Source organism: Thainema salinarum CENA647 (genome assembly GCF_057732415.1).
In genome coordinates, this window is record NZ_JBYJZJ010000022.1 from 229,651 (window position 1) to 342,337 (window position 112,687).

A 112,687-nucleotide genomic window follows, 5' to 3' on the forward strand; every position below is an offset into this window, starting at 1 on the left:
ACGCCCCTACACAGATCGCAATCCGAGCATTTCAGAGACGTAGGGAATCGCTGCTAAGCGCAAACCAAGTTCGTTATTTGATTCGTTACTTGAAGCGTAAACAGTTTGAACGCTTCTGTCTTCAATCTGCTGAAATAGTCCTTCCGTATCGCAATGACAGAGATAGGCTGATATTTTGCCCGTCTTTAATCATCCGAAATAGATAGCGAACGCTCTCTTAGCGTTATGAGCTAAGTTCCAGAACTGAAAACAACAAGCTAACCCCCAGCCTGCGTCAAAAAGTGTTGCTCACTTGTTGTTCACTTTTCTTCACTGGATGTGATTACGTACTCAGCGTCTGTAAACGATGAGCAACCTCATCGGTATAAACGCCAGAAACATCTCAGTTACGCCGGAAACCGCAGGAATATTGGGTATTAGCTTTTCTTTAATATCTTATATCGTCTCAGTTTTTCGCTGTGATCTGAAGCGTCTCGCAGCAAAACTTAGTCTATCGGTCAGCTTTCGTTACATTAAATTCAAATCCTGCTCTTCCTAAAGGAGGGATTCTACCCAGACCGCAGGAGCAGAATGTTCCGTTTACAGAACTGATCGTAGCAAGTTGTAGTACGCTAAATCCTTTAGCAATCTCAGTTTGAGACTGAGGATTGCCAGGATTTCAGCTCGTTTAGATCAAGACGGTACTAGGACGGTTAGACTGCTCAACCATCGCTTTACTGCTTAATAGCTTTAAAGTGGGTGTCATCAACTGATTAGATCGTAAATTTTTTCCACTTGCTTGGGCTGTGGAAAAGTCGGCTTTTCCTTGGGAAAACCTGTGGAAAACCTGTGGAAAACTATTTAGACATTGTGGATAAGATCTGGTGGTACGTTTGCTCTGTGGATAAAGCTTTTGGTTTTCCACAGGTTTTCCACAGGCTGTGTAGGCTTGGGATCGCTTATAGGATAGGCATTCCCGATCTTTTCCACATTTTCCACAGGCCCTACTACTACGATCTGTTTAAAACATAATCGGAAGAGAAGATTTAAAGACAAAGGCGTGATTCCAAATTTGCATCGGATTGAATCTGGGAGAAGGCGGTGTTACGATATCGTTCCGAACCGGTTCGATCGCTTTTGGATTTTGGAGTTTAGATTTCGGGTTTTGGCTGGCTGGAATCTGAAGTCTGAACGGTTTAAGCGATCTGGATGTTGGGTTTGTTCCTAAACGTGATTCTGCTTTCGCTTCGATATCGCTGATTTTCCATCTTCACCGTTATTTCTTATGAAGCTCACCTGCTCACAAAGTGACCTCAGCGCCAATCTGACGATTGTTAGCCGCATTGTGCCGTCTCGCCCCAGCTTGCCTGTTTTGGGAAATGTGCTGCTCAAAGCGGATCAAAAAGCTCAGCGCGTGAGCCTGACGGGATTTGATTTGAGCCTTGGCATTCAAACCAGCTTTGAGGCCAACGTGGAGGAAGGCGGCGTGCTGACGCTGCCCGCAAAGCTGCTGAATGACATTGTGTCGCGCCTGCCGGAAGAAGACCTGACGCTGACGGAAGAGGAGATGTTGGTGACACTGACCTGTAGTTCGGGTCAGTACCAAGTACGTGGACTCAGTGCGGAAGAATACCCGGAACTACCGTCGTTGGAAAATGGCCAGCCTGCCAATTTGTCGGTGGATATGCTGGTGGACGGTTTGAAAGGAGCGCTGTTTGCCACGAGTACCGACGAATCGAAGCAGGTGTTAACCGGGGTTCACCTCACATCAAAAGCGGACAGCATGGAATTTGCGGCCACGGATGGTCATCGTCTGGCGGTTGTCGAAGCAGTTGAACAAGATGATGATGCCGCTAGTGCATCGGACACCGAAATGGAAGTAACGGTTCCGGCCAAGGCGCTGCGAGAGCTGGAGCGGATGTTGATGCAGGCTCAAAGGGTAGATGCGATCGCACTTCGCCATGATCCGGGGCAGGTCAGTTTTGAATTAAACTACCAGCGAATTACCAGCCGATTACTGGAGGGACAGTATCCCAACTATCGGCAGCTAATCCCGACCCAGTTTTCGCGCCAAATCACCGTGGAGCGCCGCTTGCTGATTGTGGCGCTGGAGCGGATTGCGGTGCTGGCTGACCAGAAAAATAATATTGTGAAGCTGACGTTTGACGGAGCGAAGAGTACGCTGACGCTTTCGGTGGAAGCTCAAGATGTGGGCAGCGGACGCGAAACGATTCCGGCTCAGATTTCCGGTGATGATCTGGATATTGCATTCAACGTGCGCTATCTGCTGGATGGTTTGAAGGCGCTCGATACGTCTGAGATTCAGATGCAGTGTAATACAGCGACGAGTCCCGCGATTTTGACGCCCGTAGGCGGGATTAAGATGACGTATTTGGTGATGCCTGTGCAAATTAGATCCTAAAGAGTTGCGATCGCAGTTGCAGATGTTTAGCCGCAGATAGTTGATGTGAATCGGGATTGTAAATTAGATTGTGTCAAAGGTCAGAGATGAGATCTAATGAACTATTGAACCTAAGAGACTCGTACTATGACTTTTCGACCTGAACTCCTGGATGAATTGCTTAAAGGCTATCAGAATCCCGAAGACCTGCTGGGGGATGGAGGGATTCTTAAGCAGCTCACGGCGGCTTTGGTGGAACGCTGCTTGAATGCGGAAATGAAAACCCATCTGGACGAGCAACAGGCGGAGCCTGAAAGCGACGTCAAGCCAACTCGTAACCGCCGCAACGGCCACAGCAAGAAGACCATCAAAGGGGAGTTTGGAGAAGCTCAAATCAATGTTCCCCGTGACCGCAACAGTGAGTTTGAACCCATCATCGTCAAGAAGGGGCAGACCCGCTTCGAGGGCTTTGATGACAAGATCTTGTCCCTCTATGCCAGGGGCATGAGTACCCGTGACATTCAGGCTCAACTGCAAGACCTGTATGGCGTTGAGGTCTCAGCCGGGCTGATCTCGAACGTCACGGATGCGGTTGAAACGGAGCGTAAAATTTGGCAAAATCGCGCGCTCGACCCGGTTTATCCCATCGTCTATTTTGATGCCATCGTGGTCAAAGTCAGACAAGACGGGCGGGTGATCAACAAAGCGATTCACTTGGCGCTTGGGGTTAACTTGTCTGGCACCAAAGAACTCTTGGGGATGTGGATGACCCAGAACGAGTCTGCCAAATTTTGGCTTCAAGTGCTCACAGAGCTGCAAAATAGGGGTCTCAAAGACATCTTCATCGCTTGCTGTGATGGCCTCACTGGCTTTCCCGATGCCATTGAAGCGGTCTTTGCTCAAACCCAGGTGCAGTTGTGCATTGTTCACATGGTACGAAATTCACTCCGCTATGTGTCCTACAAAGACCGTAAGGCGGTTGCAGCAGACCTCAAGCTGATTTACACGGCCAGCACTGAGACTGAAGCAGAGCAGCGCTTAGTTGAGTTTGCCGAGCAGTGGGACCAGCAATATCCAACCATTAGCAGGTCTTGGCTTCATCATTGGCAGCGGATTATTCCCTTCTTTGCTTTTTCACCGGAGATTCGTAAAGCAATCTATACGACCAATGCGATTGAATCGATGAATATGACTCTTAGAAAGGTGATTAAAAACCACCGAGCTTTTCCAACCGATGAATCTGCCCTAAAAGTTATCTACTTGGCAATTCAAAATATTGCCAAAAAGTGAACCATGCCCATTCGCGACTGGAAACCCGCTCTCAACCGCTTCGCGATTGAATTCAGCGATCGCTTTCCAACTTGAGTTTTTACCTTTGACACAATCTATTTGACATACCCTGTGAATCGAGTGAAGTCTGCGGGTGTAATGTCGGTAACTCCTAAGACAATAGCCAGTAGATCGTGACCATAGCTAATTTCTGTATCTGCCCCATTTGTAGTGATCGCTAATCTGCCTAATCTTTGGTAGAGATCTTTGTAAAGTGCCAGTACGTCACCTTCGCTACGGTCAAAATCCCCGATAATGTTGTAGCCGAGGCCTCTTTGTAAGACGAACGTATCTGCTCCGCCTTGAGCCTCCCAAACCGGAATTTCCTCTAGTTCGATGTTGTATACGGATTGAGCATCACCATAGAGATAGTTAACACCACCAATACCGATCAATACATCATTCCCTCCTTTAGCTGTTTCTCGCATGACCTGCGTATCGCCATAGAGGTAATTGCCGTCACCAATGCCAAGCAAAATATCGTTGCGTCCTTTAGCGAAGGCCTCCATCCACCAGGCATCGCCACTGAGGGAGTTATAGTTCCCAACTGCTGCAAGAGTGTCATTTCCGCCAATAGGATTATCGTATTCTTCAAATACCCCTAGGCTAGCAGCGTCCCCAACTAGAGAATTACCATTTCCTTGTGCAGTGAGGCGATCATTTCCGCCGCGAGAATTATGCAATATGGCATCGGCATCGCCAGCAAAGCTGTTGTCATGGCCGATGACAGTAATGGTGTCGTTGCCGCCTTGGTTATTGCCGTTGAGTTCAAACGCATCACCACTGAGGGAGTAGCTGTCATTACCAATGACCGTGATCCTGTCGTTCCCCCCTTTGGCGGTGTCATTCATGTAGCTTGCATCACCGTAGACGTTGTTGCTATCCCCGACTATGTTGAAGGTGTCGTTACCTCCTTTGGCCTGACCAGACATTTCATAAGCGTCGCCAAGGATAAAGTCATTAGTATCCCCAACTACATGAAAGATGTCGTTGCCCCCTTTGGTTTTGTCGAACATTCTATAGGCATCGCCAATTAGCCAGTTGCTATTTCCGTTTACGGTGAGTGTATCGTTGCCGCCTTTGGCATGGTCATACATTCCACCATCGTCTTGGTACGTTCCACCCGCATCGCCATAGAGTTTATTAGAATCTCCCTCTGCGAAGAGCGTGTCGTTGCCGCCTTTAGCATTTTTAATCATTTGATAGGTCGCATCACCAAAGAGGGTGTTATCGTTCCCAATGACTGCCACCTCTTGTTGTTTGCCTGTATGTTTTAAAACCCCATTGGTATCTCCATACCAAATAGCCCCGTTGCTGTAGTAAGTAACCATCACAAACATCCTCTGAAGCGAAAATGAGAAGCAGTAATAGGCACTTGTATCAATAGGCACTTATATGTCTATATTGTGGTGCTTATGCTTCAAAATTAGCGTCAAAGAAGGCTGAAATTTCATTGCAGCTCAGATTTGGGTGGCAAATGTAAGAGAACGCCACGCTTCTTAATTTGTTTTACTTGAACAGAGATAAAGCGATCGCAACTCTTCTGCAACAAAAAAAGAGAGCGCATCGCGCTCTCTTTTTTTGTTGGGTTGTGCATCAAGTCGTCATGCCGAAATATCGTTTCACCTCTGGCTTCAGCCAGAAAATTAGCAGGGCGACTGAAAACGGCAAAATGCAAAAACTTGTGAAGCCCAGACAAATCACAACGATGTCATAGATCCAGAGCCACGGTCGCGGTCTGAGGAAAATTGGAATCAAGAACACAATGAACAATGCGCCGCCGATCAACAGAAAGATCGTGCCGATGATGGTTGCTTCCTCCGCAGTCATTTCCAACTCGGCTGGGTTAACGGAGAAAAAGACCAGTGACAACAGCGCAATCAATAAATAGATCGCAGCCAATACTCCGCAGTAAACCTTCAGCCAAATAACAACCGCAGGGCGCTGGGGTGGGCGATTGAGTGAATCCTGCATAGCGCAACGGTAGACAGAGGACAACTGCCACTATAAGAGGTGGATTTGTGGGGCGAAGGGGTTTGGTAATAAGAGTTTATCTGTGGGTGGGTAGATGGGTGGACGGGTAGATGGGTGGACGGGTAGATGGGTGGACGGGTGGATGGGTGGATGGATTGCGTTAACGAGGCTCGGCTAGAAAGTCGTGCATGTATTGGTTGACGAGGGCGGGTTTTTCTTGCTGTACCCAGTGGCCAGAGTCGGGAATGTAGCGGATTTTGAGATCGCGGACATATTGCTCGGTGCCGTAGGTAAGCTCTTTGCCTAAAGCCACATCCTGTTCGCCCCAGATCAGCAGCGTGGGCATGGGAAGAACTGACCAAGTTCGCGGTTCGGTCAAAATTGGCCAGAGGGCGCTGCGATAGTAGTTCAATGCGGCGGTGATGGCTCCGGGTTTGGCCATTGCTTGTCGGTAGGCATTCAGGTCTTCTGAGGTAAAAGCATCCTTTTGTACGGCGGTGTTGCTGAACATTTCAGCAATGGCTTGATAGTTGTTTTGCTCAAATAGAAATTCCGGCAGCCAGGGAATCTGAAAGAAGAACGTGTACCAACTGCGGCCAATTTGTTGCAGGTTGAACTTCTGAAAGGCTTCGGCAAACTTGGCTGGATGGGGCAGATTGAGCACAATCAGCCGCTCGACCATTGCGGGATAGGCTTCGGCAAATGTCCATGCGATCGCACCTCCCCAGTCGTGGCCTACCAAAACACAACGGTCATATCCCAAGCCTGTGATCACGCCTTTCACGTCTTGGACGAGTTCGCTAATGTCGTAATCGGACGTTTGGGAGGGTTTGTCGCTGTCGTTATAGCCCCGCATATCGAGCGCGACGACTTTGTACTGTGAGGCAAATTCCGGAATCTGATGCCGCCAGGAGTACCAAAATTCAGGAAATCCATGCAGCATGAGCATCAGTGGCCCTTCGCCTTCGGTGACGTAGTGGAGCTGGATGCCGTTGCTTCTAATGGTTTGATGGTTAAACATAAGGTTTGCCGTGCTAGACATACCCTGATGTTACTTACCGAGGCTTGATTGAATCATCACAAGCGAAATTTCATAATGATATGTGAATATATCTACTGCTTCCCTAATAAAGCCTTGTGAGTTTAGTCGATCGCTTTCTTAAATTGCTTGGCGAAGTCTTTGTGTCTTTAAAGAAGAAGTGTATACATTACTATTTATTGAGCAGAAAAAGGTATAAAAACAAAGCTGATCCTACATAAAATCCGATATTTCCAGCCGATCCGCTGCGTATAAACCAATAATAATATTCCTGATTTTCAGCTCCTATGTATGGAAGGGATTTTAGTATGCAAAATAAGCTCTCAAAGAATGAGTAAATAAATATTATGAAAACTGCAATTTTTATCCAGTAGGGACAGGAGTTGAACTTTGATATGTAATTGTTTCTTCCATCAATATTTCGTATCTCGCCGATAAATGCTGGTAATAAAACTGCTGAGAAAACAGTGGCAAATACTCCTGTTTTTAGAAGTCCATATATCCATTCACTTTTTCCCATTCATAAGGATACAGAACAAGATTTTTATGAAAAACTATACTTTGCCATAGTCCAAGTAGCGATAGGATTAAAGCAAACATTGCGAAGCGTTTAGCATATACTAAATATTTAGGTTTGTGAGAATGCAGAAAACCAATCTCGTTAATCTGTTCAACTATATCGCCTACGCTATTTCTAGTTCCACCCAAGTTTGTGTTGAGTAGAATTGAGGCAGAGAGTTCAGCAGGCCAAAGCCGATGGCTCAGCAACGACGCAAGCGTGGCACAGCAGGCGATAAAACGATTTGTCTGCCCATTGCAGACGACCTTGACTACGAGGTCTTAGTAGAAGACCGGGAAGCCTTTCGCCAGTATCTCAACGAGCAGATCGCATCCCACCCGGAACTGTTTCCCGACGGGATTGAGGCAGGCTATCGCTTTCACGGATGGGTCGAGTCCTCTCGTCAACAGCTCAAGACCCGGCGGATTTTGCTGCCGAGTACCGGAGAGGCTTATCAACTGCGTCCCGATTTGGTGATGCCGTACATGAGCGAGACGGCGGAGATGGCCGACAAAGCGCTCTATTTAAGAAAGCATGGCCTGTCGTATGAGGGGATTGCCTATGTGCTGGGCCGTTCTGAGATGCACTGGTATCGGCTCTGTCAGTCGTTCGGTCGAGCCTCGATTGTGGGCAGTACCCTCAAAAGGGAAACGGCGCTCCCCCCCATCTAGTTGCCGATGAGAAGCATTGTGATTGGCACGGGCAGCGAGTCTATCTGGCAGTGACAGCGGCGCAAGGGTGCGTCCTGGGAGCCAGTCTCAGTGCCAATGCGGGTCAGGATGGATTAACCGCAGCCTATGGGGTATTCCAGCAGGAAGCTGCCCATCATGTTCCCGACTATGCGCCCGAGACGGTGACGACTGATGGTTGGGAGGCCACCCGAGCCGCTTGGGAGGAGCTATTCCCTGGCCTGGTCTGGATTCTGTGCTTCCTGCATGAGGTGATTAAAATTCGCGATGGGTGCCGCTCTAAACCAGTCCTGGGTCAGCAACTAGCCGACAAGCTTTGGCATCTGTATCGGGGCCAGAGCAAACGTCACTTTGCTCAACGGTTGCGTCGGTTGCTGGAGTGGGTGAACACCCACGCGTTGCCCCAGGCCATTGACGCTCGCTTGCGACGCCTCAACGACAAATCTCACGTCTTCCAACGCGCCTTTGACTTCCCTGACGCCTATCGCACCAGCAATCAGGTTGACCGTCCGATGAACTATCTTGACCGCATCTTGTATGCCATGCAAGATTTTCATGGATTCTGGGACTCGGCGGAACAGTCGGTGCGCTCGATGGCCTTACTCTGGAACTTCCATCCCTTTTGTCGCAAGACTCGCAAAGCAATGGGCGGGTGCTTATGCCCCTTTGAGCAACTCAACGGCTTCCGCTATCACGACAACTGGGTTCGCAATTGGCTGATTGCCTCATCGTTGAATGGCAGAAGACCATTGCTCAGGAACGCTGACACAAAATAAGTTGGAACTAGCGCTATTTGATATAAAAAATATTCTTGCTGGATAATTTAATACAGTATGCTGAATAGATATTTTAGAATAGCCAATTGTTTTGATTGAGATAATTTCATTGATGGGAAAATGATATGTACCTAATGGTAGAACAACTAAAGTGATCTGCTCATTTTCGATTAATAGCTGCGCTGAAGGGGAAGAAATTCTATTTTGCCCGACTACTGCTCCGCCTAAGAAGCTGAGATTTGGATTCATCTTTTTAGATTGCTAATTAAGCGCGTTTCATGTTCCTGTAAGTTCTTCGTATATTCATTAGACTATCCGTTACTAATTTTTTCTCATTTATTGTGCAAGAAAGAATTGAATAAGGTTAAAACTGCTGTAGCATAAATTCCAATGAATGCACCCGATCCACCTCGTGCAAACCAATATTCTTTCGCTTCAAAGATGCTTTGCTTTAGAAGCATGAACGAGCAAAATGCTCCGTTCAAGAGTACGTAAATCCACAATCCATAATAGAGATAGTAAATGTATTTTAGCCACTTCGCCTTGGATTTAGATGCAGATGATTTGGTACTTGAAGAAATAAATTGGTTCATAAGAGATATGAGTACCAAAAAAGAAAACAGGATTGTAATTAGTTTTTGATTTAATTGATAATCTTCGATGGGTGATAAAACAGCACTAACATGGAAAAGCGTGCTTAGGTATAGACCAAAAATTGATAAAACTAGAACGAAAATCGTTACGTATTTTTTGTATCTCATCGTTCTGAAAGGGTGACAACATAGCTAGATAGCTTGCTGCATCAAGGATAGGGCACGGAGACCCCGCTGAAAATAGAGGCGTTTGTGGGGTTTGAGCGCCATCAACTGAAACGCTTGATTGGCCCACAGTTCCATCCCATACGTCCACCGTTGCCCATAGAGAGCCAAGCTGAACTCACTGTGTCGCAAGGTTTTATCTTGGTGTTTTTGAATACGTCCAGCATAGTGGTCAATGCGGAGTTGCCGCATCCATTGCCCCTGTAGGGTGGCCAAACTGTACGCGATTGCAATGAGTAAGAGCAAGGCTAAAAATCGGGGTTCATTGACCTTGGTGTCCTCTAAGTTGTAGCCCCCAGTCTTACAGTCCTTGAAGAGCTGCTCAATGCCCCAGCGACAGCGATAGATCTCAATGGCCTGCTTCAAATTAGGCAGATTGGTGAGAATATACCAGGGGTCTTTCGGGCCTTTGTTACGATAGCTTCGTTTCCAATAGATCGCCAAATTAAAGGGACCCAACCCATCGCCTTTGTTGGCCAAGATGCCCCGATAGAACTGTCTCATGCCGGGTTGAATGCCCAAGTCTTTCACCACGGTATACTCCTGTTGCACACTCACTTGAAAATGAAGGTCTTTCTTCTGCCGCAAGGCAAACATGATGCCCCTGGAGTCTAGCCATTTAGCTAGTTTTGGACTATGGAACTCTCGGTCTCCAAGCACTAAGACGGGGTAGGATTTCAACAGGGGGAAAACGGCTTTTAGCAGTCGTTTTTGAGTCCGAAGGTCGCTGTTGCCGCTTTGCTTTAAGACCTCCCAATACAGGGGCAGGGCATGGGTGCCCCAGATCAGAGAGACCATGAAGATATTTCGCCCTTTCCACTGAGTGCGGTCAATCGCCAGAATCCAGTAGCCATACTTTTGATGCTTCAGTTGTTTGAGGCGGCGGCGTTGGGATCGATTCAATCCCCGTCCGGTTTGCTCTTGCCGAATCCAGTATTTCACCAGCGGAAACCACAGCAGTTTGACCCTCAGTTGAGGCAAGACTAAAAACCGCTGTAAGTTCCGTTTTCGACTGCCATATTGAATCGGTTGAGGAAAGACACTGGCTAAAACTGACAGTTTGACCTGACGATGGGCCTGTAGCAAACATAACAAGAGCTGCAGGGTCAAATACTGCGGGTCGCTCAGATGAGCTTGGAGGGTGGTTTGGTAGAATGCAGGAAACATATTTGGTTGGGGGAGTCTGCTCAAGGCTCCCTATTTCTTTGCCTCTGTTATTCTCTCAAAGCTTTGTCCACCTTGGTTCTGAACTCGCTTGTCACCCGGTTAGCTCATCGTTTGATCTTGAGCTATGGAAAGCAAATTTGGCTTGAAGTTATACAAAGACTCTAATATCTGTTAGCTTGTAAAGCCAATCGCACCTTCTCATCCACGTAGCTCAAAATTCGCTCAATTCGGTTTTCCCAGGTAAACTGAGCCGCAAAATCAATATTTTGAGCGTAGCCCTCTTGCCGACGTGGATAAGTTTCAAGCGCCTGCCGCACACACTGGGCAAACTGGATTGGATCATCGGGTGGACACCAGGTAACAGCCAGTTCCGGCTTCTGAAACTCCTTCAGCGGTAGGATCTCCGTTGCGGCGATTGGTGTACCGGACGAAAAATACTGAAATAGCTTCACCGGATTGGTGAAATCTGCCGAATGGCCTGAACAGTGAGGATGCGCCAGCACATCTGCGGCTTGGAAGAGGCTAATCAACCGACTGCGGGGATGAATCCAGCCCAGGAATTTGACATTGTCTACGCCTAAATTCTGCGCCTTTTGCTGATAGTGCGCCACCTGCTCCGGTGTACCGCCCGTCATCGCCACTTGCACCTCGGGTAGCTCTTTCGCTGCCGCAATCAGTACATCAATGCCTTTGAAATTCTCCAGTGCGCCAGAATACAGCACCAGTTTCTGTCGATTGGAGCTGAGTAGCTCCTCTCGCCACTTTTGCGCTTCGGTGGGTTGACGCTGGAGGAATGACGGGCTGAAACCGTTGTGCATCCAGACCGCTTTTTCAGCGGGCATGCCGCACTCGATTAAACTGTCGCGAGTCAGCGGTGATTGAGTAATCGCCACCTGGAAGCAGGGGTGGTTGACGATTTCGGGTTCAAACGGCTGCTTGCCGTAATAGTGCTGCTCAAACACCACAGGTAGATTGTTTTTGACGCAGGCTTTGACGAAATTCCAGTTGCGGGTATGCGCGATCGCAGTTTTCCGTGCCAAATGAACAGGCAGATAGTACTTACAGGCCAGCGTATTGGCATCCAAAAACTTACTCTTCTTTTGCAGCGCTGGTTTGGGGACAGGTAACGGCGCAACGGTCAGCGCGGGATCAGTATTGTAGAACTCTTGAAAATACGTGTCTGGTGCCTGAGAACGCGCGGGAGCCATCCAGCTCAACGGATTTAGCCAGTTCGCTGCCGCATTGGGATAGGCCAAGATGGCTGAATAGCCCAAATTCGCTGCCGCATTGGCACAGAGCACATCATGAATTTCGTGCGCCGAACCGGGCTGCAGCGAGAGGTGCTGACTGTAATACAAGTAATGTTGCCTAGACACAGTGCGATCGCGCTCCCCAGAGTCAATAAACCTGCACTTTTAGAATAGGCATTTTGCCCAGCGGACTAACAGGTTGTTGCTTAAGGATTGGAAATTGATCACTTCCTGCCAGCGATAGACGGTTGCAGGATTGGTGATTGGTACGTTGAAGGAAATTGGCCCTCATCCCCCAGCCCCTTCTCCCACGTATGTGTTTAGCGTAGTTATACGATCCCCCGCTATCGCCGCCCCCTTGAAAAAGGGGCTATACCACCACTAGCTCAAAGTCCCCCTTTTTAAGGGGGATTTAGGGGGATCTGTCAGAGTGTCATGCTAAACAAGTACACGGGAGAAAGGGAGCCGGATCGGAAGTCCCTCTCCTGCGGGAGAGGGATTTAGGGTGAGGGCGATCTGTCATCAAACACTAGGGTTTGATCGTACCGCTATGAGATTTCTCCAGGGCATTCAGCAGTCAGGTCGAAATGTGATGATCAGCCTGATCTGGCTGTGGTTCACGGTTTATATTATCTGGCTGGCTCCCCTCGATCAGCCGGAGACGTTGCCGATTGTCTCGCGACTGCTCACCTTTCAGGTCACGGAAGTCAATGCCTATCTGTTTGCCGTGTTCTGGCTGATGGGCGTGTGGCCGATGATCTACGCCAGCCTGATGTTTATCGATTGCCGAGAGCAGCGGCTACCGAGTTGGCTTTACTTTATTGCGTCCAATGCAACCGGAATTGTGGGGCTGGTTCCTTATCTAATTTTTCGCAATCGCAATCAAGAATTCCATCAGCAGATGTATGAACACCAGAGCCAGTGGATCAAGCAGTTGGAGTCACGTAACACGGCAATTATCTTAGTTGTCGCGACGATTGGCTTACTGGCAACGGCATGGCTGCTGGGTGATTGGTCAGATTTTGTTGAGCAGTGGCGCGCAGTTCCTTTTATTCATCTGATCACGATTGATTTCTGCTTGATGACGCTGCTGTTTCCGCTGACGCCGCTCCTGGATGACGATATGGCTCGACGTGGCGTGAAAGACCGCCGAGTATTCTGGGCTGTTGCCCTAGTGCCGCTATTTGGCCCACTGGCATACCTGTGTTTGCGTCCTCGGCTCATTGAGATTGAGATTGAGTAGGCGAAATTCTCCCTCTTCCCTCAACCCTTACTCCCAAATTGGGAACAGGGGAGCTGGATTGAAAGTTCCTCTCCCATTAGGGAAACATGAGTAACGCGATCGCAATTCCCATGCCAATCAGTAATACCCATTTCCAAAGCGTGTCTTGCCAAGTTTCAGGTATCAGTTGCTTTTGCATTTTGACGCAGGGAATGGCGTTCCAGTCGGCAAACTGCCAGCCTTTACCCACCCAAATATGATGACGCGCTTTAATCACCTGATAACCGCAGGCCCGATAGAACGGTTCGGCAGTCAGCGAGGAATTCACGATTAAACGCTTGATTTGGCGCTCAACCGCTTCAGCTTCGAGAGCGGCAATTAACTCGGTGGCAATGCCCTGGCGTGTCCAGTCGGGATGGACAAACAGCGCTTGAATAAACGGACTGATATTACTCAACGCGCAAAATCCCACCACGCCTGCCGAGGTTTCAGCCACAAAAATCGTTTCGTCCCAGTTGCGATCGCGCTGCTTGCTACGAATCAGAGCTTGCAAATCGCGATCGCGGTAGTCCTTGGCGCACAGCTTTCGCAGCGACTCGACCTGAATGGCTGTAATTCGTTCCATATCTGATGGCTGAGCCTTGCGAATCTGCATACTTAAGTACCCAGGCAAATGCAGAGATTGTACGAACAACAGAGACACATGCTGCAAGACCCATTCGATAGAATCTGGCTCCCCTGCTTCCTTGTACCCCCTGTTCACAGCATCTACTGTATTGTTCTGCTCACCAGAGGTCAGCTCAGCCTATTTTTTCTTCTTTTTTTCTTGCTGCCGCCGCCACCAAAACCGCCACCAGATGGTTTCAGCTTGGCGCTGGATTTAGCCGCAGCAACTGAAAAATCAACTAAGGGTCGGGTTGCTTCTTCCTGACGAAGATTTTGCAATTCCGAATAGGGAATTAATCCGAGTCGTGCCTGGACATCATGCCAGCTGCCCTCAATCGTTTCGTCAACACAGCCCGCAGCATAGGCCGTTTCGATTGTCTCTGCAGCTTCTACCGCATTTAAGTCAACCAAGGCAGCAACGAGCAAGCCATTAAATTCGGGATTTTGGCGGACGTAGTGGCTAAGCTGATTTGCGATCGCGCTTACACAAAGATGACGAGCTGCTTCATCTTGATTCCCAATTTTGACCAGTGCCTCAGCAGCCGTGTTTCGCGCTATGACACTGTGATTGCGATCGGCTAGATATTCCTTCAACGGCTCAATTGCAGGAATGCCCAAGAATCCGTATGCCGATGGTAAATCCGACCAAACGTAGTCGTCATCTAGCTCAAATAGCTTCATTAGCGGTTTGATCGCGTCTTTTGCCTGAAGCTGAGCCAAGGCGCGCCAAGCATGAAGGGGTGCCCAAACTTCTTTGGACTCCATATTGGCGTTATTTAACTCGGAATCTGTGGCCATCCGTATCAGTTCGGGAATGTCAGACTCGCTGATTTGATACTCCTGTGCGTAGTCAGTCCATTTTTCCGGTATAGCAACCGATTTGGGTTTAACTTCTCCAATTTCGAGGAGTTGTTTTACGGGGGCAGTGTAGTCAGCCATCGTGCTCTCGTGATCTAGTTCTATGTAAAAGTGCAAAATGTGCGATCGCTTTAATTAGACTTTATCGGAAATTGTTTTGTAGCGCGGCGGAGCCGCGCTACAAAACAATTTCCAACCCCAAAAACTTTATTTCCAGTAAAGTCTATTGTATGAGCTAGTTTGTATGAATATGGATCTTCAGACTCTAAACGACTGATTCTTTTGCCCAATCTTGCGTGCGGTAGCCCACTGCATTGTCACCTAATACTCTCGCCGCAACCTGATGCAGAACCACCAGGGGCGCAGAGGTCATCAAAATTGACGGATAAACGGCGCTGCCCCATTCGGGATGATTGATCACGCAGCAGTCGCCGCAGGGTTTGAGGTCATAGTGCAAACAGGCTTGTACCACTGCCGCATCATCTAAACAGCGTTCTCCAGGCTCAGACAGCATCGGCTGTCCGGTGCGGGGGTCAAAGATATCGCAACGGTAGCCCTTGGCCTGGAGCTGCGATGTCATCTGCTCAGCCCAGGCCAAAAAGCGATGGCGGCAGCGCTGCTTATAGCCATCGATGCGGGGTGTGGGGGCACAAAGCGGTTCCTGAACCTGCTGCAGCACAATCAGCACCGACTCTGCTGCAATATCCCACTGCGGCAGAAACTGGTGGAAGTGGTCTTGTAGATAGGCCGGGGGTGGACAGGTGAAGTATTGGATCACGTTGGGTGTTCGGGGTGGATGGGTAGGAGGGTTAAGGGAGTAGGAGGGTGGATGGGTGGGAGAGTAGATGGGTGGGAGAGTGGATGGGTGGGAGAGTAGATGGGTGGGAGAGTGGATGGGTTTTGTTGAAGGTTGAAGGTTGGTGGTGGGGTTTAGATGGGCGGGTTGAAGAGTTGGTTGGGGTAGAGGTGGGTGGCGGTGGGGACGAATGTGCCATCTGCGATCGCAACTCCGGGGCCAATTTGAACGCCGCCGCTGAGGAACACGTCATTGCCGATTCTAATCCGTTTGACGTAAAGCATCAGGTTGTCGCGGCGGGGCTTGATGGCGTGGGCGTAGAGGCCAACTTGGTAGCCAAAGACGACCCGATCGCCGATGTCGAGGAGACTGCGATCGCTAATTTCGAGTTTAGGTGTCCAGTAGACCTGTTTGCCTACCTTCGCACCCCACAGCCGCAGCCAGCATGAGAATAAGCCAGGTACTAGCCGCAGTGCTGTTTCTAGGACTGGAAACGCAATATAGATGGCTTGAATTTGGTGACTGCCCCACCAGGGCGAGTAGGTTTTGCCCTGGAGGTAGCTGATGCCTTCTGTGATGGGATAGCGCCACTGATGCAGCCGATGCACCAGCGGCGGCAGACCGTAGAGGATGACCAGCAGCAGCAGTAAACTCCAGCCGTTCGGCCAGATGCAGAACGAGAGGAAACTTGCGATCGCACCCACCATCACCAACGCGGGAAAAAACGACAGCATCCAGCTCAGTAGCGTCATGGCTCTGCCGTCCAGTCGCCGGATTTGCCGCCCGTTTTCTGAAGCAGGCGAATGGTTTCAATCTGCATGCCTTTTTCGAGTGCTTTCGCCATGTCGTACAGCGTGAGCGCTGCGACCGAGACGGCTGTCAGCGCTTCCATTTCCACCCCGGTTTCGGCTTTGGTTTTCACCTCGGCCTGAATGCGGTATCCGGGCAGCGCTTCGTCCGGGGTAATTTGAATCTCGACTTTCTGAATCGGAATTGTGTGACAGAGCGGAATCAGATTTGCCGTTTGCTTGGCGGCCATAATGCCAGCGATGCGGGCCGTGCCCAATACGTCCCCTTTGGGTGCGTTGCCGGACTGAATCGTCGCTAACGTTTCGGGCTGCATGCGAATTTGTGCGATCGCAACCGCTCGCCGGACAGTCTGAGATTTGGCAGAAACGTCTACCATCTGCGCTTGTCCTTGTGTGTCTAAATGGGAAAGCGCCGATTTCTCAGACTGTTCAGCCCGTGCTTGTGTCATGTCTACAGACGAATTGTCAGAAGAGTCTTGCATTGTGAATCGGGTATGCTATGATGAATATCCGTAAAGGGAATGGGCCTGTAGCTCAGTGGACTAGAGCACGTGGCTACGGACCACGGTGTCGGAGGTTCGAATCCTTTCAGGCCCGTTACGAATCAAAAAGAGGCAAGCATTGCTTGCCTCTTTTTGATTTTAGGCGGTTTCGTTCACGTTGTAGGTGGGCATTTCCCGCCCTGAGCAGTTGACTTGCACCTGATAAACCAAAAACCCAACAAGGGGATTAATCCCCTTGTTGGGTTTTTGGGCCAGTGAAGTTAGTCGTCTTGTAGTTCAGGTGGGATGCCAATGACGGGGCAGGGGAAATCCATGCCTAATGCTTGAATCAACTCTGCTTCTGCGGTTTCACAGCCAATGATCAGCAGCGTACCCGACTCTTCCTCGACAACCTCGCGTAATTCCGTAGCGACTTGACCCCAGCGCAGGTGAGTTTTCAATGAGCCACGCCACTCATCGGCTAAACAGCGTGCCTGCCACAGAATGCGATCGGCTTGAGCAAACTGTTCTGCTTGGGTTGGTGGTGTCTTGACGGCTTGAGCTTGGCCTCCCGAAGATGCCAATTTGGGAGCAATTGGCATGGATAACCGCGCCTCGTCAAATCCCTGAGCGGAACGGTGACGCTGGCGGACATCCATAATGTCACGGAGCTGCTTAGAATCGGGCAAACTGCTAGGTACGCCGCCCGCCGATTCTTGCTGGTGCAGTAAATCTAGCGTAGAGGTTTGGGTCGGAGCCTCGGATTCTACGACATACACAACCTGAACCGTAACCTCACACGAGGTAGCAACCCGAGTCTGATAGGCAATCCAAAGGGCAACATCAAGAGCAATCTGGCTGCGAGGAGAACTATCATAGCCAACGACTAAATTGAGCGGCCCATTATCAATTTGATTCAACGTTGGCTTGGCAATTAAGATCATGCGCTCAGCAATATTGCTGCACTCCAGAGCGCCTTCCAAACGTACAAGCATTGGCCGTATATTCACGATTTCACTTCTCCAAACGCGATTAAAATCTGGGCTGAAAAATAAGGTTCACCTTCTATCTGTTCGGTGATCCGGTGAACTGCGAGCAACATCAGCTAGCGGTTAGAAGCAGCGAAAGTATTAAAGATATACGTTCATTGACTGTTTCAATCTACCCACCGCTAGGTAACGGGTCAGCAATCGGGGAAAGCCATGCAACATCTCTGCTTTACATGCTCCACAAGAACATAGACGTAACAAGATACGGAATTCGGATCATCTTGTAGGCACGCACACTGTTCTTACTATTAGCCTTGATTAGAGAATTTGAGCAACCGGGAATCTGCCCAATTTGATCTGGTTATCTATACTTCAGTTCAGGACTGAGGCTAATAATTCGACTTATCAGACATTGAGATCACTAGAAATCAACGGAGAAAGCTCGAATGATTTAATTTGAATGATGCAACTAGCGATCGGAAAATCACTGTTCAGGTAATAACAATAGACCTATGATTCGGAAAATTAAGAAAGCGTATTTATTAGAACGACTACAGTTCAGCCTCACACCAAAAATTTTGCATCTTATCCAACTATATATTCTTGGACGTATTAACAAGATCCTGACAAGATGCCAAAGGTTTACTCTAAAAGCAGAAATTCAAAAAGCTAAGAAGGCTTGAGGTCTTGTTTAGTTGAAAGAGATGCACAATCCAATTCCAGACGACTGAAACCTATAATCTATATCACTACGCATGATGAAACGAATGACAGCACGAGTGATCTAAATACCTATGATTTCGTCAATCTTAGTATAGTCTTTAAAACAGATAGAAAGTGATTAAAACTTGTAAAAATAGCTATGGGAAGTAGCGATCTTTGAAGTAGGCTTTGTTCATTCTGTTTAGCCCCTAGTTATTACATTCAGCTTCGACCCAATTAATATAATAGCTTCAAATTTGGAAAAGGCAATAGCAGCAGCGTCAGCCCAATGCTGATCTGAGTTGCAGTCTGTAAGTATTCTTGATAGTTGAGCCACGATTTTCGTTGCATTTCTTTAATCAAAGTTGTTGATTTGAATCGGATAAAGACAGTCAAAACACTTCGTGTATTGCTCAATACAATCGACATTTCAACTATCTGATGGATCAACAACCCTGTTTGCTACCATTCCGCTCAAATTCTGATGTTTTGCAACTTTTCTTCATAACAACTGCCGATTTGGCTAGCTGAATCTTAAAAAATGTTTGTACTTTCTTGTATCGATACGCTAGCAGAAGCAAGCTACATTCTAGAAGCTTAATGACGCTAAATATTCCATCTGTTTGTGCCTAAATTGCATAAACCACTCTACATATAGCGTTTTGTATGCCAAATATTTCCACGCTTCTGCGCCGTCAAAGCGGGTACTGTAGATGAGAAGAAGTTCGGTGCGGCGATTCCTAATGGCGGATGTTTAAGCCTTACGCTAGGGGAACGCTTTTGGTTGCCGTGTTCCTAGGGTAGAAACCGCGATCGCTCTTTTTCGGTGGGTACTCGACAGGTCGCTCGTTTGCCAAACCAGCGGTAGCGATTGCTCGCCACCGTGCGATAAACGACATTGCGAATGGGTTGAGGGATGATCTGCAACGCCGCCACGATTAACCACAGTCCACCCAGTCGCTCAGCTACCTTCAGCGCGGCGTTAGACTGGTCATATAGCCCAGTTTGATCCAGATAGAACATCGACCAGGCTTCCAAATCGGTCGGTAGCGACGGCAGCAGTTGGGCAGCGGTCTCCCCTTGCAGCGGCGCAATCCACATCTTGCCTGCTGGATCGAGCTTCAACAGCAGATCGACAAAGCCGTTGCACAAATTGCACTCACCATCGAAAAAGACAATTGGTTTGTCGATTGGCGGCGCGGACTGACTGCGATGCGCGATCGCATCTGGCCTTGAATTTGGCGATGCTGCGTGGGGAGAATTCATCGGTCTAGCAACGATGCTTACTCTGCTAGGATGACGCTAAATCCACTTTCCTGCAACATTTGCATGATGGCAGTCGCCTCTGTGCGATCGCGGAATGCGCCCGCCTGCATCATTGACCGACCGTTGTACTGAACCCGGAATGCGTCGCGGACATGCTGCTTCAGCCGTTCTTGCTCAGCGGTGCTGGGTGCATCCACAATCAGCCGATAGCCGAGACCAAGGCTTGATGCCCGCGTGGGTGGTGGCGGCGGATCAATGGGGCTGCGGGTGGCATTCGGCGAGACGTTGACGGCAGGAACGCTGCTGCGGGCTAGAGGAATATTGATGCTGGGGACAGGCAGTGCATTTTCTTCAGCTTCTGCGATCGCACGGGCAATTTGCTCGGCCTCTCCGTTGGGTACAGGGCTGGTTGTGCCTGGAGCTGTGCCCCCTGCGGGTGAAACGGGAATCGAAATTGCGCTGGTTTCCGTGCCTGTCGTTGAACGAGTGGCCAGCGCACTCACGAGTGAACCTGTTGCGCCTGAAGCATTGCTGGTCATGGCCAATACCTGCTCACGAGTCGCACGCGAGGGCAGACGCGGCAACGTTGGCTCACGACGGGTAGCGGTACTAGAGGTTGCTGCACTGGGCGCTGGTGTTGAGACACTGGGTACGTTAGGCGATGCAGTCGGAGCCGTAAATTCAAATTCCCGTACTGCATCAGCGTCATCTACAGGCTCAGGCGTTGCTGCATCGGTGTCGGTTACGTCCCTGATCGCTGTGTCTGCGCCAGATCTGGCGGCGATGGTGAACTCGCGCTCCGTATCGCGGCTTGCAACATCGCGACTTGCGTTGGTTGGTTCGGCTGAACGTTGATCATTGGAATGCGATCGCAGGGCAAAGGGTCGATCTGCGATCGCGGTCGCTAAATCGCTGTAATCGCGGCTCGAACTGGTGCGGCTGGCTGCTTCTGTTGTCTCCGCTTCTGTTGTCTCCACAGATGAGCTGTCTTCATCGACAACCTCAGTCGTTTCTGGCATCGTCTGCTGGCTGTTTTCAGGAACAATATCCTGCACAGCATCAATGCTGAACTCTAGAGAACGCACCGTTTCAGCCGGAGCCGCTGCAACGATTTCTGGTTCTGCCGTTGGTTCTACAGCGGGTTCAGCGGTTGCTTCAGATGAACTCGCTGCTGGAGTGTCTGCTGTCGCCTCAGATATCGTTTCAGGCGTATCGCTAGAAATGACTGCCGCCAGATTGTCTGAACGACGAGCGTTCGCTGTTTGGCGGTCATGCAGGAGCGAAGGCCAGCCCGCTGGAGTTGCAGTGTCAGACGAATTAGTACCACTGCCAGCGGTGTCTGGAGTCGGGACGGGAATCGAGATAGGCTGATCGCTGGTCAGATTTTGGGGAGGCGTTGCCAATGCCAGTGTGCCGTTATTCACATTGTTGATTACTGGAGCATTAGCAGGTGCGGCTGGCAGTTGAGATTGCGATCGCGCTGTCGAGGCATTAGCCGGAGCATCCTGAATCGCTGGCACGCTGGTGGAATCGGCTACCGTCACCTGTGATGTAATCGTGGGTAGCGGTGTCGCTTCCGGTTCAGTCTCAGTCGATGCCGCTTCATCAGCAGGCGTTTCAGCAGGTGCTGATGAAGATGCGGTAGCTGTATCTACACTGGTTCTCGCTGCACTCACCTCTGGTACTGGCTGAGCCGGGAGCTGTAGATCGGCGGCTGTTGGAGGCGTAGATGCTGGCGCAGCAGACAGGATAGGCGCTGGCTCTGATGATTCAGATGCACTTGCGCTTTCACGAGTGCTGCTGGTCGATGGTGCCGTAAATTCAACCTCTGTGACCAATGAATCCGAGACCGATTCAGCCGCTGGCCGAACCGCGATTTGAGTATCTTCCTGTTCAACTTCAACGTCTGCGGCTACTGCTGCCGACTCCTCCGATGCTGGTGATACAGCAACTGGCTCATCTGTCGCCTCTTCCAGATTGGTGGCGGCTTGAGCGGCGGCTGGCTCAAGGATTGGCTCAATCGTAATTTCAGTAACCAGTGGCCGGGATGCCGCTCCGCCTCTAGGTGCCTCTGCCACCGTAGCGGCGGCTGGAGACGATTCTTCTGATGTGGTTTCAGATGCTGCTGGCTCAGAAGTGGCTGCCTGATCACCACTAGCCGATTCTGGCTCTACGGGTGCTTCAGTCGCGTCAGGTGCAGCAGGTTCAACCGTAGGACTTGAGTTGACCGTTGGCAAGGTCGGCGTGGGGATGCGAATCGCGATCTGATTGCTGTCTAAGCCACTATCTGATTCATTTACTGCTTCACTGGGAGATGCTGCGCTAGCTGGTGCTGCTTCCTCGGTGACTGCTGATGTTGGTGTGGCAGGTGGAGGTGGAGCTGCGATCGCAACCTGCTCCGCTTCACTAGATCCAACAGATTCAGCCGCTACTGTATCTGCCTCTTCTGCTACAGGTTCTGAGGCATTAGCAGTCGTTTCGAGCGCTGCACTGACCGCTGCTGGACGTTCTGCGGATGAATTCTGAATCCAGGCATCCATCGCTGAGATCGGCGGCACTGACGGCGTTCGGCTAACTTGGGTTTGACTAGTTTGAGGTGCTGCGCCGCCGCTGGTTCCCGCCTGTGATGCTGGAGCAGCCTGGGTCGTGCTTGTGCTAGCCGATGCTGTCGTACTAGGTAAGGTCGGACTGGGTGTGACAGCACTGGCCGCTGCGGAATTGGGCAGCGTGGTGCTGGAAGTGACTGGATTAATTGGCGTGACGCTGACCTGATTGGTGCGGCTCATCTCCGCCAGCGTGGCGTTGAAGGGATTGCTGGTCGGCGTGACAGGTGCGTTGGCGTTGAGTGCGATCGCACCCGTGACATCAATTTTGCCCCGTGCTGCACTGGCTTCAAACTGGCTACCATAAACCGGAATCGGCGTTTGCACTGCCTCGGCGTTGATGTCCAAGCGACCGTTGCTGCGGAAGATGTTGCCGCCTGCTTGATCCGGTGTGCCCAGATTGGGCTGAGCATTGGCTCTAGCGACCAACCCATCACGCTCTTGGCCTTCGATGATGTTGACCTGGAGGGCGGGACGCGCTTCGTCCTGCACTACAATGCCGTCCCGGTTCCGCAAAATTCGATTCCCCACCAGAATCGGTCGGGCTTGATGCGCAATATTCACGCCAAAGCTGTTGCTATCAAACGTATTATTGCGTAGGGTTCCGCCTGCTTGGCCGAAGAGAGAAACGCCGCTGGCACCGTTGCCCGCAAATAGGTTACTGCGCAGCATCGGATTGGCGCGACCTGCCACGGCTACGCCGTCGTAGCCGTTGGCATGAAACGTATTGTTGACCACGATCGGGCTAGTGGATTCAATCCATAAGCCGTAGCCCTTTGGATCGGTGTTCGTGACGGTAACGCCTGTGAGACCCGCCTGATCGGCTCCCACCAGCGTCACATTTTGCTCGCCAAATGCAGGGCTGCCATGTATACCGCCGCCTTTGATGATCACATCCTGGCCGGAATTTTCGGGGTTGCCCTGAATCGTCACACCAGACTTGAGCTGAATCGGAAACGACTCACCATTACTTGCACTATAGGTACCGGGCGCTAACACAATCACCGTATTGGGTTGAGCCACCTGGAGCGCATGAGTCAGGCTGCGAAAAGGAGCATTCGATTCACCGGAACCTGATTGATCCTGTCCGGCAACGGAATTCACGTGCAGCACCGTCACGTTCGAGGCTGCGTGAACCGCATTCTCCGTACCAGATGGCGCGCTGGCAATTGGTTCTGGAGCTGGCTGGGGATTGGATGAATCAGGCACCTGCGCGATCGCAGATTCGCCGACACCCACAGAGAATGCCATGCCAGCTAGCCAGATGACAGATTGGCCGATGGCCGATCGGTGACTCGAATTCATATTTTGTGACTCCTCACACTCACTTCGAAACTCCGACTCCTCACATTCACTCCGCCCATTTAGCTTTGATCACGGTGGTGATTCCCACTTACTTGCACCTTGCATTCTGAGAACCCTTTTGGGTTTTGGTGCAAGATGTAAGCTTAGGTTTTGACGGTTTAGCCACACTGGATGTCGATTTACGCCGATCTGTTTCGGCTGATCAAACACTAAATGTGACAAGAATGCTCAAAGTTGTAATGCAACTCCCGCAAAAGATCCACCGTGAAGTTATAAGTTTTGTCAACAGCCAATCCTGAAAGCGATGCCTTTCCATCGGGGCACATAAGATATGAAACGCGAGATGAGCAAATAGATAAGTTTCTGTTGGTTTGAAAGAGGTAGGGGCGGGTTTAGCTGATCAATTGTGGTTCAGACTTAAACGGTGATGGCAAAAACCGCCCCTACGAATGGTTAAACCGCTCTTACAGGGTAGGTTGTTCTCAGAGAGAAATAACGTTCAGCAAAGTTGGTAATCTTCTGGAGCAGGTTGAGCATGACGGGGCAGACCATTTGGAACATCAATGCCTGGATACAGACCACCCTGTCCTCGTGCAAATCCCGCCTGAGCAAGCCGGAGACCACAGCTCAACCGCCAGCAAAGCCAGTCACGAAAGCAGCTGCTCACTCAGCCTCCCGTAAATCCGTTCAACCCAAACCAGATCTACAACCCGTCGCAACTATCCAGAAATCTGCCAAGCCACAAGTCAAACCACAACCAATCACAACAAAACCAGTAGCAACGATGTATCCCTCCCCTATTCACCACCCAAAATCCAACTCTCAAAACCCATCTACCCTCCCACCCATCCACCCATCTACCCCCTCACCCACTACTCCCTCGCGCTACGATGAAAAAGCAACAGTGGTAAGGGCTATGGGCGATATACAGCAACTGCATCCAAACAATCATGCCGAGAATGGGCTACCGTCCAGCGAGACGTTGAGCAATGGGCAAAACGACATCTTCAAAGCGTCGATCTACCGCATTCTGGACGCTAATTTGGATCGGGCACGGGAGGGACTGCGCATCATTGAAGAGTGGTGTCGCTTTAGCCTCAATGACGTTGAGCTAACTCGCCGCTGTAAGGATTGGCGGCAGCAGCTTGCCCAGTGGCATACGCCCGAACTGCGGGCCGCTCGTGATACGCCAGAAGATCGGGGTACTGCACTGACCCATGCCCGTGAAGCCCAGCGATCTAGCGTGCAAGACGTGTTGCAGGCCAACTTTTGCCGCACGGAAGAAGCGCTGCGGGTGCTGGAAGAATATGGCAAAGTTCATCATCCAGAGATGGCCGCGGCCTGTAAGCAACTGCGATATCAAGTTTACACATTGGAAAGCGACCTGCTTGGTCAGCAGCGCCACCGCAAGCTGCTGCAAGCCCGCTGTTACCTAGTGACTTCGCCCAGCGATCGCATTTTAGAAATTGTGGAAGCGGCCCTTAAAGGTGGCCTGCACATTGTCCAGTATCGCGAAAAGCAACAGGACGATTGCGATCGCATTCCGCTGGCGCAAAAGCTCTGTGACCTCTGCCATCGCTACGGCGCATTATTTATCGTCAATGATCGGGTAGATATTGCTCTAGCCGTGAATGCCGATGGTGTTCACCTGGGTCAGCAGGATATGCCAATTGCCACCGCGCGGCAGCTCTTGGGTACAAATCGGATCATCGGTCGCTCCACCACGAATCCCGATGAGATGTCACGTGCGATCGCAGAAGGGGCAGATTACATCGGCGTTGGCCCTGTGTACGCTACACCGACGAAACCGAATAAAGCCGCTGCGGGTCTGGACTATGTTCGCCATGCCGCTGCCCATGCGACGGTGCCCTGGTTCGCCATTGGCGGAATTGATGCCGATAATCTCGGTCAGGTAATCGAAGCGGGTTGCGATCGCGTTGCCGTTGTCCGCGCCATCATGGCTGCCGATCAGCCCACGCTGATGACCCAGTTTTTCGTTACCCAACTAGCGAACACCAAAGCTTATAAAATCTCAGAGTAGTCTTTTGACGTTACGTAGGGGCCAATGGCCATTGGCCCCTACAGTTTATTGCTCACGTACTGAAGATCATCATGTCGCACGCTGCCAATTTCTCGGCTGATTCCACGGCTCAGGTCAACGTACAGGTGAACGGCAAACCGCAGACCTGTCCACCAAATACCCTGCTACCGGATTTTCTCCAGCAGCAGGGCATGAATCCTCGCTTGGTCGCCGTGGAATACAACGGTGAAATTTTGCATCGCCAGTTCTGGGAGTCCACAGTGATGGAACCTGGCGATCAGCTCGAAGTTGTCACCATCGTTGGTGGCGGTTAGCGTTCAAGTTTTGCACTTAAGCGCAGTTCAACTTAAAAAGTACCCCGGTATTCCAATCCTGCCCTCTCCCTAAATCCCTCTCCCAAGCTTGGGAGAGGGACTTTGAATCTCTTGGGGTCCATTCCCCGCCGCTCTGCGGCGTAAGATCTAAGAATGAGTGAGTACATCCACAAGAGTCATAACGTAACAGTTTTGCTATACCACTTAGTGTTTCCAGCAAAGTATCGACGGGTTGTGTTTGATGAGCAAGTAGATGCGGTTCTGCGAGAGGTCTGCCTCGAAATCGAGAAACGCTACGAGGTGAAGTTTGTCGAAATTGGAGTGGACAAAGACCATGTCCATTTTCTAGTGCAGTCCGTGCCGACCTATAGTGTGACCAAACTGGTAACGATGCTGAAAAGTTTAACTGCACGAGAAGTCTTCAAACGATGCCCTCAAGTGAAGCAGAAACTTTGGGGAGGCGAGTTTTGGAGTGATGGATATTTTGCGAGTACAGTAGGCCGCCACGGGGATGAAGGAATGATCGCCAAATATGTTCAAGCCCAAGGCAAAGATTACCTCAAATTGCATCGGGATAATCAACTTGCTCTTTTTTGATTCTGATACCCCGTCCGCTTGCGGCGGGGTATTTCATTTTCCGGCTCTTCCCTGCTCCCATTTTGGGAGTAGGGGTTGGGGGAAGAGGGCTAATCTAGGATATTTTTTAGATGGAATACCCTAAGCCGTGCGTATCCCTTTGCGTTTCCCGTTGCGAGGCGCATTGGACTTTTTGTGGGACGGGGTTTGAGAGTGGGCTGAGTCTGGGCGACCACGGCGCTGCTTCGATCGCCGCTGCTCAGGTTTGGGCACAGCAGTAGTCCGAACGGCAGTTGGCTCGTATCCCGGAATGACATCTTTGTCGAGGCTGCGCTTCAGCAACTGCTCAATCCCTTTCAACAGGGAATGTTCATCCGTAGACACCAGCGAAACGGCTCGTCCCTCATTTCCGGCTCGGCCAGTGCGGCCAATGCGATGCACATAGTCTTCGGCCACATGGGGCAGCTCAAAATTCACCACATGGGGCAGTTGGTCAATGTCTAATCCGCGTGAAGCCACATCTGTGGCGACGAGGACGCGCACCTTGCCCTGCTTGAAATCCTTCAGGGCACGAGTCCGAGCGGCCTGACTTTTGTTGCCGTGAATGGCAGCGGTTTTCAGTCCGTCTTTTGCCAACTGATCGGCTAAACGATTTGCGCCATGTTTCGTGCGGGTAAAGACCAGCACCTGTCGCCAGTTGTTGAAGCCAATCAGATAGGACAGTAACTCCCGCTTGCGATCGCGATCCACGGGATGCACAATCTGTTCAATATGTTCAGCGGTGGTGTTGCGAGGCGCTACTTCAATTTGCACGGGTTCGTGCAGCAGGGTACTCGCCAACTTCCGAATCGCGGCAGAAAAAGTAGCCGAGAACATCAGCGTCTGCCGGGAAGCGGGCACCTTGGCCAGGATTTTGCGAATGTCATGGATAAAGCCCATGTCCAACATGCGATCGCACTCATCCAAGACCAGAATCTCGATTTGCGAGAGATCAATCGTTTTTTGCATCACGTGATCCAGCAGGCGGCCTGGAGTGGCAATCACAATATCCACGCCCTGCTTCAGGACTTTAATTTGCGGCCCAATGCTGACACCGCCATAGATCACCGCTGGCTTGAGCGCTAGGTGTTTGCCGTAGGTGTTCACGCTCTCGCTGACCTGAACGGCAAGTTCGCGAGTCGGAGCCAGAATCAGCGCTCGTGGGCTGCGTTGCCTTTTACCGGGATAGGCGGCGCTCAGGCGCTGCAGCAGCGGCAGCGTAAAGCTGGCGGTTTTACCCGTTCCCGTTTGGGCACTGGCAAACACATCCTGTCCCTGCAACACATGGGGAATGGCCTGCTGCTGAATGGGTGTAGGTGTGGTGTAACCCTGATCGGCAACAGCACGCAGCAGTTCGGTCGAGAGACCGAGAGTTTGAAAAGTCATGAATTAGCTTGCTCCTAGATGTGCCCCTACCCCAAATGAAACGCTGGGGCCAGTCTTAAGAGCAGTAAGTTGATCATTTGTATCGGATGGCTTGAATAAACAAGCTCCAACGCGCCACAACAGACTAGAGCTGAGGCTATTCATCCTAACATACCGCTTAAAGTTGTAACGGGGTAGGAAGTCTCCCATCTTCCTTAAACTGTACAGGTGTGTAGGCGGGTTTTGCCGTCAACTCTATGACCAGGAGCAGATTGGTCTACTAAACCCGCCCCTATCCAACATTGAACTTGCTGCAAAGCTGGCAGTATGACATGGCTACACTGTCAGCTTTGCAGTATTAGACCTTAGCGGAAATTGTTGTGTAGCGCGGCGGAGCTGCGCTACACAACAATTTCCAACCCCGAAAACTTTATTTCCAATAAAGTCTATTAAATTAGCAGTATTAAATTATTGGCTTAGTTTAGTACTTGGGCTTGTTCGCTGACTTGGGCGACTTCGTCTTGAACTGGACTTTCTTGGGATAGAACTTAAACTGATTCACCGCTGCACTGGCTGTCTGCACCACGTCTAAATCCGAATCGCGCAGCGATTTGCGCAGTAGGGGAATCACTTTGTCAGACTGAATGCGGCTGAGCGCTTCCACGGCAGCCTGACGCACAGTGGGGTCAGCATCCTGCCGCAAGCGATCCAGCGTAAGAATTGCCTGCTGCGTCCCCGGCTGTTGACGCCCCGCCACCGTCTGGCCGATGGCAGTGGCCGCCAGTTTGCGAATATGCGGATCAGTTTGAATCGAATAGGCTGCCAATTCTGGCAGAGACGCTGTGCCTCGAATCGCCAATGCATTCACCGCGTCGGTTAAATCCAAATTGGGCGTAGCCGTCCGCATCGTGGGCGTGGTTTTTGGCGAAGTTGCGACGGGAGGAACCGATTGGGCTGGCGGTTCTGATGCAATATCTGGCGCATGAACCGTTTCTTCAGGGGAGGACAAATCCACGGAAGCAGGCGGCATATTGCCCGTGATTGGTGATGCCGTCGAGTCGGGCACCGGAGCAGCAACAGGCTGGCTTTCCTGCGCCGCCGAGGTGAACGGCATTGGTTGGCTTGTAGGTTGCATAGCCTGCGGCTCAAGCTGTTCAAGCTGCTGAATGCGATCGCGACTCTCCTGCAACTGCGATCGCGACGAATTCAGTTCCGTTTCATAGGCCTGCACCTGCGATCGCAGCGTCGCCAGTTGAGCATTAGCAGATTCCGCCTCAGTCCGATAGGTCTGCACCTGCTGCTCCAGCGCCTGAGTTTTATCGCTCACTTCTTGGCGATAGTCCTGCTGCAACCGCTGCGTTGCCTCCCGCAACCGCTGCTCTCGCTCCTGCTCTAGCTGATTAATTTGGCGACGGCTCTGATCCAGCTCATTACTCTGCCGCGCAATCGTGGACTGAAGATAAAAATACATTGCGATCGCACCCACGATCAGCCCCGCAACCAACCCAATAATCAGCATTAGCATAGATTTACTCCGTCCCCACTTCAACGTTCAACTTACTGCAACTCAGACCCAATCCGCTAGCAAAAGCTTCACGATCTCAGTAATCACCCAATCCATCTCTTTACTCCTCTTGCTTCACTTTTTTTCCTTCTAGATTCGGTGCATTACGCTACGCCAACCGCACCCTACGCCCCTTTTCCTAATTCCCTCTATAGCCCCTTACCCACTTTTCTACCCTCCTACCCTCCCACTTCTCACTGATTAAACCAAACCCCCGTCCCCTCAAACACATCTGCTGCATCCTCCGTAACGTTTGCGTCACCTCCCTTTACAGTTCGACACGAAGCAACAACTTTCGCCACGCCTGCTGCGAGACATCGGTGACGGTGATAAAATTTGACTTCAAGCTAGGGGTGTCTGGGCATTGGATTTTGTGTCTGGGCTGAGATTAAACCCTTAGAACCTGAGACCGGTTCAGACCGGCGGAGGGAAGCTGTTTATTCGAGGAACTCAATATGCGTACAGAATGGGTTGCAAAGCGCCGCGGACAAGCCAACGTGTCGCAGATGCATTATGCACGGCAAGGTCTGATCACCGAGGAAATGCAGTATGTCGCCCAGCGGGAAAATCTGCCCGTTGATCTGATTCGCGACGAAGTGGCACGGGGACGCATGATCATTCCCGCCAATATCAATCACACCAATTTGGAACCGATGTGTATTGGCATCGCCTCCAAGTGCAAAGTGAATGCCAATATTGGCGCATCGCCCAACTCGTCTAACATCGATGAAGAAGTGGCGAAACTGAATCTGGCCGTGAAGTACGGTGCCGATACGGTAATGGATTTATCTACGGGCGGTGGCAACCTCGACACCATCCGGACAGCCATCATTGGCGCGTCCCCGGTGCCGATTGGTACGGTACCTATTTACCAGGCACTAGAAAGCGTTCACGGCGCGATTGAAAATCTCACGCCCGACGATTTTCTGCACATCATCGAAAAGCACGCTCAGCAGGGTGTGGACTACATGACCATCCACGCGGGCATTTTGATGGAGTATCTGCCGCTGGTGCGCAGCCGGATCACGGGTATCGTGTCTCGGGGCGGCGGCATTATTGCTCGTTGGATGCTGCACCACCACAAGCAAAATCCGCTCTACACTCACTTCGACGACATCATCGAAATCTTCAAGAAGTATGACGTTTCCTTCAGCTTGGGCGATTCTCTCCGTCCCGGCTGTACCCACGATGCGTCTGATGAAGCGCAGTTGGCTGAGCTGAAGACACTGGGACAGTTGACCCGTCGCGCTTGGGAACATGACGTACAGGTGATGGTCGAAGGCCCGGGCCACGTGCCGATGGATCAGATTGAGTTCAACGTCCGTAAGCAGATGGAAGAGTGTTCCGAAGCCCCCTTCTATGTGCTTGGCCCACTTGTAACCGATATCGCGCCGGGTTATGACCACATCACCAGCGCCATCGGTGCGGCAATGGCAGGTTGGTATGGTACGGCCATGCTCTGCTACGTGACGCCGAAGGAGCACCTGGGCTTACCGGATGCGGAAGACGTACGTAACGGTCTGATTGCCTACAAGATTGCAGCTCACGCGGCTGACATTGCTCGTCATCGTCCGGGTGCCCGCGATCGCGATGATCAACTCTCTGAGGCACGCTACAACTTTGACTGGAATAAGCAGTTTGAGCTGTCCCTCGACCCCGAACGGGCCAAGGAATACCACGATGAAACCCTGCCTGCGGATATCTACAAGACGGCTGAATTCTGCTCCATGTGTGGGCCGAAGTTCTGCCCGATGCAGACCAAGATGGACGACGAAGCGCTAACGGAACTGGAAAAGTTCTTGGCGCGTGAACAGCAAGGTACGGCAGCTTCAGTCTAGATTATCCTGCCGTTAGACATTGCGTAGGGGCGGGTTTTGTTGCTCAATTTTGTTTAAAGCCGTAAGTTAATGGCTAAACCCGCCCTTACCAATTTGTAGACTGAATCTAGCGATATAGTTTGCCGTTGGGCAGAATTGTGTTGCGTAAATAGGCTGCGTCGAGGCTGACGCCGTTTAGTCGGGCTTCTTGAAGATTGGCTGAGTAGAGAATGGCACGCTGCAAATTGGCTTGGTCTAGATTGGCGTGGCGCAGATCGGCTTTATCTAAATCGGCAGCAGTTAGCTGGGCCGCAATCAGCTGTGCTTCTCGCAAATCCGCTTCATAGAAATCAGCATTGTCTAAGATCGTGTCGCTGAAATTGGCTTGAAAGCAGTCTGCTGCTCTCAGTTCGGCTCCACTTAAATCAGCTCCGCTCAGGTTAGCCTGTACTAGAGAAGCCCCAACCATCCGCGCTTCCGACAGATCCGCATTGCTCAGATCGGCATTGCGTAAATCCGTATCCGTGAGGCAAGCCCGCCGCAGACAGGCGTGACTGAGGGCAATACCGTAGAGGTCAAGCCGTCGCAGATCGGCTCCGGTTAAGTCCACTCCGCGAAAGTCCCGTTCGCCCTCAGTGTACCGTCGCGCTAGTTCTTCAATCTTCATGCAGTTGTGAATGTGGTTGTACCAACAGTCATCAAGGTTAAAAGCTGGGTTGGTTAAAGTGCGATTCTCTACGAGACGGCAAAGCCGAACGCACGCTTCACAACCTGATTTCCTCGATTAATATGAAGTCCGGTCGAAAACCTATAATTTATTTTTTGTGAAACGCTTGCGGAGAAAGCGTTTCACAAAAAATAAATTGGGTTCTTACACGCGGACTTCTATAAATTTACAAAACTATTAAGTTGACCAGCATCTTACCCCAAGTTCACCCGGACGACAATTTGCCCTCCGTTGGATATTGAGACTCAGTAGACCAGATCGACGGTTCAAGCTGATTGACATAGCGCATGTATTCAACAATCGGTTGGTCGATTTGCAGCAACGTGCGGGGAGCAAAATCAATATGGTCGTAGATTAGGCCATCTTCATCGCGCAGAAAATAGTAGGCCATCCGCGTTAGCCACAGCAGAAAACGGGTTTTCAGCTTGCCGAACCAACCTGGACGCTGAGCCGCGACGTAGATCGGCTGGATGCGGGTGCGGCCATTGGTCAGCGGCACGTAGGCGTAGATCATGTGCAGCGGCGGAATCCGCTTGACGCCTTTCATGATCGTCAGCAAGCCCAAACAGCTATTGGCATAGCGCATGGTGTAGCTGTAGCGCGAACCGAGAATAGCATGGGCAATCTTTTCGCGGCGGGTGGTGTGGGGAAACTGGCCGCTGAGGGTAAAGTCCAGCACCGTACCGGATGAGCTGGACACCAGATCCAACTGCATTTCGATATTCAGCTTGTGAACCGTCTGCAAATGCTGGGCATCAATGCCGTTCATCATGCAGATGTGGTGGTGACAGTTGCGCTCCAGGGGTTGATCGGGAATCGCGACGATAGTTTGCCCCTTTAGCTCATCAAACTCGGCTAATGGTTCAGGTGCGATCGCATCTGGATAGACCCAAATAAACCCATACTTTTCACTGGTGGCGTAACTCCGGATATGAGCCTGAGCAGGGATTTCCGGCTGACAGGGAATGTCGCAACAGTTGCCATGACCATCAAACGCCCAGTGATGAAAAAAGCAGCGAATGGTATTGCCATCTACCTGACCAATGCCCAAATCCGTTCCCATGTGGGGACAATGGGCATCTAAAGCACGTACCTGCTGATCATGGCCACGAAACAGCACAATCCGCTGACCGCAAAGATTGAGGGATTGAGCCTGACCAACGGCTAAAACTTGGCTGGGACAGGCGATATACCAACCTTTGGCGACGATGCTGGGATTGTTAAAGATGTTGACCATAGCATGGTGATAGCAAGGTGCGATCGCAAATTGCCAATTCTATATGCCAGTTCGAGGGCACAAGTGCGATCGGGCTACAAACAGCTTCTTCAATTTTCCTCGATCTTGGATGCACGGGTTCTAAATCTAAATCCCCAACACCCGCGTACCAGCCAAATCTAAAAGAATATGCACAAAAATCGCCGCTTCACGAATCTGTGAAACATACTGCTTAACTGTAGACACAGAGACACAACCCGTCCGTTTGCTGAATGCAGGATATCTCCGCATCCTTGTTACGCAATTGAGCAGAGCTATATAAGGGTCTAGTCCATGAAATTTAAGCAGTTCCTTTTATTGGGGCTTCCGGGTGTTGATGTTAAAGCCCAGGCAACTGAACTGGCTGAACGTTGGCATCTGCCCCACGTTTCAATGGGAGAGCTTGTTCGTGAGGCGATTGCTAAACAAACTGAGATTGGCCTCGAAGCATCCCCATCTGTAGAAGCAGAAGAGCTTGTGCCGGATGCGTTAGTGATGAAGCTGCTCCGGAGACGATTTGAGCAGCCCGATGTCATGTTAAACGGCTGGGTTCTGGATGGGTTTCCGCGTACGCTCACTCAGGCGCAGGCCTTCGACGAGCTGTTGACAAAGGTGGGGCTGCCCAACCCAACTGTGATTTACCTGCAGGCGATGTCAGGGCTGTTGATTAATCGGCTCTGGACTGAGAGGCCAGATGAATCCGTTCCTAAGATTCGCCGACGTTTAGTCCGTTACGAGGAAGAACTGACACCGCTACTGGAGTATTATCAACAGCGATCGCAACTGACAACCATCAACGGCACGCGACCCTTTGCCGAAGTCGCCAGTGATCTGTTCCGGCTCGGCTACGAAGAAACGGGTGCGGCTCAACTGATTAAAGATGAAGCCGAATTCGATTCCCTGCTGGCCAGAGAATCCATGCTGGTTGTCGATTGCATGGCATCCTGGTGCGGCTCTTGCAAACTGGTTACACCGCTCATTGATCAACTGGCAGATGCTTACCGCGATCAGGTCAAAGTGATGAAGATCGACTTCGATGCCAATCAGCAGATCCCGAAGCGATTTGGGCTGAAAGGCATGCCAGCGGTTATGTTTTTCAAAAACGGTGAACTAATTGAAACACTGACAGGAGTCAAACCCTATCAAGAATACAGCGCCACAGTCACCCGCTTTTTTGAGTAGCACTAGACTTGGCTCAAAAGCTTATGTCATATATCCAACCGAAAGCTGCTTTCTACACGATAAAAGCGCGATCGCACCTGTATCACACCGATATCGTGCGGTTTATCTTTATGCTTGTACGGTTTCCTACCCTTAAAATCTTGCAAAGCCGCACATAGGTCGAAATTGAACGCGGTACATTATAAATAAGCCCTGAATGTAACGTTCATTTAAGCCTCGGTCGGCAATTTCCTATGGTTAAAAAGATTTTTTCATTCATCAAACCGTTACTCAAACCCCTCGTAGCATTGGGTTTGGTTGCGGTACTCTTTTTCAGCACAGCCGATAGTGCTCTGGCTGCCCGTGGTGGCCGAGTCGGTGGCGGCAGCTTCCGTGCACCTTCTCGCTCTGCGCCGAGCCGCACCTATCGTCCACCTGCGGGTGGGGGCTACGGCTATCCCGGTGGTGGGTTTGGCTTTCCATTCATTTTCCCTCTCTTTGGCTTTGGCGGTGGCGGACTGTTTAGCCTGCTGATCATGTTTGCGATCGCAAGTTTCCTGATTCGCGCCTTCCGTCAGTTCACTAGCGGCGACGGCTACGACAGTGGATATGGCGGCACAGCCACAAATCCCAAAATCTCCGTTGCTAAGCTACAGGTTGGCTTACTCTCCGAAGCTCGTGGCCTACAGTCCGATCTAGAGCGTATTGCAATGTCTGCCGATACTTCCTCTTCTGAAGGTTTGGCCCAGGTACTGCAAGAAACCACGCTATCGCTTCTGCGTCATCCCGACTACTGGATGTATGCAGCGACGGATTCTGAACAAGCTCGGTTGGAATCGGCTGAAGCCAAGTTTAATCAAATGGTTCTAGCGGAGCGCAGCAAGTTCAGCGAAGAGGCCATCTCAAATGTCAACAACCAGTTGAAGCAAGCTGAAACCAAGGCTGCGCTACCGGGTGAAGGCGGCGAATTGGCTAAGCAAGCTCCCGGAGAATATATCGTTGCCACGGTGGTGGTTGGTGTTGAAGGTGATCTTAGCTTGCCCAAAGTAACCAACTCGCAAGATTTACGTCGGGCTATTAGCCAAATCGGCTCTGTCTCCAGCGATCGGCTCTTGGCATTGGAAGTCCTCTGGTCGCCTCAGGGAGAGGGCGATACCCTCACCTCTGATGATCTAATGGCTCAGTATCCGAATCTGGCGCTGGTTTAGCAGTCGCTTAACGATACAAATACAAGGGGCTCAATACGAATAAGAAGGGGGAAGGCGTTTGGCACCTTCCCCCTTCTTTATACAGAAGACTTTATCGAAAATTGTTTTGTAGCGCGGCTCCGCTGCGCTACAAAACAATTTCCAACCCCAAAAACTTTATTGGAAATAAAGTCTAGTGATTCCAGTTAAGAGTGGGAAAACGAGAGAGGAGAGTGCCTCAGGATGCGGCACTCTCCTCTCTCGTTCTTATCTAGAACCGCTATATCTCAGCGCGATCGCACTGGCAGCAGGACTGTTCAAGCGACTGCCAACTGTGCGATCGCATCACTCCAACAAGCAGCACTGCCGGAATCAGCCCCATCCCGAAGCGGAGCGCTGATGAAATGCTTGTTCCAATGTTGGTTCCAGTGTCATTAACCAGTGTCCTTAAAAATTTATTCAGCCACAGCATTTAGCAGCACTGGATACAGAATATCCGCTACAGATTTAGGTTGAATAAACAGAGAGAGTGCGTGAATCAGACACAAATAAAAGCACAAGTAAAAGAATTGCGATCGCAGGTCACATCTTCAGCCGCTGCGATTCTTCTACGCATCATAAGTTTTAGCGTAAATTTAACCAACTTTGGACAGCCAGCTTGGCTGTCTATTTGCTCAACTATTGCGCCAGTTTAGGCCAAAACAGATGCATCTGCGATCGCAGCCAATCATGCAGGAGTCAATCATGGTCAGTCAACCCATCACCGATGAAGTCGCATTGAGAATTGGTTTAGCGGCTAGAGCGCTGCCGGATATCTCAGTCCGAGATTTAATTGAAGCGCTGCAGTCAACTCTGAATGACGAGATCACCGAAGAGTCGCTGAGCAAGCTGACCGTCACTCAGCTCAAGCGCTCCTTTGGCAATATTTACGAAGTCGATGGCGAATGGGAAGGCGAAGACGCAGATAACCAAGATATTGCCGCCTTCAAAGACGCCGTACGCATTCTCTGGGGCGACATTGAACCGTGCGAGCAAACGCTACCGATTGTCCCCTATCAAGATGGCGACATGCCTAACTCGATTCGGGTGGCAGTGGCCTCCAATACGGCGGAGCAGCTGGACGGGCACTTTGGCTCGTGCCATCGCTTTTTGATTTATCAACTGTCTGTTGATGAAATTCGGTTGATTGATGTTCGTTCCGCTCTGGAAGCTGATTTGAGCGACAGCAAAAATCAGTTTCGCCTCGATTTAATTCGCGATTGTCCGGTGCTCTACGTTGTTTCCATCGGTGGCCCAGCGGCAGCCAAGGTGGTGCAGGCCAATATTTACCCGATGAAAGTCGAGGAAGGGGGCGACGCAAGAAATATCCTGACTAACTTACAGCACGCGATCGCAACTTCACCGCCGCCGTGGTTAGCCAAAATTTTGGGCATTGAAACCGAAAAGCGCGTGAAGAACTATCAGGCGCTGGCGTAATAGCGGTTCTAGGAATTAGCGCTATTGATATGGACTTACGACGCAAATAACCGACGGATAAAATTTCCTTCGTGCTCTCCCCCGGTGAGCATGCGATTCCAATAGACCCAAGGCAGCACATAGCGCTTCAGCATCCACATGCTGGATCGCTCTTGGGTTGGATCGAGTGGAAAACTGGGATAGGGATTGCCCTCGTAATCAAACTCGGCCAGGATCGTTTTGCCATAGCCCGTGATCAGCGGACAGCAGCTATAGCCGTTGTATCGTCCGGTTAATTCCGTTTGGGCCGCGTGAGCCAGCAGATTTTGCACAACCACTGGAGCTTCGCGCCGAATCGCCGCTGCGGTCTTAGACGTGGGTAGCGACGACGCATCGCCCAGGCTAAACACATTTGGATAGCGCACATGCTGCGTGGTGTACTTGTCTACATCCACCCAGCCCTGCTCATTCGCCAGCGGACTGTGCTTAATGAAATCCGGCGCACTCATCGGCGGCGTCACGTGAATCATGTCGTAGGACAATTCAACTTGCTCTGTCCCGCCTTCGCCCGTCACCTCAAATACGGCAATTTTGTCATCGGGACGAATCGCTGTCAGGTTGTGACTCGTCTTGAGCTGAATGTCCTTACGCTGCACGACTTCCATCAGAGCCGGCACAAACGCCGCCACCCCAAAAATCTTGCCCGTGGCGGTGCAGTAGCTAATCTGCGTATTCTGCCGCACCCCGTTACGCCGAAAAGTATCGTCGGCCAAGTACATAATCTTTTGCGGTGCGCCAGCGCACTTAATTGGGGTTGCCGGATAGGTAAACAGCGCATTGCCGCCCTTAAAGTTCTGAATCGTCTCCCAGGTGTAGGTTGCGCCTTCAATCGCGTAGTTGCTGCACACGCCGCCTTTCCCCAGGGCATCTTTGAGTCCTGCAACCCGATCCCAATCGAGCTGAATGCCTGGACAAACCACCAAGTAGCCGTAGTTGACCCGCGTACCATTCTGCGTCAGCAAGCTGTTGTTGTCTGGATCAAACTGCACGACGGCATCCTGTAGCCAAGCGGCTCCTTCTGGAATTTGCGCCTGTTCCAGCCGTACGGTTTCCTCAAATGTCATACAGCCGCCACCGACCAGCGTCCATCCGGGCTGGTAGTAGTGCTGATCAGACGGCTCGATGATGCAAACATCCAGCGATCGCTGCTGCTTGAGCAACTGAGCCGCCACTGTAATTCCGGCTGAGCCGCCGCCAACGATCACGATTTGATGGGTGCGGGATTGCTGATTTGAAGTTCCTACAGATGCTTGGGTCGCCGTCATGGATAAAGCTTGACTCTGGAATCGACATTTCAGCATTATCGGGGCTAATGCTTGTGGGCTCTGCCAGATTTACGAAAATCTATATATTCTCCAGTACGTAAAGTGCGATCGCGCTTTTCACACTCTGGAAAATCTGCGATCGCGCTTCGTTTTCTCGCCTTTCCTCTTTAGCCTCTTGATAGACTTGGATTCGTTGCAGCGTAATCCCTAGCATTGCTTCCACCTCCTATGGTTGGCACTATCATGGAAGTGGCATCCACTGGCCCTGGCTAGCTAGACGAAGATCAGTGCCCGTAATATTGGTGTGGTAGACCCACAGGGGTTGCTGTATCGGCGTACCGGAGATTATCTGATCGCCCAGGATTTGCACCGTCCACCCTGGACGGATACCAATGCCACAACTGGAGGCACCTTCACAAGTATTCAAACGGTGATCAAAGAAGCGAGCCTCGGCCCAGAACAGGCGCAAACTGGAGATGGGCATTCCAGCATCCTCTGCGGCTTGGGCAAGAATTCTCCGTTGTACGGCTTCTGATAAACTTTGCAACCCGTCAGGCTGGGGTGTCCAGGAACCAACTTCTGCTCCCTGTGGGATGTAGTAAACCAGGCGGAGTGGCTCGGAACGCTCCCCTCCCGCAACAACTACTCGCCACCCCGATACATCAATATCAGGACAAATGCCACGCATCGGGCGGGAGGGGCCAGAACCACTGCTACATTCGTTCCAGGTGACAGGTTCAATTGATTCAACCTGGACACTAATATTGGCTGGTGTATCTGAAGCTATCTCAGGCGTCAGTTCAGGGCTGTTGAACCGTTCCTGGGCATCCTGTATAACCGCATTGGTCAGCGCATTAGAGAGGCTATCCATGTCAATGTGCGATCGCATCTCTTCGGACACGTCTTGCATGGGAGATGCAACGGTGCGAATGTTATCAATGCGGTTTTGATCGTCTCGCTGAACGCTCCGTTTTCCAGTATTTGTAACGGAACGAGGTAATCCTATGCGCTCAAACATGACGGTTGGCTGGGAGGCCGCGATCGCTGGGCGTCCGCTGACGGAGGATGAGAACAAGAGCGTGAAAGGGATAAGACTACTGCTTGCGATCGCAACCGATAACCCAATTGCCCCATATATGAGTCGTTGAACCTGCATCACCACACATCCTTTAACAACCGATTGCCAGAGAATACAACTTGAACCTATTGCTACCGTAAACAGCAACGGTTGCTAAATGGTTATGGTTGCTAAAACTGCAACCACACAGCACCGCAAAACATCAAATTGCATTTTTAGAGCAAATCAGGCTAAAGAAGCCAAATAAAGCGCCGCACCTCCGCTTTTTAAAATTTTATGGTTATTCAAACGGGTTTGATTGAATCATGAAGCCAGCTACAGCATTTCAGCAATGTTATTCCGGCAAGTCCAACTCATCACGCATTAGTTGATCAGTAGTCACGCCAAAAGCATCTGCCACTCTAAGAATCATTTCAGCGTTAGGAACCTTCCTCCCCTTCTCCATTTGTGATACAAATGTATTGTGAACACTTAGCAAGTCACCTAGTTCTGTCAATGTCAAGCCCCGCCGCATCCTTAATTGGTATAGCTTTTCCCCAAATCGCCTCATAAATTTAGTTGACTCAGCAGTAAGGATGACGCTATGCTTTCATAGCAATGGCTATGAATTTACTCTTGTAAAGTTGGTAACGCAAGCACTATGCCTCTTTCTGTAATGAAAAACAAGGCTTTAGTGGGCGTAAGAGAGCCTGTAAGTCTTTATGGTCACCTAACATGTGCGGAGTACTTTGCAGGAATTGGTTTAGTCAGATTAGGACTAGAGCAAGTAGGTTGGAACGTTGTCTTTGCTAACGACTGGGCGCATAGCAAGTTTGAAATGTACTCAGCCCATTTTCAAGACGCAACTAAGCATTATAAGGTTCAAGATATTTTTTCCATTTGTCCTGCCGATATTCCTGACACAATACTTGCAACAGCATCATTTCCTTGTATTGATTTATCTTTGGCAGGTAATTTAGAAGGTATTGATGGACAGCATTCTAGTGCTTTTTGGGGATTTACCCAAATCCTTGATGGTCAAGTAAATAAGCCTAAGATTGTAATGCTGGAAAATGTAGCCGGATGGCTAACGTCAAATAGCGGGCAAGACTTCAGAATCACAATTCAAGAATTGAATCGGCTAGGGTATGTTTGTGATGTTTTTGCTGTTGATGCGGCTCATTTTGTACCTCAAAGCAGACCAAGAGTATTTGTTGTCGGAATGCAAGCATCTAACGCTAATCAGGATATATTCGTTTTCTCTAAGCGTTCTTCCTCACTTAAAACACAGGCGCTCGAAAAGGCAGTTATAACCAATCTTGATCTATGCTGGAATTTTTTGGATGTTCCATCACTGCCAGACAAGATAAAAGCTGACTTGAGCTTCATCATAGAAAACATTTCAGATGACGATGATCGCTGGTGGTCTGACAATGAGGTAAAGCGTCATCTAAATATGATGTCATCCATTAATCTCGAATACTTACAAGGACTACAGGAGCTATCAACATATTCATATTGCCCTATGTATAGGCGGGTTCGCGAAGGTAAGCAAAGGGCAGAACTGAGAAAAGATGGTCTTGCTGGTTGTCTCAGAACTGCCAGAGGTGGTAGCAGTCGGCAAATGCTTGTTCGAGTTGGACAAGGAACTATAAAAATGCGCCTCATGACACCTCGTGAGTATGCGAGGCTGCAAGGTGTTCCAGACAATTATCCACTTCCACTACAAACCAATCAAGCTTTGACAGGATTTGGCGATGCTGTTTGTGTACCTGTTATTGTCTGGATTGCTGAAAATATCTTGAATCCTTTAGCTAAGTCGTTTCAAGAAAATAGCGTAGTTCTCCACCAGTAATTTCTAGCAGTCGAACGCCTTGATTCCTAACAAAACCGTAAGTCACTGAACGTCGAAACCTTTGCCTGTCTGCGGCTTCATAGTTTTGAATGAGTTCGGGCAGCCACCTATCAAATATAGGAACCATTTTAGTACGCTCAACTAACCAAACTTCAACATTCATATAGACTTCACTTCTAGCGACGAAAATGTGATCTACATTCCTGTCGTCAGTTAGTTTATTTAGTCCACGATTTCTGTGGTATTGGTACTCAAAGCTACTTCCAATCGTGGCAGATTTTACTTCGTAGTTCACCAAATCTGCCCCATCGCCTCTTCTTGCTCTATCGTTCACTAAAATTGCCGCGAATACTTCCCAATCTTTTGAACCTACGCTACCTTGCAAGGAAAAGCCGTACTGCTCATAAATTTGGGCTTTATTGCGGCTGTAATCAAGGATAAATGTTCTGTAGAAAGAGTAAGCTTCTTGGACTTGAAGCGTTGGCACGTGAACCACCCTCACAAGTACTGCACGTCGAGGATGAGTATACGAAAGAATGTATCCCTACGCACAGAGCAGGCTGTATAACGGACGGAGTTGAACCGCAGCGCCGATGGTTATCGCCGTGCGGTTAACCGATGGCGTTGTCTGTTCCAACGCAGTGTTAAGTCGTAGCGGAACTAACTTCACATAGGGTTCCCAAGCCCTAACAGTAAACTGCTATTATTAATCCTGAATAGATTTTTAATCCGATACGATTTAACTATATATTCAACGTCAGATCTGATAGATAACATCCCTACATTCTGTGGTTATACGTCAGATCTGCGGGATAACACCTACTTTTTCAGGGTGTTATCCGTCAAATGTGATGGTTAATCCTAGAGATACGGGATGTTATCCGTCAAAAATGCTGATAACATCCCCGATACCGAAGTTATCAAGTATTTGCTACCATGCTGCGATCGCACTTCTTGCGCCTAACTCTGAATTAAGCCTAAAGCCTGCCGATTACGGAAAAAACTCGCGTTAGCCTGAGCAATGTAATGTTAGGTCTATCAGCGGAAAAGTCATGCCGACAGCAGCATCATTTGCGTGGAAACAGCTCCAGAACGGATCGGATATTCGCGGGGTCGCCTTGGAGGGTGTACCGGATGAAGCCGTAAACCTGACGCCGGACGTGGTTCGCACCCTGGGCAAAGCCTTCGTGAGCTGGCTCTCGCAAACCCTGGGCAAATCGCCTGCCGAACTCACCATCGCCATTGGTCGAGACAGTCGCCTCTCTGGGCCAGAGCTGATGCAAGCCGTGATGGAGGGAATTGCGGCCTGTGGTTGTCGGGTGTATGACTGTGCGATCGCATCTACACCTGCTATGTTCATGAGCACCGTCACGCCGGAGTATGACTGCGATGGCGGCATTATGATGACCGCGAGTCACCTCCCGTTTAACCGCAACGGACTGAAGTTTTTCACCAAGAACGGTGGTTTAGACAAGCAAAACATTAGCGATATTTTGGCGCTGGCGGAGCAAGGTGAGTTTGCCGCAGCCGAAACTCCCGGTGAAATTGAGGCGCGTGACTTTATTTCCGTCTACGCTGACCAACTGGTGCAGATGATTCGCAAAGCGGTGAACCATCCCGAGCATTTTGACCAACCGCTGCAAGGGCTGAAGGTAATTGTTGACGCAGGCAATGGTGCGGGTGGTTTCTATGCCAGCAAAGTCCTCGCGCCCCTGGGAGCAGATACGACGGGTAGCCAGTTTCTAGAACCGGATGGCTCATTTCCCAACCATGTGCCGAATCCTGAAAATAAGGAAGCGATGACCTCAATTTGTCAGGCGGTGATTGACAACCAAGCTGACTTTGGCATTATTTTTGATACCGACGTGGATCGGGGGGCAGCGGTGGATCACCAAGGTCGGGAGCTGAACCGGAATCGGCTGATTGCCCTGATATCTGCGATCGCACTTCAGGAGCATCCCGGCAGCACAGTCGTGACCGATTCCATCACCTCGGACGGATTAATGCAGTTTATCGAAGAGGATCTGGGCGGCGTGCATCACCGTTTCAAGCGGGGCTACAAGAACGTGATCAACGAGGCGATTCGCTTAAATGAAGCCGGACAAGAATCCTGGCTGGCGATTGAAACCTCTGGTCACGGAGCCATGAAGGAAAATTACTTTCTGGATGATGGCGCGTATCTGGTCAGTAAGCTGCTGGTTGAGCTGGCCAAGTCGAAGCTGGAGGGTAAAACGCTGACGGATTTGATTGCCAATTTGCAGGAACCAGTGGAGAGTGAAGAATTCCGGCTCAAAATCAAGGCGGATGACTTCAAGGCGTATGGCAACGCGGTGATTGAGCGACTGAAAGACTTTGCTGCCGCGCAGGACGGCTGGCAGGTTGTGCCAAATAATTACGAAGGCGTGCGGGTTACTTGTCAGTCGGCTGAGGAAAACGGCTGGTTTTTGCTGCGCCTTTCGCTGCACGATCCGGTGATGCCGCTGAACATTGAGTCGAATGTGGCAGGCGGCGTAGATGCGATTAAAGAACGACTGATGGATTTCTTTCAGCCGTTGAATGAATTAGATTTGGCAGCGCTGCAATCGTAAGGATTGTGCATCAATGAGTTCGATATTGGTTAGGAGCGGGTTTAGTAGACCAATCTGCTCCTTGTCATAGAGTTGACGGCAAAAACCGCCCCTACAGTTGGCGAATTTGTTAAATCTATGCTTTTAAGCAAAAACTCAGGGGCTTATTAACTAGCGCTCACCTATCAGCCAACTTGCCTTGTTCTAATAAAAACAGAAGACCGAGAGCAGATGCGACACCGTTTCGCTACAGCGTTCCCCTCAACTGTCGTTCTGCCATTTATGGAATGAGGTACACAATTATGTTTAGACATTCAACCCACACCATTCGAAGTTTAGTATTGGGTGGTTTATCTGTTGGTTTAGTTGGAACCATTGGAACTGCGATCGCACCTCCCGCCTTCGCTGTCCAATACCCGGATGGCACCGTTGCCTTTGACCGTCCACCGGAACTGGTGGAAGCTGTGACCCGCACGATTACTCCTGGCTTAGAGGGTGATTATCACTTTACAATTGCCGTTCCCAGCGATGCGGGAGAACCCCTGGAAGCGGTGGTGATTTCTCCTCGTAACCATGTGGGCGATATTTCGTTCATGCTGGAAGAAAGCCAAGCCAGTCTCGGTGAAGCCTTTGCAGATGGCACCAGCCTCAGTCTGGCCAATGTCGGCGGCGCACCGGATAATCCGGATGACGTGCTCGTTGTGTTGGATGAACCCGTCATGCCGGGTAATACCGTCACGATTACGCTGACAGGCCGCAATCCCGCCTATGGCGGCACCTATCAGTTTGGCGTGACGGCTTATCCAGCGGGTGACAACACCATTGGCAATTTCATCGGCTATGGTCGCTTCGGCTTCTTTGACAACAACTAGGACTGTTTCCTGCTACGTGGCTATAGGTTAATCGCGGCAAGGGAGTGAGGCAGTGAGGGAGTGAGGGAGTGGGGGAGCAGGGGAGAAAGGAAAATTTAGGCTCCGTTGCTCCCTTGCCCCGTTTCCTCCTTGCTCTCTTGCCCCCAATCCTTGAGACCTTTTACAAGTGCTGAGTTGTAATGCGCCTCACGCCTCACTTTTCACGCTTCACTCTTCTCGCCACTAAAAAACAGCCACAGTCAAAAGAATTGGTGTAGATGGCGAGAGCAATCCGGAACCTGGCTGAGCGAGTCTGTAGTAGCTGAGGTTTATTGTATGAAGTCCGGTTGAAAACCCGTAATTTAGTTTTTGTGAAACGCTTGCTCCGCAAGCGTTTCACAAAAACTAAATTGGGTTCTTATACGCGGACTTGATATTACTACTCTCGCAAGCTTGATTATGAATCATCGGTTTTTGTTGCGGTTGGTCACTAACGTTGCGGTTTGGCTGCTGCTGCTGTCCTGCATCGGCATTGTGCTGTGGGTGATTGACGAAATTCTGGGCTGGGATATTCTGCCAGATGCCTGGAGCTTGCTAATTCGAGCCTTGCTAGTCGCCGGAGGCATTATTACCTTTGTGCTGGTTGTGATCAATATTCTGCTGAGCTTGGCGCTATTGGCCGAAGCCAATGCTAGCCGCGCACAACTGCCAGATTATTCTCTGTCGCGGAGACTAAAGCGACGCATGCGCCAAGGAGCACTGGCTAGCGTAGTTGCGATCGCGCTTTTGATTGGTGGCCTACAGGTGGTGAACCAAGTTCGTGCCCAGGCATCGATGCGAGCGGCGCAGGTGGAATTTGACCAAACCCAGGCTGAGATGGATCAGTCGATGGAGCAAGTGCTGGGGCTGTTTACACCGCCGCTACTGGAAGCGCTTGAAACCAATACCCTGGCCGAAGCCGGACAGTTGGGCAATCTCACGAAGCTCTTTGGCTCGATTCAAGCCTCGTTTCCCCATCAGCCGACGGCTGCCATTCTGATTCCGGCCACTCAACCGCCCTATGAGTATGCGCGGATTGATGCCAGTGCGATCGCAGCCAATAACCAAGGCCAGCTTTTACTATCACCGCAGCTCTATACGGGCTTCCCTACGGAGCAGGAAACCCAAGCCATTCAGCAGCTTTTTTCCGGCCAAGCAGCAACGCTGGACGATGAACTGCGAGGTACGGTAATTAACAACACCGTTCCTAGCTCCTGGGGCGTCCTCAAGCGCAATGACCAGATTATTGCCGTGGTCTATTTGCAGTCAAATTCTCCGGAGTCGTTTGGTTCACCGTTTTCCAATCAAACGTTTCACCACAGCGGCCCAGATAGTCTACTGACCAATTAACACTGACCCACTAGTGCGGCTCATTCACGTCGATCTGCAAAAATGGCTTCATCCGTTTTCGGATTGAACAGATGAACCCGATTGGGTGCGATCGCAAGCCAAACCTCCTCGCCAATCCGAACGATATGATCGGCATCGACACGGGCTTGTAGAATTTGTCCTGTGACTTCAACTGTCAGGTAGGTTTCGCTACCCAGCGCTTCAACATGCTGCACAATGCCGCGCAGATTTTTGGGAGCAGGGACGCTCAAGCTCAGATGTTCGGGCCGAATACCTAGCGTGACTGTGCGGCCATCGTAGGTTTGCAGTACATTTTCCCAAACATCCGGCAGCGTTAATCGAAAGTCGGCATGGGTAATCAGCAGCGGCGCTTTCACGTCCACGGGCAAAAAATTCATCGGTGGGGAGCCAATAAACTCCGCTACAAAACGGTTGGCCGGACGGTTGTAAAGCTCCAGCGGTCGCGCCACCTGCTGAATTTGGCCCGCATTCATCACGGCAATCCGGTCGCCCATCGTCATTGCTTCGGTTTGGTCGTGAGTGACGTAAATGGTGGTAATCCCAAGCTGGCGCTGAAGATTGACGATCTGCGATCGCGTTTCGCCCCGCAGTTTGGCATCTAGGTTTGACAGCGGTTCATCCATTAAGAACACCTGGGGATTGCGCGCCATCGCCCGACCCAGCGCCACCCGCTGCTTCTGTCCGCCGGAGAGCTGGCGCGGTAGACGATCCAACAGCGGCTCAATTTGCAGCATCTTGGCCACCGTCTGCACCTGCTGATGCACATATTTCTCCTTGGCTGACCAGTAGCGCAGTCCCGGCGGTAGGCGACGAGTGGTGGCTACGGCGAAGTCGGAGAGTTGCGATCGCAACCCGCGCTGAACCCGTTGTGCGATCTCTTTCGCTGCCGCGTTCTTGGCGGACTGATTGGCAGGTGTTTCCGTATTGCCAGGATTTAATGACAGATTCGGCTCCGCAAACGTGCGCCGCAGGCCAAAGGCCAAATTGTTATATACCGTCAAATGCGGATAGAGCGCATAGCTCTGAAACACCATCGCAATGTCCCGCGCCTTGGGCGGCAGGTCATTCACCAGCGCATCGCCAATCCAAATGTTGCCCGCCGTCAGCGGCTCCAGTCCGGCCAGCAGGCGCAGCAGCGTACTCTTGCCGCAGCCCGATGGCCCCACCAGCACCATAAACTCGCCATCCTGCACCTTAAGATTGATCCGCCGCAACACCGTCGCCGTTGCGGGAGTATGCGCAGTCGGTTCGGTCTCAACGGATTGCTCCACAGCGGCAGACGCTCCCGTCGCCGCCGGCACAGCCGCCAGAGATGCCTCTGTTTTGGGCGTAGCCTGGGTCTGTCCCCGACGAGGAAAGCTTTTATAGATGTTTTCTAAGATGACGGTTGCCACGGCAGTTGTTGCTTTAAGCAAGAATTTTCAACAGTTTACAACCCTCTGCCCGTCTCCGGTAAGAGCGCTTCTTGTTGGGGGAAACAGTAACTTAAATTGCAGAGGAGCAAGGGAACTGTCGCCGTGGTATCTGTTTAGCGTGATGCTTTGCTAGCTTGCCCTCGGTCGTTTTGCCCTCACCCTAAATCCCTCTCCCGCAGGAGAGGGACTTCCGATCCGGCTCCTCTTCTCCTGTGGGAGAAGGGGCTAGGGGATGAGGGCATTCTAGGCCACGCTAATACTTACCGAACGGCGACAGCACCGTTAAAGACAACAATCTTTGACACAAAACAGATTAGCTTTTTCGGAGGGGATCTGGGGGACGCGACTCGTCTCCCAGCCGGGGGCGTGGGGGCAAGCGTCCCCACAAAATGGGATTTGTCCCAACAGATTATTTGAACAGTACGCCAACACAGTACGTCATCCGTTAACAATCAAGTTGTAGAATCGGCGCTATGCTTCCAATAGGTTTACGGTTTATTTGTTTAGCGCTAGTTCCAACTTATTTTGTGTCAGCGTTCCTGAGCAATGGTCTTCTGCCATTCAACGATGAGGCAATCAGCCAATTGCGAACCCAGTTGTCGTGATAGCGGAAGCCGTTGAGTTGCTCAAAGGGGCATAAGCACCCGCCCATTGCTTTGCGAGTCTTGCGACAAAAGGGATGGAAGTTCCAGAGTAAGGCCATCGAGCGCACCGACTGTTCCGCCGAGTCCCAGAATCCATGAAAATCTTGCATGGCATACAAGATGCGGTCAAGATAGTTCATCGGACGGTCAACCTGATTGCTGGTGCGATAGGCGTCAGGGAAGTCAAAGGCGCGTTGGAAGACGTGAGATTTGTCGTTGAGGCGTCGCAAGCGAGCGTCAATGGCCTGGGGCAACGCGTGGGTGTTCACCCACTCCAGCAACCGACGCAACCGTTGAGCAAAGTGACGTTTGCTCTGGCCCCGATACAGATGCCAAAGCTTGTCGGCTAGTTGCTGACCCAGGACTGGTTTAGAGCGGCACCCATCGCGAATTTTAATCACCTCATGCAGGAAGCACAGAATCCAGACCAGGCCAGGGAATAGCTCCTCCCAAGCGGCTCGGGTGGCCTCCCAACCATCAGTCGTCACCGTCTCGGGCGCATAGTCGGGAACATGATGGGCAGCTTCCTGCTGGAATACCCCATAGGCTGCGGTTAATCCATCCTGACCCGCATTGGCACTGAGACTGGCTCCCAGGACGCACCCTTGCGCCGCTGTCACTGCCAGATAGACTCGCTGCCCGTGCCAATCACAATGCTTCTCATCGGCAACTAGATGGGGGGGAGCGCCGTTTCCCTTTTGAGGGTACTGCCCACAATCGAGGCTCGACCGAACGACTGACAGAGCCGATACCAGTGCATCTCAGAACGGCCCAGCACATAGGCAATCCCCTCATACGACAGGCCATGCTTTCTTAAATAGAGCGCTTTGTCGGCCATCTCCGCCGTCTCGCTCATGTACGGCATCACCAAATCGGGACGCAGTTGATAAGCCTCTCCGGTACTCGGCAGCAAAATCCGCCGGGTCTTGAGCTGTTGACGAGAGGACTCGACCCATCCGTGAAAGCGATAGCCTGCCTCAATCCCGTCGGGAAACAGTTCCGGGTGGGATGCGATCTGCTCGTTGAGATACTGGCGAAAGGCTTCCCGGTCTTCTACTAAGACCTCGTAGTCAAGGTCGTCTGCAATGGGCAGACAAATCGTTTTATCGCCTGCTGTGCCACGCTTGCGTCGTTGCTGAGCCATCGGCTTTGGCCTGCTGAACTCTCTGCCTCAATTCTACTCAACACAAACTTGGGTGGAACTAGGTTTAGCGTACTAATCAAGCTAATCCATCTAACAGAATGGTCAAATGATTACCGAAATTGGATCTTTTGTAGTAGCTGGACTCATAGCAGGTACTATGAGTGTTTCATCGGAGGCGGTTGATTATCCAGACGATGTTGGCAATACAAATAGCTTTGCAGAAAATTACTTCGAAATCACTGAACCAAACCTGATTTCGCTCACAACTTTCACAGAGAAAAGAAAGTTTATTGTCAACATCTACAGAGCGTCAGAAGAAGATAGGGAAATGGTTTATGATTTCAGCGCTGATACAGTGATTGCGTTTTCTACTCCATTTGAAATAGAGGAACAATCTGGCGGTAATGATTTTGGGAGAATTTTACTGTGGGGATTTCATCAAGCAGATCCTGACTATACCGTTGAAATTGAATCAGGGAAATATGAAGTCGTAGTAACAGCAAGATATGCGAACATAGATGATATCAATCAATATCCTGAATTGATAAGAGATTCGGATAGAGAAAGGGTCGGGTGGAATGAATGCTGGGATCTCGTTTCGGAAACATTGAAACCTACGGTCTGGAATTTTACATTTATTCCTACTAATACAGAAGTTGAGCATCAAATTTATAGAACTCGTCCGATTTTGAGGTTATGAAGTTGAATTTCTAGTCGCCTATGATTCTCCCAATGCCCGGCAGCAGCTATCAAGGCAAACTGCCGCCCCTGAATGCCGACGAACAGCAGCTCAAAACCGCCCTCGAACACCATATTCACGTTTTGGCGACCGAAATTGGCGATCGCAACTATCTCAATCCCCAAGGACTAGCCGCAGCAGCACAATACCTCAGCGATACCTGGCAGGCAGCAGGCTATGTGGTTGAGCGACAGCGCTATAGGGCAAAATTCTCTGGCGATCAGGTTTTCGAGAATTTGATGGTAGAGATTCCGGGTTGCGATCGCAGCGACGAAATCATCATCATCGGTGGACATTATGATTCTGTTCCAGGCTGCCCAGCCGCCAATGACAACGGCTCTGGTTCAGCAGCTACCCTGGAACTGGCTCTCCGCCTCAAAGATTGCCAGCCGTCCCGCACCCTGCGCTTTGTCCAGTTCGTCAACGAAGAACCGCCCTTCTTTCAAACCGACCACATGGGCAGCCTGGTCTACGCTCGTCAGTGTCAGGCTAATCAGGACAACATTGTCGCCATGCTGAGCTTGGAAACGATGGGCTACTACTCGGACGACGTGGGCAGTCAGCAGTATCCCCTTCCCCTCGGCCAAATCTATCCGCTCCAGGGCAACTTCATTGGCTTTGTCGGCAATCTGGATTCCGCCCAACTGGTGCGCCGCGTGGTGAAGCTATTTCGCGAACAGGCCCAGTTTCCATCGGAAGGCAGCGCGTTACCCGGTTTGCTAACTGGTGTCGGCTGGTCGGATCACTGGGCCTTTTGGCAGTGCGGCTACCCAGCGCTGATGGTGACAGACACAGCACCGTTTCGCTATCCCTACTACCACACCCCAGAGGATACGCCGGACAAGATTGATTTTGATCGGTTTACCCGTGTAGTTGCTGGGTTGGAACGAGTAATTCGAGCGCTGGCCAACGAGAAATAAAACGGCGAAATATTGCACAATGTCGCGCCAAATCGGGGAACTGTTTAAGATGGAGGCAGATTGTGAGTATGACCCATTGCCATGACGACAGATCCCCTCGATCAACAGATTCAAATCCTTGTCGATAACGCTGCCAGAAATAACGTTGCGCCGGAGGTGATTACTGCGATCGCACCTGTGCTGAAAGCTTTTGCCCAGCGGCTAAAGCACACTGAGTATTTCGTGGTGCAAAATTTGAATCAGCAGTGGGTAATCACGATTTTGAACCGCAAGCAGCCGGATCAAACCAACGTTGAGAAGCGGATGATTTACGCTTACTCCGCGCTGGAGGATGTCAAAAAAGGGCCAACGCCGATGCAGCGGAATGACCCGAATCTGATGGCGATGCCGATGCCGATTACCCACATTCTGTTTCAGCTTTTCTCGATGAAGCAGATTGAAAGCGTGATTTTTCTCGATACGCCAGGACAAACCTCTAGAGGGGTCGAGGTGCGGCGACAGGACGTGGAGTTGGCGATTAAGATGCAGCTTCAGCAAACCCAGGGTGTGGGCGCAGTGCCGCCGGATATTGCCTAGTTCTTAAAGAAGGTTAGGAAAGAAGGTTGGGGTATGAACAATCGATGGATGTTGGCTGCGATCGCACTGCCGATCCTAACTGGAACGTTCGTGACCGAAGCTCATGCGGATAGTAACTTGGATGCCGTACAGCAGCTTTTGGAAACCAATGCCTGCGTCGGCTGCAATCTAGAGGAAGTCAGTCTTCATGAAGCGGATCTGCGCGGTGCCGATCTGCGCGGTGCCAATTTGGAGGGCAGCAATCTCTATCGCGCCAATTTGGAAGGGGCGTTGCTCACGGGTGCCAATCTGGAAGAGGCGTACTTGGGTTACGCCAATTTGAACGGTGCGGATCTGAGCGCCACCAATCTGTCCCACGCCCAGATTTACTACACGCAGATGGTGGGAACGAATCTACAAGCGGCAGATGTCCATCGCACCTGGATCGAATCCTCAAATTTGCAGTTCGCCAACCTGCTCGATACCAATTTTTCCAAAGCGATTGTTGTGAGTACGGATTTACGCAACGCCCTGATTTGTGGTGCCACGATGATGAACGACCAGCAGTTTGCCTATCGCTGCCCCCAACCAGCCGTCCCAGAAATTTTGGTTGAGGATAATTTGGAGTAGCTTTAGTCGAACTGAAAACCCGAAAAAGCAGAGGAGACACGCACCGCGTGTCTCCTCTGCTTTTTCGAAAGTATCTATTCAGGTGAATTAATCAGTCCCGGATGATCCTGTGGGCGTGCGCCAGGGGCAGGCCAGTGGAAGCGACGTTCCTCTTCCGTAATCGGTTTATCGTTGATACTTGCTTCCCGGCGGCGCATGAGGCCGTTTTCGTCAAATTCCCAGTTTTCGTTGCCATAGGCGCGAAACCACTGTCCGGCATCGTCGTGCCATTCATACTGAAAACGCACCGCAATTCGGTTCTCGCCAAAGGCCCACATTTCCTTGACTAGGCGATAGTCCAGCTCTTTATCCCACTTGCGGCGCAGGAACTCGCGAATCGCCTCCCGTCCCTGAAAGATTTCGGCTCGATTGCGCCAGAAACTGTCCTCTGTGTAGGCCATCGATACCCGATCCGGATCGCGACTGTTCCAAGCATCTTCCGCCATCCGTACTTTTGCGATCGCAATTTCTCGGTCAAACGGCGGCACGAGTTTCTTTCCGGTCGTTGTCATTGCTTTAACCCAGTACAACACCTGAGAGGAAAGCAGCACCGACGCCTGCTAGCGTGAATCCAGCAAACCGCAGACCGAGCGCATCGCTATTTTTGCCAATCAATTGGTTGGCAATACCATAAGCTGCGATCGCAATAACCATTTGGATTGCAGCAAACCCAAGTAAATACGCAACAATTGGAGCCATATCTGCCCCCACAACAGCTTCGCCATAAGCATAGCCATGAAAAATTCCGGATAAAGCCGCTAAACCAGCCACAATCCAAGTATTCGGCTGTTGCTTCATCGCCAGCAGCACACCGAATAGCAGGACTGAGGCCGAGATGAAAAATTCGGGAGCGGGTAAGTTCAGCTCCATCAGGTGAATACCTGTACCAGCTATCGAAGCCATCACAAAGCTGAGAGGGATGATTAAACCTCCGCCAACGGCAGCAGCCAATAAACCTGCCGTAATCACAAACGCCAGGTGATCCATGCCAATGACGGGATGCCCTAATCCTGAGAGAAAGCCCTGAACGGCGTTGGCAGGAGTTTCACCTCCAAACGGATGGTGAGCAGAGGCAGGCAGAGCCAGCAGCAGTCCACTAGCAACCACTAACCCGAAACCGCTCAATCGTGCGGCTGTAGGCTGAAGCGTCTTGAAAAACCGAAGGTGTAACATTGGCATCCTCTCAGCAATTGATAGATTCAGACATCAGACAGGAAATAACCAAGTGGGTGGATTACCACTTCTTGTAAGGTAAGAACTTACCACACATGATGATCTTGACGCGGTCGCCTTTCGGATCTTCTTCTTTTTCCACGTCAATTGTGAAATCGATGGCGCTCATAATGCCGTCGCCAAACTTTTCATGCACCACGCTTTTAATCGGCATTCCGTAAACCTGCATGATTTCGTAGAAGCGATAGATCAGCGGATCGGTTGGAATCACGGGATCGAGCGATCCTTTTACAGGACATTCGGTCAACGGCTCAATAAACGACGGATCGGCACCCAGCGCTTCCACAATTTGGGTGGCCTCCTCTTCAGACGCACTGGCCTGACGATAGATCACAGATGCAATCCACACCTCATCGCGACCAACCTTGGATTCGAGATCCGCAAAAGTGATTCCCTTCGCTTTCTTTGCCGCGAGTAGTTTTTCAGTGATTGCTGGAATTGCCATATCTAAATCCTCTCTGGTGTTTCAACTTCTACTTCTGAATCCTTGCTGCCTCAACCGCCCGCGTCTCGCGGAACAGATGGCTTTCCATCTCAGCCTTCAACTTGTGATAGGCTGGATGCTGTTCAATCGTTTCCCGATTGCGGGGACGGGGGAACGGCACTTCTAGGATTTCATCGACTCGGGCGGCGGGGCCACGGGTCATCATCACAATCCGATCAGACAGCAGCAGTGCCTCATCAATACTGTGGGTAATCATGATTACCGTCTTGCGCTGCTGCTCCCAGATGCGCTCAATTTCGTCCTGTAGGAATCCACGGGTTAGGGCATCCAGTGCGCCAAACGGCTCATCCATCAGCAGAATCTGCGGATCGATAGCTAGGGCGCGAGCAATGCCGACTCGCTGACGCATGCCGCCCGATAGCTCATGGGGATGCTTCTTCTCAGCGCCCTCTAGACCGACAAGCTGAATGTTCTCCTTTACGATCCGGCTCATCACCTTGGGCGACATCTTGGGATGCACCGTCTCGACGGCAAAGCGGATATTCTCTTCCACCGTCATCCAGGGCATGAGGGCGTAATTTTGGAACACCATGCCCCGGTCTGGCCCTGGCCCAGTAATGGGATGACCGTTGAGCAGAATTTCGCCAGCGCTAATGGATGATAAACCCGCAATCATGCCCAGCAGCGTAGACTTACCGCAACCAGAGGGGCCAATGATCGAGACAAAGGTGTTTGGCTCAATCTCCATGCTGATGTCCTGGATGGCCATGAAGTCGGACTTGGTTTTGCCCGTCAGCCGATCAAATAGACCGTTCTTGCCGGGAAAAACCTTCGTCACGTTGCGAATGGACAACTGAGCCGAAGAGTAAAGGGGTTTCGTCGTGGAAACGTCGTTCACGGGTGCAAAGCTCATGAGTTTCGACCAAATGCAACAAATTTTTCGAGGGCGGCAAAGATGCTATCGAGCAGCAAGCCAACCAGACCAATAATGAAAATGGCGACCAAGATGTTGGGAATATACAGGTTGTTCCACTCATTCCAAATGAAGTAGCCCAGCCCCGTACCGAGCAGCATCTCAGCCGCGACAATGACTAACCATGCAATCCCCATGCTGATCCGCAAACCCGAGACAATATTGGGTAAAGCTGCCGGAATAATCACCTTAAAGATGGTGCGCATTCGAGAAGCTCCCAATGTGCGGGAGACATCCAGGTAGTCTTTATCCACGCCAGCTACACCAAAGGCCGTGTTAATCAGCGTTGGCCAAATGCTAGAGATGAAGATGATAAAAACACCGGTCTGCTCCGAATCTCGAAAAATATAGAGGCCCAGTGGTAGCCAAGCCAGCGGTGAAATGGGCTTTAGGAGCTGCACGTAGGGGTTAAATGCCTTGTAGGCAACGGGTGAAATACCAATCAGGAGGCCCAGAGGTACAGCAACGATGGAGGCCAGGATATATCCGATCGCAACTCGTCGCAGGCTGATCAGCAGGTTCCAACCGATGCCCATATCGTTGGGGCCATTTCTAAAGAATGGATTGGTCACCCACCACCAGAACTCCTCTAGCGTCTTGGATGCGGTGGGCATGCCTTGGGCAAACCAGCCCATACGGGCACCCACTTCCCAAAACAGTAAGAACAGTCCTAGGGACAGCATGAAGAGGGCAAACGCTCTCACACCTTCATTTTTGGGCAGAGATTCTTTCTTCTCACTCGTTGTCAATGAGCCCGTCACGGGGTTACTTAGCGCCATTGTGATACCTCCTTGAAAACTGCTGGATCGCCAAATTACACACCGTACTCATCAATCTGCTGCTGTACATAGGCGTCTGGATTAGCAGGATCAAAGGTGTCAAACATCAATTCTTCGCTGCGATAGATTTCCGACGGAGGCTCTTGGCCTAGCTCCTCCGCTAGCTCACGAGCCAAATCAGTCAGGAAGATTTCCTTACCCACCTCGTCATAGCCTTGATCGGTCATGGCTTTTGCCGCTGCTCCGTCACCTTGTAGATCCCAGCGCACCAGCTGCGAGGAGATCCAGTTGGCGAAGCTCTGCCAGGGGTACGGGTCAAAATCGATCCGGTCGGGTACGTTTAGCGTATTGCCGTTGCCGTCTTCAAAATTGCCCGTCAGGACGGCTTCAACCACTTCTACAGGCTGATTTAAGAACGCCCGCTCGGAGATGGCGGCGGCGATTTCAGGCCGATTCTGCGGATTGCGAGCGTAGCCAGCGGCTTCGATAATCGACTTGTTCAACGCCCGGAAGGTGTTGGGATTTTCGCTGATCCACTGGTCGCTGGCGGCAAAGGCGCAGCAGGGATGACCGGGCCACAGCTCTTTGGTAATCAGGTGGATAAAGCCGACGCCTTCATAAACCGCCCGCTGGTTAAACGGATCGGGCATCAGGTAAGCGTCAATGTCACCCGCCACCATCTGAGCGATGCTGTCCGGCGGCGGCACGGGGCGAATCTGCACGTCTACATCCGGATCGATTCCACCCGTCGCCAGGTAGTAGCGCAGCAGCAAATTGTGCATGGAGTAGGGGAAAGGAACGCCAATCACGAATCCCTTGAAGTCGGCGGGGCCATTGACATTACCTTTGTGGCGCTCCGCGACAGTGATGGCCTGACCGTTGATGTTTTCAATGCTGGCCAGCTTCACACCGAAGGCTGCCGAACCCAGGCCCAGCGTCATCGCAATCGGCATGGGAGCCAGCATGTGATAGGCGTCTAGCTCACCTGCGATCGCAGAATCGCGAACGGCTCCCCAGCTTGGCATCTTAACCACTTTGGCGTTGAGGCCATACTTTTGGTAAAAGCCCAGCGGCTCCGACATGATGATGGGCGTGGCGCAGGTGATGGGGATGAAGCCAACCTGCAAGTCCGTCTTTTCCAGTCCTTCTGTGGAGACAGGTTCGCCCGTATCCTCAACGGTTGGCTCACCCCCGCCGCCACCGCCGCAGCTCGCTAGGGTAACAAGTGCCGCACCGACAGCCATATTGCGCAGAAACTCGCGCCGAGTTGCACCGCTATTGCGAATCGAATCAGCGAAGAACAAACCTGCCTGGGGGCCAAACGCTGCCGCAAAGGCGTTTTCTAGACCACCAGCCTGCTTACACAGATCTAGAATTAGCTTTTCGCGCTTGGGACTGCCGCGACCGACGGTTTTGAGGAACAGCGCCTTCCGCAGTTCATGGGCGTTAATGCTGTCTGCCGCTCGGAGCTGATTTTGCTTGTAGAGACCCATCTTCACCAGGTCATCCACCATATCCACGGGGTCAGACGGCATGGTCTGGATAAATTCCCAGTGATCCATCGTCGAGTGCTGCCCACCGCAGATGACACATGCCAGCTGTAAATCAGACAGTTCTCCGCGATCGCAATTCAGATTTCCCCACTTTTGATTCGTTTGTGTCGCTGTAAAAACCATAATTTTGTCTAACCTAAACTCCACTATGCGGACTCAAAACCAAAGCCGATTGAGCTGGCAGGCATCTTGCTCTGTACTGTATCAGCCATCAATTAGATAGCGCATTGGATTATTTTTTGAATCTAATGGGACTTTCTTTTGAAATTAGTTTGAGACTGAAAATTGAATGCTAATTCGTTAATTTCGCTACAGATTTCTGTCTCCAAGCCTGGGGAGAAACGCCGTGAAACTGGCGAAACTGCCGACTAAAATATCCGGCATCGGTATAACCAGCGGCTTCGGCAACTTGTCGAATCGATTCAGATGTATTGGTCAATAAACTTTTAGCTTGGGCCATCCGTCGTGCAATAATCCAACGCTTAACGGTTTGCCCGGTCTTTTCCTGTACTAAATTGGTAAGATAGGCGGGTGAATAGCCAGCTGCTTGAGCCACATCACTGAGATTAATTGGCTGTTTGTAGTGGGTTTCAATAAAGTGAAATACGGCTGTGAGTTGGGGGCAATCCGGAAAGATAGCTGTCTCGCTGCGATCTTTAGCCTGACTCGTATTTAGCGCAGGAGCTGTGGCAGAATTGTGCGTTGCATGTACCTGTCGATACAATCGTTCTAGCTCTTCTTGGCGCTTAAGCCGCGTATTGATGGCGGCTAGAAACTGCTCTACCGTGCAGGGCTTGGTCAGGTAGTCATCAGCTCCCATTTCCATGCCCCGCCGCAGGTCGGTCATTGTCACCTTCGCGGTTAGAAAAATCAGCGGAATCAAGGCTGTGTCTTGCGATCGACGCAATGCTGTCAGCACAGAATAACCATCCATGTCGGGCATCATGATGTCGCAGACAATTAAATCTGGCTCGTGATTTTTAGCCAGATCTAATCCCGCTGAACCATTGCTGGCACCAAAGGCTCGGAATCCCTCAAACTCTAAACATTTGAGAAAAATATTGCGAGTTTGAGCTTCATCCTCAATGACTAATACTGTTTTCATAGGAAACACGGAATGGTGAATGACGCTTGCTTTTAGCAGCAAACTAAGCTTAGATTTGCCAACAGAAAACGTTGCCTCTGCCGATTTATCTAGCCTGAATAGAAGTAAATGTCTTGATTTTTTGCAACACTCTAGCTTTAACTTTAGTAATCTCTAAAGAGCTGCTCCGTAGTGTAGTGGAATACAGTTTTGATCGATGGAATATGTTGAAGCGATCGCGCATGGCCATATAGATTGGGCGATTTTGCTTTAGTTGATTCAGCCATTCTCCTAGATCGATGCCTTTAGTTTTTGATGACGAACCTATGGCACAAGTCGTGCAAAACAATGGAGCAACGAATTGGAATTCGGCTTCAGATCGGTCTGTTAATCAGCACATAAATCAATCCGCGCACCAGATGGGGGATCAAGAACTTGAACAGCTTCGCCGTCAACATCAACTGATCCTGAATGCGGTGGGTGAGGGGGTGTATGGGCTGGATTTGGACGGCAACGTCACCTTCGTCAATCCTGCTGCCGCCGCCATGATCGACTGGCCGATGGAGGAACTAATTGGCAAGTCCATGCACGCTGTCATGCATCATTCCCATCCCGATGGCAGCCACTATCCGCGAGAAGGCTGCCCTATTTATGCCGCTTTTCAAGACGGCAGCGTCCGCCGCGTCACCGATGAAGTCTTCTGGCGCAAGGATGGCACCAGCTTCCCCGTCGAGTACATCAGCACCCCCATGCATGATGAAACGGGACAGCTAATCGGTGCCGTTGTGACCTTCCGCGACATTACTGAACGTCGCTGGGCCGAGCAGGTTTTGCAGCGCACCAATGAAGAACTGGAGCGCAAAGTGCAGGCTCGTACCGCCAAGCTGTTGCAGGCTAATCACCAGTTGCGGGAATTAAGTGAAATGCGATCGCGGTTTGTCTCAATGGTCTGCCACGAATTCCGCAATCCGCTGAACAACATCGCTTTATCTGTCTCGTCGCTGAATCGCTATGATGCTCAGCTCCAGCCGGAGGAAAAGGCCGACTATCTGCACAACATTGAAGCCAGCGTCGAGCGCATGACCCAGATGATCGACGACATTCTGGTGATCGGCAAGATTGAGGCCAAGGTGCTGGAAGTCAATCCGGAACCGCTGGATGTGATTACGTTCTGCCGAGATTTACTGGCGGAGCGGGAATACCATCGTCCCAAAAGCCCCGTCCAGTTTAGCTGTCGCAGTCGCCAGTTGATGGCCAATTTAGACGAACGACTGTTGCGATCGCTGTTAAGTAACTTACTCTCTAACGCGATTCGCTACACCCCAGACGACAAAGCAATTCACCTGAAGCTCGCCAAACGCCAAAACCAGCTCATCATTCAAGTGCAGGATGAAGGCATCGGCATTCCGCTCGAAGATCGACGGCATCTATTTGACCCCTTCCATCGCGGTCGCAACGTTAGTAACATTCCAGGTACGGGACTAGGACTCAGTATTGTTAAGCAGTTCGTCGATCTACAAGACGGCACGATTGATGTGCATAGCCAAGTCAATAAAGGCACCAAATTCACCATCCGCCTCCCCACCCAATTCACGACTTAGCTCAATTCTTCCGTTCCCCCTGCTCCTATTCTCCCTTTCTCCCCTGCTCTTTCTTTATCTACCCATCCACCCTTCCACCCATCCACTCTTCCACCCATCCACCATGAACCTCTTCAACCAATCCCGATCTGCTCCCAATCCGGAACACATTCGCCAAATCAAAACCTGGGTCTACGACGCTCTAAACTTACCGACTGACATCCCAATCTCCATCAGCCAGCTTCAGTGCCATGAACCGGGCTGTCCGCCAGTGGAAACCGTGATTGCGGTGATGAGCCAGCCCACCCAAACCTTTAAAATTCACGCAGCGGCTGAGCAAATCACCATTAATGAGGTGCAGCAGGCGATTAGCAAGAATTAGACCAAAGCCTAATAGCTTTTTCTTTAAAGATCAGTTTAGAACCGATAGTGAGACAAGCCCCCAATTCAACGGTCTAAACGATGCGCCGTCGCCAATACGCCCCCAAACCAGCACAGGATACTTTAGTTCTGTCGTCTGAAAAATTGCTGCAAACTCGTCCGTTTCAGCCAGAGATCAATAACAATCAGCAAGCACCGCAGCTACAGGAAGAGGCAGGTGCTTTGGCGGGTAGTTTTGATCTGACCCAAAGACTATCGTCTTTTGATCCCCAACCCATATCGACGTTAAGCCAACCGCTACAGGCCAAGCTGACGATTGGTGAGCCAAATGACAAGTATGAACAGGAAGCAGATCGGGTGGCTCATGATGTAGTGCAGCGGATTCATGAAGCTGACGATGCTAACGATGGATATCACCCGTTGGGACAACTCGGCAAACATGCTGATGCTGTGAGGCGCAAGGCAATATTGCAGCGGGAGACAATACCGGATGAAGAGGACGAATTGCAGATGAAGCCTCTCGAAACATTGCAGCGAGAGGTTCTAGAAGAAGACGATGAATTGCAGATGAAGCCCCTAGTTCAGCGGAAGGGAGCTGAGGGTGGATCTGCATCAGTGGAGGTGGAGAAGGAAATTAATCGTGCCCGTGGCGGTGGGCAGAGCCTAACGCCGACATTGCAGACCGAGATGGGACAAGCAATGGGGGCAGATTTTAGTGGCGTGCGAGTGCATACGGATGCGCGGGCAGATCAGTTGAATCGCAGTGTGGGAGCACGAGCTTTTACGACGGGGCGGGATTTATTTTTTAAGCAGGGGGAATATCGACCAGAAAGCCGAGGTGGACAGGAGTTAATTGCTCATGAGTTGACCCATGTAGTGCAGCAGAATAAAGATTATAAAACGCAAAATAAATTAATAAGGGGAGGATCGGGAAATGACCGTCTTCAAGAAAGCTTAGATAGGCCAAAAAATATACAAGTAACTAACACAACTGATACTAATGCCATACAACCAAAACGTTATGTCACGGAGCCGCAAAAAAATAGGCGCAATTTAGGAGGAGCAGTCAATGTAACTAGAGGCAAAGAAAGCATTGACTTAAAAGGCTCACTAACAAATGAGGATACTCAGGAGCAAGAAAACGCAAGTGGCAAAGTATACATGCCGGAATATAAGATTTCTGAAAATCGTGAGGAAGCTCCAACTCGAATTAGATCGGAGAAAGGAAGCTGGTGGGACAACTATCAAAAGCCTAGTGATGCACTTCGGGTAGCGAATTTGACTGCTTCACCTCGAGGGATGCGAATGGGTCAATTATTGACATACGAGCATGGGCTTGAAGCGAAAGATCGAAAGAAGCAATATGTCATCGCAATGAACGTTAGTGATGCACGGGGGCCGTTTTATGAGCCACTAGGGTTCATGGATTATAACGGCTCACGTCCATGGAAATTTCTAGATGAACAGAGAGCAACTCTAGAGGACTATATCCGTAATAATCCAGAAGCGGAGGATATTGGTCGGGCAGCATTGATTTTACAAGATATTAAGAATGAAATGAGAGATAGTGCGATGATAATTGAGACTAAGACATTGATTAGTAAGTCGAAGGAGCAAGCAGAAGCGATATGGGAAGAATAAAAAAGAGCAGTCATTAATCCTAATCTAGGTATGGTCATCTGCCTTAGTACGATCGCACATCGCCGTAGGTTGGTTAAAACATGAAACCCAACATCAATCCGTTAACCATCTCTGCAAATGTTGGGTTTTGCTGTCGCGAACGTTATTAGCGAATTCCTCAAATATCCTCTTTTTCCTATTATCCTCTGCTGAGACGAGAAAAATTTCGCTTTAGGATTCATGCCTGAAATTGTTTGGACGGCCTATCTGCGTTACCTAGTAGAGCAAAGAGGGTTTGATCTCAACTAGATTGAAGCGATTCTGCTCGGCAACAAATTCGATTTCGGCTAAAAACAGGACGGTTTATTACTGATGTCTGACATTAAACAGCAGATGCCTCAGATGCACTACTTCAAAGAAGAAGACATTCTTCACCTGCTGATCTCAAAAGAACCAGAAGCAGGAAGCATCGAAATTAGTCCGAATGTCACCGCAGAGTTGAATGCTGATGGAGAGTTGATTGGGGTCGAAATTCTGAATGCCAGCACCTATATTCGAGATTTTATTTTGGAGTCGGTTCAAGGCAGGCTTGTTAATCTAACACACAACAGGGCATAACCAGCGCGATCGCAGATTGTGTAGAGTGCATTAGGAGTGGATCTACGTCGGAATCTCTAACCCGGATCTCTAACTGAGTGTGGAAAACCTCACCAGATGTGAACGCTAGAATGTCAATAGCAATTCACAAAAGTTTACAAAGCGATCCACTCAACATGTTTACTGATCTGACCAGTGCAACGCGGGAGTACTGGAAAAAGCTAGATAAGGTTGAAGCGGCGTATAAGCGCAATGAACTCACGCTCGAAGAAGTCGATGCTGAGGTGCAGTGGCTGATGACGGAGCTGGGCGATGTGCGTTGTCGGGCACTCCGGGAGTTTTGGGCTAGTCTGCAATATTTTGTCCGTCAGCAGCGAGATGCGATCGCAACCGTTGCCGCCTTTGGTCTATTAGCCTATCTATGGTTGGTGAATGTGGCGTAATGAATCAAAAACCGGATTTCTGCGATCGCGCTTCGTGTGTTTTTCACTATCGGTCATCAGAAATCCGGTTTCTGGACTCTGACTGATTAGCTTAAATAGCGAGTCAGAATGCTGATTTGATCGTCAGCCTGTCTGGGCAGGAGCCGAGTCACATCGCTGGCACTGGGGCAGGGGATGGGCTGGCTCCACTCGTTGGCTTCGGCAAAGCCACGCCGATGCAGGTTTTTGATGGTGATGATGATGTCGGGGTGGGTGCCGAGCAGAATAATCCGCAGGGGATGGCGACCGTCGCGTTGGAAACTGCTGGAGTTGGGCGCACCGGACTGTGGCGCTGCATCGGATGCAGCACCGAGGATGAAATATGTCATTATGGTTCTCCTGTTCTTGACTTTTTGAGAAAAGCCAAAAACCTAGCCACCCCGCAAACGTGCAGCGCAATGCAGGGTGGCGTTGGAGAAGGTTATAATCCTCCACAGCCTCCGCGTTGCCGTGAACAACCGGGGGTTAGCTGTCCAGGGTTGTTCGCACCAACTCTGGATAGCGTGACTAGATTTTTGGTATCAGTCGCCGCACGTGTTTAGGGCCGACAACTTAACGTTTCACAGTACGGTATCTGGCCTGTGGAGTCAATACAGGTTCACTGACAGAAATACAGGGCAACAGAACAGCTTAAATTATTAAAGCGCTGAGAATGGGTAGGAGATAATTGAAATAACGTATAGCTACCGTAAATTGTTTGACCACTATGACTATTACAGAGCTGAAAGAACAGCTTCTTCGTCTACCACCGGATGAAAAGCTTTATTTGATTCAAGTCTTAGCCGAAAGTTTGACTATGCTATGGGTGCAGGAATCTCAACGCCCTTCAAACACGCTCTCTAACTTTTTTCGCCAGTCTCCGCTCTGCCAAGATGTCGAACCCGGAGAGCTGGATCTGAGTCGCGATCGCTCTTTACCTCATGATCGGTTTACCCCATGAGCTACTTGCTTGATACATGCCTAATTTCTGAAGCAGTTGCTAAGAAGCCACAACAACCAGTTTTAGATTGGCTCGATGCTCAAGATCCTGAAACGCTGTATTTAAGTGTCATTACGATGGGTGAAATTGCAAAGGGAATTCATAAGCTTGCCCCATCTCAACGTCAACAAACCTTGATGCATTGGCTAGAGCAAGATCTGCCTGCTCGGTTCTCAGGGCGCATTATCAATATTGATTTACAGACAATGTTGCTTTGGGGCAAATTAGTAGCAGAACTAGAGCAGCAAGGAAGAACGCTTCCAGTGATGGATTCTTTGATTGCGGCAATTGCTACTCAGCATTCTCTAGTGTTGGTCACTCGTAACGAAGACGATTTCGATGGCACAAATCTTACGATTATAAATCCTTGGTTATCTTCGAAGTAATCCGAACAGCTTGATTTTTTCTCTAATGTTTAAGATCAAATTTTGAATTTAAATCGAATAAATAAACAGAAAAATTAGTCATTTATTATACGAGGATGTCTAACAATGGAAGCTATTACAATTCAGGTCGATTCGGAGATTGCTAAAGCTTTTCGAGAAGCAGATCCAGACGAACAACAGAGAATACAGCTTTTGCTAAATGCTTGGCTAAAGCAAACGATGAAAGGGCGTTCTTTGAATGAAATTATTAATGACATGCAAGCTCAAGCGCGTGCAAATGGACTCACGCAGGAAACTTTAAATATGCTGCTCCAGGATGACTAGCTCTCGGTTTGTTTTTGATACCAATATATTAACTAGCGCCATTCTAATTGCTGGCTTGGCTCCAGACCAGGCGCTCCGTATAGAGATTTTGCAGAGCATCTATAACACAACCTATAAAATTTGAGATCAAACTTTATCTAATTACCAATGAAAACTAAAAATAAACTCCTTAAGCTCATTAGCTACATCGTTAAATCGTTCAAGATCCCCTCCAAATAGGCCAACCTTAAATGGTTCCCACTTTTCTCCCATTGCATTTGCATCGTCGATAATATGTGACAATGGGCCATTGTCATACCTATTTTCTTTCCAGCCAAATCGGCCAATTGGTGTCCATATATGCTCGTTCTGTTGCTTTTTAATATCAGCACAGACTAAAGCAAAAAGCACTTCAAATTTGTCAAACGCTTTCTCATAGCCCTTTCCAATAAATAGAATATCGTCAAGCTTAGGCTGTAAAATCTTGAAGAGATACTCGCTCATAGGAGTATAGTTGTTTTCATGATCTGGTAGTTGTTTAAATACATTATTTCTTGCTAATTCAAGAATACTTTTAGAAATCGCTTCAGCAAAAAAAACGTTTTTTTGTCTATGTTGTGAATGGCTGATTGTTGTATAAAGTATCCTGGCTAAGGAGTCATACCTTCCCCCTTCAATAGCAGCTATACCCGAACAATAAAATTGAAGTATTAACGGATACCAACGAAGATTCAGCCATACAGTGTAACCACTATTTGCTTCTAATCGGTCAGCTGATCTCGCTAAAGCCTTTTGCAAAACTATTTGATGAGTCTGCTTTGCCCAATAAGCAACGCAAGCAGAAATCGAACACAAATCGCTACTAATATCTTCGTATCTAGAAATTCGTTCTAGAAGTTCAACTTTTGAAAACTGATTTTGTAATCCAAAGTTATCTTCACTAGTTCTAGAGAGGAACCGTCTCACCTCATCTACGACAAAATCATGTAGTTCAATTGATGAAGAATCATTTGCTAATAATGACTTGATTCTTTTAATTTTATCCAAGGCATTCTCTTCAGGCAGATCTTCCTCTGAGAAAGGTATAATAACAAGGCGATCAACATCTTCACCAGTTTCATCTACTTCGGATAATTGTGGTGCTTGTAAAATAAAATCTCCGTCTCCATCGAAGTAACCATAATGAGGCGTTTGGTGTGAGTTTCTGTCATTAGCTACTTTTCCATAGACATATGACATTAAACTATTAGCTGTTATTACTCCGTTTTCAGTTGCAGCTTTGCCTTGAAGACCTTCAATCAAATGACCAGTAAAAACTGAGTGATTGGGAAGTGGCCCTCCTGAATCTGAAACGACCTCATCAGCTTTTCCTGCAGTAAGAACCTGACGAGAGTATCTAAGCAGCATGTCCTTTAAAAAACGAGTTTTTCCCGCTTTTACACTGCGATTTAGGGCTAAACCACCGTAGCATGCATCCATAATAAAAAGCATATGTTTAGCACGTATCATCTCAGCATTTCGGGTAAGATCGTCCCATCTAATGAAGGTGGAAAAGTCACTCATGTCGGCATCATAAGGAACTAGAAAGCCAATTTCTCCACGAAATCCTGAGCGTGTGTAGCCATGTCCGGCAAAGAAGACAATGATACGTTCATCAAGATCAATGTCATCTGCTGTTAAACGCATAAAAGCTTGCAATATGCTTTTTCTTGTAGCTTCGCTATCAACAAGACATGTAATATTTTTATCTGGGAATTCTAGTGTATTAGACAAAACATCACGTATTTCTTCAGCATCACTGACTGCATACGATAGAGGGGGAGCATTTTTATATTGATTAATACCAATTATCAAAGCACGGCTATTTGAATATTTGGGCTTTAGAAGAAACCTGATATTATGCATTCCAATTCTCTATATTTGTCTACTTAGCTGGCAATTCTAGAGCCTAAATTTACTACTGATGCTTCTAGATGTGTTTAATGCAATAGCATTTCTCGCATAGCGCAATTAATACAAGCTTTGTTAATACTGATATTCCTGAAACACACATCATATCCCATCAGAAAAAGTGATAAACGCTACGATGCCCAATCCGAATCACCCAAGGCTGAGCATCAGGGTGTTGTTCAAACAAACGATTTGTTGCAGGCAACACCTGATCCGCAACCTCAAAAGCACCCGTCTCAATATCAATCGCAACAATTCTGCCCTCGTTGCCAGCCTCAACCTGCTGCCAAATACCCGCTTCGTACAGCTCTTGCCCTCGTCGAGCCAATTCCTCTTTGCTATATCGCCGCTGTCGAACTGCCATATTTCGCCCTAGCTCAACGCCCACCACAATTATATCTTTGGTGAAAATTGCGATTCCGCTTTTATCGTCAAGAATACCGCTTGAGCCATTGCGCCAACTCTTCCTCCGATAACTCACTAGCAGCAAGAGCCTGCATCACCGACGTCAGCCATCGGCTAATTGCTGCATGGCATTACGATACTCCGATGCACCTTGCCGATAAGCTTCCATAACCTGCTCAAACTCTGGCTCATAAGCCATCAGCTTAATGCCATCCTCCATCACCACGACAGTCAACGCATCCCCTTCCTTCAAATTGAATTTATCCAAAACTTCTTGAGGAAACGTAGTCCCAAGGGAGCCATCCATTTTTCGTAGTGTGATGTGCATGATCAAATACCCAGATTTTGTGACAACCAGATCCTGCTAAGATGCGTACCTCAACGCAACCTTTGTCGGTTATAGCACTGGTATTCCTTGAACGCACCATCTCATCCATCATTCATTATCGGTGCTATACAGAAATTGCGCTCTGGAGAGTTGCGATCGCGGTTTGAGGGTGCGATCGCACATTGCCATCAATTTGAGACGAGGAAAGTGCGATGCAGTTTAACTGGCTAGTTCTAGTTCCACCCAAGTTTGTGTTGAGTAGAATTGAGGCAGAGAGTTCAGCAGGCCAAAGCCGATGGCTCAGCAACGACGCAAGCGTGGCACAGCAGGCGATAAAACGATTTGTCTGCCCATTGCAGACGACCTTGACTACGAGGTCTTAGTAGAAGACCGGGAAGCCTTTCGCCAGTATCTCAACGAGCAGATCGCATCCCACCCGGAACTGTTTCCCGACGGGATTGAGGCAGGCTATCGCTTTCACGGATGGGTCGAGTCCTCTCGTCAACAGCTCAAGACCCGGCGGATTTTGCTGCCGAGTACCGGAGAGGCTTATCAACTGCGTCCCGATTTGGTGATGCCGTACATGAGCGAGACGGCGGAGATGGCCGACAAAGCGCTCTATTTAAGAAAGCATGGCCTGTCGTATGAGGGGATTGCCTATGTGCTGGGCCGTTCTGAGATGCACTGGTATCGGCTCTGTCAGTCGTTCGGTCGAGCCTCGATTGTGGGCAGTACCCTCAAAAGGGAAACGGCGCTCCCCCCATCTAGTTGCCGATGAGAAGCATTGTGATTGGCACGGGCAGCGAGTCTATCTGGCAGTGACAGCGGCGCAAGGGTGCGTCCTGGGAGCCAGTCTCAGTGCCAATGCGGGTCAGGATGGATTAACCGCAGCCTATGGGGTATTCCAGCAGGAAGCTGCCCATCATGTTCCCGACTATGCGCCCGAGACGGTGACGACTGATGGTTGGGAGGCCACCCGAGCCGCTTGGGAGGAGCTATTCCCTGGCCTGGTCTGGATTCTGTGCTTCCTGCATGAGGTGATTAAAATTCGCGATGGGTGCCGCTCTAAACCAGTCCTGGGTCAGCAACTAGCCGACAAGCTTTGGCATCTGTATCGGGGCCAGAGCAAACGTCACTTTGCTCAACGGTTGCGTCGGTTGCTGGAGTGGGTGAACACCCACGCGTTGCCCCAGGCCATTGACGCTCGCTTGCGACGCCTCAACGACAAATCTCACGTCTTCCAACGCGCCTTTGACTTCCCTGACGCCTATCGCACCAGCAATCAGGTTGACCGTCCGATGAACTATCTTGACCGCATCTTGTATGCCATGCAAGATTTTCATGGATTCTGGGACTCGGCGGAACAGTCGGTGCGCTCGATGGCCTTACTCTGGAACTTCCATCCCTTTTGTCGCAAGACTCGCAAAGCAATGGGCGGGTGCTTATGCCCCTTTGAGCAACTCAACGGCTTCCGCTATCACGACAACTGGGTTCGCAATTGGCTGATTGCCTCATCGTTGAATGGCAGAAGACCATTGCTCAGGAACGCTGACACAAAATAAGTTGGAACTAGGGCTAGTTATTCGTCTTCATACCCCATAGTGCGATCGCAGAGCATATAGGGTGCATTAGCGAAATAACGTGGAACGTAATGCACCTTATCCTATCTATATCATTGGGAATTCGTGGGAATTCATCCTCTCGCCTGCGATCGCAGATCTTGTAGCGCGATCGCACTTTCCAACCTCTCAACACGGCGTAAACCAACATTTGCAGGAATCTGAAATATCAGTGCAAAATTTGGGACAGAAACTTTTGCACTCGTTCCTCGGCGGGATTGTTAAAAAATTGGGCGGGCGTTGTATCTGCTACGAGTTGACCATCGGCTAGGAAGATAATTCGGTCAGCGACTTCACGAGCAAAGCCAACTTCGTGGGTGACGCACACCATTGTCATGCCCGATTCCGCTAGCGATCGCATCACGTCCAGCACCTCGCGCACCATCTCCGGATCAAGCGCCGAAGTCGGTTCATCGAACAGCATCACTTTGGGCCGCATTGCTAGGGCACGTGCGATCGCAACTCGCTGCTGCTGTCCGCCAGAAAGTTGACCGGGATATTTGTGGGCTTGTAGAGGGGTCTTATCTCTCGCAACCGGAATCTGAACAGAAAAAAATCCCTCTAAACCGACGTAAGAGAGGTGCAAACGGACTGCCGAAAGCGGGTAAGGAATTAATCGAGGACGGGATAATTCACCTCTGGCAACTCTGCAAAGCTCTGAGGGTGATGCCTGTCTTCTGGACGGTCACACTGCCGACTCACTACCAGGACGGATCACCGTTGACTGAGGATGATCACAAGCGACTGCTGGAGCAGTGGCCTGAGATAGTGAAGCGAATATTTGAGGAGTTAGCCCGACTCTATGCACGGGCAGGACTGCCGAACCGCTGGATTTATGTGGTTGAGCCACAAGAGGAACGCTTCAAGCAGCACGGCGTGTTCGCTCCACACATACACGCTGTGATGGTCAACCGTTGGGAACCGGGCAAACGCAACCCTCAGAAGGACAATGGATTTCAGAACTCAGGCTACTGGAGCGTCACCACAGAGCAAACTGACGGCATCGTAGAGCGGGTTCTATCCAATGCACTTGGTAAACCCGTTGATTGCCGCTCAGCGTGCCAGCTAGACGCTGTGAAGGGAATGAAGGGGCTGTTCTTCTACCTGACTAAGTTGGGCAAACTTGGTCGCTACATCAGCAAGGGGTCTAAACAGCTTCAGAAGATGGCTCAGGCAGGATGGGAAGATTACTTCCCACCGAACTGGTATGGATGCGATCGCATGACTCGTCAGACCGTTCGGGAGTCTGTACAGACCTATGACATGGGAGAGACGAGCCTGTGGGCAATTGCTGAGGGCCTTCGCCGCGAGTCCTTAGAGTACCAGTTTGAACACGGCAGACCGTTGTTTAGGGACGTGCATCTCATCCAGCCTGACGAGTGTGAAACGCCCGTTGCTCTGGTGACGAGTGTGTACCGACTGAGCGATATTGAGCAGGCAATAGCAACCATGCTCGATTTTGACCAAAATATTGCGCCCAAATCCGGCCTAACCTTGATAGTTTCGGACGCTTCTCCAGTGGAAGAGGTGAAATGCGATCGCATATATAGAGACGCTGTGATCGCCTAGAGAATTATTGTGTTGACAATACCAGTTAACGAGTATATGCTAACGAGTATACAACTTGTTAACTGGTAACTGACATGACCTTTATTAAAGGTGGTAGGGGCAAAAAAGCTCCCTACGAGTCAACTCATGTTCGTACACCTGAGCCGATAAAACCGACTGTAGACGCAGTGACAGAGCGCTTTCGTAGATTGGTGGTTGAAGATGGCTTAACAGTTGAACAGGCTACTGAAGCCGTTCAAAAACAGCCGTTAGACGGTTACTACTCTAGAGAGCAAATTCTTGAGGCTGCACGGTTTGGACTCAGACAAAAGAAGGGTGCTTGGGTAGCAATGCAAAAAGCGTTAACGAGTTTGTTCGGCGATGAAGTCAGCATTGAAGACCTAACAAGCTAGCCAGTGCAATATGTGCTGGTTCGAGTCAAGAGGCGGCGAAAACTCGCGTCATGTGTTGGGGCATCTCTCAAGACTCTGTGAGTTTTCGACGGCGTAGCGTACCTCTTGACGGGTCGGGGTTCGCTAGGCTCTTGTGCTGTTCTCCGGGTGTCGATAGACCCCGGAGGACTGCCTTAGCGGCGAGCGATTCCGGATCTATCTTCCGTTCACACAACAATGAGTCGCTGAGGAGCAGTGCTGGTAACACTTCTCCCCAGCTAACTCCCAACTTGCAAACACCAAGATAGGAGCTTTAACGATGGTACGTTCTCAAAAACCGTTCGACACAGATGCGATCGCAGATTGCCTTCTGAACACGCTCTGTCATCTCAGACAGATTACAGACTGCACAGAGCTGATGAGTTTGATGCTGGAGCTGCTGGAGAACCCCGATATGGGCAATCCCAAACGGATGAAGATTCTATCCCAGCAGTGTGAGGCGATTTGGTGGAATCTCAACGATGAAATCAGCGTTTCGATGAAACGGATTGCTGAAATGTGTGATCCACCCTGCAATGGCAAGAGGCCCAAATCTAAAGCAAATCCAACTGAACTGGAACTGTGACTACTGGCTGTTTGATGGCGGCGGCGGCTGTTTGCCGCTGCCGTCTCTGCTTCTGGGCGCTGACGGTCTGTAACCGTTCTGACCATTCGATAGCTCGCTGCTGTAGCAGCTCCACCTGGGCGGCCCGTTTGCGATCACATTCTGCACGTCGATGATCTGCTCTTTCAGTCATGTGCTGGATCATCAAATCCCCCAGCTCATATCTGAGTTGACTCTGGATTCGGGCCTGTGAGTCCTGGTAGGAAGCGACGGCATTCAATAGCCTTTCCTTCCGAACGTTATTGGGGCGATGCTCGTAATGGTCTATAGCTTCACTCACCCTAGCCAGTAGAGTTCTCAATATCCACCAATCCCACGAATCCATAGGTGTTACTTCCGATGGAACGCCCGTCAACTGGGATATCTGTGTGTAAGACATTGTGAAGCCCTCTGAGGTGAATTCAGTGAAGCGATACGGATCTGAGGGGCAAAGCGACCTACTGGCAAGGATCACATAATATCGGCCCGAAAGGTGACACCGTTCTGGTGAAATTTCTGAAATCAACGCAACAACATGTAACGTAAAACGGCCAGATTTGTCTCTGGCCGTCTTATGAGTGTCGTAATGTGAAGCGGAACTTTATAAACTACTCTAAATCAGCCTGTTTGTAATGAAGTGTTAACAGATTATGAGAGAAACAGGAGGGCAATAGCGAATAAGTTGGATATTGAACAGCCGTAGCCCAAATCATGCGTAGTGAAGGGATTTGGCAACAGATGTAAACTGCACAAAAGAAAAAGGCTCGCTTTGCGAGAAACAGACCAACCAATCAGTCAATCTGGTTCGTAAAAAGCGAACCCACATAATTTCCTAAGCTCAGTCTAGTTTTGTATATCGAATCCAACAAACTTTTTTCTGATTGGTTGGTCAACTTCTCAAAAAAGTAGAGCCTCTGTACTAGTGGTGGTAGACAGAAGCTCTAATGAATACGAGTGTACTTCAGAAACCTATCTCGGATAGGACAGCGGAGTGTAGAGTCAGAATCCGGCCATTTTCGGGGCGTATGACGGCTTACTATCACTCTCCCCCTAATGGGTTTAGTGGGCAATCCCCACCCAATCGAGTAGTTCCATCGCCATCCTTTCGGCTTCTGGCTTGGGGATGCGGCGCAGACGCGTGGGGCCGAGGGTGATATTCTTTAGTACGGTCAAGTGCGGGAACAGGTTGAACTGCTGGAAGACCATGCCAACTTCACGGCGAATCAGCTCAATCCCTTTGTTGTTATGGGCAATCGGCGCGCCATCAATTTCAATGCTGCCACCCTGGTACGGTTCCAAACCGTTGAACGTACGAATAAACGTGGATTTACCAGAACCAGATGGCCCCATCAGCACCACCACCTCCCCTTTGTTGACGGTTAGGCTGACACCTTTGAGGACGTGAAAACCGTTGCCGTACCACTTTTCAACGTTTTTAGCGACGATGACGGGTTGGGTATCCAGGGTTGCAGTACTGGAGCGGTTGGCATCGGGTTGTAGGTAAGCCATTGGGGTCTCCTAGTGGTGTATCTGGGCTGAGGTGTGGACGTATCGGGAAGTTTTTCGCGTTCGGTAGGGGCGAATAGCTATTCGCCCCTACGTAACCTTTACGCTGATAGGTCTTCTGGGAGTGGTTCGCCGAACCAGTATTGCGACATTTGATCGAGGCGACCAGACTGCTTCAGGTCGGCAATGATAGTGTTGACTGCGCTGACGAGTTCGGTGTCGCCTTCGCGTACTCCGACATAGCAGGGTGAATTTTTCAGAATAAACTTGCTTTCAATTTGCTTATCCGGATTGTCTTGAATCAGCCGAGCGGCCACGATGTTACCTGTTGCGATCGCATCTACCTGTCCTGAAATGAGCGCGGAAGCGGTCAAACTGTTGTTGGCGTAGCGTTTGATATCAATATTTTTGCCTTCTGCCAGTTTAGAAATCTCCAGATCTTCTAGCGCTCCCTGCGCGACGCCGATGGAGTAGCCAACGAGATCATCGACGGTCTGAAGTTCCAGATCAGGGCCACCGTACACACCGGAGAAGAAGGGCGCATAGGCTTCAGAGAAATCAATAATTAAATCGCGCTCCTCGTTTTTACCTAGGCTAGAAATGATTAAATCAACCCGCCCCGTTTGCAAGAAGGGAATGCGGTAGTTACCGATGACGGGGATCACCTCGGCCTCAACGTTTAAGCCCTCGGCGAGCGCTTTGGCCATATCGATGTCGTAGCCAATCGGCTCCATTGTGGGACTGACAAAGCCAAAGGGTGGAAAATCGGCTGGCACGGCGACTTTGACGACTCCAGCCGCTTGGATATCCGGTAGCGATGCGCCAGCAGGTTGCAGCACCGACACATTCGTGGCAGAACCTGTGGACGAGACGCTACCGGAATCACCACCGGAACACGCACCAATGCTGGCGATTAAGCCCAGGCTGACTAAAAACAGCGCTAGCCATCGCTGGAAACCCTTGGGAAACATTGCCCGTAATACGTCTGCCACCATAGCGAAAGATTCTCGAATAAAAGATCTGCCAAGTTTGCTAAGTAGGTCAATTCACCAAACAAGCTGGATGCGGTACTAATACGACAATTTCTTTTCTAAACGCTGGCTCCAGGCCGAGAGCGGATAGCAAATGGCGAAATAGATTACGCCTGCCAAGCCAAAAATCAGCAGCGATTGCAAGGTGACGTTGTTGATCAACGCTGCCGCCCGCGAAAGTTCTGTAAAACCAATAATCGACGCCAGCGACGTGCCCTTAATCACCTGCACCAAGAAGCCAACCGTCGGCGCGATCGCAAGTTTGATCGCCTGGGGCAAAATAATCAGCCGCAACTGGTCAAAATAGCCAAAGCCAATCGCTGACCCAGCTTCCCACTGTCCTGGCGGTACGGCTGAGATCGCACCTCGCCAAATGTCGCCCAGGAACGCACTGGTATACGCCGTCAACGCTAAGGTTGCAGCCTGTAGCGGCGAGAGATTCACGCCCGTCAGAACCGAAAGGCCAAAGAAAGCCAAAAAGAGCTGAAGCAGCAGCGGCGTTCCCTGAAAAAATTCGATATAGGCCCAACTGATGCCCTTGAGCCACTGAATCGACGAAATCCGCATCAAGGTAATCAGAAAGCCAAAGAACCCACCACCGATAAATGCGATCGCAGATAGAATCAGCGTCCACTTAGTAGCAATTAGTAAATTTAGAAAAATACGTGAAACAGTAAATCCATCCATTTTAAATTCAGTTTTTTTAGTAAATTCATTCCGCAGAGGCAAAGCATTCTGCTGATTTCTTTTTTGAAAACAGATACATTTGCCAGAATGCTTGGCCCTTCAGATTTGTTAGGTTGGGTTGAGGCACGAAACCCAACAATAATCTAGATATAATTTCAAATAGATCTCCTAGAAAGGTGCGTTACGGCTTCGTCTAGCACACCCTGCGAGTTATTTTCGATATTTGGCGAATTCAAAGAAGCGTAATTCGACCAGATATGCCATTGCTTTGACAATCCAGACAATTGCCAGATAGAGCAGCGCCAATGTGAAATAAATCTCGAAGCTGCGAAATGTCCTTGAGTTCAAGAAATTGCCTGCATAGGTTAGATCCTCTGCCGCAATTTGCGAGACGACACTAGTAAATAAAACCGCCAGGATCACCTGACCAATCAGCGATGGATAAATATTGGCCAGAGCAGGCGGCACCACAATGTAGCGAAAAACTGACAATTTCTTGAAGCCAATTGCCAATCCCGCTTCGATTTGGCCCTTGGGAATACTTTCAACACCTGCCCGCACAATTTCAGTAGAATAAGCTCCAAAATTGATTGCCAAAGATACAATTGCGGCCTGTTCCGCAGAAAGCTTAATGCCCAAATTGGGTAGGCCAAAGAAGATAAAAAAGAGCTGAATCAGATAGGGCGTATTCCGAATAATTTCTACATAGGCCAGCGCAATTCCATTCAGCAGCTTATTGCCAGAGGTGCGAAATAAGGAACCAATGATGCCGATAATCAGGCCAAATGCGATCGCAAGTAGCGACATCTTGAGCGTTAGCCAAGCTCCCGCCAACAAGACATCTAGATTTTCCCAGATAACTGAAAAATCAAATGAATAACCCTAGTTCCAACTTATTTTGTGTCAGCGTTCCTGAGCAATGGTCTTCTGCCATTCAACGATGAGGCAATCAGCCAATTGCGAACCCAGTTGTCGTGATAGCGGAAGCCGTTGAGTTGCTCAAAGGGGCATAAGCACCCGCCCATTGCTTTGCGAGTCTTGCGACAAAAGGGATGGAAGTTCCAGAGTAAGGCCATCGAGCGCACCGACTGTTCCGCCGAGTCCCAGAATCCATGAAAATCTTGCATGGCATACAAGATGCGGTCAAGATAGTTCATCGGACGGTCAACCTGATTGCTGGTGCGATAGGCGTCAGGGAAGTCAAAGGCGCGTTGGAAGACGTGAGATTTGTCGTTGAGGCGTCGCAAGCGAGCGTCAATGGCCTGGGGCAACGCGTGGGTGTTCACCCACTCCAGCAACCGACGCAACCGTTGAGCAAAGTGACGTTTGCTCTGGCCCCGATACAGATGCCAAAGCTTGTCGGCTAGTTGCTGACCCAGGACTGGTTTAGAGCGGCACCCATCGCGAATTTTAATCACCTCATGCAGGAAGCACAGAATCCAGACCAGGCCAGGGAATAGCTCCTCCCAAGCGGCTCGGGTGGCCTCCCAACCATCAGTCGTCACCGTCTCGGGCGCATAGTCGGGAACATGATGGGCAGCTTCCTGCTGGAATACCCCATAGGCTGCGGTTAATCCATCCTGACCCGCATTGGCACTGAGACTGGCTCCCAGGACGCACCCTTGCGCCGCTGTCACTGCCAGATAGACTCGCTGCCCGTGCCAATCACAATGCTTCTCATCGGCAACTAGATGGGGGGGAGCGCCGTTTCCCTTTTGAGGGTACTGCCCACAATCGAGGCTCGACCGAACGACTGACAGAGCCGATACCAGTGCATCTCAGAACGGCCCAGCACATAGGCAATCCCCTCATACGACAGGCCATGCTTTCTTAAATAGAGCGCTTTGTCGGCCATCTCCGCCGTCTCGCTCATGTACGGCATCACCAAATCGGGACGCAGTTGATAAGCCTCTCCGGTACTCGGCAGCAAAATCCGCCGGGTCTTGAGCTGTTGACGAGAGGACTCGACCCATCCGTGAAAGCGATAGCCTGCCTCAATCCCGTCGGGAAACAGTTCCGGGTGGGATGCGATCTGCTCGTTGAGATACTGGCGAAAGGCTTCCCGGTCTTCTACTAAGACCTCGTAGTCAAGGTCGTCTGCAATGGGCAGACAAATCGTTTTATCGCCTGCTGTGCCACGCTTGCGTCGTTGCTGAGCCATCGGCTTTGGCCTGCTGAACTCTCTGCCTCAATTCTACTCAACACAAACTTGGGTGGAACTAGTCAAACCTAGTTCCAACTTATTTTGTGTCAGCGTTCCTGAGCAATGGTCTTCTGCCATTCAACGATGAGGCAATCAGCCAATTGCGAACCCAGTTGTCGTGATAGCGGAAGCCGTTGAGTTGCTCAAAGGGGCATAAGCACCCGCCCATTGCTTTGCGAGTCTTGCGACAAAAGGGATGGAAGTTCCAGAGTAAGGCCATCGAGCGCACCGACTGTTCCGCCGAGTCCCAGAATCCATGAAAATCTTGCATGGCATACAAGATGCGGTCAAGATAGTTCATCGGACGGTCAACCTGATTGCTGGTGCGATAGGCGTCAGGGAAGTCAAAGGCGCGTTGGAAGACGTGAGATTTGTCGTTGAGGCGTCGCAAGCGAGCGTCAATGGCCTGGGGCAACGCGTGGGTGTTCACCCACTCCAGCAACCGACGCAACCGTTGAGCAAAGTGACGTTTGCTCTGGCCCCGATACAGATGCCAAAGCTTGTCGGCTAGTTGCTGACCCAGGACTGGTTTAGAGCGGCACCCATCGCGAATTTTAATCACCTCATGCAGGAAGCACAGAATCCAGACCAGGCCAGGGAATAGCTCCTCCCAAGCGGCTCGGGTGGCCTCCCAACCATCAGTCGTCACCGTCTCGGGCGCATAGTCGGGAACATGATGGGCAGCTTCCTGCTGGAATACCCCATAGGCTGCGGTTAATCCATCCTGACCCGCATTGGCACTGAGACTGGCTCCCAGGACGCACCCTTGCGCCGCTGTCACTGCCAGATAGACTCGCTGCCCGTGCCAATCACAATGCTTCTCATCGGCAACTAGATGGGGGGGAGCGCCGTTTCCCTTTTGAGGGTACTGCCCACAATCGAGGCTCGACCGAACGACTGACAGAGCCGATACCAGTGCATCTCAGAACGGCCCAGCACATAGGCAATCCCCTCATACGACAGGCCATGCTTTCTTAAATAGAGCGCTTTGTCGGCCATCTCCGCCGTCTCGCTCATGTACGGCATCACCAAATCGGGACGCAGTTGATAAGCCTCTCCGGTACTCGGCAGCAAAATCCGCCGGGTCTTGAGCTGTTGACGAGAGGACTCGACCCATCCGTGAAAGCGATAGCCTGCCTCAATCCCGTCGGGAAACAGTTCCGGGTGGGATGCGATCTGCTCGTTGAGATACTGGCGAAAGGCTTCCCGGTCTTCTACTAAGACCTCGTAGTCAAGGTCGTCTGCAATGGGCAGACAAATCGTTTTATCGCCTGCTGTGCCACGCTTGCGTCGTTGCTGAGCCATCGGCTTTGGCCTGCTGAACTCTCTGCCTCAATTCTACTCAACACAAACTTGGGTGGAACTAGGTTCAAACGTTTTCAAAACGCTCTAATGTTTTGACCAAAGTGACGACGGCGATAATCCGCAAATCGCATACCAATTCAATCACCACTCTCCTACTCATCCACCCATCTACCCATCCACCCATCCACTACTAAACACTGAGACCATCAACAGGAGGCTTTATATGACAACGGCAACTCAAGTCGATTTGTTTACCCCCGTGCAACTCGGTCGCTATACCTTGTCCAATCGCATGGTCATGGCTCCCCTCACCCGCAATCGAGCAGGCGAAGGTAACGTTCCCCATGAGATGAATGCGGAATACTATCGTCAGCGGGCATCGGCTGGGTTGATTATTTCTGAAGCATCCCAAGTCGCGCCGCAAGGTTTAGGCTATCCCAACACGCCAGGCATCTACTCCAATGAGCAGGTAGAAGGCTGGAAAAAAGTCACCCAGGCCGTTCACGATGCAGGCGGCAAAATTTTCCTCCAGCTTTGGCATGTGGGCCGCATTTCTCACCCAGACCTCCAGCCCAACGGCGAGTTGCCTGTTGCCCCCAGCGCCATTAAGCCCGCTGGTGAAGCGTCCACGTATGAAGGAATGAAGCCATTTGTCACGCCTCGCGCTCTGAAAACGGAAGAAATTCCGGGCATTGTTGAGCAGTATCGTCTCGGTGCTCAAAACGCCTTGGCCGCCGGTTTTGACGGTGTTGAAATCCATAGCGCTAATGGTTACCTGCTGGATCAGTTTTTGCGCAACGGCACTAACCAGCGCACCGATCGCTACGGTGGTTCAGTTGAGAATCGGGCACGGTTGTTACTAGAAGTCACTCAAGCGGTTGTCGATGTCTGGGGCGGCGATCGGGTTGGCATTCGGCTCTCGCCCAGCGGCAGCTTCAACGATATGTCTGACTCCGATCCGGCTACGCTCTTCCGCTATGTGGCTGAACAGCTCAATGGTTTTGACTTGGCTTATATCCATATCATTGAACCCCGCATTGATGATGTGAACAACGTCAACATCGGCTCGGCGTTCTTCCGTCCGATTTACAACGGTACAATCATTGCCGCAGGTGGTTTTGATCGCGAGTCGGGTAACGAAGAATTGGCTACGGGTAACGCTGACCTGATTGCCTACGGTCGTCTGTTTATCTCCAACCCCGATCTACCCAAGCGCTTTGAACTGAAAGCGCCCCTCAACGACTACGACCGCGATAGCTTCTATGGTGGCGATGAGCACGGCTACATTGACTATCCCTTCCTAGAGGAAACCGCCGCATAGGTTGGTCTGCTTACCAATCTCGTTTTTGCCCTCTCCCTAAATCCCTCTCCAACGCTTGGGCTACTGTTTATACACATCCTGAATAGTCTCTCTAAATCCCGGACTGATCCCCCTAAATCCCCCTATAGCCCTTCGGGCATGGCTTTGCCTAGAAAAAGGGGAACTTTGAGCCAATTTCCCCCTTTTTTAAGGGGGGCCAGGGGGAATCTCAACGTCGAAACGAAGTCTAGGAGACTTATGTATAAGCAGTAACCCAAGCTTGGGAGAGGGACTTTGAGTTTTTTACCTCCTGCTCATTGTGCTGCAGGGACAGAGCCGCACAATGTCCATTTCTGCGTTTTAGGGCAAGATGGAATAGCGGCAGCAACTGAAGGATAAATCGTGGAAAGTTCAGGCGGAATTTCAATCGGGAATATCGCAATCTGGTTTGGCGTGGTGGCCACCATTTTGGGCATTGGCATGGGTGCGATCGCAGCCGCATATTTTTGGCCTACGGGTAAATCGGTCGTCTTCCAGTCAGCTTCAGCACCGACTCCAGCGCTGGATGACGCGGCGCAGCGGCGGTTTCAGCAGGGATGTGAAGCGCTGCAAACAGGCAAATATCGACAAGCGATTCAGGCGTTTTCGGATGTTTTGAGCCGCGATCGCAACTGCGCGGAAGCATTCCATAATTTGGGTCTGACGTTTGCCAACTTGGGGGACGATCAGGCGGCGCTACGCAACCTCTTGATTGCCAGTGATCTGTATGATCAGCAAGGTGATAAAACGGCGCTCGATCGGCTGATGCAGGACTTGACGACTCTGCGGCAGCAGCGCCAACGAGTTGCGGGTGAAGTAGAGTCTGACTAATGGCCAAACAACGACTCGATATGCTGCTAGTCGAACGCCAGCTTTGTGATTCGCGCCATCAGGCACAGCGATTGATCCGGGCGGGAGAAGTACGGGTCAATGATCAGGTAGTCGATAAACCCGGTACGCCTATCGATCCCACTGCGGACGTGACCGTTAAGCAGAAATCGCCCTACGTCTCACGCGGCGGCGAAAAGCTGGCGCAAGCGCTTCGGGTTTTTGATATTGAAGTTTGCGATCGCAGTTGTCTCGACGGTGGCATTTCGACGGGTGGCTTCACCGATTGCCTCCTGCAAGCTGGAGCGGCCCAAGTTTATGGCATTGACGTCGGCTATGGACAAGTTGCCTGGAGTTTGCGCCAAGATCCGCGCGTAATTCTGCGTGAACGAACCAATCTGCGTCACTTGAAGCCAGACGATCTCTACACCGAGGGACAAGCACGTCCCGATTTAGGCGTCGCCGATGTCTCATTCATCTCCCTCACCAAAATTCTGCCCGCTCTCTGGCAGCTCCTCGAACCACCAAAAGATGTGATTCTACTGGTCAAGCCCCAGTTTGAAGTCGGTCGCGATCGCATTGGCAAAAAAGGCGTCGTGCGTGATCCCAAAGACCATGCGGACGCGATTATGCAGGTGATCCAATCGGCACTCCAACTGGGCTGGCGCTATCGCGATTTGACCTATTCCCCTGCACCAGGCCCTGCCGGAAATGTGGAGTATTTGCTCTGGCTGACGCTGAACTCGGAAACGCCAGTCCCTGATTTGGCAGCCATTCAGCAGCTAACACAATCGGCAGTGCAAGCGTTGCGGTGACATCGCTTCTCTGAGGATGAGTCACCTGCGCGAGATTGGTATACATTGCAAAGAGTTGAGGAGCTGAACGGATATGTAAGAAGTGGGGCACTCTATAATCATGTCCCCATTTGCTACTACGCGTCGTATGCGTTCAGCTTTTTTGCAGTATCTGCCTCCGATTATTCGTCGTAAATTAAGTGATCCCAGCAACCAAAAGATTGCAGGCAATACGGCATGGCTATTTGTCGATAAAATTCTGCGCGCCATTGGAGAATTGACTATTGGAATCTGGGTCGCACGATACCTAGGGCCAAAGCAATTCGGGTTGCTTAATTATGCGATCGCATTTGTCTCCATGTTTAGCGCTTTTTCGACCCTGGGACTAAACAAAATCGTAGTTAGAGATATTGTTCAGACTCCTACAGATAAAGACGAAATTCTGGGAACGGCTTTTGGGCTACGTTTGCTATCTGGATTTTGTATCGCGGCAATTGCCATCGCACTGATATTAGTTTTACGTCCAGGTGAAACGGCAATTCATTGGTTGGTAGGATTTGCAGCAATTGCCTTAGCATTACAAGCTTCTGAGGTGGTCAGCTTCTGGTTTCAGTCCCAAGTTCAAGCCAAGCAAGACATCTTCGCACGCAGTTCTGCTTATTTGATTACAAGTGCCGCCAAAGTAGGACTAATTTTTGCACGTGCATCTGTTTATGCATTTGGGGTTATAGCGCTGCTAGAAACCTTTATCCGTTCAGTTGGTTTAGGTATCGTTTATATATTCACTGGGCAGCCTCTTCTATCCTGGAAATTTAATCTCAAACGAGCAAAAACTTTACTTGCTAGCAGTTGGCCTCTGATCCTGTCTGGCATTGCCGTTACAGTTTATATGCGAATTGATCAGATTATGCTGGGCCAAATGATTGGAGATGATGCAGTCGGAATTTATTCAGCTGCCGTTAAACTATCAGAATCTTGGTATTTTATTCCAGTTGCGATCGCAAGCTCAATATTTCCAACAGTTTTACAGGCAAAGTTGGATAGCCAAGACACCTATTGCAAAAAGATTCATTCCCTCTTCAAGTTTGTGATAGGTATTAATTATCTAATTATTCTTCCTATGATGTTGTTTTCAACATCGTTTATTTCACTTACTTTTGGACAGGCTTACCAAGAAGCTGGCTTAGTGCTATCAATTCATGTCTGGTCAGGATTATTTGTCTCTCTAGGTGTCATCCGAGAGCTCTGGATGGCAGCAGAAAATCTGCTTGTTTTTTCTTTCATCACTACAATGTTTGGTGCAGTAATAAATATTCTGACCAACTACTTATTGATTCCTAGCTATGCAGAGATTGGAGCTGCAATTGCCACTTTAGTCTCCTATATTATTGCTGCTTATCTTGCCTGCTTTTTTTCAAGAAACACTCGACCAATCGCATATATAATGTCGTCAGCCCTACTTCTTAGATGAAGGATCTATCTATGAGTTTATTGGGTAAGATTTTTAGAAAAGTTACACCACGAGCTATTGGAACTGCGTTAACCAACTTTAAGATCTTACAAATTGATTACGGACAATTACAGACAGTTTGTAGATGGACTTGCGTTGATGCACAAAACAAACCTATTCCTTGGTATACATATCCAGCAATTGACTATCTCAAGCAATTGAATTTTTCTGATAAGAAAGTCTTTGAGTATGGTTCGGGAAATTCAAGTTTTTTCTGGGCAGATCGTGCCAAAGAAGTTATCAGCATAGAGCATAACCCAAGTTGGTTTAAATCTATTTCTAAGCACTGTCCTAATAATTTGAATATCTTGTTACTAGAAGACAAAGAAGACTATATTTCTGCTATTGAAAAGCATGCTGATTTGGATGTCATTATTATTGATGGACTTTATCGAAAAGAGTGTGCATTAAAAGCGATTGCTAAATTAAAGGAAGGAGGTTTGATTATCCTAGATAATTCGGACTGGCATATTTATACAGCTCAAACGCTTCGTGATGCTGATTTAATTCAAGTAGATATGACTGGGTTTGGTCCCATTAACTTTTATACGTGGACAACATCTTTATTTCTCAGCAGGAAATTCGCGGTTCGACCCTGTAATAACGTTCAGCCGTTACATGGACCGGGCTCTCTCAAGAAGCACGTTGATGCAGATTAGCTGTAATACGAGATAATAATGATATGAAAACAGCGTTAAAAACGATTATTCCTTATTCCGTACGACGATTTATATGGGAAATCGGCTCTGCCTTTTTAGACTTATACGCTCATAAATCTTACTCGCAAGAAGGCGAAGATATGATTTTGAGGCGAATATTTGAACATCAGAAACTTGGATTTTATGTAGATGTGGGGGCACATCATCCTAAGCGATTTTCCAACACTTATTTCTTCTACAAACGTGGATGGAAAGGCATTAATATTGATGCAATGCCTGGAAGTATGCGATTGTTTAGAGTATATAGACCAAGAGATATTAATATAGAAGCCGCGATTTCCAATAAATCTGAAGACTTAACATATTTTGTTTTTAACGAAACAGCTCTCAACACATTTGATTCTGAGTTGGCCCAAACGCGTAATCTTGAGCTGTATAAACTAATTAATAAACAGGCCATAAAAACACAAACTCTAGCCAATGTACTAAAAAAATACTTACCTGAAAATCAGAAAATTGATATTATATCGATTGATGTTGAAGGTTTAGACTTGAATGTTATCGAATCAAATGAATGGGAGCTTTTCCGGCCCAAATGTGTTCTGATTGAGCAGGCAAAATTCTCCTTGGATCATGCCCAAGAATCACAGACTTATCAGTTTCTATCTTCAAGAGGCTATATTTTATTTGCTAAAACGCTCAACACACTGATCTTTCTGGATAAGCAATATGAGCAACAGCGAGTTTGATGTTCCTGTCGTTCTATTAATCTTCAATCGGCCCGACACTACGCAGGTCGTGTTTGATGTCATTCGTCAAATACAACCCAAGCAACTTTTTGTAGTTGCGGATGGCCCTCGTAAAGAGAAAAAGGATGAAGATCAGCTGTGCCAAGCGACTAGAAATATTATTGAAGAAGTTGATTGGAATTGTCAGGTTTTCAAAAACTATTCTGCTAGTAACTTGGGTTGTAAAGCCAGAGTTTCAAGCGGTCTAGACTGGGTGTTTGAACAAGTTGAAGAAGCGATGATTTTAGAAGATGACTGTGTTCCAGAACTAAGTTTTTTTCAGTTTTGCCAAGAGTTATTAGAATATTATCGTCATGATACAAGAGTCATGGCCATCTCAGGGGACAACTTTCAGTTCGGTCAAAAGCGGTCAAAATATAGTTACTATTTTTCTCGCTATCCTCATTGTTGGGGGTGGGCAACTTGGAAACGAGCTTGGCAGTATTACGACGTTCAAATGCGTCTTTGGCCCGAGATCCGCGATGATAGATGGCTGAAGCGTCTTCTTGATAATCCGGCAGAAGAGAAGTATCGAAATCGTATTTTCCAGCGAACTTACACGGATCAAATTAATACGTGGGCTTATCGATGGGGCTTTGCTTGTTGGATTCAGAACGGACTAACAATCTTACCTCAGACGAACCTAGTCAGCAATATTGGTTTTTCTACTGTGGGTACGCATACAAAAGGAGCTAAAAGCCTTTTTGCTAACATTCCAACTCAACCGATTGATTTTCCTCTAAAGCATCCACCTTTTATCATTAGAGATTCAGAAGCTGATCGCTTCACCTGGAAAATCATGTATAGTTTTTCTGCCCGATTAAAGCGAAAAATTAAAGCAGTAATCAATATTTGATCAACCGCAATACACTAATTCAATTTTGATTAAAGCATTGCATCGTTAGGAGCAACTCTATGCCAGTACAATGTCCCGTTTGCAGTTGTCTAGATCAAAAAAAGATTTTTGATCTGAATGAAGGATGTTTAGTCAAATGTCGTAAATGTAAGTTGTTTTTTTATACCCCACGCCCAACAGCCGACGAGTTGAAGCAATATTACGGCTCTCGCTCCTATCGAGATGCTTATCAGTCTGGAGATATGGTTGGACAAGTATTTGCCGATAATCGCTATCGTCAGTTCAATATGGCCTTAAACCAGTATGGCCTCGATACTACATCTATCAAAGGTAGACGTCTGTTAGATGTTGGTTGTGGAACAGGAGAGTTTTTATTAGCTGCAGCTCAGAATGGTTGGCAAGTTGAAGGGTTAGAAGTTTCAGATGAAACGGTGAAAATAGCTAATCAGCGGCTAGGTTCAGGTCGCGTTAAATCAGGCTTAATTGGCGATATAAATTTACCCAAAGATATATATAACGTGGTCACTTCATACCATGTTATTGAACATTTACTTGATCCATTAATGATGCTGAACAGCATATATGATTTACTACATCCTCAAGGAATCATTTTTTTAGAAACACCTAATATTGGCAGTTTTGGAGCAAAGTTGAAAGGTAAAAATTGGTCGCAAATCATGCCACCGGAACATATCAACTATTTCAGCCCATCATCACTCAAGTTTTGTTTAGAAAAAACAGGATTTACTAATATCTATACTTATACGATTCGCCCACAACATATTAAAAGCTTGTCTAAGCTTCCTAATCCTCTAAAATCTGTGGCTACAAGTGCCTATGAAATTGCTCCACGGCTTAATCTTGGCGCAACTTTACAAGCTATTGCAACTAAACCCTGATTCTGAAAATGAACAAAAGAAGTAGGCTAGTTATCATTACACCAATATTCTTAGGTAGTGGAACTGGGGCTGCTATCTATTATCGTTTGCTGGTTAAAGCCCTGTGCGATCGCAATTATGTTTGTTCAGTTGTTAGTGAACATACAACAGAGCCGATTCCAGCCTTTGTTGAACGATACTGGGACATTTTCCCAACTCGAACTGGTAAAAATAAGCAAGTTCTGCGAGATTTATTGATTTATGCGCTACAGAACCTAAAGTATCTGCAGCTCCTGCACATTTTGAGACGTGAACAACCTCACACCGTGGTTGTTCATTCTAGTTTTTATAACTTTCCTGGTATTTTTTCGCCGATTATAAAATACTTAATGCGTTCTCGACCTCAGCAACAGCGTTGGTTTGTGGATGTGCGAGATGTATTGCTACCAGCTCAACAAATGCATCATCTGCTAGCTTATGACGGCATCATTGCCTGCTCTGAAAACGTGGGCCAGCGTTTGATTCACAATGGTATTCCTCAGCAGAGAGTAACTCAGATTCCAATTTTGCAAGAGCCTTTACATATTGATCCTCAAACAGCTCAAGCTGCGATCGCAAAGTTAGGTTTAAGCGAGCAAAAATATGTACTTTATGTCGGTATGGTCAAAGAAATCAAAGCCGTTGATGTACTGTTAGAAGCATTTACCAACTTTGTTTATCCCAAACGTCCTGATATTGTGCTGGTGGTAGCAGGCTATCTTAAAACTGGGAATCCTCGCATGGCTGAACTTTTGTGTGCATCGGGTGTGCGCTACATTGGCAACCAAACCAGAGAAGTCGTGCATTGTTTAATGTGGGGCGCACAGCTTTGCGTTAATTTATCACCCAATGAAGCACTCTCGCGCTCTAGCCTCGAAGCGCTAGCATTAAAGCGTCCAACCTTGTTGCCACCCAATATCCCAGAATTTGAGCAATATTGTCCCGAATTTGTCGTCGGAACTCGTGATCCTAAAGCTGTTGCTGATCGCATCATGCAAGCATTAGACAGTCCAACTGTACCCAACTATCCCATTGAACATCACTATCCAGAACAGGTCATTGCACAGTATGACCAGCTCTTTCACTCACTCTGAAACTGGTTTGGATCAGTAGATTTTGGTTAATAAATGCAGTACAAATGCCCGTGGATGCTCAACCTAACATTCAATCCTGTTCTCGCACTATTTTAGGCAGCCAGATAGATGCTACGTCATATGAAGATGCTTGCGATCGCATTTTTATCTGGGCACAGGAGCGAAGATCCTGCTACATTGTGGCGGCCAATGTGCATGTGGTGATGACGGCATATTGGCAGCCTGCCTATCGGCAAATTTTGAATCAGGCGATTTTAGTGACGCCAGACGGAATGCCGTTGGTGTTGGGGTTACGGCTGTTGGGGGTATCGAACCAAACGCGAGTCTATGGGCCGGATCTGATGCTAGCCTGGTGCGATCGCGCTTCTCGGTATGGTTTGCCGATTTACCTGTACGGTGGCACGGAATCTACGCTGGAAAAACTTCAGCGGGATTTGCAGCAGCAGTTTCCTCAACTTGCGATCGCAGGTGCTTACTCTCCACCCTTTCGCACCTTAACGCCAGAGGAAGAGGCAGTCGATATTAAACGGATTCACGCTTCTGGTGCTGCTGTTGTATTTGTCGGACTGGGCTGTCCAAAGCAAGAAGAATGGATGAATCGGCAGCAGGGTAAGCTCAATGCAGTGATGATTGGCGTTGGTGCTGCATTTGCCTTTCACAGCGGAGAAGTGTCTCAGGCTCCCCGCTGGATGATGCGGCTCAGCTTGGAATGGCTATATCGTCTAGCGGCTGAACCCCGTCGGCTCTGGAAACGCTACCTGATCAATAATCCTGCTTTTGTCGTGCTCTTTAGCCTACAGGTGCTTAAGCATCGCTGGCAACGGCTTTTTCATCAGTAAACACAAAGTGAGGCAGTTTACCCACCTCACCTTATGAATTTGAGATAAATTTGGCAGTTTTTGCGATCGCAACTGATCGTAATTTATAGACCAGAACCATCTAAAAACTCGTTGATCACCTTGTCACGCAGTTTGCAACTTTCGGCTGCGGAAATATGGGCATGAACCGCGATAGGCTGACGGCTCAGTTCTTCAACCTGTTTTTCTAGAGACTCAATGCGATCCACCAAAGCGCGGATGACCTGGGCCTCTGAATCCGGTAAGCGATTGTGTTCTAGAGGATCAACCCGTTCTCCAGAGCGGTAGACAATCCGACCGGGTACACCGACAACGGTGCAATCGGACGGTACATCTCGTAGAACAACTGATCCAGCACCGATTCGCACATTGTTGCCGATCAGAAGGTTGCCGAGTACTTTTGCACCCGCACCGACTACAACGTTTTCACCGAGAGTGGGGTGACGCTTGCCGGATTCTTTGCCCGTACCGCCGAGGGTGACGCCCTGATAAATTAAGCAGTAGTTGCCAATGATGGCAGTTTCACCTACCACCACGCCCATGCCGTGATCGATGAAAACGCCCTGCCCAATCTGAGCGCCCGGATGAATTTCAATTCCGGTAATAAAGCGGCTGATGTGGGAGATGAGGCGTGGCAGAAACGGTAACCCAATGTGCCAAAGCCAATGCGCCAAACGATGAAATAACAGCGCTTGCAGGCCAGGATAGCAAAATAAAACTTCTAGCCAGTTTCGAGCTGCCGGATCTCGCTCAAAGATAATTTGAAAATCTTCACGTAGCGTCTTTAGCACCTGGGCATCCCCCTGTTTGGTCAGACAAACCACTATTTATCTTAACGTTGACCCGTAACAAGTTGACGACCCATTTGCGGGGGATTTTGAGATCAAGTTTTACTCTTGAATGGTTAATACGTAATCATACCGTTGACCTTGTTCAACCGAGCCAACCCAAACTTGATAGGTACCTGCTGCCCAATCTTGATCCTGAAGAGTAATGCCGTTATGACCCTGCCGGGGATGACTGCTGCTACAGCGGATCGTTGTCTCGTTTGGTCACTTGAATCAGCAGCGTCATCGCATTTCCGCGACTATCAACTTGAACGGTAAGCTGATTAAATGGGGCTTCCAGTTGGAAAACGTGATCGGGCGTTGAGGCAGCATAGCCTAAGCAAAAATTGCCGTGACGATCTTGATTTGCGATCGCGGGTAGAGAAAACGATCCACGCGTAAATCCTCGCATACGGGCTTGGTTATGCTCAAAACCCGGTGCCAGAGAAATTGCGCTAAAGTTGGCCTGCTGTGCAAGGCTTGATCCAGCAATGATGCTAACCATTGCCAAGCAAAGCCCAATGGCCAGTGGCTTGATGGCTGATGATGCATAGCTTAACGGGCGGGTTCTCATGTTCCTGTCTACTAACATGTTCAGTCCAATTCTGATTACAATATGCGATCGCTGTTTAAGTGATTATGTGATGACTTAAGTTGAAGAGATTTAGCTTAAATATGATTGATATAAATTTGTATATAGATGGCAACGGATGCTTTTGGTTTTGTTCTGCTCAATAAAGACACAGTTCGAACGGTAAAAGTTCCGCATCCGTTTAAATATTGTTATAGTTCTTTTCGTGATTCTCTATTCTCTTGATCAGCTTGCCCTATGTATGCGATCGCTCCCATCGTGCTTCTGCTCATTTTCCTCCTGTTGAGCCTGATGATCACTGAAACCTTGGCCTACATTCCGCTAGGGATGATCTATCATCTGCATCTACCACGGTGGATTGGGCTCGGTATCCTAGTGGTTTTATTTACCTGGTTGATTGGCGATTAGCAATGAAGGTAACTCGCATACAGCAATCACAAATAGGTAATGAACGAGGGAGAATAGAATAAAGAGTTATCCTCACCGAAGTAAATCAGCCATGACCTCCCTGGAAGAATTTATCCAAAGTAATTCCTCTGCCCAAGAACTGAAACGCGCCTTGGCCGTGCAACTGCACCAGAGAGGTCAAAGCTATCGGGCGATCCGAGATATCCTACAGGTTTCTCTGGGATTTATTAGTGCGAGTCACCAGCGCTATGAAGAGCGAGGAGTCGAGGGACTGAAATCCCACTACTGGGGCACCCAAGGCTATTTAAGCGCCGAGCAGAAACAGGACATCTTTGAGTGGTTGCAGCAGAAAAACTGGTGGACACTAGAGGAGCTTGTTGAGCAGATTGAAGAGCGCTATGGAGTGCTCTATCGCTCAGCCCAAAGCTATACCCAACTGCTCAAAGACGCAGGGTTTAGCTGGAAGAAATCCCACTCGGTGCATCCGGGCCAAGAGGAGGCCAAAGTCGAGGCAAAAAAGCCGAGATTCAACAGTTGCTGGTCCAGTGGCGAGCCGAGATCGCCAGTGGGCAGGTGCGAGTGATGTTTCTCGATGAGTGCCATCTGCTCTGGGGAGACCTCCGTGGATATGGATGGAGTCGGCGCAATCAGCGAGTGGACATCCCCATTGCCTCCATTCGAGAGCGGCAGACCTACTATGGAGCCTTGGACTATTTGAGCAAGAGCTTTGTTATTCATGAGTATGAGGCAGGCAATCAGCACAATACCGTGGCCTTTCTGAAGTATCTTCAATCTCAGTATGATGAGTCCACTCGCTTTTTCATCATCTGGGATGGAGCCAGCTACCACCGTTCCAAGGTGGTTCGCAACTACCTGAGTCAACAGAATCATGGTACTCGAGAGCAGCACTGGAAACTCACTTGCATTCAGCTTGCGCCTAATGCACCCGAGCAAAATCCGGTCGAAGATGTTTGGTTACAGGCCAAGCGATTTAGTCGTAAATTTGCCCGCTTGTGCCACTCCTTTCGCTCGGTCAAACTCCTCTTTTATCTGGCGACTCATCTGCAAACCTTCATCTTTGAGAAAGCCTTCATGTATGGTTACTGTTCATGTCCTGTTTGAGATTGCTGTAGTCGGCAATCTGTTTTGGGCTCTGACCTGCAATTGACTGTAAGAACTTTCTAATTGTGCGATCTAGCTGTGCGATCGCATGTCGCGATTGATAGGTGAAATCTTGCCTTGAAGCTAAAAAGCGCTCCCGTAGAAGCGCTTTTTAGCTGAAATCCGCTCATAGAACCAGTTTTTTATTTTTTGTGAAAGTTATGCATAGCATGACCTTCACAAAAAATAGTTCGAGTTCTTTTTAGTCGGATTCGGTACTATTCATTTGGGAGGCGCTTTGTAAGCGCCTAACCTTCTAGTAATTGGCAAATAATTGGCAACTGCCTTACTTAACAGAAACCTTTGCACCAGCTTCTTCGAGCTGCTTCTTAGCATCTTCGGCTGCTTCTTTCGCAATAGCCTCTTTGATAGGCTTAGGTGCAGATTCGACAACTTCCTTCGCTTCTTTCAGACCTAATCCGGTTAGGTTGCGGACAACCTTCAGGATAGCGATCTTCTTGTCAGCCGGAACTTCTTCCAGAATAACGTCGAATTCAGTTTTCTCTTCTTCAGCTTCAGCTTCGCCACCGCCAGCAGCACCCGGAGCCATCATCATCATGCCGCCAGCCGGAGCCGCAGCACTTACACCAAAGGCTTCTTCAATTTGCTTAACCAGCTCAGAAGCCTCAAGCAGAGTCAAAGACTTAAGCTGCTCTAGAATTTTGTCAGTTGCTTCAGACATGAAATCTCTCCTGATAAATTACAAAAGCGTCACAAACAAACCAGTCAAATTTTTGTATGGAGCGTCCATTTTGTACTGCTCAGTACTGAGGAATCGCTTGCCGTACTTGCTTACGCAGCATCTTGCTGATCTTGCTCGGATACCGCTTTGATACCCCGCGCAATAGAAGCCGGAACTTCGTTGATGCCAACAGCCAGCTTGGTGGCAACCGCATTGAGCGCACCAGCAATCTGAGCGATGAGTTCTTCCTTCGATGGCAGATCGCCGATGGCCTTTACTTCAGCATCTGACAGAACTCGTCCATCCATGACGCCACCGCGCAGCACCGTTTTCTTAGATGCTTTTTGAAATGCCTGATATGCCTTAACTGCACCGCTTAAGTCATCTTTTGCGAGCAAGAAAGCAGATGACTCTTTCAAAAACTCTTGGATGGGTTGCCAATTGTCGTCACCCTCTACTGCAATCCGCATCAGAGTGTTTTTGGTGACTTTGCAAGTCGCATCAACTTCCCGCAGACGATTTCTGAGATCAGAAATTTCCGCTACAGAAAGTCCTTTGAAGTCAATCACAACGGCGAGCTGGGTTTCACTCAAAGACTGTTTGAGGTCTGCCACAATTGCCTTTTTGTTCTCTAGTGTTCTGCCCATTCCGAGTTCACCTCCTTTCCGGGACTAAACGACTAGCCTGGATACCACAGTGCTAAAGCAAAAAGCTCTAGCATTTGGCCAGAGCTTTTGAGATAGGAATAGTCACAATTTCACAACAACTATCTCCTAATTAATCTCAAAAAACCTCGGCAGGATATTAAGCGTTGCGCTCCTGCTGTCTCTGGCTTTTTATTTAACTGTGGTAAAACTTGTTTCTCTAGATCCTCCTCAGCGATCAAGCTGAGTTGTGAACGATAAAATCTGTAACTGCGATCGCACTTAAGCAGCTTCTGCCAGCTTCAGATCGCGCAACGCACTGATATCCACTTGGATAGAAGGTCCCATTGTGGACGAAATGTAAATACTGCGCCAATAGCGACCTTTCGCACCAGATGGACGGTTGCGGTCAATCGTTTCCTGCAAAGCCTTCAAGTTAGTTAGCAGGTCTTCCGCTGAGAACGACGCCTTACCAAACATAACATGAACAATACCGGTTCGGTCAGCCCGGAACTCTAATTTACCCGCTTTGAAGTCCTGAATGGCTTGAGCCAAGTCAGCGGTAACCGTGCCGCCTTTGGGCGATGGCATCAAACCCTTAGGGCCAAGCATCCGACCTAGTTTTGCCACCTGAGGCATCATGTCAGGTGTGGCAATTAGAACGTCAAAGTCCATCATGCCCTTTTGAATATCTGCAATTAGTTCTTCTGAACCATAGATATCTGCGCCGCCTTCAGCCGCCTCTGATACCTTTTCACCACGAGCAATCACAGCTACGCGTACGGTTTGTCCGGTTCCTTTCGGCAGTGCCACCGTTGTGCGGAGCTGTTGATCGGTGTACTTGGGATCAATACCAAGGCGAATGTGCGCTTCTGCAGATTCTGGAAACTTTGCCGTTGCAGTCTCTTTCAGCAACTGAAGTGCTTCTAAGGGGTCATAAGGCCGATCTTCGACCTTTTTGAGTAGTGTTTGTAGTCTTCGAGAAACTCTCTTAGTCATTTAGATCTCCTGGGGTACTGACGAAGCTAGGCTTCTCCCCCTCAATCAGGGTTTACAGTTTAGGGCAATTCAAAAAATATGCTGTCACGGATACTAGATGTGCGATCGCAACTCGCCATATTACTCAGTATCCCGACATTCACGGTGCAAAATTAGTCAGCAACCGTAACGCCCATATTACGAGCCGTACCTTCAATAATCTTGATGGCTGCATCAACATCATTCGCATTCAAATCCGGCATCTTGGTTTCTGCAATCTCACGTAGCTGGGCCCGAGTAATAGAGCCAACCTTTTGACGATTGGGTTCACCCGAACCTCTATCAATACCGATCGCTTTCTTGATCAATACCGACGCAGGTGGTGTCTTAAGAACGAACGTAAAGCTGCGATCTTCGAAAACCGAAATTTCTACCGGAATGACTAAACCTGTCTTGTCAGCAGTCTTCGCGTTGTATTCCTTGCAGAACTGCATAATGTTAACGCCATGTTGACCCAGCGCTGGGCCAATCGGAGGCGCAGGATTTGCTTTTCCTGCGTCGATGGCTAACTTAATTAATGCAACAACTTTCTTTGCCATCTACTAGCTCTCTTTCTGAACTTGATTAAACTCCAATTCCACAGGGGTATCGCGGCCAAAGATAGACAGCAGTGCCTTCAACTTGCTCCGTTCTGGGCTGACTTCTATCACCTCACCCTCAAAGTCCTTGAATGGGCCAGACAAAACCGTAATCTTGTCACCAGTAGCCATATCGACTTTTACAACAGGCTTCTGCTCTTCGGCTTGCTTGAAGATTCGCTCTACTTCTGCACGACTGAGGGGTAGAGGTTGTACATGGCCACGTCCCCGTCCTCCGCCAGTCCGAGGGCGACGTTCTGAACCCACAAAGTTAATGACGTTTGGCGTATTTTTAATCGTCTGCCAAGCCTCATCGTCCATCTTCCAGCCATCTACGGCGGTATCACGGACAAGCTGCAGCTGGACGAGTACATAACCCGGAAACACTTTTTCAGTTGATTCCTTGGGACGACCAGACTTTTGTGGTTTTAAAACAGGAGTTTCAGGAATCTCGATTCTGAGAATGCGATCAGCAACATCAAGCGTTTGAATACGCTGCTCCAAATTGAGCTTGACTCGCTTTTCACAGCCTGATGCAACCTGAACTGCATACCAGCGCTTCGGACCCATCGCTTCAGAGGGCGAATCCGACTGCTCATCCTCTGCATCATGCAGCGTCGCGTCGTATTGTTCATCTGATGCGAAACTCATTTATAACCCCTGAGTACCATTAAAAATCTGCGCGGCAGCCCAGCCAAAAAAGTTATCTACTAAATAGATCAAAGCTGCTGAGAGTGTCACCATCAAAATGACAGCGACTGATTCGCTGGCAAGCTGCTGGCGTCCTGGCCAAACAACTTTGTCTAACTCTTCTTTTGTGCCTTTCAGAAAGTCCGCAACACCAAGACCACCAGTGCTACCTGAAGTATCTTGCTTTTCCTTTGCTTTCGTTTTGGCTTCTTTTTTTGTGTCTTCTTCTGCCACAGCTAACAGAAACCCCTGCTACTAAACCTTAAAATTTGAGCCTATTCCTAATACCGGCTTATGCACACCATTAGGCAAATTGCTGCTTGTCGATAAGGCTATGAGAAGGAAGACAGACAACAAGCCTACCCGAAAGTCTAAGCAGCAGTCATAAAATTGCTAACTTAAGCTTTCGGGTAGAGCCTATTTGCCTACTTCAGCGCGCCCTGGAGGACTCGAACCCCCGACATCAGGTTTTGGAGACCCGCGTTCTACCAACTGAACTAAGGACGCACGAACAGCAATTCGAGAAGTATACCGAATTACTATTTTGCTACTTCTAGATACCTGTCGTCAACCAGGATTTTTGGTTAGACCGTTTGATATCTGCGAAGACCTCTCAAATCAACCACTCGCTCTAGAGCGGGCGATCAAAACGCTGCTTCAGACGAGTAGCCTTACCAACTCGGTCACGCAGGTAGTATAGCTTAGCTCGACGTGCTTTGCCTCGGCGTAGCACTTTAATATCAGCAACACGAGGGGAATGAAGTAGAAAAACCCGCTCAACCCCGACGCCTTGAAAGATGCGACGAACAGTGATGGTTTCATTAGCCCCACCATTGCGCATAGCAATCACTGTGCCTTCATAAGGTTGGACGCGCTCTTTTCCTCCCTCTCGGATCCGAACACCGACGCGAACGGTATCCCCAACGTGAATGATGGGGAGATCGTCTTTGAGCTGTTCTGCCTCGATGGAGGCAATAATCTCCTGAGCGTTCATAAAAACAGCCTCCAAAATACACAGTCTACTAATATACCTTAGAAAAGCCGAGATCTGAACTGTCTCTTAAGTTAAATTTGCGGATGTACGAATACTGCTAACAGAATGCTTCAGTGCTCTTGAACGATTTAAGGGGCGACGGATGGTTAGGGAACACGCTAATCTAGTAGTCATAGCTGAATTTTGACTGAGTTTTTTGGGTTGTTGATCGCTTTGATTCGCTTTATGCCGCGCGTTCTCTATCGTGCGTTGGTATTCCGGTGAGTGCGCGTTGTTCGATCCTGTCTTTATGAATTGATCTACGAGATCTATGAATATTTTTTCCAATATCTTGCCTAAGACAATGCCGTTATCTGCCGCGCGCAAGCGATTTCGCGGTGTTGAAGTTAAAACCGCAGCCGAAATTGAGATCATGCGTCAGGCATCTCGGATTGTGGCGACGGTTTTGAAGGAGATTGCAGAGCGGGTTGAGCCGGGGCTAACAACGCAGGATTTGGATGCCTATGCTGAGCGGCGGATTCGAGAAATGGGGGCAACTCCCAGTTTCAAGGGCTATCACGGCTTCCCTGGTTCAATTTGTTCCTGCATCAATGATGAAGTTGTACACGGTATTCCCAGTCCGAAAAAGAAAATTCGCCGAGGTGATGTGCTCAAGATCGATACGGGCGCTTATTTTGAGGGATTTCACGGTGATTCCTGCATCACGATTGCAGTTGGACGCGTGACGCCTGAGGCTGAGCGGTTGATCCATACGGCTGAGCAGGCGCTGTATCAAGGCATCGCACAGGTGAAAGCTGGAAATTATCTGATGGATATCGCTGGTGCGGTTGAGGATTACGTTAACGCCAATGGCTACAGTGTCGTTGAAGATTTTACAGGTCACGGAGTAGGACGTAATCTGCATGAAGCGCCTTCGGTCTTTAACGTTCGCACTAACACAATGCCCAACGTGAAGCTGAAAGCAGGTATGACGTTGGCGATTGAACCGATTTTGAATGCTGGCTCGAAATATACTCGGACACTGCGCGATCGCTGGACGGTGGTGACGGTTGATCGCTCTCTCTCGGCTCAGTTTGAGCATACGGTGTTGGTGACAGAGGAGGGCTACGAGATTTTGACGGATCGGACGAAGGTTTAGTGTGGCGTGTAACGGTTGGAAAAGAAACAGAGTGAGGGAGAAGAGGGAGAAAAGGATTCTCCTCGCAGTGGTCGTCTCTCGCATTAGCAGTTAGGAATGGGGATCATCAAAGATTATCTGGTGCTGTGATGAGGCTCTTTAGACGCCGCTGAGTTTGGGAATTATGTCTGTAGAGGGTGAATCTACGTTTAACTAGCCATCTACGCATTACGGTGTCATGTCACAGGCCAATTTAGTTGAGCAAGCAAAGCGGGGAGATGCGATCGCAATTGCGGCGTTAATTACGCGATCGCTGCAGTCGCAGCAGATTCGAGCGCGTGCTCAGCAGCGGGGACACGGCATGCTACAGATTGTTCTGGAAGCAGCAGTTCCTCCCGAACGAAGCCAAATTCTGCCAGTCGTGCAAAAAGGCATGGTGAAACTATCGCCACCTTCGATCCAAACCGTCCATGTTTCTGGTTGGCAGAGTGGGCAATCGGCTCCGGCTTGGACAACGGAGTTTAAGCTGCCTCGTCGGGAGGATACTACCTCTACTCCAGAGTTTGTTTCGACTGGGGCTGATGCCACATATCGTGGCTCAACAAGAACTCCAAGCAGCCCTAAACAAGACAGCAACATGCAGCGGGTGATGGCGCGGGATACGACTTGGGCCATGCTGTGTCATCTAGCCGCGCTGCTGCCCTATTTGGTTACGCTCGGCGATGCCGCCTCTGGCGGATTACTGACGGTCATGCTTGGCCCGAGCACGATGATCGTGCCGATTGTGGTGCCGTTACTGGTTTTGCTGCTGAAGGGAGATGACTCGGAGCTAACTCGGGCACATGCGCGCGAAGCACTTAATTTTCGCCTGTCAATGCTGCTCTATTGGGTGGCGTGGATTGGGTTACTAATCCTGTCATTCATTTTGATGGTGATTTTGATTGGGTTTCTCATGCTGGCGATTCTGATTCCACTTGCGATCGCACTTGCCATTTTTGATATTGTCTGTGTGATTTTAGCGTCCGCCAATGCCAACAGTGGTCGCCTGTATCGCTATCCCCTGTGCATTCGCTTTATCAAGCCTTAAACGCATCGTACAGCAAGCATCACGTCATGGATTATGAACTAGACTTTATCGGAAATTGTTTTGTAGCACGGCTCCGCCGCGCTACAAAACAATTTCCAACCCCAAAAACTTTATTTCCAATAAAGTCTACTGAATCTAAGTTCGATATTGGGTAGGGGCGAATTTCGTTGAGCAATCTGCACCGTGTCATAAAGTTGACGGCAAAACCCGCCCCTACAGTTTCCGTCAGATGATTTAGAAAGCGCCTAAAAGCGTACGCCAACGCCTCCTTGAACCGATGCGGCTGTACCACCTTCTTCGTAACCGTCGAAGGCAATTACTGCGTTGCCAAACAAGACCAAGTTCGTGCGCGGCAGCATGTGGTCGATACCGGGCTGGATGATAAACGACGATTTATCCCCGATTGGAGTGGCCTGGGAACCGCTCACAATGGAGAAGCCTGCGCCTAAGTAAACATCAGTTTGCCAATCGAGCGGAATATCCAATGAAGCCGTCGGTGCAACGGCCCAGCTTTCATCAGATAAAAAGACCTGAGAGCGCAACGAAAGCGGAATCTCAAGGAACTTGTAGCGCCCGGCAATTACGGCCCCAAACGCATTGTCCTGACTCGCAAAATCGCCTTCCGTCAAACCAAAAGAAGGCCCAACACCAACGTAGCTACCATAGGCCGCCTGTGCAGAGGCTGGAGTTGCGGTGGTTAGCAGTGTGCCGAAAACCGCGATCGCAGATCCCCCCAAAAGTGCGATCGCGTGTCGAGTTGAATTAGATGCCAAATTCGTGATTTGTTTGAGTCTTATCCCCATGAGTGTTCACTCCTAAATAGGTCGTACAGCGCCTTTGTTGACAATCAACTCGCGATTACTAGTTGTGAACCAGCAATAGGTAATGCGGGATGACTGTATTGACTCAGCGCATCATTCAATCCGTTGCACACCGTAGACTTTGCTAACTATCCAACCAAATGAGTAGATGCCAACAACTTAGCCAAGCTGTTGGAGTGGTTCCAATTGCTCAGGCTTCAAGCCGATTGCATCTACTGACTGCACTGCATTTCAGCGTTCTGAACTCAAACTTTTTCTTTAAACAAATTTTTAAGAAAAAGAACTATTTTGTTGTCACGCGATTTCATCCATGATGCCAATTTCATGAATAGAATTACTCATGGAATTAACTCATCAATAGTGTATGAAACCAAATGCACAAAAACGACTACACGGAGACGTTATATTGCGCGAATAGCTGCACAGAACGCTGCGTGACTCAATTTTAGCCCAAGGTTTCAGCTCCTTAATATTTTGGGCTAAATCGATAAAACCTATAATTCGAAGTTGAATCCCTTTTGCTTGAGCTGCGTATACTTTGCTTCATCGAATCGATACAGCTTGGCTGCCCGATGGGCAACCCCCTGCTGCTTTTCATCCAGTTCAATCAGCAAATCCATCTTGAGAATTTTCTTGCGGAAGTTACGCTTATCCAATGGTTCTTCCAAAACTGTTTCGTAGAGCCGCTGCAGTTCCGTCAGCGTGAACTTGTTGGGCAACAGTTCAAACCCGATTGGCTCATATCTCACTTTGCCTTTGAGCCGCTGGAGCGCCGTCTGCAAAATCGTTTGATGGTCAAATGCCAATGGCGGGAGTGCTTGCACCGGAAACCAAGCTGCTGCACTGGCATCGGTTGCGGCCTGCACAGCATGTTCCACCAAGTTTACAAGTGCGTAGTATGCTACTGAGACGACGCGATCGCCGGGATGACGTTTGGGTTGGCCAAAGGTATAAAGCTGCTCCAGAAAGATATTTTGCAATCCTGTTTCTTCCGCTAGTTCGCGTCGAGCGGCATCTTCTAATGATTCATCAATCCGCACGAACCCACCCGGTAGCGCCCACTGACTTTTGAAGGGTTCCAGATTCCGCTGAATCAGCATGATCTGGAGCTGATAGCGATCGTCAAAACCAAAAATCACACAGTCAACGGCGAGGGCAGGACGCGGAAACTCATAGGTGTAAAGCATACGAAACGGGCTGAATAGCAAGGCTTGTCCGGATCGGATTGTAGCCTAGCACAGCGTTTAGTTCATTTGGTGAGGTAAATTCCCGGTGGGGAATTTACCTCACCAAATGAACTGGAATAAACCACGAGCACAGCTTATGCACCGGGTTGATAGATGGGAATTTGAATGACAAACTCTGTCCCGCTGCCCGGTTCAGAGTAGCAGTCGAGCGAGCCACCATGTTTCTCGGTCACAATTTGGTAGCTGATTGATAGCCCCATGCCTGTACCTTTGCCGATTGGTTTGGTGGTGAAAAATGGATTAAAGATTTGGCTGAGGACGGCAGTCGGAATGCCAATGCCGTTGTCGGCAAAGCGAATCGCGACATGGTCAGACCCCACTTGTTCCGTGGTAATCGTGAGGCTGGGTTGCTCTGTGAGTAAATTGCGATCCAGTGCATCGTCCAGTGCGTCAATGGCGTTGCTGATCAGGTTCATAAACACCTGATTGAGCTGTCCGGCGTAGCATTCGACGAGTGGCAACTCGCCGTAGTTTTGCACAACTTGGATTTCGGCGCGATCGCACTTGGCCTTAATCCGATTGTGTAGGATCATCAGCGTGCTATCAATACCGTCATGGATATTAACGGCTTTCATTTCAGCTTCATCCATGCGCGAGAAGGTGCGCAGTGAGGCGACAATGGCGCGGATGCGCTCGGTGCCCACTTTCATGGAACTCATCAGTTTGGGGAGATCTTCGACCAAAAAGTCCAAATCAATTGCTTCCATTTCATCCACAATGACGGGGACAGGAGCGGGATACTGTTCCTGATAAAGCTGAACCAGCCCCAGTAAATCATGGGTGTATTCGTAGGCATGAGCTAAATTGCCGTAGATGAAGTTGACCGGATTGTTGATTTCATGGGCTACACCCGCCACCAACTGACCGAGGCTGGACATTTTTTCGGCCTGAACCATCTGCGTTTGAGTGCGCTGGAGTTCAGCCATTGCCTGCTCTAGCTCAGCGGCTTTGTTACTCATTTGGGTGTACAGCTCGGCTTGGTTAAGTGCGATCGCAAGTTGTCCCACAATCGCTTCCAAGAATTCCACCTCGTCATCGATCCAGGGCCGCACGGCTTGGCTATGGATACAGGCAATGATGCCAAATTGGCCTGAATTGGCACAGACGGGCAGTACCAGCATGGACTTATTCCCTAACGCCTGTAGAACGTGGCTCACCTCTGGATACGGGCAGTGGGTAACATCATCTAGACGGAGAGTTTCTTGGCTCAGTAGTAAATCGGACAGTGCTCCAAAGGCTTCTACGGGGTGACGACCGACAAAGCTCGGCAAGCCCTCGGCCTGTACTTCACTGGTGATATCCCAGCAGGCTGCTCCCCCATCCTCGATATACCAGGCAAAGTGGCACCGATCGATTTGCAGATAGGCATGAATTTCCTGCACGGTCACTCCCAGTATTTGCTCAAAGTCGAGGGAGTCACGAATGCGATTCGTGAGCTGGTTGAAGAGTTGCTCTCGACAAGCCTGGTTTTGCAGCTGTGCTTCTGCTTGTTTTTGCTCAGTGACATCGACCAAGACCGCTAATGACTGAGTCCTCTGTCCGGCCTCGTTTTGCTCAGAAATGGCAGATAGCAGCACGTCAATGACGTCACCGTTTTTCTTGACGATGCGGTAGTGAACATCCCGACAAGACCCCGCCTGCTGGAGAGAGGGCAGGCCAATTCTGAGGGCATAGTCCCGTGACTCAGCGGTGAGAAAATCGGTCAGCTGACGCCCGATGACTTCGTGGTACTCATAGCCCAACTCGCTCAGCCACAGATCGCTCACATGAATAATTTCTCCCTCGCAGTTGAGGGCATGCATCATGACGGGCGTATTGGTGTAAAGCTGACGATAGCGGGTTTCGCTGTCCTGAAGAGCCGCTTCTGCTAATTTGCGATCGCTAATATCGGTGATTGTGCCAATATAGCCGACCACCGCACCATTCGAATCTTGTTCCGCCACTGCTTGACCATACACCCAGGACACCGAACCATCGTGGCGACGCATCCGATATTCGGCTTGGAACGGCTGATGGGTTTCGACCGCTTGCTGCCACTGAGCCGCTACCCGATCCCGATCGGCTTCATGAATCGTCTCTGTCCAGCCCCAGTCTAGAGCCTCACTAAATAGCAAACCGGCAATTTCACTCAATCGCTGATTGATATAGATGCAGCGACCTGTCGAATCGGTGCGAAAAATTCCGACAGGAGCGGCAGCCGCCAGCGACGCATAGCGCTGTTGGCTCAGGTATAGATCTTCGCGGGCTTGCTTACTTTCGGTGATATCACGGGCAGAGGCATAGATGAGTCCCGCCTCAACATCTGAGGCGGCTGTCCAGGAAAACCAACGATAGGAACCGTTTTTGCAGCGATAACGTTCTCAAAGGCGACGACTTGTTTCCCTTCAGCCAATTGACTGGAGATGGCAACTGTTGTGTCCTGATCATCCGGATGAACAAAGGACAAAACGGGCTCGGCCATCAGCTCTTCGGTGGAGTAGTCCAGTACGACTTCGAATTTGGGGTTGAGCCGCTTGAAGTAGCCGTCAAAACCGGCAACGCACAGCATGTCTGCCGAAAGCTTAAAAAAGCGATCGCGTTCTTTCTCTGCCTGTTCCCGCTGCTGAATTTCCCATTCAAGCTGAGCGATGGTTTGCTGAAGTTCAGCGGTTCGGGCTGTAATGGTCGCTTCTAAATTCTCATTGGCCTCTTGGAGCGCAAGTTCAGCTTGTTTCCGAGCTGTAATCACCTCGTTGGACATGATGATGCCACCCACGTCACCGTTCAGGTCGTACCAGGGTCGCACCTCCCAGCGTACCCAGTCAACCCTGCCATCTTGACGCTCAAACGTTTCCTCTTCACAGCGTTCAACGGCTCCGGCCAGACAGCGCTGATGAACTTGTTTCCATTTTTCGGGAATCTCAGGAAAAATGTCGTAATGATACCGACCAATGATGGCTTGATCTCCTAAGCCGTAGTCTTCAAGCCAACGACGGCTGGTTGCTAAATAGCGTAGCTCTCGATCAAGCATTGCGATCGCAGCGGGCGTATGCTCAATCAGGAGCCGGATATATTCGGGTGAATCAGCAGTTTGATCTGCTTGGTGACACGTATGGTGCATGGAGGATGCTTAGAGATACGGTTTTTAAAGTGCGACATCAAACCCGCTAGCTAGTATTCCCTTTTTCCTAGGGCGCGTCATCAATTAGAGTTAGAAACCTTAAGGAATCAGCCTGACCGCGCCCGTCCCCAATAAATAGGCTAGGGGCTGGAATCCTCATACAAAGGTATTTTCATAGATGATGACAGCCCCTGGCAAAATTGCGCTCAAAGTGATTCTGACTGATGTTGCCGCACCGGAATTTCAATCTCGAACTCAGTTCCCTGCCCCGGTCGTGACCGACAAGACAACCTGCCGCCATGCCGCTCAACGACGATTTGGTGACTAATTGCTAATCCTAACCCCGTGCCCGAGCCAACGGGTTTGGTCGTAAAAAAGGGTTCGAATAAACGCTCCTTGACCTGCGGTGCAATGCCAGAACCATTGTCTTTAATTTGAATAATCGCCGTTTGCGGTGCTTTGACAGATGGCCAAGTAGTTGTGCAAATCTCAATCCAGGCATTGGTTTCAGCATTTCGCTGCTGCCGCTGTAGTAGTAACGCATCCAGCGAATTACTCAGCAAATTCATAAACACCTGGTTGAGCTGGCTGGCATAGCAGTCCACCAGCGGTAGCTCGCTGTAGTTGCGCACAATTTCTACTGCAGCGAGCTTATTTTTGCTGTCAGCCTGGAGGCGATGTTGCAAAATCAACAGCGTGTTTTCTAGCCCTTCATGTAAATCGACAGGCTTCATCTCAGCCTCGTCCAGCCGAGAAAAGTTCCGCAGCGATAGCACTATCTGCCGAATCCGTTCCGTCCCTAGCGCCATAGACTGCAAAACTTTGGGCAAGTCTTCCTGCAAGAAGTCCAGATCAATTTCCTGGAGGAAAGCTTGAATGTCCTCATCAGGATGGGGATACTTCTGCTGATAAAAGTCCACTAGTGATAGTAAATCCTGGCAGTAGTGGCCTACATGGTTCAAATTGCCGTAAATGAAGTTCACAGGGTTATTAATTTCATGGGCCACACCCGCCACAAGCTGCCCCAAACTCGACATCTTTTCTGTTTGAATCAGTTGCGTTTGGGTTTGTTGTAAATCTTTGAGCGCTTGAGTCAGCTGATCGGTTTTTGTCTGCGTAATTTTCAGCAGTTCCGCATGATAGATCGCTACACTGAGCTGATCGGCAATTTGTTGCACCAGTTCAGTTTCAGGTGGCTGCCACTGGCGCGGACTATCACACTGATGAATACACAGCAGTCCCCAAAGATTCGCTCCCTGCAGGAGCGGGACGACAAGGTTCGCTTTGACCTGAAGCTGAGCCAGCAAATCGAGATGACAAGGGCTCAGGTCGTGTGCATAGATATCGCTGATCGCCTGGATTTGTCCGGTGTGATAGGCCGCAACAAACTGTTCACCAAAACAATTGTCCCGCACGGTCGTTGCGATCGCAGATGGATAGTCAGGGGCAACCGCCTCTGAAACAAACTGGCCATCCGTCCCGCCAGCATCTGTAGCAAACTTAAAAACTGTCACCCGATCAGCCCCCAAAAGCTGACGAACTTCAGTGGTTGTCGTGGCGAAAATGGTCTCTAAATCTAGTGACTGACGAATTTTAGATACGATGCGAAAGACCGCTTTTTGCTCAAAGCAAAAGCTAGGATATGCGGCTAGAAGCTGCTGTAGTTGCTCGAATGCAGCCTCGTCTTTGCAGTAGTCTCGAAGTTGTTGTAAGTGCAGGTCAAGCATAATCTAGAGACGAAACAAGCTCCAGGGCTAAACACAGGAATGGAATGCAAATTGCCCATGATGAGAGTGCGGTTAAATTTAGTATTCCCTTATGTTTTCTTTATTTTCTTTGTAAAGATGGGTATTTACATCTCACCCCAAAATCAACAGGGACAGCTTGCCGCTGTGATCTGGCGGTAAACTGTCTCTACCAATCTTCGCTTTGTATGTGCCAGTGCTAACCAAGCTGCCAACTGCAAACCAAATGTTGAAGGTTGCTAAAGGCTCTTCTGTATAAGGCTTTCATAAAGGTTCTTATAAAGGTTCATTTTGGCACTTTAGAGCCAGATTCCAGTAGAGTCCGTCTGGATGTTTGTGATATTTTACACATTTGCCCGCTTCAAAGGCGGCAGAAAGCTAGCATAGATAACGATAGTGCCAAGTTGATTATTTGGCGACGCTAAATCACTATGCAAAACCTAAATCGAGATTTAATACGCATTGTCGGTGGCGGCTGGTTAGCATTCCTCATCGTAGGGCTGTTACTGAGTCGTCTGCTAGCGGTGCCGACTGCTACAGTGCTGATTGATCAAAGCTATTGCAAACCAGCCCAGTGGCAAACTGTTGCCCAGGACTACGCCCAGCTCTATCAGCGGCAGCAACAGCAGCAGCTCCAAATTGAATCGGTGATTGTCTTTAGCGATTTGGGACAAACTGCGATCGCGCCTATACCCACTCCCGCCGACATTCAAACCCTATCCACCTACGGACGGCCTAATCCAGAACGGCAAAAAGAACTTCAGGCTGAATATTCCAACGCAATTTTGCTCAAGTGCCCCAATTGAGGGCTTCTTCGCTTCTTCGCTAACCCATAATTGACCCTAATTTTGTGTTTATAGTTTTGGGTATTGGGTATTACTACGCATTCATCAAATTAAAAGCCCTTCCAGAGCAGCTTGTAAATCCTGCGTGAGTTGTTCAATTGCTTGACGACGGCTCTGGCGATAGGTCGGCCAGCGATCAGAAACTGAGAGTGGTGTTCCCACCCGCATCTTGACCTGCTGCGCACCGAGGGAAGGGCGCGGGAAGGCTTTTTCCCCCTTAATTTGCACTACCATATCCCGCAACAGCATCAGGGTTTCCGCAAATCGATCTGCGCTGGGCTGCTCTTTGACATATTCACCCGTCACGGCAACAAATGTTTCTACAATCCGCATGTGCCACATGCGTAAGCTTGCCTCTTCTGCTACCCGATCCGCAAGTCCTTTTTGTACGGGCGATAGCTGATCGATGGTTTTTAAGTCGTCACGATAAATACGCTCCCATCCCGCTTGTTCCAACCGACGACAGCGGTCAATCATGCTACCTTTCGGCGTGAGCTGAAAGTAATGTTCTGCAACGTGTAAAGCCACATTCAAAAGATTGTTCAGCGTTTCAGCCAGCTGAGCGTTGGGCAAATTCGCAGCAGTGGCTGTGGCCCCAGCCGATTCAGTCGCATCTGCTGAACGACTGGCAGACGAAGAACTGGCTGACAGTGCAGCAGACTCTGGATAATAATCCGCATAAAACTGCTGCATAATGCTAAGCAAATGTTCGCCCAATCCAAACAGCCGCTGGTACAAATCTTGTAGACGGCTTGGAGAAATCTGGTCAGGCTGCGTATGATTCGGTAAAGTGACCGCACTGCGCCTAGGTTGTGCTAGTCCACTATCGCGCTCCAGTTGATTCAATAAGGCTTCAATTGCATCCCAAGGCGGTGTGAGGTAGTGATATTGCAGGCTTAAGGGCAGAATCAAAACCGATTCGGGCCGACTTTGTTTGTGCAAATCTTCAACGCACCAAAATCCCATCTGGGCCACTCCGGGCTCCAGAGGACTAACGATGCCGCTATGGCCGTTATTGCCGCCCTCGGGGGATGCTGCCATCGGAAATTGGCCATTCGCAAATAAATCTCGCGCCGAGCGCAGTCCAGCTCGATCAACTTTTCCCCGCTGAATGGGAATACCGCCTAGCTTTTGATAAATCCAGCCGACAAATTCACCGGCCCATAGAGGAATACCGCGATCGTATAGAAAGTGAGCGTGAGTAGAAGACTGTAGCGGGATATCGTGTTGACGGGCAGCCTGAGGCACTAATGACCACAGCAGATGTGCGATCGCATATGAATCTTCGGGTTTGGGATGACGAAAGGCAATCAAAAACCGAATTTTTTGGGCTTGAAACTGCTGATAGAGTTCTGCCAGCGTCTCAACATTGTCGGCTTGAATATCAACTAGATCCGTACGCAGCTTCATCCACAGCGGCAAGGCAGCTTTAGCAATGTTGAATACCCAAGGCGTAAAATCAGGCGAAATAAACTCCATCGGCGGCTGGGCTTGGGTCAACACATCACGCATAGCCAACTCTCTTCATTAAATAACTGGAAAGAACGTGCCCAATCCGCTGAAGATGCTAGACAAGATGCAGGATCGAAGCATTTCCGTTATAGCGGCTACGACACAATTCGGAAACCGACATTCTAAAGTTGATAAAAATCGTGAAATTTACTCACTCATCGGTAGTGGTATCTGGGTAATGATTTTGCGGACTACCCACTCATCTAGTGAATTCGGTAAGCTGGTCAGCAAATTCACTACTGGCTGGCCTCGTACGTACCCCTGGCTGTTCGCTAAGGATATCCGTAGAAACCCGTAGAATTGCGATCGCAGAAACCGAATTGGGCTGAAGTAACTGAAACCAATATCGCCAAACGCTCAATTCATGAGCTTTATCAGAGATTTAGTGAAACTTTATACAGAAGCAGAAAATCGAGCAATCCTTAAAGTTTAGATAAAATTCTAAGCAAACCGAATTGCCGCTTCTAGACAAACTAGGGTTTAATCGTCGCTAAGTCACGCAGCGTTCCCCAAGGGGAGTTCCAGTGCATATAGCGTTCGTCTATATTTCGTCATCTATGTCTGCTCTTATGTTTACAACACACTCAAATAGAGGGTTTGCCGCTGAAATGGGACAATAAAGCCCTTATTTGGGATCTGTGCTTTGCAAGCGTAAGCGATTTAGTCTGCGCTCAGTCTTCTCACCATGCTGAACGTTTTTCGTATCTTTTGATGATTGGTTTTGAATTAAATCTCTTGCCTATTTGCCGTTATTGTTGGTTGAATACAGGAAAAATTATTTGATTGGGTGCAAAAGGAAATAGATCATCTTCGTGAAATTTAATCCAGTTGCAATCACTTGCAAATCAAGCTGGTGTGCCAACGGATTTTAGTTGAAATCTAGTCATGGCGAAGCAAGAGGTTTATCGATTTCGGGGTGTTTCGGGAATGTTTCAGTCGGCATAAGTTGAGTTCAAAGGACTTGAAAGCAGTATTAATAGGGCTTGCATAGTTCAACCCATCGCCTTCAGCGGGAGCGCTTTTCCAAAGCACTTCTTCAGTTCTGGGATAGGTGGCTTGTACTGGCAGACTTCGTTGAAAGCAAAGTTTCCGGGTTGAGTTCATTCACCTAGTGAGCAACCTCTTTTAGCTTGCGTTACTCATCACTCTCAACACATTAGCTCTCAACGAACTAGATACAGCTTTCAAGTTAGGGTTACAGATTGTTTGGGCATGCTAGGTCTAGCAAAACCAACATGTTCCTGATTTGTGCACAGGAAGTGACCCAAGATTGACTGAGTCCTGATTGCGAGTTCAATCTCCGCTCGCTCAGCTTGGCCGCTTGCATTTCCCTCGTCATCGTGCTGGGAAGTTTAGAATACAAGACTATGACTGACAACGATTGCTCCTATTTGCTTAATCCGCAAAGCCTGAGTTTTGGAGCGTTTCTTCAGCGCTATCCAGCTTTGTCAAATTCGCTCTTCGAGGATTGCGATCGCAATCTCGACACTATGAAGACCATGCTTGAACCTCTTCATCAGGTCGAGTCCCGCTGTCAACTTACGCCACACTATATTCAGGCCGTTACAACGGGACAAACAACTTTTCTCATCACCAATTTATATACTCACCAGTCAGACCCGAAAGTTAGTACTGCTGCTGCCAACTGGTTGATCGGACGCAGCTCCTCCTGTGCGATCGCAGTTCCGCATGGAGCAGTTTCCCGCTGCCACGCCATTATTGGACATGTGCAGGGTGAAACATTTTATGTGATGGATATGGGCAGCAGCAACGGTACTCGGCTCAATCGCCGTCGTTTACCTCAGCTAGAACGCCGACGAATTAAAGATGGCGATCTCCTAGAGTTTGGTCCTGTCAAAGCAGAATTCTTTATCACCCAGCCTCAAGTTGCCAAAAACCATTCAGAGCCTTCTCTGAAACAATCTGTGATTACCTGTTGCTAGAGCCGTAAAAAGCAGCAGATTTAATATGGAAGGGGAGATAGTTGCCTATCTTCCCTTCATATTTTTTGAGTAGACAAGCATAACTTTGTTTTCAAATGATAGCTTGATGCTACGGTTTGCTTATTCCTATAAAATTTTCATCATCTTACAAACTTTTTATTCAAATTTCTAAGAATAAATTCGATTATCACAAACAGTTTTAATCAAAGCAGATCAAGCTGAAATTTTAGGCTAAGCAAGCTAAGTTATCAGTGCTTGTACGGAACCTCATTTTTATTGATTTGCCAATCTTTAGGAGCTTCTAAGCCGCATCATAAGCCGTCTCTCACGACCAATTCCGCAATTCTAACTATCTTGAATTTACGCAATTGTGAATCTTGCTTAATGTTTTGTCAGAGAAAGATGGGCATATCCATGGTTTCCATTTAAGGGGCAAAAGAACGACATTCAGTATAGGTTCAGAACTCGCGAACGTTACACACAGGCAGTAAGAGACATGGTGCAGAAATCTACCGTTTCATTTGTTCTTCCAGTCCTCGCTGGAGTCCTGCTCGTTCAGTCAGCAGTCGTCGGTTTATCGTTTAGAACTGATGCATCCGGTTTGAAAGCAACGAATGAATGTCATGATCCGGCAACTCGCGGTTGCTTAATTGAAGATTTCTCTGATTCAAAGTTTGAAGCGGCTGTTTGAACCCTAAAGTAGGTGACAGTAATGAATTTGCAAGAATTAGAGGCAAACTACCGTTCTGCTATGAGCGAGACGCTGAGCCAGCTACAGGTCTTACAGCTACTAGCTGAAGATATTGGTGGTCAAACCGCTGGTTGTGGTCATTCATCTGCTGCGGGAGAGGGGCTGAAATCTAGCGTGTTAGGGATGAAAAGCAGCATTAACCAGATTGGTAATTCGGTTAAGCTGCTTAGCCTAAAGATTGAAGAGTTTATCGAGGGCAGCAATCTGCACCCATCCTCGTAGCAGCGCGAGTAATTTGAAACAATTTTAAGCTCTGGAACTGCTACACGGTGAGCAATTCCAGAGCTTGAATCTCTTGGGTCCATTCCCCGCCGCTCTGCGGCGTAAGATCTAAGAATGAGTGAGTACATCCACAAGAGTCATAACGTAACAGTTTTGCTATACCACTTAGTGTTTCCAGCAAAGTATCGACGGGTTGTGTTTGATGAGCAAGTAGATGCGGTTCTGCGAGAGGTCTGCCTCGAAATCGAGAAACGCTACGAGGTGAAGTTTGTCGAAATTGGAGTGGACAAAGACCATGTCCATTTTCTAGTGCAGTCCGTGCCGACCTATAGTGTGACCAAACTGGTAACGATGCTGAAAAGTTTAACTGCACGAGAAGTCTTCAAACGATGCCCTCAAGTGAAGCAGAAACTTTGGGGAGGCGAGTTTTGGAGTGATGGATATTTTGCGAGTACAGTAGGCCGCCACGGGGATGAAGGAATGATCGCCAAATATGTTCAAGCCCAAGGCAAAGATTACCTCAAATTGCATCGGGATAATCAACTTGCTCTTTTTTGATTCTGATACCCCGTCCGCTTGCGGCGGGGTATTTCATTTTTAGGAGCCCTCTTCTCCACCAATGAAGATCAACGGAGAATTTAGTGGAGAAGATGCGAGCCAATTTCAGTTTCTTCTTTCAAAATCGTCAGCAGTAACGGAGCTTCGATAGGTTTGATCAGATATCGGTTAGCACCCAGATCAATGGCCTGCTGTAAATCAGCCTGAAACGCCAGTGAAGACAAAACGATTAATGGAGGACGCTGCCATCCCAACTCTTCGTGTAGGCGCTGAAGACATTCATATCCCTGGACTCGGGGTTCTTCTAAATCGAACAAAATAGCGTGAGGACGAAACGCCTTCACCACTTGAATCAGGTTCGACGTGGCGTGGAAGAGTTCAACTTGGTAGCCAGAACGGCGAAGATAGTTGCTCAACAACCGAATATCATGCGCGATCGCACTACAGACGATAGCAATTCGTCGGTCTTCCGTTCCACTTGGTGCCGTTTGTGATTCTGGCTGGCAAGAAGCAGACGACTGGCTTTGCTCGGCATGATCCATAGAACTAGCTTGGTAAGCGATACCTGATTTCAATAACCGTGACTTGAACGCTCAAACCGAGTTTATATCCAAGGCTCATCATCGTCTTCAATTTGTTCAGAAGCTTTATCTTTCAAATTCAACGGTTCTGCGCCTCCAGATGGGCCAGCTTTAGTCACTTGGTCATTTTCATCCTTTCCTACTGATGCATTTTGATCGTCCATCCAGCGGTTGAAAGATGGATTGTGATCCATCACATGATCAAACAGTGAAGCGGTAGAGGATGGATCAGGTGATGGATTGGCAGGAGGCACATCGTAAGGATAATCATCGGCATAGTTGGCGGCCCTGCTTGTATTAGTCCTGCTTGTATCAGTGACATCTGCGGATTGAGATGCAGGCGAAGTAGGGTGCGATCGCACATTTTCATCCCAATCGCCCCAATCATCATCAAGCGGCTCTAAATCTGGTTCAGCTCTATTTGACGACACCCTATCCTGTGACCCGTCCTGTCCTGGACGGCGAGACGGAACCTCGATGATATCTTTCCAGTCTTCCGTCCATTCGTTGGTTTGTTCGGCTAGCTCACGTACGCGCTGCGTCGCCTGTTCAGTCCAGCCCCGCAGACGGCCCTTGGCTTGTTCTGCCATTTGCCGCGCTTTTTGAGACCACTCAGTATAGTCTTCCTTGAGGTGCTCGCTGAGATGTTCACTGGCGTGAATGAGTCGCTGTTCCAGTCCCGGCTGAAATAGTTCCAGATTGTCAGTGGCCGCATTGCAAATCAAAACTCGCTGATCGCCATAGCTAATGATTTGCGTCGGAAAGATTTGGTACAGCCCACTGGTAAAGCTGTGAAATCCTTCCAGCGTCATCAGATAGCGAATGACTTTGCCCGTTCTCAGGTTGAATTCGCAGTCTATAACTTTGCCGACGCGCTCACCCGCTTCGCTCCAAACTTCTAAGTTAATCAACGATTCGAGCTGGCGCACTTGTTCGAGGGCCGCGCGAGTGGGGCTGGAGGCCAAAACAATGCTATCTTCACCCAGCATGTAAATTTGGGGTAGCGCGAATACGTCCCGACGTGTGCCCCATAGCCCTTGTTTGCAGACAAAGCCCAGCACCCGATGCACGGCAGGATCCATCCAGACCTGCTCGACGCGACCAACAATTTCCGTTGTGCTGCGGTCAATAACAAGCTGGTTGAGGAATCGGCTCTGTCGGATACTGGGCGCTTCAGCCATAACTCGAACTCTGGTACAGCGGGGATTTCAGCTCTCAGTGTATCCTGTGCTGTCGCTCGAAAGAGTACGGTTATTACGGTTGGATTGCGCTAAATCGCGCCGACGGCCATGTCGTCTACCCATTCGAGACAGTCGCCAACTGTATTGCCGTCATGATAAGCGGCAAGTAGCACTTCGCTGGTTTTGCCCCATGCGATCGCACCACTGGCATCAATTGCGATCGCGCCCAGATCACACTGACGTTGAGCCGCTTCTTTAAACGACCGCTCCATTGCTTCCTGAAGCGAGCAGCCATCGGTCACGCGCACGACGATCCGAGCTGCCAAACACTCATTAACAATGTCTTCGCCGATACCTGTGCAACTGACGCCAGCGTGA

119 protein-coding genes, 2 tRNA genes, 2 pseudogenes, 1 riboswitch and 1 other annotated feature (1 of these 125 cut by a window edge) are annotated in these 112,687 nt (G+C 49.5%); of the genes and pseudogenes, 55 read left to right on the forward strand and 68 right to left on the reverse strand.

The window, feature by feature from the left end; genetic code table 11:
• Positions 1-1,264 precede the first annotated feature (1,264 nt).
• Complete coding sequence (dnaN, locus tag AC286M_RS07785; RefSeq protein ID WP_488203838.1) at positions 1,265-2,401, forward strand: DNA polymerase III subunit beta; 1,137 nt, start codon at positions 1,265-1,267, stop codon at positions 2,399-2,401.
• A gap of 126 nt (positions 2,402-2,527) precedes the next feature.
• Positions 2,528-3,745, forward strand: a pseudogene (locus AC286M_RS07790) (IS256 family transposase).
• Between the two features lie 20 nt (positions 3,746-3,765).
• On the opposite strand, the gene AC286M_RS07795 reads toward AC286M_RS07790, so the two are convergent.
• From AC286M_RS07795 to AC286M_RS07810, 4 genes are all read right to left on the reverse strand, one after another.
• The gene (locus AC286M_RS07795; RefSeq protein ID WP_488203839.1) at positions 3,766-5,040 is read right to left on the reverse strand and encodes a hypothetical protein; all 1,275 of its coding nucleotides are present in this window, start codon (positions 5,038-5,040) and stop codon (positions 3,766-3,768) included.
• Between the two features lie 265 nt (positions 5,041-5,305).
• Complete coding sequence (locus AC286M_RS07800) at positions 5,306-5,683, reverse strand: hypothetical protein (protein WP_488203840.1); 378 nt, start codon at positions 5,681-5,683, stop codon at positions 5,306-5,308.
• Between the two features lie 160 nt (positions 5,684-5,843).
• Positions 5,844-6,704 carry an alpha/beta fold hydrolase gene (locus tag AC286M_RS07805; protein WP_488203841.1) on the reverse strand — a complete coding sequence of 287 codons (861 nt, stop codon included), beginning with the start codon at positions 6,702-6,704 and terminating at the stop codon, positions 5,844-5,846.
• A 190-nt stretch (positions 6,705-6,894) separates the two neighbouring features.
• The gene (locus tag AC286M_RS07810) at positions 6,895-7,242 is read right to left on the reverse strand and encodes a hypothetical protein (protein WP_488203842.1); all 348 of its coding nucleotides are present in this window, start codon (positions 7,240-7,242) and stop codon (positions 6,895-6,897) included.
• Positions 7,243-7,478: 236 nt separating this feature from the next.
• Here AC286M_RS07810 and AC286M_RS07815 point away from each other — a divergent pair, with 236 nt between their 5' ends.
• On the forward strand, positions 7,479-7,952 hold the full coding sequence (locus tag AC286M_RS07815) for a hypothetical protein (protein WP_488202633.1): 474 nt from the start codon (positions 7,479-7,481) through the stop codon (positions 7,950-7,952).
• A 50-nt stretch (positions 7,953-8,002) separates the two neighbouring features.
• Complete coding sequence (locus AC286M_RS07820) at positions 8,003-8,746, forward strand: hypothetical protein (protein WP_488202632.1); 744 nt, start codon at positions 8,003-8,005, stop codon at positions 8,744-8,746.
• 785 nt (positions 8,747-9,531) lie between these two features.
• Here the strand turns inward: AC286M_RS07820 and AC286M_RS07825 are convergent.
• Both AC286M_RS07825 and AC286M_RS07830 read right to left on the reverse strand, forming a co-directional pair.
• The gene (locus AC286M_RS07825; protein ID WP_488203413.1) at positions 9,532-10,731 is read right to left on the reverse strand and encodes an IS4 family transposase; all 1,200 of its coding nucleotides are present in this window, start codon (positions 10,729-10,731) and stop codon (positions 9,532-9,534) included.
• Positions 10,732-10,892: 161 nt separating this feature from the next.
• Positions 10,893-12,107 (reverse strand): glycosyltransferase family 4 protein, encoded by a 1,215-nt coding sequence (locus AC286M_RS07830; protein ID WP_488203843.1) that lies wholly within the window; start codon positions 12,105-12,107, stop codon positions 10,893-10,895.
• Between the two features lie 424 nt (positions 12,108-12,531).
• Here AC286M_RS07830 and AC286M_RS07835 point away from each other — a divergent pair, with 424 nt between their 5' ends.
• Positions 12,532-13,224, forward strand: coding sequence for a DUF2834 domain-containing protein (locus AC286M_RS07835; RefSeq protein ID WP_488203844.1), 693 nt, complete (start codon positions 12,532-12,534; stop codon positions 13,222-13,224).
• 76 nt (positions 13,225-13,300) lie between these two features.
• Here AC286M_RS07835 and AC286M_RS07840 read toward each other — a convergent pair whose 3' ends face one another.
• The 5 genes from AC286M_RS07840 to moaC all read right to left on the reverse strand — a co-directional run bounded on the left by AC286M_RS07840 (position 13,301) and on the right by moaC (position 16,814).
• Positions 13,301-13,858 (reverse strand): GNAT family N-acetyltransferase, encoded by a 558-nt coding sequence (locus tag AC286M_RS07840; protein ID WP_488203845.1) that lies wholly within the window; start codon positions 13,856-13,858, stop codon positions 13,301-13,303.
• Positions 13,859-13,998: 140 nt separating this feature from the next.
• Complete coding sequence (locus AC286M_RS07845) at positions 13,999-14,808, reverse strand: HEAT repeat domain-containing protein (RefSeq protein ID WP_488203846.1); 810 nt, start codon at positions 14,806-14,808, stop codon at positions 13,999-14,001.
• A gap of 184 nt (positions 14,809-14,992) precedes the next feature.
• Complete coding sequence (locus AC286M_RS07850) at positions 14,993-15,505, reverse strand: methylmalonic aciduria and homocystinuria type D protein (protein ID WP_488203847.1); 513 nt, start codon at positions 15,503-15,505, stop codon at positions 14,993-14,995.
• Between the two features lie 152 nt (positions 15,506-15,657).
• Positions 15,658-16,275 carry an acyltransferase gene (locus AC286M_RS07855; protein WP_488203848.1) on the reverse strand — a complete coding sequence of 206 codons (618 nt, stop codon included), beginning with the start codon at positions 16,273-16,275 and terminating at the stop codon, positions 15,658-15,660.
• Complete coding sequence (moaC, locus tag AC286M_RS07860) at positions 16,272-16,814, reverse strand: cyclic pyranopterin monophosphate synthase MoaC (RefSeq protein WP_488203849.1); 543 nt, start codon at positions 16,812-16,814, stop codon at positions 16,272-16,274. The genes AC286M_RS07855 and moaC overlap by 4 nt, the downstream gene beginning before the upstream one ends.
• Before the next feature lie 41 nt (positions 16,815-16,855).
• On the opposite strand from moaC, the gene AC286M_RS07865 reads away from it, so the two are divergent.
• Positions 16,856-16,929, forward strand: a tRNA-Arg gene (locus AC286M_RS07865).
• A gap of 166 nt (positions 16,930-17,095) precedes the next feature.
• Here the strand turns inward: AC286M_RS07865 and AC286M_RS07870 are convergent.
• The 4 genes from AC286M_RS07870 to AC286M_RS07885 form a co-directional block, all read right to left on the reverse strand.
• Complete coding sequence (locus AC286M_RS07870) at positions 17,096-17,809, reverse strand: universal stress protein (RefSeq protein ID WP_488203850.1); 714 nt, start codon at positions 17,807-17,809, stop codon at positions 17,096-17,098.
• A gap of 1,491 nt (positions 17,810-19,300) precedes the next feature.
• A complete protein-coding gene (locus AC286M_RS07875; RefSeq protein ID WP_488203851.1) occupies positions 19,301-19,771 on the reverse strand; it encodes a thiol-disulfide oxidoreductase DCC family protein in 471 nt (156 codons plus the stop codon).
• A gap of 17 nt (positions 19,772-19,788) precedes the next feature.
• Entirely contained in the window at positions 19,789-23,679 is a 3,891-nt protein-coding gene (locus AC286M_RS07880) for a DUF1565 domain-containing protein (protein ID WP_488203852.1), read from the reverse strand.
• Positions 23,680-24,178: 499 nt separating this feature from the next.
• A complete protein-coding gene (locus tag AC286M_RS07885) occupies positions 24,179-24,346 on the reverse strand; it encodes a hypothetical protein (RefSeq protein ID WP_488203853.1) in 168 nt (55 codons plus the stop codon).
• Between the two features lie 249 nt (positions 24,347-24,595).
• Between AC286M_RS07885 and AC286M_RS07890 the strand changes: the two genes are divergently transcribed.
• From AC286M_RS07890 to tnpA (AC286M_RS07900), 3 genes are all read left to right on the forward strand, one after another.
• Positions 24,596-25,720 carry a thiamine phosphate synthase gene (locus AC286M_RS07890; RefSeq protein WP_488203854.1) on the forward strand — a complete coding sequence of 375 codons (1,125 nt, stop codon included), beginning with the start codon at positions 24,596-24,598 and terminating at the stop codon, positions 25,718-25,720.
• Between the two features lie 71 nt (positions 25,721-25,791).
• On the forward strand, positions 25,792-26,034 hold the full coding sequence (gene thiS, locus AC286M_RS07895) for a sulfur carrier protein ThiS (protein ID WP_488203855.1): 243 nt from the start codon (positions 25,792-25,794) through the stop codon (positions 26,032-26,034).
• A 153-nt stretch (positions 26,035-26,187) separates the two neighbouring features.
• Positions 26,188-26,631 (forward strand): IS200/IS605 family transposase, encoded by a 444-nt coding sequence (gene tnpA / locus AC286M_RS07900; protein WP_488202591.1) that lies wholly within the window; start codon positions 26,188-26,190, stop codon positions 26,629-26,631.
• Positions 26,632-26,751: 120 nt separating this feature from the next.
• On the opposite strand, the gene AC286M_RS07905 is transcribed toward tnpA (AC286M_RS07900), so the two are convergent.
• Together AC286M_RS07905 and AC286M_RS07910 are read right to left on the reverse strand one after the other, a co-directional pair.
• Positions 26,752-28,035 (reverse strand): DEAD/DEAH box helicase, encoded by a 1,284-nt coding sequence (locus AC286M_RS07905; RefSeq protein ID WP_488203856.1) that lies wholly within the window; start codon positions 28,033-28,035, stop codon positions 26,752-26,754.
• A 460-nt stretch (positions 28,036-28,495) separates the two neighbouring features.
• Positions 28,496-29,539 carry a HEAT repeat domain-containing protein gene (locus AC286M_RS07910; protein WP_488203857.1) on the reverse strand — a complete coding sequence of 348 codons (1,044 nt, stop codon included), beginning with the start codon at positions 29,537-29,539 and terminating at the stop codon, positions 28,496-28,498.
• A 378-nt stretch (positions 29,540-29,917) separates the two neighbouring features.
• Positions 29,918-30,026: riboswitch (TPP riboswitch) on the forward strand.
• Between the two features lie 7 nt (positions 30,027-30,033).
• On the opposite strand from AC286M_RS07910, the gene thiC reads away from it, so the two are divergent.
• Positions 30,034-31,416, forward strand: a complete 1,383-nt coding sequence (gene thiC / locus AC286M_RS07915) for a phosphomethylpyrimidine synthase (RefSeq protein ID WP_488203858.1) — start codon at positions 30,034-30,036, stop codon at positions 31,414-31,416.
• A 106-nt stretch (positions 31,417-31,522) separates the two neighbouring features.
• Here thiC and AC286M_RS07920 read toward each other — a convergent pair whose 3' ends face one another.
• Together AC286M_RS07920 and AC286M_RS07925 are read right to left on the reverse strand one after the other, a co-directional pair.
• Positions 31,523-32,062: a pentapeptide repeat-containing protein gene (locus AC286M_RS07920; RefSeq protein ID WP_488203859.1), complete on the reverse strand. Its 540-nt coding sequence runs from the start codon at positions 32,060-32,062 to the stop codon at positions 31,523-31,525.
• Positions 32,063-32,327: 265 nt separating this feature from the next.
• Positions 32,328-33,359, reverse strand: a complete 1,032-nt coding sequence (locus tag AC286M_RS07925) for a Rieske 2Fe-2S domain-containing protein (protein WP_488203860.1) — start codon at positions 33,357-33,359, stop codon at positions 32,328-32,330.
• A gap of 312 nt (positions 33,360-33,671) precedes the next feature.
• On the opposite strand from AC286M_RS07925, the gene AC286M_RS07930 reads away from it, so the two are divergent.
• The 4 genes from AC286M_RS07930 to AC286M_RS07945 all read left to right on the forward strand — a co-directional run bounded on the left by AC286M_RS07930 (position 33,672) and on the right by AC286M_RS07945 (position 37,201).
• A complete protein-coding gene (locus AC286M_RS07930; protein WP_488203861.1) occupies positions 33,672-34,559 on the forward strand; it encodes a nucleoside monophosphate kinase in 888 nt (295 codons plus the stop codon).
• A 233-nt stretch (positions 34,560-34,792) separates the two neighbouring features.
• Entirely contained in the window at positions 34,793-35,746 is a 954-nt protein-coding gene (locus tag AC286M_RS07935; protein WP_488203862.1) for a DUF1517 domain-containing protein, read from the forward strand.
• A gap of 175 nt (positions 35,747-35,921) precedes the next feature.
• Positions 35,922-36,125: a hypothetical protein gene (locus AC286M_RS07940; RefSeq protein WP_488203863.1), complete on the forward strand. Its 204-nt coding sequence runs from the start codon at positions 35,922-35,924 to the stop codon at positions 36,123-36,125.
• Between the two features lie 305 nt (positions 36,126-36,430).
• On the forward strand, positions 36,431-37,201 hold the full coding sequence (locus tag AC286M_RS07945) for a dinitrogenase iron-molybdenum cofactor biosynthesis protein (RefSeq protein ID WP_488203864.1): 771 nt from the start codon (positions 36,431-36,433) through the stop codon (positions 37,199-37,201).
• A 35-nt stretch (positions 37,202-37,236) separates the two neighbouring features.
• Here AC286M_RS07945 and AC286M_RS07950 read toward each other — a convergent pair whose 3' ends face one another.
• From AC286M_RS07950 to AC286M_RS07965, 4 genes are all read right to left on the reverse strand, one after another.
• Positions 37,237-38,505 carry an NAD(P)/FAD-dependent oxidoreductase gene (locus AC286M_RS07950; protein ID WP_488203865.1) on the reverse strand — a complete coding sequence of 423 codons (1,269 nt, stop codon included), beginning with the start codon at positions 38,503-38,505 and terminating at the stop codon, positions 37,237-37,239.
• A 79-nt stretch (positions 38,506-38,584) separates the two neighbouring features.
• On the reverse strand, positions 38,585-38,719 hold the full coding sequence (locus tag AC286M_RS07955) for a hypothetical protein (RefSeq protein WP_488203866.1): 135 nt from the start codon (positions 38,717-38,719) through the stop codon (positions 38,585-38,587).
• A 27-nt stretch (positions 38,720-38,746) separates the two neighbouring features.
• Positions 38,747-39,661 carry a hypothetical protein gene (locus tag AC286M_RS07960; protein ID WP_488203867.1) on the reverse strand — a complete coding sequence of 305 codons (915 nt, stop codon included), beginning with the start codon at positions 39,659-39,661 and terminating at the stop codon, positions 38,747-38,749.
• 256 nt (positions 39,662-39,917) lie between these two features.
• Positions 39,918-40,133, reverse strand: a complete 216-nt coding sequence (locus tag AC286M_RS07965) for a helix-turn-helix domain-containing protein (protein ID WP_488203868.1) — start codon at positions 40,131-40,133, stop codon at positions 39,918-39,920.
• 90 nt (positions 40,134-40,223) lie between these two features.
• On the opposite strand from AC286M_RS07965, the gene AC286M_RS07970 reads away from it, so the two are divergent.
• Complete coding sequence (locus AC286M_RS07970) at positions 40,224-41,417, forward strand: DNA cytosine methyltransferase (protein WP_488203869.1); 1,194 nt, start codon at positions 40,224-40,226, stop codon at positions 41,415-41,417.
• Here AC286M_RS07970 and AC286M_RS07975 read toward each other — a convergent pair.
• Entirely contained in the window at positions 41,377-41,904 is a 528-nt protein-coding gene (locus AC286M_RS07975) for a hypothetical protein (protein WP_488203870.1), read from the reverse strand. The two genes, AC286M_RS07970 and AC286M_RS07975, sit on opposite strands and share 41 nt — an antisense overlap.
• 565 nt (positions 41,905-42,469) lie before the next feature.
• Here AC286M_RS07975 and AC286M_RS07980 point away from each other — a divergent pair.
• The 3 genes from AC286M_RS07980 (at position 42,470) to AC286M_RS07990 (ending at position 46,224) form a co-directional block, all read left to right on the forward strand.
• Positions 42,470-44,005, forward strand: a complete 1,536-nt coding sequence (locus AC286M_RS07980) for a phosphomannomutase/phosphoglucomutase (protein ID WP_488203871.1) — start codon at positions 42,470-42,472, stop codon at positions 44,003-44,005.
• Positions 44,006-44,286: 281 nt separating this feature from the next.
• Entirely contained in the window at positions 44,287-44,856 is a 570-nt protein-coding gene (locus AC286M_RS07985) for a DUF2808 domain-containing protein (RefSeq protein WP_488203872.1), read from the forward strand.
• Between the two features lie 438 nt (positions 44,857-45,294).
• On the forward strand, positions 45,295-46,224 hold the full coding sequence (locus AC286M_RS07990) for a hypothetical protein (protein WP_488203873.1): 930 nt from the start codon (positions 45,295-45,297) through the stop codon (positions 46,222-46,224).
• Between the two features lie 20 nt (positions 46,225-46,244).
• Here AC286M_RS07990 and AC286M_RS07995 read toward each other — a convergent pair whose 3' ends face one another.
• The 3 genes from AC286M_RS07995 to AC286M_RS08005 form a co-directional block, all read right to left on the reverse strand.
• Positions 46,245-47,639: an ABC transporter ATP-binding protein gene (locus AC286M_RS07995; RefSeq protein WP_488203874.1), complete on the reverse strand. Its 1,395-nt coding sequence runs from the start codon at positions 47,637-47,639 to the stop codon at positions 46,245-46,247.
• Positions 47,640-48,180: 541 nt separating this feature from the next.
• Positions 48,181-48,924, reverse strand: a complete 744-nt coding sequence (locus AC286M_RS08000; protein WP_488202632.1) for a hypothetical protein — start codon at positions 48,922-48,924, stop codon at positions 48,181-48,183.
• 50 nt (positions 48,925-48,974) lie between these two features.
• Positions 48,975-49,448 (reverse strand): hypothetical protein, encoded by a 474-nt coding sequence (locus AC286M_RS08005; RefSeq protein WP_488202633.1) that lies wholly within the window; start codon positions 49,446-49,448, stop codon positions 48,975-48,977.
• Between the two features lie 106 nt (positions 49,449-49,554).
• Between AC286M_RS08005 and AC286M_RS08010 the strand changes: the two genes are divergently transcribed.
• The 4 genes from AC286M_RS08010 (at position 49,555) to AC286M_RS08025 (ending at position 52,292) form a co-directional block, all read left to right on the forward strand.
• Positions 49,555-50,148 (forward strand): hypothetical protein, encoded by a 594-nt coding sequence (locus AC286M_RS08010; RefSeq protein WP_488203875.1) that lies wholly within the window; start codon positions 49,555-49,557, stop codon positions 50,146-50,148.
• A 20-nt stretch (positions 50,149-50,168) separates the two neighbouring features.
• Positions 50,169-51,107, forward strand: a complete 939-nt coding sequence (locus AC286M_RS08015; protein ID WP_488203876.1) for a M28 family peptidase — start codon at positions 50,169-50,171, stop codon at positions 51,105-51,107.
• Positions 51,108-51,188: 81 nt separating this feature from the next.
• Complete coding sequence (locus AC286M_RS08020; RefSeq protein ID WP_488203877.1) at positions 51,189-51,683, forward strand: hypothetical protein; 495 nt, start codon at positions 51,189-51,191, stop codon at positions 51,681-51,683.
• Positions 51,684-51,716: 33 nt separating this feature from the next.
• Positions 51,717-52,292 carry a pentapeptide repeat-containing protein gene (locus AC286M_RS08025; protein ID WP_488203878.1) on the forward strand — a complete coding sequence of 192 codons (576 nt, stop codon included), beginning with the start codon at positions 51,717-51,719 and terminating at the stop codon, positions 52,290-52,292.
• Between the two features lie 74 nt (positions 52,293-52,366).
• On the opposite strand, the gene AC286M_RS08030 is transcribed toward AC286M_RS08025, so the two are convergent.
• The 7 genes from AC286M_RS08030 to AC286M_RS08060 form a co-directional block, all read right to left on the reverse strand.
• Positions 52,367-52,843 carry a nuclear transport factor 2 family protein gene (locus AC286M_RS08030; protein ID WP_488203879.1) on the reverse strand — a complete coding sequence of 159 codons (477 nt, stop codon included), beginning with the start codon at positions 52,841-52,843 and terminating at the stop codon, positions 52,367-52,369.
• 4 nt (positions 52,844-52,847) lie between these two features.
• Positions 52,848-53,504, reverse strand: a complete 657-nt coding sequence (locus AC286M_RS08035; RefSeq protein WP_488203880.1) for a HupE/UreJ family protein — start codon at positions 53,502-53,504, stop codon at positions 52,848-52,850.
• Between the two features lie 61 nt (positions 53,505-53,565).
• The gene (cynS, locus tag AC286M_RS08040; protein WP_488203881.1) at positions 53,566-54,009 is read right to left on the reverse strand and encodes a cyanase; all 444 of its coding nucleotides are present in this window, start codon (positions 54,007-54,009) and stop codon (positions 53,566-53,568) included.
• A gap of 28 nt (positions 54,010-54,037) precedes the next feature.
• Positions 54,038-54,922, reverse strand: a complete 885-nt coding sequence (locus AC286M_RS08045; protein ID WP_488203882.1) for an ABC transporter ATP-binding protein — start codon at positions 54,920-54,922, stop codon at positions 54,038-54,040.
• Entirely contained in the window at positions 54,919-55,761 is an 843-nt protein-coding gene (gene ntrB / locus AC286M_RS08050) for a nitrate ABC transporter permease (protein WP_488203883.1), read from the reverse strand. Before ntrB ends, AC286M_RS08045 begins: the two co-directional genes overlap by 4 nt.
• A 35-nt stretch (positions 55,762-55,796) precedes the next feature.
• Complete coding sequence (locus AC286M_RS08055) at positions 55,797-57,437, reverse strand: CmpA/NrtA family ABC transporter substrate-binding protein (protein WP_488203884.1); 1,641 nt, start codon at positions 57,435-57,437, stop codon at positions 55,797-55,799.
• A gap of 169 nt (positions 57,438-57,606) precedes the next feature.
• Positions 57,607-58,419, reverse strand: coding sequence for a response regulator transcription factor (locus AC286M_RS08060; protein ID WP_488203885.1), 813 nt, complete (start codon positions 58,417-58,419; stop codon positions 57,607-57,609).
• A 305-nt stretch (positions 58,420-58,724) separates the two neighbouring features.
• Here AC286M_RS08060 and AC286M_RS08065 point away from each other — a divergent pair, with 305 nt between their 5' ends.
• From AC286M_RS08065 to AC286M_RS08085, 5 genes are all read left to right on the forward strand, one after another.
• Positions 58,725-59,999 (forward strand): PAS domain-containing sensor histidine kinase, encoded by a 1,275-nt coding sequence (locus AC286M_RS08065; RefSeq protein WP_488203886.1) that lies wholly within the window; start codon positions 58,725-58,727, stop codon positions 59,997-59,999.
• A 103-nt stretch (positions 60,000-60,102) separates the two neighbouring features.
• Entirely contained in the window at positions 60,103-60,360 is a 258-nt protein-coding gene (locus tag AC286M_RS08070; RefSeq protein ID WP_488203887.1) for a hypothetical protein, read from the forward strand.
• Between the two features lie 80 nt (positions 60,361-60,440).
• A complete protein-coding gene (locus AC286M_RS08075) occupies positions 60,441-62,000 on the forward strand; it encodes an eCIS core domain-containing protein (protein ID WP_488203888.1) in 1,560 nt (519 codons plus the stop codon).
• A gap of 351 nt (positions 62,001-62,351) precedes the next feature.
• A complete protein-coding gene (locus tag AC286M_RS08080) occupies positions 62,352-62,597 on the forward strand; it encodes a DUF2283 domain-containing protein (RefSeq protein WP_488203889.1) in 246 nt (81 codons plus the stop codon).
• 110 nt (positions 62,598-62,707) lie between these two features.
• Positions 62,708-63,019: a hypothetical protein gene (locus AC286M_RS08085; protein WP_488203890.1), complete on the forward strand. Its 312-nt coding sequence runs from the start codon at positions 62,708-62,710 to the stop codon at positions 63,017-63,019.
• Positions 63,020-63,105: 86 nt separating this feature from the next.
• Here AC286M_RS08085 and AC286M_RS08090 read toward each other — a convergent pair whose 3' ends face one another.
• On the reverse strand, positions 63,106-63,387 hold the full coding sequence (locus tag AC286M_RS08090; RefSeq protein ID WP_488203891.1) for a hypothetical protein: 282 nt from the start codon (positions 63,385-63,387) through the stop codon (positions 63,106-63,108).
• A gap of 377 nt (positions 63,388-63,764) precedes the next feature.
• Here AC286M_RS08090 and AC286M_RS08095 point away from each other — a divergent pair, with 377 nt between their 5' ends.
• From AC286M_RS08095 to AC286M_RS08105, 3 genes are all read left to right on the forward strand, one after another.
• On the forward strand, positions 63,765-63,998 hold the full coding sequence (locus tag AC286M_RS08095) for a hypothetical protein (protein ID WP_488203892.1): 234 nt from the start codon (positions 63,765-63,767) through the stop codon (positions 63,996-63,998).
• Complete coding sequence (locus AC286M_RS08100) at positions 63,995-64,423, forward strand: type II toxin-antitoxin system VapC family toxin (protein ID WP_488203893.1); 429 nt, start codon at positions 63,995-63,997, stop codon at positions 64,421-64,423. The genes AC286M_RS08095 and AC286M_RS08100 overlap by 4 nt, the downstream gene beginning before the upstream one ends.
• A 105-nt stretch (positions 64,424-64,528) precedes the next feature.
• Positions 64,529-64,747, forward strand: coding sequence for a hypothetical protein (locus tag AC286M_RS08105; RefSeq protein ID WP_488203894.1), 219 nt, complete (start codon positions 64,529-64,531; stop codon positions 64,745-64,747).
• A gap of 141 nt (positions 64,748-64,888) precedes the next feature.
• On the opposite strand, the gene AC286M_RS08110 is transcribed toward AC286M_RS08105, so the two are convergent.
• From AC286M_RS08110 to AC286M_RS08125, 4 genes are all read right to left on the reverse strand, one after another.
• Positions 64,889-66,631 (reverse strand): caspase family protein, encoded by a 1,743-nt coding sequence (locus AC286M_RS08110; RefSeq protein WP_488203895.1) that lies wholly within the window; start codon positions 66,629-66,631, stop codon positions 64,889-64,891.
• A 157-nt stretch (positions 66,632-66,788) separates the two neighbouring features.
• Positions 66,789-67,040 (reverse strand): hypothetical protein, encoded by a 252-nt coding sequence (locus tag AC286M_RS08115; protein ID WP_488203896.1) that lies wholly within the window; start codon positions 67,038-67,040, stop codon positions 66,789-66,791.
• A gap of 144 nt (positions 67,041-67,184) precedes the next feature.
• Positions 67,185-67,388: an AbrB/MazE/SpoVT family DNA-binding domain-containing protein gene (locus tag AC286M_RS08120; RefSeq protein ID WP_488203897.1), complete on the reverse strand. Its 204-nt coding sequence runs from the start codon at positions 67,386-67,388 to the stop codon at positions 67,185-67,187.
• Positions 67,389-67,533: 145 nt separating this feature from the next.
• Positions 67,534-67,656 carry a hypothetical protein gene (locus AC286M_RS08125; protein ID WP_488203898.1) on the reverse strand — a complete coding sequence of 41 codons (123 nt, stop codon included), beginning with the start codon at positions 67,654-67,656 and terminating at the stop codon, positions 67,534-67,536.
• 48 nt (positions 67,657-67,704) lie between these two features.
• Here AC286M_RS08125 and AC286M_RS08130 point away from each other — a divergent pair, with 48 nt between their 5' ends.
• The gene (locus AC286M_RS08130) at positions 67,705-68,187 is read left to right on the forward strand and encodes a hypothetical protein (protein WP_488203899.1); all 483 of its coding nucleotides are present in this window, start codon (positions 67,705-67,707) and stop codon (positions 68,185-68,187) included.
• A 40-nt stretch (positions 68,188-68,227) separates the two neighbouring features.
• The gene (locus AC286M_RS08135) at positions 68,228-68,971 is read left to right on the forward strand and encodes a hypothetical protein (RefSeq protein ID WP_488202632.1); all 744 of its coding nucleotides are present in this window, start codon (positions 68,228-68,230) and stop codon (positions 68,969-68,971) included.
• A 226-nt stretch (positions 68,972-69,197) separates the two neighbouring features.
• Here AC286M_RS08135 and AC286M_RS08140 read toward each other — a convergent pair.
• Positions 69,198-69,539, reverse strand: a pseudogene (locus AC286M_RS08140) (amino acid ABC transporter ATP-binding protein); the annotation flags it as partial.
• Between the two features lie 152 nt (positions 69,540-69,691).
• Here AC286M_RS08140 and AC286M_RS08145 point away from each other — a divergent pair.
• From AC286M_RS08145 to AC286M_RS08155, 3 genes are all read left to right on the forward strand, one after another.
• Complete coding sequence (locus AC286M_RS08145; protein WP_488203900.1) at positions 69,692-70,597, forward strand: hypothetical protein; 906 nt, start codon at positions 69,692-69,694, stop codon at positions 70,595-70,597.
• Positions 70,598-70,671: 74 nt separating this feature from the next.
• On the forward strand, positions 70,672-70,989 hold the full coding sequence (locus AC286M_RS08150) for a hypothetical protein (protein ID WP_488203901.1): 318 nt from the start codon (positions 70,672-70,674) through the stop codon (positions 70,987-70,989).
• A gap of 298 nt (positions 70,990-71,287) precedes the next feature.
• A complete protein-coding gene (locus tag AC286M_RS08155; RefSeq protein WP_488203902.1) occupies positions 71,288-71,593 on the forward strand; it encodes a hypothetical protein in 306 nt (101 codons plus the stop codon).
• Here AC286M_RS08155 and AC286M_RS08160 read toward each other — a convergent pair.
• The 9 genes from AC286M_RS08160 to AC286M_RS08200 all read right to left on the reverse strand — a co-directional run bounded on the left by AC286M_RS08160 (position 71,562) and on the right by AC286M_RS08200 (position 78,343).
• On the reverse strand, positions 71,562-71,957 hold the full coding sequence (locus AC286M_RS08160; RefSeq protein ID WP_488203903.1) for a hypothetical protein: 396 nt from the start codon (positions 71,955-71,957) through the stop codon (positions 71,562-71,564). The two genes, AC286M_RS08155 and AC286M_RS08160, sit on opposite strands and share 32 nt — an antisense overlap.
• 713 nt (positions 71,958-72,670) lie before the next feature.
• Positions 72,671-73,120, reverse strand: a complete 450-nt coding sequence (locus tag AC286M_RS08165) for an ATP-binding cassette domain-containing protein (protein ID WP_488203904.1) — start codon at positions 73,118-73,120, stop codon at positions 72,671-72,673.
• Between the two features lie 98 nt (positions 73,121-73,218).
• Complete coding sequence (locus tag AC286M_RS08170; RefSeq protein ID WP_488203905.1) at positions 73,219-74,112, reverse strand: transporter substrate-binding domain-containing protein; 894 nt, start codon at positions 74,110-74,112, stop codon at positions 73,219-73,221.
• A gap of 75 nt (positions 74,113-74,187) precedes the next feature.
• A complete protein-coding gene (locus AC286M_RS08175) occupies positions 74,188-74,835 on the reverse strand; it encodes an amino acid ABC transporter permease (RefSeq protein WP_488203906.1) in 648 nt (215 codons plus the stop codon).
• Positions 74,836-75,045: 210 nt separating this feature from the next.
• Positions 75,046-75,672, reverse strand: a complete 627-nt coding sequence (locus tag AC286M_RS08180) for an amino acid ABC transporter permease (RefSeq protein ID WP_488203907.1) — start codon at positions 75,670-75,672, stop codon at positions 75,046-75,048.
• Positions 75,673-75,728: 56 nt separating this feature from the next.
• Positions 75,729-76,472 carry a hypothetical protein gene (locus AC286M_RS08185; protein WP_488202632.1) on the reverse strand — a complete coding sequence of 248 codons (744 nt, stop codon included), beginning with the start codon at positions 76,470-76,472 and terminating at the stop codon, positions 75,729-75,731.
• 50 nt (positions 76,473-76,522) lie between these two features.
• On the reverse strand, positions 76,523-76,996 hold the full coding sequence (locus AC286M_RS08190; protein ID WP_488202633.1) for a hypothetical protein: 474 nt from the start codon (positions 76,994-76,996) through the stop codon (positions 76,523-76,525).
• 79 nt (positions 76,997-77,075) lie between these two features.
• Positions 77,076-77,819 (reverse strand): hypothetical protein, encoded by a 744-nt coding sequence (locus AC286M_RS08195; RefSeq protein ID WP_488202632.1) that lies wholly within the window; start codon positions 77,817-77,819, stop codon positions 77,076-77,078.
• A gap of 50 nt (positions 77,820-77,869) precedes the next feature.
• Positions 77,870-78,343, reverse strand: a complete 474-nt coding sequence (locus tag AC286M_RS08200; RefSeq protein WP_488202633.1) for a hypothetical protein — start codon at positions 78,341-78,343, stop codon at positions 77,870-77,872.
• A gap of 223 nt (positions 78,344-78,566) precedes the next feature.
• On the opposite strand from AC286M_RS08200, the gene AC286M_RS08205 reads away from it, so the two are divergent.
• The 10 genes from AC286M_RS08205 (at position 78,567) to AC286M_RS08250 (ending at position 87,967) form a co-directional block, all read left to right on the forward strand.
• Positions 78,567-79,664 carry an alkene reductase gene (locus tag AC286M_RS08205; RefSeq protein ID WP_488203908.1) on the forward strand — a complete coding sequence of 366 codons (1,098 nt, stop codon included), beginning with the start codon at positions 78,567-78,569 and terminating at the stop codon, positions 79,662-79,664.
• 381 nt (positions 79,665-80,045) lie between these two features.
• The gene (locus AC286M_RS08210; protein ID WP_488203909.1) at positions 80,046-80,513 is read left to right on the forward strand and encodes a tetratricopeptide repeat protein; all 468 of its coding nucleotides are present in this window, start codon (positions 80,046-80,048) and stop codon (positions 80,511-80,513) included.
• Positions 80,513-81,325, forward strand: coding sequence for a TlyA family RNA methyltransferase (locus AC286M_RS08215; RefSeq protein ID WP_488203910.1), 813 nt, complete (start codon positions 80,513-80,515; stop codon positions 81,323-81,325). Before AC286M_RS08210 ends, AC286M_RS08215 begins: the two co-directional genes overlap by 1 nt.
• A gap of 100 nt (positions 81,326-81,425) precedes the next feature.
• Complete coding sequence (locus AC286M_RS08220; protein ID WP_488203911.1) at positions 81,426-82,775, forward strand: flippase; 1,350 nt, start codon at positions 81,426-81,428, stop codon at positions 82,773-82,775.
• 11 nt (positions 82,776-82,786) lie between these two features.
• Positions 82,787-83,473, forward strand: coding sequence for an O-methyltransferase (locus AC286M_RS08225; RefSeq protein ID WP_488203912.1), 687 nt, complete (start codon positions 82,787-82,789; stop codon positions 83,471-83,473).
• Between the two features lie 23 nt (positions 83,474-83,496).
• Complete coding sequence (locus tag AC286M_RS08230) at positions 83,497-84,222, forward strand: FkbM family methyltransferase (protein ID WP_488203913.1); 726 nt, start codon at positions 83,497-83,499, stop codon at positions 84,220-84,222.
• On the forward strand, positions 84,203-85,117 hold the full coding sequence (locus AC286M_RS08235; protein ID WP_488203914.1) for a glycosyltransferase family 2 protein: 915 nt from the start codon (positions 84,203-84,205) through the stop codon (positions 85,115-85,117). Before AC286M_RS08230 ends, AC286M_RS08235 begins: the two co-directional genes overlap by 20 nt.
• Positions 85,118-85,176: 59 nt before the next feature.
• A complete protein-coding gene (locus tag AC286M_RS08240) occupies positions 85,177-86,016 on the forward strand; it encodes a class I SAM-dependent methyltransferase (RefSeq protein ID WP_488203915.1) in 840 nt (279 codons plus the stop codon).
• Between the two features lie 368 nt (positions 86,017-86,384).
• Entirely contained in the window at positions 86,385-87,128 is a 744-nt protein-coding gene (locus AC286M_RS08245) for a glycosyltransferase family 4 protein (RefSeq protein ID WP_488203916.1), read from the forward strand.
• 50 nt (positions 87,129-87,178) lie between these two features.
• The gene (locus AC286M_RS08250) at positions 87,179-87,967 is read left to right on the forward strand and encodes a WecB/TagA/CpsF family glycosyltransferase (protein WP_488203917.1); all 789 of its coding nucleotides are present in this window, start codon (positions 87,179-87,181) and stop codon (positions 87,965-87,967) included.
• An 83-nt stretch (positions 87,968-88,050) separates the two neighbouring features.
• On the opposite strand, the gene cysE is transcribed toward AC286M_RS08250, so the two are convergent.
• Positions 88,051-88,776, reverse strand: coding sequence for a serine O-acetyltransferase (gene cysE, locus AC286M_RS08255; RefSeq protein WP_488208821.1), 726 nt, complete (start codon positions 88,774-88,776; stop codon positions 88,051-88,053).
• Between the two features lie 235 nt (positions 88,777-89,011).
• Complete coding sequence (locus AC286M_RS08260; RefSeq protein ID WP_488203918.1) at positions 89,012-89,386, reverse strand: hypothetical protein; 375 nt, start codon at positions 89,384-89,386, stop codon at positions 89,012-89,014.
• 255 nt (positions 89,387-89,641) lie between these two features.
• Here AC286M_RS08260 and AC286M_RS08265 point away from each other — a divergent pair, with 255 nt between their 5' ends.
• From AC286M_RS08265 to AC286M_RS08275, 3 genes are all read left to right on the forward strand, one after another.
• Positions 89,642-89,812, forward strand: coding sequence for a hypothetical protein (locus tag AC286M_RS08265; RefSeq protein WP_488203919.1), 171 nt, complete (start codon positions 89,642-89,644; stop codon positions 89,810-89,812).
• Between the two features lie 91 nt (positions 89,813-89,903).
• Positions 89,904-90,395, forward strand: a complete 492-nt coding sequence (locus AC286M_RS08270; RefSeq protein WP_488203920.1) for a helix-turn-helix domain-containing protein — start codon at positions 89,904-89,906, stop codon at positions 90,393-90,395.
• A complete protein-coding gene (locus tag AC286M_RS08275) occupies positions 90,347-90,934 on the forward strand; it encodes a transposase (protein WP_488203438.1) in 588 nt (195 codons plus the stop codon). The genes AC286M_RS08270 and AC286M_RS08275 overlap by 49 nt, the downstream gene beginning before the upstream one ends.
• 325 nt (positions 90,935-91,259) lie before the next feature.
• Here AC286M_RS08275 and rplL read toward each other — a convergent pair whose 3' ends face one another.
• The 8 genes from rplL to rplS all read right to left on the reverse strand — a co-directional run bounded on the left by rplL (position 91,260) and on the right by rplS (position 95,599).
• Positions 91,260-91,655, reverse strand: a complete 396-nt coding sequence (rplL, locus tag AC286M_RS08280) for a 50S ribosomal protein L7/L12 (RefSeq protein WP_488203921.1) — start codon at positions 91,653-91,655, stop codon at positions 91,260-91,262.
• A gap of 110 nt (positions 91,656-91,765) precedes the next feature.
• Positions 91,766-92,302, reverse strand: coding sequence for a 50S ribosomal protein L10 (gene rplJ / locus AC286M_RS08285; RefSeq protein WP_488203922.1), 537 nt, complete (start codon positions 92,300-92,302; stop codon positions 91,766-91,768).
• 49 nt (positions 92,303-92,351) lie between these two features.
• Positions 92,352-92,505, reverse strand: a sequence feature (ribosomal protein L10 leader region).
• Positions 92,506-92,581: 76 nt separating this feature from the next.
• Complete coding sequence (rplA, locus tag AC286M_RS08290; RefSeq protein WP_488203923.1) at positions 92,582-93,298, reverse strand: 50S ribosomal protein L1; 717 nt, start codon at positions 93,296-93,298, stop codon at positions 92,582-92,584.
• A 152-nt stretch (positions 93,299-93,450) separates the two neighbouring features.
• On the reverse strand, positions 93,451-93,876 hold the full coding sequence (gene rplK / locus AC286M_RS08295) for a 50S ribosomal protein L11 (protein ID WP_488203924.1): 426 nt from the start codon (positions 93,874-93,876) through the stop codon (positions 93,451-93,453).
• A gap of 3 nt (positions 93,877-93,879) precedes the next feature.
• Positions 93,880-94,566, reverse strand: a complete 687-nt coding sequence (gene nusG, locus AC286M_RS08300) for a transcription termination/antitermination protein NusG (protein ID WP_488203925.1) — start codon at positions 94,564-94,566, stop codon at positions 93,880-93,882.
• The gene (secE, locus tag AC286M_RS08305; RefSeq protein WP_488203926.1) at positions 94,567-94,839 is read right to left on the reverse strand and encodes a preprotein translocase subunit SecE; all 273 of its coding nucleotides are present in this window, start codon (positions 94,837-94,839) and stop codon (positions 94,567-94,569) included. It lies immediately after the preceding gene.
• Between the two features lie 200 nt (positions 94,840-95,039).
• Positions 95,040-95,112: transfer RNA gene (locus AC286M_RS08310), tRNA-Trp, on the reverse strand.
• Positions 95,113-95,236: 124 nt separating this feature from the next.
• A complete protein-coding gene (rplS, locus tag AC286M_RS08315) occupies positions 95,237-95,599 on the reverse strand; it encodes a 50S ribosomal protein L19 (protein WP_488203927.1) in 363 nt (120 codons plus the stop codon).
• Between the two features lie 310 nt (positions 95,600-95,909).
• Here rplS and map point away from each other — a divergent pair, with 310 nt between their 5' ends.
• Both map and AC286M_RS08325 read left to right on the forward strand, forming a co-directional pair.
• Complete coding sequence (gene map / locus AC286M_RS08320; RefSeq protein WP_488203928.1) at positions 95,910-96,737, forward strand: type I methionyl aminopeptidase; 828 nt, start codon at positions 95,910-95,912, stop codon at positions 96,735-96,737.
• 217 nt (positions 96,738-96,954) lie between these two features.
• Positions 96,955-97,803, forward strand: coding sequence for a DUF4870 domain-containing protein (locus tag AC286M_RS08325; RefSeq protein WP_488203929.1), 849 nt, complete (start codon positions 96,955-96,957; stop codon positions 97,801-97,803).
• Positions 97,804-98,048: 245 nt separating this feature from the next.
• Here the strand turns inward: AC286M_RS08325 and AC286M_RS08330 are convergent, their stop codons facing one another.
• From AC286M_RS08330 to AC286M_RS08350, 5 genes are all read right to left on the reverse strand, one after another.
• Positions 98,049-98,606, reverse strand: a complete 558-nt coding sequence (locus tag AC286M_RS08330; protein ID WP_488203930.1) for a putative outer membrane beta-barrel protein — start codon at positions 98,604-98,606, stop codon at positions 98,049-98,051.
• A 512-nt stretch (positions 98,607-99,118) separates the two neighbouring features.
• On the reverse strand, positions 99,119-99,811 hold the full coding sequence (locus tag AC286M_RS08335) for an NUDIX hydrolase (RefSeq protein WP_488203931.1): 693 nt from the start codon (positions 99,809-99,811) through the stop codon (positions 99,119-99,121).
• Positions 99,812-99,945: 134 nt separating this feature from the next.
• A complete protein-coding gene (locus tag AC286M_RS08340) occupies positions 99,946-102,156 on the reverse strand; it encodes a PAS domain S-box protein (RefSeq protein WP_488208822.1) in 2,211 nt (736 codons plus the stop codon).
• Positions 102,096-102,971, reverse strand: coding sequence for a PAS domain-containing protein (locus tag AC286M_RS08345; RefSeq protein ID WP_488203932.1), 876 nt, complete (start codon positions 102,969-102,971; stop codon positions 102,096-102,098). The genes AC286M_RS08340 and AC286M_RS08345 overlap by 61 nt, the downstream gene beginning before the upstream one ends.
• 206 nt (positions 102,972-103,177) lie before the next feature.
• Complete coding sequence (locus AC286M_RS08350) at positions 103,178-104,698, reverse strand: GAF domain-containing sensor histidine kinase (protein ID WP_488203933.1); 1,521 nt, start codon at positions 104,696-104,698, stop codon at positions 103,178-103,180.
• 449 nt (positions 104,699-105,147) lie between these two features.
• Between AC286M_RS08350 and AC286M_RS08355 the strand changes: the two genes are divergently transcribed.
• A complete protein-coding gene (locus AC286M_RS08355) occupies positions 105,148-105,522 on the forward strand; it encodes a hypothetical protein (RefSeq protein ID WP_488203934.1) in 375 nt (124 codons plus the stop codon).
• 84 nt (positions 105,523-105,606) lie between these two features.
• On the opposite strand, the gene AC286M_RS08360 is transcribed toward AC286M_RS08355, so the two are convergent.
• Complete coding sequence (locus AC286M_RS08360; protein WP_488203935.1) at positions 105,607-107,073, reverse strand: lysophospholipid acyltransferase family protein; 1,467 nt, start codon at positions 107,071-107,073, stop codon at positions 105,607-105,609.
• 1,367 nt (positions 107,074-108,440) lie between these two features.
• On the opposite strand from AC286M_RS08360, the gene AC286M_RS08365 reads away from it, so the two are divergent.
• From AC286M_RS08365 to tnpA (AC286M_RS08380), 4 genes are all read left to right on the forward strand, one after another.
• A complete protein-coding gene (locus AC286M_RS08365) occupies positions 108,441-109,016 on the forward strand; it encodes an FHA domain-containing protein (protein WP_488203936.1) in 576 nt (191 codons plus the stop codon).
• A gap of 496 nt (positions 109,017-109,512) precedes the next feature.
• Entirely contained in the window at positions 109,513-109,707 is a 195-nt protein-coding gene (locus AC286M_RS08370) for a hypothetical protein (RefSeq protein ID WP_488203937.1), read from the forward strand.
• A 21-nt stretch (positions 109,708-109,728) separates the two neighbouring features.
• Positions 109,729-109,989, forward strand: a complete 261-nt coding sequence (locus AC286M_RS08375; protein WP_488203938.1) for a hypothetical protein — start codon at positions 109,729-109,731, stop codon at positions 109,987-109,989.
• 114 nt (positions 109,990-110,103) lie between these two features.
• Positions 110,104-110,547, forward strand: coding sequence for an IS200/IS605 family transposase (gene tnpA / locus AC286M_RS08380; RefSeq protein WP_488202591.1), 444 nt, complete (start codon positions 110,104-110,106; stop codon positions 110,545-110,547).
• An 80-nt stretch (positions 110,548-110,627) separates the two neighbouring features.
• Here the strand turns inward: tnpA (AC286M_RS08380) and AC286M_RS08385 are convergent, their stop codons facing one another.
• From AC286M_RS08385 to AC286M_RS08395, 3 genes are all read right to left on the reverse strand, one after another.
• A complete protein-coding gene (locus AC286M_RS08385; RefSeq protein WP_488203939.1) occupies positions 110,628-111,089 on the reverse strand; it encodes a response regulator in 462 nt (153 codons plus the stop codon).
• Between the two features lie 62 nt (positions 111,090-111,151).
• A complete protein-coding gene (locus AC286M_RS08390) occupies positions 111,152-112,309 on the reverse strand; it encodes a PRC-barrel domain-containing protein (protein WP_488203940.1) in 1,158 nt (385 codons plus the stop codon).
• Positions 112,310-112,398: 89 nt separating this feature from the next.
• Positions 112,399-112,687, reverse strand: the 3' portion of a protein-coding gene (locus AC286M_RS08395) for an isoaspartyl peptidase/L-asparaginase (protein WP_488203941.1). 665 nt of this gene lie beyond the right edge of the window; only the last 289 of its 954 coding nucleotides appear in the window; its start codon lies beyond the right edge, outside the window; its stop codon occupies positions 112,399-112,401.

What these genes read in the sequence shown, in the direction of transcription:
- AC286M_RS08385 (WP_488203939.1), bottom strand. Translation starts at nt 111,089, where the DNA reads ATGGATCATGCCGAGCAAAGCCAGTCGTCTGCTTCTTGCCAGCCAGAA.
- AC286M_RS07990 (WP_488203873.1), top strand. Translation starts at nt 45,295, where the DNA reads ATGAATCATCGGTTTTTGTTGCGGTTGGTCACTAACGTTGCGGTTTGG.
- AC286M_RS07910 (WP_488203857.1), bottom strand. Translation starts at nt 29,539, where the DNA reads ATGCTAATGCTGATTATTGGGTTGGTTGCGGGGCTGATCGTGGGTGCG.
- AC286M_RS07960 (WP_488203867.1), bottom strand. Translation starts at nt 39,661, where the DNA reads ATGCAGGTTCAACGACTCATATATGGGGCAATTGGGTTATCGGTTGCG.
- AC286M_RS08345 (WP_488203932.1), bottom strand. Translation starts at nt 102,971, where the DNA reads ATGCACCATACGTGTCACCAAGCAGATCAAACTGCTGATTCACCCGAA.
- AC286M_RS07935 (WP_488203862.1), top strand. Translation starts at nt 34,793, where the DNA reads ATGGTTAAAAAGATTTTTTCATTCATCAAACCGTTACTCAAACCCCTC.
- AC286M_RS08170 (WP_488203905.1), bottom strand. Translation starts at nt 74,112, where the DNA reads ATGGTGGCAGACGTATTACGGGCAATGTTTCCCAAGGGTTTCCAGCGA.
- thiC (WP_488203858.1), top strand. Translation starts at nt 30,034, where the DNA reads ATGCGTACAGAATGGGTTGCAAAGCGCCGCGGACAAGCCAACGTGTCG.
- map (WP_488203928.1), top strand. Translation starts at nt 95,910, where the DNA reads ATGAATATTTTTTCCAATATCTTGCCTAAGACAATGCCGTTATCTGCC.
- AC286M_RS07875 (WP_488203851.1), bottom strand. Translation starts at nt 19,771, where the DNA reads ATGAATTCTCCCCACGCAGCATCGCCAAATTCAAGGCCAGATGCGATC.
- AC286M_RS08110 (WP_488203895.1), bottom strand. Translation starts at nt 66,631, where the DNA reads ATGCATAATATCAGGTTTCTTCTAAAGCCCAAATATTCAAATAGCCGT.
- AC286M_RS08220 (WP_488203911.1), top strand. Translation starts at nt 81,426, where the DNA reads ATGTCCCCATTTGCTACTACGCGTCGTATGCGTTCAGCTTTTTTGCAG.
- AC286M_RS08065 (WP_488203886.1), top strand. Translation starts at nt 58,725, where the DNA reads ATGGCACAAGTCGTGCAAAACAATGGAGCAACGAATTGGAATTCGGCT.
- AC286M_RS08230 (WP_488203913.1), top strand. Translation starts at nt 83,497, where the DNA reads ATGAAAACAGCGTTAAAAACGATTATTCCTTATTCCGTACGACGATTT.
- AC286M_RS07870 (WP_488203850.1), bottom strand. Translation starts at nt 17,809, where the DNA reads ATGCTTGTACGTTTGGAAGGCGCTCTGGAGTGCAGCAATATTGCTGAG.
- AC286M_RS08165 (WP_488203904.1), bottom strand. Translation starts at nt 73,120, where the DNA reads ATGGCTTACCTACAACCCGATGCCAACCGCTCCAGTACTGCAACCCTG.
- AC286M_RS08060 (WP_488203885.1), bottom strand. Translation starts at nt 58,419, where the DNA reads ATGAAAACAGTATTAGTCATTGAGGATGAAGCTCAAACTCGCAATATT.
- moaC (WP_488203849.1), bottom strand. Translation starts at nt 16,814, where the DNA reads ATGCAAGACTCTTCTGACAATTCGTCTGTAGACATGACACAAGCACGG.
- AC286M_RS07815 (WP_488202633.1), top strand. Translation starts at nt 7,479, where the DNA reads ATGGCTCAGCAACGACGCAAGCGTGGCACAGCAGGCGATAAAACGATT.
- rplL (WP_488203921.1), bottom strand. Translation starts at nt 91,655, where the DNA reads ATGTCTGAAGCAACTGACAAAATTCTAGAGCAGCTTAAGTCTTTGACT.
- nusG (WP_488203925.1), bottom strand. Translation starts at nt 94,566, where the DNA reads ATGAGTTTCGCATCAGATGAACAATACGACGCGACGCTGCATGATGCA.
- AC286M_RS08390 (WP_488203940.1), bottom strand. Translation starts at nt 112,309, where the DNA reads ATGGCTGAAGCGCCCAGTATCCGACAGAGCCGATTCCTCAACCAGCTT.
- AC286M_RS08175 (WP_488203906.1), bottom strand. Translation starts at nt 74,835, where the DNA reads ATGGATGGATTTACTGTTTCACGTATTTTTCTAAATTTACTAATTGCT.
- AC286M_RS08130 (WP_488203899.1), top strand. Translation starts at nt 67,705, where the DNA reads ATGGCTCAGCAACGACGCAAGCGTGGCACAGCAGGCGATAAAACGATT.
- rplJ (WP_488203922.1), bottom strand. Translation starts at nt 92,302, where the DNA reads ATGGGCAGAACACTAGAGAACAAAAAGGCAATTGTGGCAGACCTCAAA.
- AC286M_RS08335 (WP_488203931.1), bottom strand. Translation starts at nt 99,811, where the DNA reads ATGCTTTACACCTATGAGTTTCCGCGTCCTGCCCTCGCCGTTGACTGT.
- tnpA (WP_488202591.1), top strand. Translation starts at nt 110,104, where the DNA reads ATGAGTGAGTACATCCACAAGAGTCATAACGTAACAGTTTTGCTATAC.
- AC286M_RS08055 (WP_488203884.1), bottom strand. Translation starts at nt 57,437, where the DNA reads ATGGTTTTTACAGCGACACAAACGAATCAAAAGTGGGGAAATCTGAAT.
- AC286M_RS08090 (WP_488203891.1), bottom strand. Translation starts at nt 63,387, where the DNA reads ATGACATATTTCATCCTCGGTGCTGCATCCGATGCAGCGCCACAGTCC.
- AC286M_RS07965 (WP_488203868.1), bottom strand. Translation starts at nt 40,133, where the DNA reads ATGAGGCGATTTGGGGAAAAGCTATACCAATTAAGGATGCGGCGGGGC.
- rplK (WP_488203924.1), bottom strand. Translation starts at nt 93,876, where the DNA reads ATGGCAAAGAAAGTTGTTGCATTAATTAAGTTAGCCATCGACGCAGGA.
- AC286M_RS07840 (WP_488203845.1), bottom strand. Translation starts at nt 13,858, where the DNA reads ATGCAGATTCGCAAGGCTCAGCCATCAGATATGGAACGAATTACAGCC.
- AC286M_RS08350 (WP_488203933.1), bottom strand. Translation starts at nt 104,698, where the DNA reads ATGCTTGACCTGCACTTACAACAACTTCGAGACTACTGCAAAGACGAG.
- AC286M_RS08010 (WP_488203875.1), top strand. Translation starts at nt 49,555, where the DNA reads ATGATTACCGAAATTGGATCTTTTGTAGTAGCTGGACTCATAGCAGGT.
- AC286M_RS07845 (WP_488203846.1), bottom strand. Translation starts at nt 14,808, where the DNA reads ATGGCTGACTACACTGCCCCCGTAAAACAACTCCTCGAAATTGGAGAA.
- AC286M_RS07980 (WP_488203871.1), top strand. Translation starts at nt 42,470, where the DNA reads ATGCCGACAGCAGCATCATTTGCGTGGAAACAGCTCCAGAACGGATCG.
- AC286M_RS07800 (WP_488203840.1), bottom strand. Translation starts at nt 5,683, where the DNA reads ATGCAGGATTCACTCAATCGCCCACCCCAGCGCCCTGCGGTTGTTATT.
- AC286M_RS07890 (WP_488203854.1), top strand. Translation starts at nt 24,596, where the DNA reads ATGGGCGATATACAGCAACTGCATCCAAACAATCATGCCGAGAATGGG.
- AC286M_RS08120 (WP_488203897.1), bottom strand. Translation starts at nt 67,388, where the DNA reads ATGGATGGCTCCCTTGGGACTACGTTTCCTCAAGAAGTTTTGGATAAA.
- AC286M_RS08155 (WP_488203902.1), top strand. Translation starts at nt 71,288, where the DNA reads ATGGTACGTTCTCAAAAACCGTTCGACACAGATGCGATCGCAGATTGC.
- AC286M_RS07955 (WP_488203866.1), bottom strand. Translation starts at nt 38,719, where the DNA reads ATGCTAGGGATTACGCTGCAACGAATCCAAGTCTATCAAGAGGCTAAA.
- AC286M_RS07970 (WP_488203869.1), top strand. Translation starts at nt 40,224, where the DNA reads ATGCCTCTTTCTGTAATGAAAAACAAGGCTTTAGTGGGCGTAAGAGAG.
- rplA (WP_488203923.1), bottom strand. Translation starts at nt 93,298, where the DNA reads ATGACTAAGAGAGTTTCTCGAAGACTACAAACACTACTCAAAAAGGTC.
- AC286M_RS08190 (WP_488202633.1), bottom strand. Translation starts at nt 76,996, where the DNA reads ATGGCTCAGCAACGACGCAAGCGTGGCACAGCAGGCGATAAAACGATT.
- AC286M_RS07855 (WP_488203848.1), bottom strand. Translation starts at nt 16,275, where the DNA reads ATGACGCTACTGAGCTGGATGCTGTCGTTTTTTCCCGCGTTGGTGATG.
- AC286M_RS08355 (WP_488203934.1), top strand. Translation starts at nt 105,148, where the DNA reads ATGCAAAACCTAAATCGAGATTTAATACGCATTGTCGGTGGCGGCTGG.
- AC286M_RS08225 (WP_488203912.1), top strand. Translation starts at nt 82,787, where the DNA reads ATGAGTTTATTGGGTAAGATTTTTAGAAAAGTTACACCACGAGCTATT.
- AC286M_RS07950 (WP_488203865.1), bottom strand. Translation starts at nt 38,505, where the DNA reads ATGACGGCGACCCAAGCATCTGTAGGAACTTCAAATCAGCAATCCCGC.
- AC286M_RS08020 (WP_488203877.1), top strand. Translation starts at nt 51,189, where the DNA reads ATGACGACAGATCCCCTCGATCAACAGATTCAAATCCTTGTCGATAAC.
- AC286M_RS07905 (WP_488203856.1), bottom strand. Translation starts at nt 28,035, where the DNA reads ATGACTTTTCAAACTCTCGGTCTCTCGACCGAACTGCTGCGTGCTGTT.
- cynS (WP_488203881.1), bottom strand. Translation starts at nt 54,009, where the DNA reads ATGGCAATTCCAGCAATCACTGAAAAACTACTCGCGGCAAAGAAAGCG.
- AC286M_RS08075 (WP_488203888.1), top strand. Translation starts at nt 60,441, where the DNA reads ATGCGCCGTCGCCAATACGCCCCCAAACCAGCACAGGATACTTTAGTT.
- AC286M_RS08015 (WP_488203876.1), top strand. Translation starts at nt 50,169, where the DNA reads ATGATTCTCCCAATGCCCGGCAGCAGCTATCAAGGCAAACTGCCGCCC.
- AC286M_RS08070 (WP_488203887.1), top strand. Translation starts at nt 60,103, where the DNA reads ATGAACCTCTTCAACCAATCCCGATCTGCTCCCAATCCGGAACACATT.
- AC286M_RS07835 (WP_488203844.1), top strand. Translation starts at nt 12,532, where the DNA reads ATGAGATTTCTCCAGGGCATTCAGCAGTCAGGTCGAAATGTGATGATC.
- AC286M_RS07985 (WP_488203872.1), top strand. Translation starts at nt 44,287, where the DNA reads ATGTTTAGACATTCAACCCACACCATTCGAAGTTTAGTATTGGGTGGT.
- AC286M_RS08080 (WP_488203889.1), top strand. Translation starts at nt 62,352, where the DNA reads ATGTCTGACATTAAACAGCAGATGCCTCAGATGCACTACTTCAAAGAA.
- AC286M_RS08205 (WP_488203908.1), top strand. Translation starts at nt 78,567, where the DNA reads ATGACAACGGCAACTCAAGTCGATTTGTTTACCCCCGTGCAACTCGGT.
- tnpA (WP_488202591.1), top strand. Translation starts at nt 26,188, where the DNA reads ATGAGTGAGTACATCCACAAGAGTCATAACGTAACAGTTTTGCTATAC.
- AC286M_RS08365 (WP_488203936.1), top strand. Translation starts at nt 108,441, where the DNA reads ATGACTGACAACGATTGCTCCTATTTGCTTAATCCGCAAAGCCTGAGT.
- AC286M_RS07880 (WP_488203852.1), bottom strand. Translation starts at nt 23,679, where the DNA reads ATGAATTCGAGTCACCGATCGGCCATCGGCCAATCTGTCATCTGGCTA.
- AC286M_RS08095 (WP_488203892.1), top strand. Translation starts at nt 63,765, where the DNA reads ATGACTATTACAGAGCTGAAAGAACAGCTTCTTCGTCTACCACCGGAT.
- ntrB (WP_488203883.1), bottom strand. Translation starts at nt 55,761, where the DNA reads ATGGCGCTAAGTAACCCCGTGACGGGCTCATTGACAACGAGTGAGAAG.
- AC286M_RS08105 (WP_488203894.1), top strand. Translation starts at nt 64,529, where the DNA reads ATGGAAGCTATTACAATTCAGGTCGATTCGGAGATTGCTAAAGCTTTT.
- AC286M_RS08150 (WP_488203901.1), top strand. Translation starts at nt 70,672, where the DNA reads ATGACCTTTATTAAAGGTGGTAGGGGCAAAAAAGCTCCCTACGAGTCA.
- AC286M_RS08215 (WP_488203910.1), top strand. Translation starts at nt 80,513, where the DNA reads ATGGCCAAACAACGACTCGATATGCTGCTAGTCGAACGCCAGCTTTGT.
- AC286M_RS08085 (WP_488203890.1), top strand. Translation starts at nt 62,708, where the DNA reads ATGTCAATAGCAATTCACAAAAGTTTACAAAGCGATCCACTCAACATG.
- AC286M_RS07795 (WP_488203839.1), bottom strand. Translation starts at nt 5,040, where the DNA reads ATGGTTACTTACTACAGCAACGGGGCTATTTGGTATGGAGATACCAAT.
- AC286M_RS08265 (WP_488203919.1), top strand. Translation starts at nt 89,642, where the DNA reads ATGTATGCGATCGCTCCCATCGTGCTTCTGCTCATTTTCCTCCTGTTG.
- AC286M_RS07945 (WP_488203864.1), top strand. Translation starts at nt 36,431, where the DNA reads ATGCATCTGCGATCGCAGCCAATCATGCAGGAGTCAATCATGGTCAGT.
- AC286M_RS08030 (WP_488203879.1), bottom strand. Translation starts at nt 52,843, where the DNA reads ATGACAACGACCGGAAAGAAACTCGTGCCGCCGTTTGACCGAGAAATT.
- AC286M_RS08100 (WP_488203893.1), top strand. Translation starts at nt 63,995, where the DNA reads ATGAGCTACTTGCTTGATACATGCCTAATTTCTGAAGCAGTTGCTAAG.
- AC286M_RS08025 (WP_488203878.1), top strand. Translation starts at nt 51,717, where the DNA reads ATGAACAATCGATGGATGTTGGCTGCGATCGCACTGCCGATCCTAACT.
- AC286M_RS08035 (WP_488203880.1), bottom strand. Translation starts at nt 53,504, where the DNA reads ATGTTACACCTTCGGTTTTTCAAGACGCTTCAGCCTACAGCCGCACGA.
- AC286M_RS08330 (WP_488203930.1), bottom strand. Translation starts at nt 98,606, where the DNA reads ATGGGGATAAGACTCAAACAAATCACGAATTTGGCATCTAATTCAACT.
- AC286M_RS08005 (WP_488202633.1), bottom strand. Translation starts at nt 49,448, where the DNA reads ATGGCTCAGCAACGACGCAAGCGTGGCACAGCAGGCGATAAAACGATT.
- AC286M_RS08260 (WP_488203918.1), bottom strand. Translation starts at nt 89,386, where the DNA reads ATGAGAACCCGCCCGTTAAGCTATGCATCATCAGCCATCAAGCCACTG.
- AC286M_RS07930 (WP_488203861.1), top strand. Translation starts at nt 33,672, where the DNA reads ATGAAATTTAAGCAGTTCCTTTTATTGGGGCTTCCGGGTGTTGATGTT.
- AC286M_RS07920 (WP_488203859.1), bottom strand. Translation starts at nt 32,062, where the DNA reads ATGAAGATTGAAGAACTAGCGCGACGGTACACTGAGGGCGAACGGGAC.
- AC286M_RS07810 (WP_488203842.1), bottom strand. Translation starts at nt 7,242, where the DNA reads ATGGGAAAAAGTGAATGGATATATGGACTTCTAAAAACAGGAGTATTT.
- AC286M_RS08235 (WP_488203914.1), top strand. Translation starts at nt 84,203, where the DNA reads ATGAGCAACAGCGAGTTTGATGTTCCTGTCGTTCTATTAATCTTCAAT.
- AC286M_RS08160 (WP_488203903.1), bottom strand. Translation starts at nt 71,957, where the DNA reads ATGGATTCGTGGGATTGGTGGATATTGAGAACTCTACTGGCTAGGGTG.
- AC286M_RS08325 (WP_488203929.1), top strand. Translation starts at nt 96,955, where the DNA reads ATGTCACAGGCCAATTTAGTTGAGCAAGCAAAGCGGGGAGATGCGATC.
- rplS (WP_488203927.1), bottom strand. Translation starts at nt 95,599, where the DNA reads ATGAACGCTCAGGAGATTATTGCCTCCATCGAGGCAGAACAGCTCAAA.
- AC286M_RS07825 (WP_488203413.1), bottom strand. Translation starts at nt 10,731, where the DNA reads ATGTTTCCTGCATTCTACCAAACCACCCTCCAAGCTCATCTGAGCGAC.
- AC286M_RS08360 (WP_488203935.1), bottom strand. Translation starts at nt 107,073, where the DNA reads ATGCGTGATGTGTTGACCCAAGCCCAGCCGCCGATGGAGTTTATTTCG.
- AC286M_RS08375 (WP_488203938.1), top strand. Translation starts at nt 109,729, where the DNA reads ATGAATTTGCAAGAATTAGAGGCAAACTACCGTTCTGCTATGAGCGAG.
- AC286M_RS08200 (WP_488202633.1), bottom strand. Translation starts at nt 78,343, where the DNA reads ATGGCTCAGCAACGACGCAAGCGTGGCACAGCAGGCGATAAAACGATT.
- thiS (WP_488203855.1), top strand. Translation starts at nt 25,792, where the DNA reads ATGTCGCACGCTGCCAATTTCTCGGCTGATTCCACGGCTCAGGTCAAC.
- AC286M_RS08370 (WP_488203937.1), top strand. Translation starts at nt 109,513, where the DNA reads ATGGTGCAGAAATCTACCGTTTCATTTGTTCTTCCAGTCCTCGCTGGA.
- AC286M_RS07925 (WP_488203860.1), bottom strand. Translation starts at nt 33,359, where the DNA reads ATGGTCAACATCTTTAACAATCCCAGCATCGTCGCCAAAGGTTGGTAT.
- AC286M_RS07805 (WP_488203841.1), bottom strand. Translation starts at nt 6,704, where the DNA reads ATGTTTAACCATCAAACCATTAGAAGCAACGGCATCCAGCTCCACTAC.
- AC286M_RS08115 (WP_488203896.1), bottom strand. Translation starts at nt 67,040, where the DNA reads ATGGCAGTTCGACAGCGGCGATATAGCAAAGAGGAATTGGCTCGACGA.
- dnaN (WP_488203838.1), top strand. Translation starts at nt 1,265, where the DNA reads ATGAAGCTCACCTGCTCACAAAGTGACCTCAGCGCCAATCTGACGATT.
- AC286M_RS08045 (WP_488203882.1), bottom strand. Translation starts at nt 54,922, where the DNA reads ATGAGCTTTGCACCCGTGAACGACGTTTCCACGACGAAACCCCTTTAC.
- AC286M_RS08270 (WP_488203920.1), top strand. Translation starts at nt 89,904, where the DNA reads ATGACCTCCCTGGAAGAATTTATCCAAAGTAATTCCTCTGCCCAAGAA.
- AC286M_RS08240 (WP_488203915.1), top strand. Translation starts at nt 85,177, where the DNA reads ATGCCAGTACAATGTCCCGTTTGCAGTTGTCTAGATCAAAAAAAGATT.
- AC286M_RS08245 (WP_488203916.1), top strand. Translation starts at nt 86,385, where the DNA reads ATGCGTTCTCGACCTCAGCAACAGCGTTGGTTTGTGGATGTGCGAGAT.